The organism is Phytobacter sp. MRY16-398, assembly GCF_003925915.1.
GTDB lineage: Bacteria > Pseudomonadota > Gammaproteobacteria > Enterobacterales > Enterobacteriaceae > Phytobacter > Phytobacter diazotrophicus.
The window spans coordinates 1664945-1780287 of record NZ_AP018756.1 but is presented as its reverse complement, the minus strand read 5'-3'; the positions used below and the strand labels follow the sequence as shown (position 1 = coordinate 1780287).

At 54.1% G+C, this 115343-nt stretch carries 98 protein-coding genes and 1 pseudogene; 24 read left to right on the top strand and 75 right to left on the bottom strand.

Features of this window, described 5'->3' with window-relative positions; genetic code table 11:
- Nucleotides 1-136: 136 nt before the first annotated feature.
- Entirely contained in the window at nucleotides 137-1795 is a 1659-nt protein-coding gene (gene mqo / locus MRY16398_RS08495; RefSeq protein ID WP_125124164.1) for a malate dehydrogenase (quinone), read from the bottom strand.
- A 278-nt stretch (nucleotides 1796-2073) separates the two neighbouring features.
- Between mqo and MRY16398_RS08490 the strand changes: the two genes are divergently transcribed.
- Nucleotides 2074-3309: a SulP family inorganic anion transporter gene (locus MRY16398_RS08490; protein WP_125124163.1), complete on the top strand. Its 1236-nt coding sequence runs from the start codon at nucleotides 2074-2076 to the stop codon at nucleotides 3307-3309.
- On the opposite strand, the gene mgtE is transcribed toward MRY16398_RS08490, so the two are convergent.
- The 6 genes from mgtE to MRY16398_RS08460 all read right to left on the bottom strand — a co-directional run bounded on the left by mgtE (nucleotide 3272) and on the right by MRY16398_RS08460 (nucleotide 10664).
- Nucleotides 3272-4708, bottom strand: a complete 1437-nt coding sequence (mgtE, locus tag MRY16398_RS08485) for a magnesium transporter (protein ID WP_039079930.1) — start codon at nucleotides 4706-4708, stop codon at nucleotides 3272-3274. The genes MRY16398_RS08490 and mgtE overlap by 38 nt on opposite strands.
- 158 nt (nucleotides 4709-4866) lie before the next feature.
- Complete coding sequence (locus MRY16398_RS08480) at nucleotides 4867-6510, bottom strand: multidrug ABC transporter permease/ATP-binding protein (protein ID WP_125124162.1); 1644 nt, start codon at nucleotides 6508-6510, stop codon at nucleotides 4867-4869.
- Nucleotides 6511-6583: 73 nt separating this feature from the next.
- On the bottom strand, nucleotides 6584-7234 hold the full coding sequence (gene alkB, locus MRY16398_RS08475) for a DNA oxidative demethylase AlkB (RefSeq protein WP_039079928.1): 651 nt from the start codon (nucleotides 7232-7234) through the stop codon (nucleotides 6584-6586).
- Entirely contained in the window at nucleotides 7234-8313 is a 1080-nt protein-coding gene (ada, locus tag MRY16398_RS08470; RefSeq protein ID WP_125124161.1) for a bifunctional DNA-binding transcriptional regulator/O6-methylguanine-DNA methyltransferase Ada, read from the bottom strand. Before ada ends, alkB begins: the two co-directional genes overlap by 1 nt.
- Before the next feature lie 72 nt (nucleotides 8314-8385).
- Nucleotides 8386-9429, bottom strand: a complete 1044-nt coding sequence (gene apbE / locus MRY16398_RS08465) for an FAD:protein FMN transferase ApbE (RefSeq protein WP_125124160.1) — start codon at nucleotides 9427-9429, stop codon at nucleotides 8386-8388.
- A gap of 113 nt (nucleotides 9430-9542) precedes the next feature.
- Nucleotides 9543-10664: a porin OmpC gene (locus MRY16398_RS08460; RefSeq protein WP_079496265.1), complete on the bottom strand. Its 1122-nt coding sequence runs from the start codon at nucleotides 10662-10664 to the stop codon at nucleotides 9543-9545.
- Nucleotides 10665-11506: 842 nt separating this feature from the next.
- On the opposite strand from MRY16398_RS08460, the gene rcsD reads away from it, so the two are divergent.
- Together rcsD and rcsB are read left to right on the top strand one after the other, a co-directional pair.
- Nucleotides 11507-14176 carry a phosphotransferase RcsD gene (rcsD, locus tag MRY16398_RS08455; protein ID WP_079496264.1) on the top strand — a complete coding sequence of 890 codons (2670 nt, stop codon included), beginning with the start codon at nucleotides 11507-11509 and terminating at the stop codon, nucleotides 14174-14176.
- Between the two features lie 16 nt (nucleotides 14177-14192).
- A complete protein-coding gene (gene rcsB, locus MRY16398_RS08450) occupies nucleotides 14193-14843 on the top strand; it encodes a response regulator transcription factor RcsB (protein WP_039079923.1) in 651 nt (216 codons plus the stop codon).
- A 34-nt stretch (nucleotides 14844-14877) separates the two neighbouring features.
- Here the strand turns inward: rcsB and rcsC are convergent, their stop codons facing one another.
- Entirely contained in the window at nucleotides 14878-17724 is a 2847-nt protein-coding gene (gene rcsC / locus MRY16398_RS08445; RefSeq protein WP_110294551.1) for a two-component system sensor histidine kinase RcsC, read from the bottom strand.
- A gap of 113 nt (nucleotides 17725-17837) precedes the next feature.
- Nucleotides 17838-20471 (bottom strand): DNA topoisomerase (ATP-hydrolyzing) subunit A, encoded by a 2634-nt coding sequence (gene gyrA, locus MRY16398_RS08440; RefSeq protein WP_079496262.1) that lies wholly within the window; start codon nucleotides 20469-20471, stop codon nucleotides 17838-17840.
- A gap of 158 nt (nucleotides 20472-20629) precedes the next feature.
- On the opposite strand from gyrA, the gene ubiG reads away from it, so the two are divergent.
- The 4 genes from ubiG to yfaE all read left to right on the top strand — a co-directional run bounded on the left by ubiG (nucleotide 20630) and on the right by yfaE (nucleotide 25456).
- Entirely contained in the window at nucleotides 20630-21358 is a 729-nt protein-coding gene (gene ubiG / locus MRY16398_RS08435) for a bifunctional 2-polyprenyl-6-hydroxyphenol methylase/3-demethylubiquinol 3-O-methyltransferase UbiG (protein ID WP_039079920.1), read from the top strand.
- A 346-nt stretch (nucleotides 21359-21704) separates the two neighbouring features.
- Nucleotides 21705-23990, top strand: coding sequence for a class 1a ribonucleoside-diphosphate reductase subunit alpha (gene nrdA / locus MRY16398_RS08425; protein WP_125124159.1), 2286 nt, complete (start codon nucleotides 21705-21707; stop codon nucleotides 23988-23990).
- Between the two features lie 81 nt (nucleotides 23991-24071).
- Nucleotides 24072-25202, top strand: coding sequence for a class Ia ribonucleoside-diphosphate reductase subunit beta (gene nrdB, locus MRY16398_RS08420; RefSeq protein ID WP_039079918.1), 1131 nt, complete (start codon nucleotides 24072-24074; stop codon nucleotides 25200-25202).
- Nucleotides 25202-25456 carry a class I ribonucleotide reductase maintenance protein YfaE gene (gene yfaE, locus MRY16398_RS08415; RefSeq protein ID WP_125124158.1) on the top strand — a complete coding sequence of 85 codons (255 nt, stop codon included), beginning with the start codon at nucleotides 25202-25204 and terminating at the stop codon, nucleotides 25454-25456. The genes nrdB and yfaE overlap by 1 nt, the downstream gene beginning before the upstream one ends.
- Nucleotides 25457-25485: 29 nt before the next feature.
- On the opposite strand, the gene glpT is transcribed toward yfaE, so the two are convergent.
- The gene (gene glpT / locus MRY16398_RS08410) at nucleotides 25486-26838 is read right to left on the bottom strand and encodes a glycerol-3-phosphate transporter (RefSeq protein WP_071195658.1); all 1353 of its coding nucleotides are present in this window, start codon (nucleotides 26836-26838) and stop codon (nucleotides 25486-25488) included.
- 274 nt (nucleotides 26839-27112) lie between these two features.
- Here glpT and glpA point away from each other — a divergent pair, with 274 nt between their 5' ends.
- From glpA to glpC, 3 genes are read left to right on the top strand one after another with little or no spacing between them, the layout of a single operon-like run.
- Nucleotides 27113-28735, top strand: coding sequence for an anaerobic glycerol-3-phosphate dehydrogenase subunit A (gene glpA, locus MRY16398_RS08405; RefSeq protein WP_125124157.1), 1623 nt, complete (start codon nucleotides 27113-27115; stop codon nucleotides 28733-28735).
- Nucleotides 28725-29975, top strand: coding sequence for a glycerol-3-phosphate dehydrogenase subunit GlpB (gene glpB, locus MRY16398_RS08400; RefSeq protein ID WP_125124156.1), 1251 nt, complete (start codon nucleotides 28725-28727; stop codon nucleotides 29973-29975). The genes glpA and glpB overlap by 11 nt, the downstream gene beginning before the upstream one ends.
- A gap of 1 nt (nucleotide 29976) precedes the next feature.
- Entirely contained in the window at nucleotides 29977-31167 is a 1191-nt protein-coding gene (gene glpC, locus MRY16398_RS08395) for an anaerobic glycerol-3-phosphate dehydrogenase subunit GlpC (RefSeq protein WP_039079979.1), read from the top strand.
- Between the two features lie 38 nt (nucleotides 31168-31205).
- Here the strand turns inward: glpC and yfaU are convergent, their stop codons facing one another.
- From yfaU to MRY16398_RS08365, 6 genes are all read right to left on the bottom strand, one after another.
- Complete coding sequence (gene yfaU / locus MRY16398_RS08390; RefSeq protein WP_039079978.1) at nucleotides 31206-32012, bottom strand: 2-keto-3-deoxy-L-rhamnonate aldolase; 807 nt, start codon at nucleotides 32010-32012, stop codon at nucleotides 31206-31208.
- Nucleotides 32013-32033: 21 nt separating this feature from the next.
- Entirely contained in the window at nucleotides 32034-33323 is a 1290-nt protein-coding gene (locus MRY16398_RS08385; protein WP_125124155.1) for an MFS transporter, read from the bottom strand.
- Between the two features lie 54 nt (nucleotides 33324-33377).
- Nucleotides 33378-34583, bottom strand: a complete 1206-nt coding sequence (gene rhmD / locus MRY16398_RS08380; RefSeq protein WP_039079913.1) for an L-rhamnonate dehydratase — start codon at nucleotides 34581-34583, stop codon at nucleotides 33378-33380.
- Nucleotides 34584-34596: 13 nt separating this feature from the next.
- Nucleotides 34597-35379: an IclR family transcriptional regulator gene (locus MRY16398_RS08375; protein ID WP_039079912.1), complete on the bottom strand. Its 783-nt coding sequence runs from the start codon at nucleotides 35377-35379 to the stop codon at nucleotides 34597-34599.
- Nucleotides 35380-35585: 206 nt separating this feature from the next.
- Nucleotides 35586-36785 (bottom strand): nicotinamide mononucleotide deamidase-related protein YfaY, encoded by a 1200-nt coding sequence (locus MRY16398_RS08370; RefSeq protein ID WP_107223779.1) that lies wholly within the window; start codon nucleotides 36783-36785, stop codon nucleotides 35586-35588.
- A gap of 93 nt (nucleotides 36786-36878) precedes the next feature.
- On the bottom strand, nucleotides 36879-37421 hold the full coding sequence (locus tag MRY16398_RS08365) for a YfaZ family outer membrane protein (protein WP_039079910.1): 543 nt from the start codon (nucleotides 37419-37421) through the stop codon (nucleotides 36879-36881).
- Nucleotides 37422-37654: 233 nt separating this feature from the next.
- Here MRY16398_RS08365 and nudI point away from each other — a divergent pair, with 233 nt between their 5' ends.
- Nucleotides 37655-38080 carry a nucleoside triphosphatase NudI gene (nudI, locus tag MRY16398_RS08360; protein WP_039079909.1) on the top strand — a complete coding sequence of 142 codons (426 nt, stop codon included), beginning with the start codon at nucleotides 37655-37657 and terminating at the stop codon, nucleotides 38078-38080.
- Nucleotides 38081-38098: 18 nt separating this feature from the next.
- On the opposite strand, the gene MRY16398_RS08355 is transcribed toward nudI, so the two are convergent.
- The 9 genes from MRY16398_RS08355 to MRY16398_RS08315 all read right to left on the bottom strand — a co-directional run bounded on the left by MRY16398_RS08355 (nucleotide 38099) and on the right by MRY16398_RS08315 (nucleotide 47013).
- Nucleotides 38099-39025 carry an Rpn family recombination-promoting nuclease/putative transposase gene (locus MRY16398_RS08355; protein ID WP_110294558.1) on the bottom strand — a complete coding sequence of 309 codons (927 nt, stop codon included), beginning with the start codon at nucleotides 39023-39025 and terminating at the stop codon, nucleotides 38099-38101.
- A 98-nt stretch (nucleotides 39026-39123) separates the two neighbouring features.
- Nucleotides 39124-40479: an o-succinylbenzoate--CoA ligase gene (menE, locus tag MRY16398_RS08350; protein ID WP_125124154.1), complete on the bottom strand. Its 1356-nt coding sequence runs from the start codon at nucleotides 40477-40479 to the stop codon at nucleotides 39124-39126.
- Entirely contained in the window at nucleotides 40476-41441 is a 966-nt protein-coding gene (gene menC, locus MRY16398_RS08345; RefSeq protein WP_107223777.1) for an o-succinylbenzoate synthase, read from the bottom strand. Before menC ends, menE begins: the two co-directional genes overlap by 4 nt.
- Nucleotides 41441-42298 (bottom strand): 1,4-dihydroxy-2-naphthoyl-CoA synthase, encoded by an 858-nt coding sequence (menB, locus tag MRY16398_RS08340; RefSeq protein WP_039079905.1) that lies wholly within the window; start codon nucleotides 42296-42298, stop codon nucleotides 41441-41443. Before menB ends, menC begins: the two co-directional genes overlap by 1 nt.
- Nucleotides 42295-43071 carry a 2-succinyl-6-hydroxy-2,4-cyclohexadiene-1-carboxylate synthase gene (menH, locus tag MRY16398_RS08335; protein WP_039079904.1) on the bottom strand — a complete coding sequence of 259 codons (777 nt, stop codon included), beginning with the start codon at nucleotides 43069-43071 and terminating at the stop codon, nucleotides 42295-42297. The genes menB and menH overlap by 4 nt, the downstream gene beginning before the upstream one ends.
- On the bottom strand, nucleotides 43068-44738 hold the full coding sequence (gene menD / locus MRY16398_RS08330) for a 2-succinyl-5-enolpyruvyl-6-hydroxy-3-cyclohexene-1-carboxylic-acid synthase (RefSeq protein WP_125124153.1): 1671 nt from the start codon (nucleotides 44736-44738) through the stop codon (nucleotides 43068-43070). Before menD ends, menH begins: the two co-directional genes overlap by 4 nt.
- A gap of 71 nt (nucleotides 44739-44809) precedes the next feature.
- Nucleotides 44810-46108: an isochorismate synthase MenF gene (gene menF / locus MRY16398_RS08325; protein WP_125124152.1), complete on the bottom strand. Its 1299-nt coding sequence runs from the start codon at nucleotides 46106-46108 to the stop codon at nucleotides 44810-44812.
- Nucleotides 46109-46192: 84 nt separating this feature from the next.
- Nucleotides 46193-46498 (bottom strand): stress response protein ElaB, encoded by a 306-nt coding sequence (gene elaB, locus MRY16398_RS08320; protein ID WP_079496251.1) that lies wholly within the window; start codon nucleotides 46496-46498, stop codon nucleotides 46193-46195.
- A gap of 53 nt (nucleotides 46499-46551) precedes the next feature.
- Nucleotides 46552-47013: a GNAT family N-acetyltransferase gene (locus MRY16398_RS08315; RefSeq protein WP_039079900.1), complete on the bottom strand. Its 462-nt coding sequence runs from the start codon at nucleotides 47011-47013 to the stop codon at nucleotides 46552-46554.
- Between the two features lie 72 nt (nucleotides 47014-47085).
- Between MRY16398_RS08315 and rbn the strand changes: the two genes are divergently transcribed.
- A complete protein-coding gene (rbn, locus tag MRY16398_RS08310) occupies nucleotides 47086-48003 on the top strand; it encodes a ribonuclease BN (RefSeq protein ID WP_125124151.1) in 918 nt (305 codons plus the stop codon).
- A 77-nt stretch (nucleotides 48004-48080) separates the two neighbouring features.
- Nucleotides 48081-49106 carry a chemotaxis protein gene (locus MRY16398_RS08305; RefSeq protein WP_039079898.1) on the top strand — a complete coding sequence of 342 codons (1026 nt, stop codon included), beginning with the start codon at nucleotides 48081-48083 and terminating at the stop codon, nucleotides 49104-49106.
- Nucleotides 49107-49173: 67 nt separating this feature from the next.
- Here MRY16398_RS08305 and nuoN read toward each other — a convergent pair whose 3' ends face one another.
- The 14 genes from nuoN to lrhA all read right to left on the bottom strand — a co-directional run bounded on the left by nuoN (nucleotide 49174) and on the right by lrhA (nucleotide 65746).
- Entirely contained in the window at nucleotides 49174-50631 is a 1458-nt protein-coding gene (gene nuoN, locus MRY16398_RS08300) for an NADH-quinone oxidoreductase subunit NuoN (RefSeq protein WP_039079890.1), read from the bottom strand.
- A gap of 7 nt (nucleotides 50632-50638) precedes the next feature.
- Entirely contained in the window at nucleotides 50639-52168 is a 1530-nt protein-coding gene (gene nuoM / locus MRY16398_RS08295; protein WP_039079889.1) for an NADH-quinone oxidoreductase subunit M, read from the bottom strand.
- Nucleotides 52169-52342: 174 nt separating this feature from the next.
- On the bottom strand, nucleotides 52343-54184 hold the full coding sequence (gene nuoL, locus MRY16398_RS08290; protein WP_039079888.1) for an NADH-quinone oxidoreductase subunit L: 1842 nt from the start codon (nucleotides 54182-54184) through the stop codon (nucleotides 52343-52345).
- Nucleotides 54181-54483 carry an NADH-quinone oxidoreductase subunit NuoK gene (gene nuoK / locus MRY16398_RS08285; protein WP_004388260.1) on the bottom strand — a complete coding sequence of 101 codons (303 nt, stop codon included), beginning with the start codon at nucleotides 54481-54483 and terminating at the stop codon, nucleotides 54181-54183. The genes nuoL and nuoK overlap by 4 nt, the downstream gene beginning before the upstream one ends.
- Complete coding sequence (nuoJ, locus tag MRY16398_RS08280; protein ID WP_125124150.1) at nucleotides 54480-55034, bottom strand: NADH-quinone oxidoreductase subunit J; 555 nt, start codon at nucleotides 55032-55034, stop codon at nucleotides 54480-54482. The genes nuoK and nuoJ overlap by 4 nt, the downstream gene beginning before the upstream one ends.
- A gap of 11 nt (nucleotides 55035-55045) precedes the next feature.
- Nucleotides 55046-55588: an NADH-quinone oxidoreductase subunit NuoI gene (gene nuoI / locus MRY16398_RS08275; RefSeq protein WP_039079885.1), complete on the bottom strand. Its 543-nt coding sequence runs from the start codon at nucleotides 55586-55588 to the stop codon at nucleotides 55046-55048.
- A gap of 14 nt (nucleotides 55589-55602) precedes the next feature.
- A complete protein-coding gene (gene nuoH / locus MRY16398_RS08270; RefSeq protein WP_039079884.1) occupies nucleotides 55603-56580 on the bottom strand; it encodes an NADH-quinone oxidoreductase subunit NuoH in 978 nt (325 codons plus the stop codon).
- On the bottom strand, nucleotides 56577-59303 hold the full coding sequence (nuoG, locus tag MRY16398_RS08265; RefSeq protein ID WP_125124149.1) for an NADH-quinone oxidoreductase subunit NuoG: 2727 nt from the start codon (nucleotides 59301-59303) through the stop codon (nucleotides 56577-56579). The genes nuoH and nuoG overlap by 4 nt, the downstream gene beginning before the upstream one ends.
- Nucleotides 59304-59331: 28 nt before the next feature.
- On the bottom strand, nucleotides 59332-60669 hold the full coding sequence (nuoF, locus tag MRY16398_RS08260; protein ID WP_039079882.1) for an NADH-quinone oxidoreductase subunit NuoF: 1338 nt from the start codon (nucleotides 60667-60669) through the stop codon (nucleotides 59332-59334).
- Nucleotides 60666-61166, bottom strand: a complete 501-nt coding sequence (nuoE, locus tag MRY16398_RS08255) for an NADH-quinone oxidoreductase subunit NuoE (RefSeq protein WP_039079881.1) — start codon at nucleotides 61164-61166, stop codon at nucleotides 60666-60668. Before nuoE ends, nuoF begins: the two co-directional genes overlap by 4 nt.
- A gap of 2 nt (nucleotides 61167-61168) precedes the next feature.
- On the bottom strand, nucleotides 61169-62971 hold the full coding sequence (nuoC, locus tag MRY16398_RS08250; RefSeq protein ID WP_075203679.1) for an NADH-quinone oxidoreductase subunit C/D: 1803 nt from the start codon (nucleotides 62969-62971) through the stop codon (nucleotides 61169-61171).
- 89 nt (nucleotides 62972-63060) lie between these two features.
- Complete coding sequence (gene nuoB, locus MRY16398_RS08245; protein WP_039079880.1) at nucleotides 63061-63723, bottom strand: NADH-quinone oxidoreductase subunit NuoB; 663 nt, start codon at nucleotides 63721-63723, stop codon at nucleotides 63061-63063.
- A gap of 15 nt (nucleotides 63724-63738) precedes the next feature.
- On the bottom strand, nucleotides 63739-64182 hold the full coding sequence (gene nuoA, locus MRY16398_RS08240; protein ID WP_039079879.1) for an NADH-quinone oxidoreductase subunit NuoA: 444 nt from the start codon (nucleotides 64180-64182) through the stop codon (nucleotides 63739-63741).
- 625 nt (nucleotides 64183-64807) lie between these two features.
- Nucleotides 64808-65746, bottom strand: a complete 939-nt coding sequence (lrhA, locus tag MRY16398_RS08235) for a transcriptional regulator LrhA (RefSeq protein WP_039079878.1) — start codon at nucleotides 65744-65746, stop codon at nucleotides 64808-64810.
- A 948-nt stretch (nucleotides 65747-66694) separates the two neighbouring features.
- Here lrhA and alaA point away from each other — a divergent pair.
- Both alaA and yfbR read left to right on the top strand, forming a co-directional pair.
- Complete coding sequence (alaA, locus tag MRY16398_RS08230; protein WP_039079877.1) at nucleotides 66695-67909, top strand: alanine transaminase AlaA; 1215 nt, start codon at nucleotides 66695-66697, stop codon at nucleotides 67907-67909.
- A gap of 81 nt (nucleotides 67910-67990) precedes the next feature.
- Nucleotides 67991-68590: a 5'-deoxynucleotidase gene (yfbR, locus tag MRY16398_RS08225; RefSeq protein WP_079496248.1), complete on the top strand. Its 600-nt coding sequence runs from the start codon at nucleotides 67991-67993 to the stop codon at nucleotides 68588-68590.
- A gap of 79 nt (nucleotides 68591-68669) precedes the next feature.
- On the opposite strand, the gene MRY16398_RS08220 is transcribed toward yfbR, so the two are convergent.
- From MRY16398_RS08220 to yfbV, 4 genes are all read right to left on the bottom strand, one after another.
- Nucleotides 68670-70502 (bottom strand): SLC13 family permease, encoded by a 1833-nt coding sequence (locus MRY16398_RS08220; protein WP_079496247.1) that lies wholly within the window; start codon nucleotides 70500-70502, stop codon nucleotides 68670-68672.
- Nucleotides 70503-70577: 75 nt separating this feature from the next.
- Complete coding sequence (locus MRY16398_RS08215; protein WP_125124148.1) at nucleotides 70578-71276, bottom strand: sugar phosphatase; 699 nt, start codon at nucleotides 71274-71276, stop codon at nucleotides 70578-70580.
- Nucleotides 71248-71742, bottom strand: a complete 495-nt coding sequence (locus tag MRY16398_RS08210; protein ID WP_039079873.1) for a YfbU family protein — start codon at nucleotides 71740-71742, stop codon at nucleotides 71248-71250. Before MRY16398_RS08210 ends, MRY16398_RS08215 begins: the two co-directional genes overlap by 29 nt.
- Nucleotides 71743-71836: 94 nt before the next feature.
- Nucleotides 71837-72292 (bottom strand): terminus macrodomain insulation protein YfbV, encoded by a 456-nt coding sequence (gene yfbV, locus MRY16398_RS08205; protein ID WP_039079872.1) that lies wholly within the window; start codon nucleotides 72290-72292, stop codon nucleotides 71837-71839.
- Between the two features lie 337 nt (nucleotides 72293-72629).
- Here yfbV and ackA point away from each other — a divergent pair, with 337 nt between their 5' ends.
- Both ackA and pta read left to right on the top strand, forming a co-directional pair.
- Nucleotides 72630-73832, top strand: a complete 1203-nt coding sequence (gene ackA, locus MRY16398_RS08200; protein WP_039079871.1) for an acetate kinase — start codon at nucleotides 72630-72632, stop codon at nucleotides 73830-73832.
- Between the two features lie 76 nt (nucleotides 73833-73908).
- A complete protein-coding gene (gene pta, locus MRY16398_RS08195) occupies nucleotides 73909-76050 on the top strand; it encodes a phosphate acetyltransferase (RefSeq protein WP_039079870.1) in 2142 nt (713 codons plus the stop codon).
- 43 nt (nucleotides 76051-76093) lie between these two features.
- Here pta and MRY16398_RS08190 read toward each other — a convergent pair whose 3' ends face one another.
- The 5 genes from MRY16398_RS08190 to yfcF form a co-directional block, all read right to left on the bottom strand.
- Entirely contained in the window at nucleotides 76094-77896 is a 1803-nt protein-coding gene (locus MRY16398_RS08190) for a vWA domain-containing protein (RefSeq protein WP_125124147.1), read from the bottom strand.
- 5 nt (nucleotides 77897-77901) lie between these two features.
- Nucleotides 77902-78960, bottom strand: coding sequence for an AAA family ATPase (locus MRY16398_RS08185; RefSeq protein WP_125124146.1), 1059 nt, complete (start codon nucleotides 78958-78960; stop codon nucleotides 77902-77904).
- A gap of 197 nt (nucleotides 78961-79157) precedes the next feature.
- Nucleotides 79158-79703, bottom strand: coding sequence for an NUDIX hydrolase YfcD (gene yfcD, locus MRY16398_RS08180; protein ID WP_125124145.1), 546 nt, complete (start codon nucleotides 79701-79703; stop codon nucleotides 79158-79160).
- 52 nt (nucleotides 79704-79755) lie between these two features.
- A complete protein-coding gene (gene yfcE, locus MRY16398_RS08175) occupies nucleotides 79756-80307 on the bottom strand; it encodes a phosphodiesterase (protein ID WP_125124144.1) in 552 nt (183 codons plus the stop codon).
- A 55-nt stretch (nucleotides 80308-80362) separates the two neighbouring features.
- Nucleotides 80363-81007 (bottom strand): glutathione transferase, encoded by a 645-nt coding sequence (yfcF, locus tag MRY16398_RS08170; protein WP_071196210.1) that lies wholly within the window; start codon nucleotides 81005-81007, stop codon nucleotides 80363-80365.
- Between the two features lie 127 nt (nucleotides 81008-81134).
- On the opposite strand from yfcF, the pseudogene MRY16398_RS30880 reads away from it, so the two are divergent.
- From MRY16398_RS30880 to MRY16398_RS08150, 4 genes and pseudogenes are all read left to right on the top strand, one after another.
- Nucleotides 81135-81251 (top strand): annotated as a pseudogene (locus tag MRY16398_RS30880) (thioredoxin domain-containing protein); the annotation flags it as partial.
- A 194-nt stretch (nucleotides 81252-81445) separates the two neighbouring features.
- Nucleotides 81446-81814, top strand: coding sequence for a dihydroneopterin triphosphate 2'-epimerase (gene folX, locus MRY16398_RS08160; protein ID WP_039079864.1), 369 nt, complete (start codon nucleotides 81446-81448; stop codon nucleotides 81812-81814).
- A 13-nt stretch (nucleotides 81815-81827) separates the two neighbouring features.
- Complete coding sequence (locus tag MRY16398_RS08155; RefSeq protein WP_039079863.1) at nucleotides 81828-82733, top strand: TIGR01777 family oxidoreductase; 906 nt, start codon at nucleotides 81828-81830, stop codon at nucleotides 82731-82733.
- A 64-nt stretch (nucleotides 82734-82797) separates the two neighbouring features.
- The gene (locus MRY16398_RS08150) at nucleotides 82798-83298 is read left to right on the top strand and encodes a GNAT family N-acetyltransferase (RefSeq protein WP_108700915.1); all 501 of its coding nucleotides are present in this window, start codon (nucleotides 82798-82800) and stop codon (nucleotides 83296-83298) included.
- Nucleotides 83299-83327: 29 nt separating this feature from the next.
- Here MRY16398_RS08150 and MRY16398_RS08145 read toward each other — a convergent pair whose 3' ends face one another.
- The 3 genes from MRY16398_RS08145 to dalD form a co-directional block, all read right to left on the bottom strand.
- Entirely contained in the window at nucleotides 83328-84602 is a 1275-nt protein-coding gene (locus tag MRY16398_RS08145; protein WP_039079861.1) for an MFS transporter, read from the bottom strand.
- Nucleotides 84603-84667: 65 nt separating this feature from the next.
- On the bottom strand, nucleotides 84668-86128 hold the full coding sequence (xylB, locus tag MRY16398_RS08140) for a xylulokinase (RefSeq protein WP_125124143.1): 1461 nt from the start codon (nucleotides 86126-86128) through the stop codon (nucleotides 84668-84670).
- A 9-nt stretch (nucleotides 86129-86137) separates the two neighbouring features.
- The gene (gene dalD, locus MRY16398_RS08135; protein WP_125124142.1) at nucleotides 86138-87535 is read right to left on the bottom strand and encodes a D-arabinitol 4-dehydrogenase; all 1398 of its coding nucleotides are present in this window, start codon (nucleotides 87533-87535) and stop codon (nucleotides 86138-86140) included.
- A gap of 200 nt (nucleotides 87536-87735) precedes the next feature.
- On the opposite strand from dalD, the gene MRY16398_RS08130 reads away from it, so the two are divergent.
- Complete coding sequence (locus MRY16398_RS08130; protein ID WP_125124141.1) at nucleotides 87736-88683, top strand: sugar-binding transcriptional regulator; 948 nt, start codon at nucleotides 87736-87738, stop codon at nucleotides 88681-88683.
- Between the two features lie 32 nt (nucleotides 88684-88715).
- On the opposite strand, the gene hisP is transcribed toward MRY16398_RS08130, so the two are convergent.
- The 15 genes from hisP to pdxB form a co-directional block, all read right to left on the bottom strand.
- Nucleotides 88716-89489, bottom strand: a complete 774-nt coding sequence (gene hisP / locus MRY16398_RS08125; RefSeq protein ID WP_039079858.1) for a histidine ABC transporter ATP-binding protein HisP — start codon at nucleotides 89487-89489, stop codon at nucleotides 88716-88718.
- Nucleotides 89490-89496: 7 nt separating this feature from the next.
- Nucleotides 89497-90213, bottom strand: coding sequence for an ABC transporter permease (locus MRY16398_RS08120; protein WP_039079857.1), 717 nt, complete (start codon nucleotides 90211-90213; stop codon nucleotides 89497-89499).
- Nucleotides 90210-90896: a histidine ABC transporter permease HisQ gene (locus tag MRY16398_RS08115; RefSeq protein WP_039079856.1), complete on the bottom strand. Its 687-nt coding sequence runs from the start codon at nucleotides 90894-90896 to the stop codon at nucleotides 90210-90212. The genes MRY16398_RS08120 and MRY16398_RS08115 overlap by 4 nt, the downstream gene beginning before the upstream one ends.
- Nucleotides 90897-90978: 82 nt before the next feature.
- Nucleotides 90979-91761, bottom strand: a complete 783-nt coding sequence (gene hisJ / locus MRY16398_RS08110) for a histidine ABC transporter substrate-binding protein HisJ (protein WP_039079855.1) — start codon at nucleotides 91759-91761, stop codon at nucleotides 90979-90981.
- 251 nt (nucleotides 91762-92012) lie between these two features.
- A complete protein-coding gene (argT, locus tag MRY16398_RS08105) occupies nucleotides 92013-92795 on the bottom strand; it encodes a lysine/arginine/ornithine ABC transporter substrate-binding protein ArgT (RefSeq protein WP_039079854.1) in 783 nt (260 codons plus the stop codon).
- Between the two features lie 273 nt (nucleotides 92796-93068).
- Nucleotides 93069-93650 carry a UbiX family flavin prenyltransferase gene (locus MRY16398_RS08100; RefSeq protein ID WP_071196206.1) on the bottom strand — a complete coding sequence of 194 codons (582 nt, stop codon included), beginning with the start codon at nucleotides 93648-93650 and terminating at the stop codon, nucleotides 93069-93071.
- A gap of 102 nt (nucleotides 93651-93752) precedes the next feature.
- Complete coding sequence (purF, locus tag MRY16398_RS08095; protein WP_039079852.1) at nucleotides 93753-95270, bottom strand: amidophosphoribosyltransferase; 1518 nt, start codon at nucleotides 95268-95270, stop codon at nucleotides 93753-93755.
- Between the two features lie 35 nt (nucleotides 95271-95305).
- Complete coding sequence (cvpA, locus tag MRY16398_RS08090) at nucleotides 95306-95794, bottom strand: colicin V production protein (protein WP_039079851.1); 489 nt, start codon at nucleotides 95792-95794, stop codon at nucleotides 95306-95308.
- A gap of 269 nt (nucleotides 95795-96063) precedes the next feature.
- Nucleotides 96064-96750 (bottom strand): cell division protein DedD, encoded by a 687-nt coding sequence (gene dedD / locus MRY16398_RS08085; protein WP_125124140.1) that lies wholly within the window; start codon nucleotides 96748-96750, stop codon nucleotides 96064-96066.
- Nucleotides 96740-98008: a bifunctional tetrahydrofolate synthase/dihydrofolate synthase gene (gene folC, locus MRY16398_RS08080; protein ID WP_125124139.1), complete on the bottom strand. Its 1269-nt coding sequence runs from the start codon at nucleotides 98006-98008 to the stop codon at nucleotides 96740-96742. The genes dedD and folC overlap by 11 nt, the downstream gene beginning before the upstream one ends.
- A gap of 72 nt (nucleotides 98009-98080) precedes the next feature.
- Complete coding sequence (gene accD / locus MRY16398_RS08075) at nucleotides 98081-98995, bottom strand: acetyl-CoA carboxylase, carboxyltransferase subunit beta (protein ID WP_039079848.1); 915 nt, start codon at nucleotides 98993-98995, stop codon at nucleotides 98081-98083.
- A 103-nt stretch (nucleotides 98996-99098) separates the two neighbouring features.
- On the bottom strand, nucleotides 99099-99758 hold the full coding sequence (locus MRY16398_RS08070; RefSeq protein ID WP_039079847.1) for a DedA family protein: 660 nt from the start codon (nucleotides 99756-99758) through the stop codon (nucleotides 99099-99101).
- Between the two features lie 26 nt (nucleotides 99759-99784).
- Complete coding sequence (truA, locus tag MRY16398_RS08065; RefSeq protein ID WP_039079846.1) at nucleotides 99785-100597, bottom strand: tRNA pseudouridine(38-40) synthase TruA; 813 nt, start codon at nucleotides 100595-100597, stop codon at nucleotides 99785-99787.
- Entirely contained in the window at nucleotides 100597-101610 is a 1014-nt protein-coding gene (locus MRY16398_RS08060) for an aspartate-semialdehyde dehydrogenase (RefSeq protein ID WP_071196201.1), read from the bottom strand. Before MRY16398_RS08060 ends, truA begins: the two co-directional genes overlap by 1 nt.
- A gap of 63 nt (nucleotides 101611-101673) precedes the next feature.
- Nucleotides 101674-102810 (bottom strand): 4-phosphoerythronate dehydrogenase PdxB, encoded by a 1137-nt coding sequence (gene pdxB / locus MRY16398_RS08055; protein ID WP_125124138.1) that lies wholly within the window; start codon nucleotides 102808-102810, stop codon nucleotides 101674-101676.
- A 113-nt stretch (nucleotides 102811-102923) separates the two neighbouring features.
- Between pdxB and flk the strand changes: the two genes are divergently transcribed.
- The gene (gene flk, locus MRY16398_RS08050; RefSeq protein ID WP_110294570.1) at nucleotides 102924-103931 is read left to right on the top strand and encodes a flagella biosynthesis regulator Flk; all 1008 of its coding nucleotides are present in this window, start codon (nucleotides 102924-102926) and stop codon (nucleotides 103929-103931) included.
- Between the two features lie 30 nt (nucleotides 103932-103961).
- Here the strand turns inward: flk and MRY16398_RS08045 are convergent, their stop codons facing one another.
- From MRY16398_RS08045 to fabB, 3 genes are all read right to left on the bottom strand, one after another.
- Complete coding sequence (locus MRY16398_RS08045) at nucleotides 103962-105392, bottom strand: 6-phospho-beta-glucosidase (protein ID WP_125124137.1); 1431 nt, start codon at nucleotides 105390-105392, stop codon at nucleotides 103962-103964.
- Nucleotides 105393-105652: 260 nt separating this feature from the next.
- The gene (locus MRY16398_RS08040; protein ID WP_125124136.1) at nucleotides 105653-106834 is read right to left on the bottom strand and encodes an MFS transporter; all 1182 of its coding nucleotides are present in this window, start codon (nucleotides 106832-106834) and stop codon (nucleotides 105653-105655) included.
- 218 nt (nucleotides 106835-107052) lie between these two features.
- A complete protein-coding gene (fabB, locus tag MRY16398_RS08035) occupies nucleotides 107053-108267 on the bottom strand; it encodes a beta-ketoacyl-ACP synthase I (RefSeq protein WP_125124135.1) in 1215 nt (404 codons plus the stop codon).
- Between the two features lie 159 nt (nucleotides 108268-108426).
- Between fabB and mnmC the strand changes: the two genes are divergently transcribed.
- Nucleotides 108427-110427, top strand: a complete 2001-nt coding sequence (gene mnmC / locus MRY16398_RS08030) for a bifunctional tRNA (5-methylaminomethyl-2-thiouridine)(34)-methyltransferase MnmD/FAD-dependent 5-carboxymethylaminomethyl-2-thiouridine(34) oxidoreductase MnmC (RefSeq protein ID WP_172600633.1) — start codon at nucleotides 108427-108429, stop codon at nucleotides 110425-110427.
- A gap of 274 nt (nucleotides 110428-110701) precedes the next feature.
- Here the strand turns inward: mnmC and MRY16398_RS08025 are convergent, their stop codons facing one another.
- Genes MRY16398_RS08025 through prmB form a run of 6 tightly spaced genes read right to left on the bottom strand, consistent with a single transcriptional unit; the run spans nucleotide 110702 to nucleotide 115229 of the window.
- Entirely contained in the window at nucleotides 110702-110980 is a 279-nt protein-coding gene (locus MRY16398_RS08025) for a YfcL family protein (RefSeq protein WP_039079838.1), read from the bottom strand.
- 13 nt (nucleotides 110981-110993) lie between these two features.
- The gene (locus MRY16398_RS08020; protein WP_039079837.1) at nucleotides 110994-111542 is read right to left on the bottom strand and encodes an elongation factor P hydroxylase; all 549 of its coding nucleotides are present in this window, start codon (nucleotides 111540-111542) and stop codon (nucleotides 110994-110996) included.
- Nucleotides 111539-112351, bottom strand: a complete 813-nt coding sequence (locus tag MRY16398_RS08015; protein ID WP_071196195.1) for a sulfite exporter TauE/SafE family protein — start codon at nucleotides 112349-112351, stop codon at nucleotides 111539-111541. Before MRY16398_RS08015 ends, MRY16398_RS08020 begins: the two co-directional genes overlap by 4 nt.
- Complete coding sequence (mepA, locus tag MRY16398_RS08010) at nucleotides 112351-113172, bottom strand: penicillin-insensitive murein endopeptidase (RefSeq protein WP_079496237.1); 822 nt, start codon at nucleotides 113170-113172, stop codon at nucleotides 112351-112353. The genes MRY16398_RS08015 and mepA overlap by 1 nt, the downstream gene beginning before the upstream one ends.
- 3 nt (nucleotides 113173-113175) lie before the next feature.
- Nucleotides 113176-114261, bottom strand: coding sequence for a chorismate synthase (aroC, locus tag MRY16398_RS08005; RefSeq protein ID WP_071196193.1), 1086 nt, complete (start codon nucleotides 114259-114261; stop codon nucleotides 113176-113178).
- Between the two features lie 35 nt (nucleotides 114262-114296).
- Complete coding sequence (gene prmB / locus MRY16398_RS08000) at nucleotides 114297-115229, bottom strand: 50S ribosomal protein L3 N(5)-glutamine methyltransferase (protein WP_039079833.1); 933 nt, start codon at nucleotides 115227-115229, stop codon at nucleotides 114297-114299.
- Nucleotides 115230-115343 lie beyond the last annotated feature (114 nt).

Genomic DNA, 115343 nt, shown 5'->3' with positions numbered 1-115343 from the left:
GGCAAGCAAGACTGAGGACAGTTGCCGTGGCAATGAAGAGCGCACCAATGGGCCTTTGAAAAACTTCAACGGTAACGAAACACATTTAAGTCGCTTGAACGTTGCGACAAAAAACCTGCCGAAGCAGGTTTTTCGATTACAGCGCAATATCCGCCGCGGGTTCATTGTCCGCCGGCACAACATGCGAGGGTTTTCGTACCGGGGGCGTAGCATCCGCCAGCGGTGATTCATCGCATTTCAGCCCCAGCACGCGACTGGTGTAATGCAACTCTTCATCCGAGGCTTCAACGTTGCCGTCAAGCTTCACGCCGAGGAACGGAATGATCTCTTTGAGTTTCGCCTGCCACTCAGGAGAAGCGACTTTTTCCGGGAAGACCTTCTGCATCAGTTCCAGCATGATCGGCGCGGCGGTGGACGCGCCCGGCGATGCGCCCAACAGCGCAGCGATAGTGCCCTCTTTGTCGCTCACCACTTCGGTGCCCAGACGAAGTTCGCCCAATTTCTTCGCATTGCGTTTGATGATCTGCACGCGCTGCCCGGCCTGCCACAAACGCCAGTCCTCTTTTTTAGCCAGCGGATAGTACTCGCACAGGGCATCAAAACGATCGTCGTCGTTTTGCAGCACCTGGTTCATCAGGTATTTCACCAGGCTGAAATTGGTCATCCCGACGCTTAACATAGGCAGGAAGTTAGAACTGTTAGTTGAGCGCAGCAGATCCCACAGCGAGCCATTTTTCAAAAAGCGCGTTGAGAAGGTGGCGAACGGTCCAAACAGCAGCACGCGTTTGCCATCAATGATACGCGTATCGATATGCGGTACCGACATCGGCGGCGCGCCCACTGTCGCCTGACCGTAGACCTTCGCCAGATGGCTATTCACCACGTCAGGGTTTTCGGAGACCAGGAACTGGCCGCCGACCGGGAAGCCCGCGTATTCCGCCGCTTCCGGGATACCGGATTCCTGCAATAGTTTCAGCCCGGCGCCACCGGCGCCAATAAAGATAAATTTGGCCTTGATAACCTGATCGACGCCGCTGTTTTTCAGGCTGGCAATGGTCACATTCCAGGTGTTATCCGCATTGCGTTTGATGCTGCGGACTTCACTGCCCAGTTTCAGCGAGAAGTTGTCTTTACGCTGTAAGGAATGAATCAGTTGGCGGGTAATCTCGCCGAAATTCACATCGGTACCGATTTCCGTCCGCGTCGCCGCCACTTTCTGCTGCGGGTCGCGCCCTTCCATTACCAGCGGCGCCCACGCGCGGATCTGCTCGTGATTTTCCGTATAGCGCATGCCACGGAATAACGTACTTTGCTGCAACGCTTTGTAGCGGGCACGCAGGAAGTTAACGTTGTCATCGCCCCACACCAGACTCATGTGCGGGACGGTATTAATGAATGAGCGCGGTTCGCTCAGCACACCGGTTTCCACCTGATGCGCCCAGAACTGACGAGAGATACGAAACGCTTCGTTAATCTCAATCGCCTTTTTGATGCTGATTGTTCCATCCTGGTTTTGCGGGGTGTAGTTCAGTTCCATCAAGGCGGCGTGCCCCGTACCGGCATTATTCCAGCCGTTGGAGCTCTCTTGCGCCAGCGCGTCCAGCCGTTCCACCATGGTGATCGACCAGTTGGGCTCCAGCTCCTGGAGGTAGGTTCCCAACGTGGCGCTCATGATCCCACCACCGATTAAAAGCACATCCGTTTCCTGCTCTTTCGATGCGTTAGCTTTTGCTGCCGCGGAGACAGCATTAAGCCCGACAGCCATCGAAAACAGTCTGGCAGTCATTCTTTTCATAATGTTAATGCCTTACTTTTAGTGCTGCTTTATTAGCAGTTATCGCGGGTAACTTCGTTAGCGCATCTAACCTAGCACGGGGGAAAGAGGATTTAAATAATGTTTAAACATTAAATAGTCATTGCATAAATGTTATTAATAAGTTTAATAATTGCATTAAAAATAACCATGTTTACTGGCAACTTTTGCTAAGAAACAGTAGTATTCTCCGCTTTGTCAAACACATGACATCCCATCCATTTATTGATGCCTGTCGTTAATCACCCCTGCAAAAAGTTATGACTGAAAAATTATTCTCCCCAACGGGTCGGGTTAGCCATGTGCTGCGCTCCCCTCAATTGATGACACGCGAAGCGCTGGCGGGTGTGATTACCGCGCTGGCGTTGATTCCGGAAGTGATCTCCTTCTCGGTGATCGCGGGCGTCGATCCCAAAGTCAGCCTGCTGGCCTCCGTGGTGCTGTGCATCAGCATGTCGTTGCTGGGCGGGCGACCGGCGATGGTAACCGCAGCGGCCGGTTCAGTTGCGCTGGTGATTGGCCCGATGGTGCACCAACACGGCGTGGAATACATTCTGCCCGCTGTCGTGCTTGCAGGCGTTATACAAATTATCTTTGGCTTAACGCGAATGGCGCGTCTGATGCGCTTCGTGCCACAAGCAGTGATGACAGGCTTTGTGAATGCGCTGGGTATTTTGATTTTTTTCGCCCAGGTGCCCCATTTCTGGAGCCGCGAACCGCTGATCCTCGCGCTCTTCGTCCTGACAGTGCTGATTGTCCTGTGGTGGCCACGCTGGGTGAAAAGCGTGCCCGCACCGCTGGTGGCCATTGTGGTGCTGACGTTATTTACCGTCCTCACCGGACAAACGCTACCTACCGTGGGCGACGAAGGTCCCATGCAAGGCGGCCTGCCTGGCTTCACCGAATGGCGGGTACCTTTTAACCTCGCCACCCTCGGCATTATCTGGCCCTGCGCGCTCAGTATCGCCTTTGTTGGCCTGTTGGAATCATTGTTGACCGCACGTCTGGTGGATGATTTAACCCATACGCCATCCAGCAAAAGCCAGGAAAGCGCCGGGCTGGGGATCGCCAATATCCTCGCGGGTTTTTACGGCGGTATCGCAGGTTGCGCAATGATTGGGCAGACCATCGTCAATGTGGAAATGGGCAAAGGACGCAGCCGCGTATCCACCATCGTGGCGGGGCTGGTGCTCTTATTGCTGGTGACGGCACTGAGCGAGGTAATGGCGGAAATTCCGATGGTGGTCCTGGCGGGCATTATGACCATTGTCGCCTGTAAAACCTTTAGCTGGCATAGCCTCTATCCGGCAACGCTGCAACGCGCGCCGATTGCCGAAACCGTGGTGATGATCGTCACCGTTGCGGCAACCATCGGTACCGGCAATCTGGCGATTGGCGTACTGGCAGGGATGATTGCGATGGCTCTCCTTCCTGCACGTTTACATAACGCGCGTGGCGCTACAGCAGAAAAATCGTCGCCAGCCCAAGAAAAATAAAAAAGCCCCCGGTATCGGTAATCGCCGTGATCATCACGCTCGAGCCGACCGCCGGGTCACGCCCGAAACGCACCATTGTCATTGGGATAAGCACGCCCATCAATGCCGCCATCAGCAAGTTGAGCACCATCGCCAGCGTCATCACGCCACCCAGCGCAGCATCATCATAGAGTAGCCAGGTAACGGCCCCCATGATCCCTCCCCATACCAGACCATTCACCAACGCCACCCCCATTTCACGCAAGACTAAAAAGCGAAAATTGCCCGGCTGAATGGTCTGCAACGCCAGGGCGCGAACAATCATTGTGATGGTCTGATTACCGGTGTTTCCGCCGATACCGGCAACAATAGGCATCAACGCGGCCAGCGCTACCAACTGTGAAATGGTGTGTTCAAAACCGTCAATCACCCGTGAAGCAATAAATGCCGTGCACAGATTAATCGCCAGCCATGCCCAGCGGTTTTTCACCGCACGGGTCACCGGCGCAAAGACATCCTCTTCGGCACTCAGACCGCCCATCTGACGCAAATCGTTGTCAGTCTCTTCGTAGACCACATCCACGATGTCGTCGATGGTAAGGCGGCCAATTAATTTGCCGTCGGTATCGGTAACTGCCGCGCTAATTAAGTCATCGCGTTCAAAGGTATGCGCCGCGTCTTGCGCCTGCTCATCAGGCGAAAAGGTGACCGGATCGTCATTCATCACCTCACCTACCCGGCAGGCACTGCCTTTGAGTAAGATGGTTTGCAGCGCCAGCTCGCCAAGCAGTATGCCGTCACGTCCGGTGACAAAGAGTTTGTCGGTGTTTTCCGGCATCTTGCCCAGCCTGCGTAAATAGCGCTGTACGGTGGCCAGCGTCAAATTCGGACGCACGGTGATCACTTCAAATTCCATGATCGCCGCAACGCAGTCTTTGCCGTAGCGCATCACCTGGCGTACCCGGGCGCGATCGGTTGCCGGCAGTGTTGCCAGCAGACGCCCGGTCAGATTACGCGGCAGATGCTGCACCAGCCAGATTTGGTCGTCGATATCCAGCGTTTGCAATGCATCCAGCAACGCTTTATCACTCATTCCATCAATCAGGTCTTCCCAGACGTTTTCCGACGCTTCCAGCAAGACTTTGCCACGTTTGTCATCTTCTACCAGTCGCCACAGAGCAAGACGCCCGTCTATCGGCAACCCTTCGAGGGTATCGGCTAAATCCGGCGCCGGTAAATGCGCCACCAATGCGTTGACCTCAGCCATGTCACTGCTGAGCTTATCGGCGTCAAACTGTTCCGCCAGAGTTAACTCGCCAAGCAACGTTGCGGTGAGTGATTTTTCGGTGGTGAGAAGCCAGATTAAACGCGCACGTTCCTGATCGCGTAATCTGCTACTGCTTTTTTTGCTGACAGACATTGGACGTTCCCTGCGTAGTAACTCACCTTTATGAGATGAAGGCGTACAGGTCTAAGCATAGCGGCAGGTGATGTAAATATTAATAAGCCGCGCGTACAGATGGGTAAAAGAGAGATATTTTGCTGATTTTCCGGGCGTTTCCGCCCGAAAATTAACCATCAAGCCGTGCGGGCAACCGCATCGCGGGAGGCGAGCTCACGCTCCTCCCCGGTCAGTTCGCTTAATTGACCGTTACGCATTTCCAGCAAACGATCGGCATGGATAAAGTAATGATCATCGTGGCTGATGGCGAAAATGGTTTTCCCCATCCCCTGCATTAGCGGTAACAGCACCTGGTAAAACTCGCGACGGAAGTGTGGATCCTGGTCGGCAGCCCACTCATCAAGCAGCAAAATATCGCGCTCTTCCGCCAGTGCCAGCAGTAGCGCAACTCGCTTTTTCTGCCCTTTCGACAGTTTCAGATCGAGGATTTTGCCATCCTTGAGCTCCAGCTTGTGCGCCATTTTCAGCTTTTGCAGCCAGTGGCCCACCAGCGCCGGATCCGCCTGTTGACCCTCCGCACCCAGCAGTTGATCAAAAAGCCAGACATCGGTAAACACGGCGGAAAACAGCTTGCGATAATCCTCCGGCTTTTCCTTCGCAAGTGGCTTACCGTCCAGCAGAATTTCGCCAGAAACCGGTTCATACAATCCAGTTAACAACATCGCCAGCGTCGATTTACCGCTGCCATTGCCGCCAATCAGGAAGACCAGTTCGCCGCGCCTGAGCGTCAGGTTAATCGGCCCCACGGAAAACGTTTTGTCCTGATAGGTAAAAGTAACATCGCGCAATTCCAGCGTTTCCCAGTTCGGGTAAAGCTGTGGTCGCGGGAAGTCAGGCTGATACGGCGCCAGCGAGAACTGCTTAAGTTTATTGAACGCCACCTGCGCGCTCAATAGTGTCGGCAGCGCGCCAATGGCTGAGAGCAGAGGGGTGCGCAGGAACAAAAGTGTCAATGAGTAGGTCGCCGCGACATTGGTATCTGCCCAGCCCAGACTGTTTGCCATCCAGAACACCAGGCCAATCGCCCCCAACATCATGATATTCGACCAGTTCACCGCGCTCAGGTGGAAAGTGTCAGCACGGATAATGTGGTGGCGATATTCTCGGGCATCCGGCAGATACAGATTGTTATAGACATGCCCGGCACGCTCGCGATTAAGGGTCAGCTCTTTGCGCCCTTCCAGTACGGTCTGAAAGTCGTTGTACAGTTTGTCTTCGGTTTCACGCAGCGTCGCCATATGTTTATAAACACGGGAGACCAGAATAAATCCACCCCAGATAGTCAGTGCCATCCACAGCGCGGTGATGACCAGCATTTTACCGGACAACCAGGCCAGATACGCCGAAGAGCCAATCGTCAGAATAATCCCCTGCACCAGTTCCGGCAGACGCACAAACGCAATGGTAATACTACGCACGTCGCTGGTCAGCCCGGCCAGCAGCGTGGCACTGCCAAGCTTTTCAATACGCTCAACAGGGGTGTCGAGTATGCGCTTGATAAACTCACCGCGCAGGCGATAGACAAAATGGTGGCCGAGGGTGGTTAATGCCAGTTGAGACCCCAGCGTCACCGCCATCAGCAACAGAAGTAAGCCCAGGAACTCCGGCAACACGGCCAGCGACATATCCACCGTTTCAATCAGGCGGAGATTGATAAAGGCAATAAGCCCGATGCCCAGCGCGGCGCTAAGCAGCGTTAGCGCGATAACGGCGATAAAAGGCCAGCGGTACTGCCGCCAGACCAGCAGGAGAAGTTCCATCACAAAACCCGGTCAACCAAAACAGCCAGCAGTTTAAACGGCTGATTGTTTACATCAAGAATAATTCTTATTTTTATTCAATCTTTCTTGCCTGGCGAAAAGTGAGGTTAAAACGGCACTCTCCGGTCGCCGGATGATGCCCCGGTTTAAGCGGTAAAATGCCATGATAAAACAGTCGTGACGCCCCACCCCACACCACCACGTCACCGTGCTCAAGCATTAAACGTTGTATGGGGTCATTGCGTTTAAGGCCACCAAACTGGAACACCGCCGGCAGGCCAAGCGAGACAGAGACGATAGGCGCACGTAAATCCGGTTCGTCTTTATCCTGATGCAACGAGAGTTTCGCACCGGGTACATAACGGTTGATCAGGCAGGCATCCGGTCTGAAATCCGCATAGTCTGCCGCCACCGCCGCATCATGGCAAAGCGTCGCAAAAGCATCAGGGATAGCAGGCCAGGGATTGCCCGTTTGTGGATCAATCCCGGAATAGAGATACCCTCTGGCGTCGGTCGTCCAGCCCACTTCGCCGCAGTTGGTCATCGCCACCGACATGGTGTAGCCGCCGGGCGTTACCATATGACGCAGCGGCGACACCTGCGTTACTGCCTCAATGCCCGCCAGTAAAGCCTGTGCTTTTGCCAGCGCAAAACGCCGCAGGACCACCGCGCCGGGGGCGAGAGGTTCTTGCCAGGGTTCTTCATCGGCAAACAAATCGAGCATTATGTCTCCTTCGATTCTGATTCCTGCCGCAGAAGGCGGGCTTTACGCGTCGCCCCCCAACGATAACCGGACAGCCCGCCATCGGAGCGAACCACCCGATGACAAGGCACCACAATGGCAAGCTTGTTCGCCGCACAGGCGCGGGCGACGGCACGCACCGCGCCCGGCTTACCAAGGGTGTTTGCCAGCGACTGATAACTGACGGTTTCTCCCACCGGGATGGCGCGCAGCGCGTTCCAGACCTGGAGCTGAAATGCCGTACCGCGCAAGTCCAGAGGCAGCGTAAAAGGTGACGCCGGATTATCAATGCGCCTCACGACCTCCTCAACCTGTTCAACAAACCTTTCATCTGCCTGCTCGCGTCGGACGCCGGGGAAGATACTTCGCAGTTCCTCCAGCAGTGCGTCCTCGTTATCAGCCAGCAAAATGGCGCAGATCCCGCGTTCACTTTGCGCCACCAGGCAATGCCCTAAAGAACAATGACTCAGGGCATAGCAGACATCCGTATCGTCACCGCCGCGCCGATACTGGCGCGCCGTCATTCCCAGCGCGGCGTCAGCCTGCCGATAGTAGCTGCTGTTATCGGGAAACCCTGCCGCCAGTACCGCATCGGTGATCGTGGCGCTTTCATTAAGCGCGTTGCGCAGACGCTGCGCACGAAAAGCAAGCTGCCAGGCTTTCGGCGTCATGCCGGTTACGGACTTAAACAGCCGGTGGAAATGCCAGGGGCTCATGGCGACAGCATCCGCCAGGGTTTCCAGGGTCACACTCCCCTCCTGTTCCAGCAAGCGACAGGCCTTTTCCACTTTTGCAATCCGTTGCTGCTGCGGGTCCGCTCTTTCAGGCTGACAGCGTTTGCAGGGGCGAAACCCGGCAGCCTGCGCGGTATCGGCATCGGGGTAAAAACCGACATTCTCGCGCAGGGGCCGGCGTGAACGGCAGGAGGGGCGGCAAAAAATGCCGGTGGTTCTTACCGCGAAGACAAATTGCCCGTCGTGGCTGGCATCACGCGCGCAGACAGCCTGCCAGCATTGTTCATCGGTCAACGGTTGTTGATATAACGTCGTGGATGTTTTCATCTCAGGCTCCTCTTTCAAGCATAGCTTCACTGTGCCCGATAGCCCGGACGAAAAAACCCGCATTCTTGCTGTCTAATTTTTCTCGTTGAGCAGAAACGCAGAAAACTGTGGCGACATCCAGGTGGTAAACTTGTCACCTTCCCGCATGATCATATAGACCGCCAGCCCCTCTTTGCGCACGATATCCTGCGCTTTCGCCGTGCCAAGCACCATCAGGCCGGTATCCCAGGCATCAGCTTCCAGTGCGGTGGGGGCAATCACCGTCACCGAGACCAGATTATGCTCAATGGGGCGGCCGGTCTGCGGGTCAATCACGTGGGAAATGCGTTTACCGTCCAGCTCATAGTAGTTGCGATAGCTGCCAGAGGTGCTGATGCCGTGGCCATTAATATCCACCACCGCCTGCACCGCATTTTCCTGGTCGGTCGGCTTTTGTATCGCTACACGCCAGGGTTGCCCCTGCCCGTTCATACCCCGACTGACCAGCGCTCCCCCCACCGACACCAGATAGCGCGAGATCCCTTCACGCTCCATCAGGCGCGCAAGATGATCGGCGGCATACCCTTCGCCAACGGTCGAGAGATCGACGAAAAGATCCGGCAGATCTTTTTGCAGATACTGCTGTTGCGCCTCGTTAATGACCTTAAGATGTTGTAACCCGGTACGCGCTTTGGCCGCATCGATTTGCGCCTGATCCGGCACTTTGTTGGGCTGCTTGTCCGGCCCAAAGCCCCATAAATTTACCAGCGGTCCAACCGTGATATCCATTGCCCCCTGCGTGTGGGCTCCAACGCGCAATGCGGCGGTGACAATATCAGCCATATCGGCGCTCACCGGCCACAGCGCCAGACTGGCAGAATGGTTAAAGCGCATTAGCGCCGAATCGGGTTTCCACGTTGATAGCGCTTGATCGTCGGCATCAAGCTGCGCCTGAATTTTCTGCGTCAGGCTTTTCGCTTTCTCCGGGCTTAACGCGATGGCGCTCACGCGCCAGAAGGTGCCCATCGTTTTGCCTTCAAGCACCGTGGGGGGTTCCACCTGGGAGGCGGGGTTATCGCATCCGTTTAATAATGCGAGCGCAAGCAGCAGGCCTGCACGCAGAAATGTCGTCGCCATCGTCTTTTCCCTATCCGTTTTGCGCCGCCAGAGTACACCAAATTTAACGAGGGTGAGATGGGGTTCAGCCATAAAAAAAGGGGCCAGAGGGCCCCTTTGTCGAGAATTGCTGCTTAGAACTGGTAAACCAGGCCCAGGGCAACAACGTTGTCGGTGCTGATACCAGCCTGACGAGTGAAGGTGTTGTCATCCAGCAGGTTGATTTTGTAATCAACATAGGTGGACATGTTTTTGTTGAAGTAGTAAGTCGCGCCAACATCAACATATTTCAGCAGATCCTGGTCGCCGAAATCGGTCGTACCGTTGGTAACGTCTTTACCTTTAGACTGCAGGTAAGCAACGGACGGACGCAGACCGAAGTCGAACTGGTACTGAGCAACCACTTCAAAGTTTTGCGCTTTGTTCGCAAAACCATAAACGGTGCTGTTGTTCTGAGAGTTACCGAAACGGGTTGCGTTATAGGTCTGGGTGTACTGCGCCGCCAGATAGATGTTGTTGGCGTCATATTTCAGACCGCCGCTATAAACGTCTGCATTGTCGCCGCTACCATAAACGCCAGCCGCATTCTGGTCAGCGGTACGTTTAGAGGTAGACATTGCAGCGCCTGCGCTAAAGCCAGCACCCAGATCGTAGGTCAGAGACGCGCCGAAGCCGTCGCCGTTCTGTTTCAGCGTGCTACGACCTGTGCTGTTTTCACCGCCGACGCTACCGTTTTTGCCCTGATACTGCAGAGCAAAGTTCAGGCCATCAACCAGACCGAAGAAGTCGGTGTTACGGTAAGTTGCAACGCCGTTAGCACGGGATTGCATGAAGTTATCAGCGCCGTAGGTATCCCCACCGAATTCCGGCAGGACGTCGGTCCAGGACGTTACGTCATAGATCACGCCGTAGTTACGACCATAGTCGAAAGAACCCGCATCACCGACACGCAGACCAGCGAATGCCAGACGAGTCCAGGCCTGATCGCTTGAACCTTCAGTGTCGTTTGCCTGAACGTTGTATTCCCACTGACCGTAACCCGTGATCTGGTCGTTTACCTGGGTTTCGCCTTTGAAGCCGAAACGTACGTATGTCTGATCGCCATCAGCGCCTTTATCATCGGAGAAATAATGCAGACCGTCGACTTTACCGTACAAATCTAATTTGTTGCCGTTTTTATTATAAATTTCCGCTGCATTTGCTGCGCCTGCTACCAGCAGTGCTGGTACCAGGAGGGACAGTACTTTAACTTTCATGTTATTAACCCTCGGTTATATGCGTTTTTATAGCCACTGCTCACTGATCAATCCTATTAATCAGCCTGCAAGTTCATTCTCCTTAAAAATACAGAATAATCCAATAAGAATATGATACGAAAACTTTGAAGATGTTTCATATTGCATTATAGATGTTTCAATTTGTAAATTCAGGGGAACTTTTTTTAGCACAAATAGCTAAATAATAAAGCACAAATAATCAAAATATAATTTAAGATACAATAAAAACAACGAGTTAAGTGATTTACATTTTTTTAGCACTGAATGCAAAACTAATTTATAAATTCGGCACTAATATAATCATCGCTATCATCATTAACTTTATTTATTACCGTCATTCGATTCTGAATGTCTGTTTACCACTATTAGGACCGAATGCCTGGCATTCGGTTTTTTTTTACCTTTCTTTACGTAAATAAATTCAATTTGTGCTAGATGAAAGAATTTGTAATGACTATTAATTAAACAATATTCGTGCCAGGTACAGTGCAAAAAGATAATCCATTTTTTATTTTCTTGTTATTTAGTGCGATTTTTCCCAACGAAGCGGTAAATATCTGTACAGAATCGCATGAATTGTACATTTTTTAGCATCTGGTTTAGGCGAGCTTTTTTCGTTCGTCTGCAAGACATTTGCCCGAACGAGAGTCTGGAAATTCATTCATTACCCGATATACTGCCTGCTGTACACAGCTCTGCAACATCACGCCGGCAAGACCGCCGTCATTGCTGGCAGGTTCTTACGGCATGGCAGCAACATTGTCTCAACGCGGATACTGAGTAGTAATCTGCAGTGTTGTCATTACGGGTTACACACACGAATGAGTCGATCGGACACCATGACCCCAGGAAAATTTTCTCTGATACCGGGCAACATCACCCGCTTCTTTCTTCTATTGATCATTGTCCTGCTGGTCACGTTGGGCGTAATGATACAAAGCGCCGTTAATGCCTGGCTAAAAGATAAAAGCTATCAGGTTGTCGATATCACTCATGCAATGCACAAGCGCATTGATACCTGGCGCTACGCTACCTGGCAAATCTACGACAACATCGCGGCAGCGACCTCTGGCAGTTCAAGTGATGGTTTACAGGAAACCCGCCTTAAGCAGGACGTTTACTATCTGGAGAAGCCACGGCGTAAAACAGAAGCGCTGATCTTCGGCTCCCATGACAGTTCGACGCTGGAAATGACGCAGCGAATCTCCACCTATCTGGATACCCTGTGGGGCGCGGAGACCGTTCCCTGGTCGATGTACTACCTCAATGGTCAGGACAACAGCATGATCCTGATCTCTACCCTGCCGTTGAAAGATCTCTCCTCCGGGTTTAAAGAGTCCACAATTGGCAGCATCGTTGATTCACGCCGCGCGGAGATGTTGCAACAAGCTAACGCGCTGGACGAACGCGAGAGCTTCTCTGCCCTGCGTCGCCTTTCCTGGCAGAATGGCCACTATTTCACCCTGCGCACCACGTTTAACCAGCCCGGTCATCTGGCAACGGTTGTGGCATTCGACCTGCCGATTAACGACCTAATCCCACCGGATATGTCGTTGGACAGCTTCCGTCTCGATACAGATAACGCGCAAAATAATCTGCGTTCCACCGATAAAGAGAGCACCGACAGCGTCACCATCAATTTCAATAGTTCGAAAATCGAGATTGCCTCTTCGCTCAACTCCACCGGCCTTCGCCTGGTCTGGCAGGTGCCGTTTGGTACGCTGCTGCTGGAGACCTTGCAAAATATTCTGTTGCCGCTGTTATTGAACATTGGTCTGCTGGCGCTGGCGCTGTTTGGCTATACCACGTTCCGCCATCAGCCGGGCCGTCAGAGCGATGGGCTGGCCCCTGCGGGAAACAGTAACGAGCTGCGCGTTATGCGCGCCTTTAATGAAGAGATTGTCTCTCTGTTGCCGTTAGGGTTGCTGGTACATGACCAGGAAGCCAACCGCACCGTGTTGAGCAATAAAATCGCCGATCATTTGCTGCCGCATCTCAACTTGCAAAACATCACCTCTATGGCCGATCAGCATCAGGGGGTGATTCAGGCCACTATCAATAACGAATTGTATGAAATTCGCCAGTTCCGCAGCCAGGTGGCGTCGCGCACGCAAATTTTCATCATCCGCGATCAGGACAGAGAAGTACTGGTGAATAAAAAGCTCAAACAGGCGCAGCGCCTGTATGAGAAAAATCAGCAAGGTCGCGCAGCGTTCATGCAAAACATTGCCGAAGCGCTCAAGCAGCCTGTCAAAGCCCTGGCTGGCGAAGCCGCTGCGTTGAGCGATAAAGAGGGCAACCAGCTTGCTGATCATGCCGAAGCTCTGGCGAGACTGGTGGATGAGATCCAACTGGCCAATATGCTGGAAAACGACACATGGAAAGGACAATCCACGCTGTTTTCCATTCAGGATTTAATTGATGAAGTGGTGCCGCAGGTACTGCCTGTGATTAAGCGCAAGGGACTACAACTGCTCATCAATAACCATCTTCATGCGAAAGAAGAGCGCCACGGCGACCGTGATGCCCTGCTACGTATTTTGCTGCTGTTGATCCAGTACGCCGTGACGACAACGCAGATTGGCAAAATCACCCTTGAAGTGAGCATGGACGAATCAGCGGAAGATCGTCTGACCTTCCGTATCCTGGACACCGGCAACGGGGTAAGTAATAGCGAGATCGACAACCTGCACTTCCCGTTCCTCAATACCACTCAGGGCGATCAGTATGGTAAAGCCAATGCCCTCACCTTCTGGCTGTGCGATCAACTGGCCAGAAAACTCGGTGGTCACTTAAATATTAAAGCACGGGAGGAGCTCGGTACCCGTTATTCACTGCACGTGAAAATGGCAGTGCGCGCTCAACATGAGGAAGCCGAGGAGAAATTACTGGACGATGTGGTCGCCATGATTGATATCACCTCCAGCGAAATCCGCAATATTGTGGTTCGACAGCTCGAAAACTGGGGAGCAAGCTGTATCTCTCCGGATGAAAGGCTGTTAAGTCAAGAATATGACCTGTTTTTAACGGATAATCCGTCTAATCTTACATCCTCGGGCTTGCTTTTAAGCGATGATGAGGTCGGCGTGCGGAAAATTGGCCCCGGACAATTGCGCGTCAACTTTAATATGAGCAATGCAATGCAGGAAGCAATATTGCAGCTTATAGAAGAGCAACTGGCACAGGAAGACGTTATGGAGTCGCCTTTGGGGGGCGATGAAAATGCCGAACTCCATGCCAGCGGTTATTATGCGCTGTTTGTCGACACAGTACCGGATGATGTTAAGAGGTTGTATACTGAATCGGCGACAAGCGATTTCGCTGCACTGGCTCAGACAGCACACCGCCTGAAAGGGGTGTTTGCCATGCTTAATCTGGTTCCTGGTAAGCAGTTATGTGAAACGCTGGAGCATTTAATTCGTGAGAAGGATGTTCCAGGCATAGAAAATTACATCAGCGACATTGACGCTTACGTCAAGAGCTTGCTGTAGCAAGGTAGCCCAATACATGAACAATATGAACGTAATTATTGCCGATGACCATCCGATTGTACTGTTCGGTATTCGCAAATCACTTGAACAGATCGAATGGGTGAATGTAGTCGGTGAATTTGAAGACTCTACAGCACTTATCAATAATCTGCCGAAACTTGAGGCCAATGTTCTTATCACCGATCTGTCAATGCCAGGCGATAAATACGGTGACGGCATCACGCTGATTAAATACATCAAACGCCATTTCCCGAACCTGTCCATCATTGTTCTGACAATGAACAACAACCCGGCCATTCTGAGCGCCGTGCTGGATCTGGATATTGAAGGGATCGTGCTGAAACAGGGCGCACCAACCGACCTGCCTAAGGCGCTGGCTGCATTACAGAAAGGCAAGAAATTTACCCCGGAAAGCGTTTCCCGCCTGCTGGAAAAAATCAGCGCCGGTGGTTATGGCGATAAACGTCTGTCACCGAAAGAGAGTGAAGTATTGCGTCTGTTTGCCGAAGGTTTCCTGGTCACCGAAATCGCCAAGAAACTGAACCGCAGTATCAAGACCATCAGTAGCCAGAAGAAATCTGCCATGATGAAACTGGGTGTTGATAATGATATCGCCCTGCTGAATTACCTCTCCTCGGTCACACTGACCCAGACCGAGAAAGAGTAATACCTGCGACCCCGGCCCCCGCCGGGGTTTGTTTTTATCGCCGCTCTTTTCTTACTCGCGCACTGTAAAGCGCCAGCGTCTGTTTCAGCACATCCAGTGTTACCGGCTTCGACAGGCAGCTATCCATGCCCGACTCAAGACAACGCTGTTTCTCTTCGGCCAGCGCATTCGCCGTCACGCCGATAACCGGCAGGGTCATCCCCAATTCACGGATACGTTGCGTCAGGCGATAACCGTCCATATTCGGCATGTTAACGTCGCTGAGCACAATATCGATGGGGTTTTTACTCAGGACATTCAGGGCATCTACACCATCGTTCGCCGTTTTGCATTGATACCCCAGCGAACCAAGCTGATCCGCCAGCAGACGGCGGTTGATCGGGTGATCGTCGACCACCAGAATCATCATGTCGTCATTTCTCGCCTCGGCCGCGCCCGGTGGCGGCAGCGCGGTAGTGACTTCCGGCACCACCACCTCAACACGGTGAATTCGCCCAAGGATCGCAATCAGATCATGCGGCGACGCCACGCTAACCAGCCACTCATTTGGCGTACGCTCCAATGGGATACCAATATGGCGACGGCAGAACATGACGGCGGCCCGCCCGCTCCAGGACGCTGGCAGTTCATCATCCGTAATAAAGGTGTCATTTGCTCCCAGTGGGCGACCATCATAGTGCTGGGCCTGAATACCGTTATGCGCCAGCAAGGTTTCCAGGTAACTGCTAAGAAACGCATTACGTACCGCCAGCCAGCAACAGGTATTGGCAAGGCCATCAACATCCGCAGGCGCAAGCTCAACGGCGTCATACAACGGAATACGGATGGTAAACTGGCTGCCCATACCCGGTTCGGTATCGACGCTAATATCGCCATCCATCATGCTGATCAGTTTTTCGCAAATCGCCAGCCCCAGCCCAGTCCCCTGGAAGTTACGCTGCACGCCAGTGCCCACCTGGAAGAAGGGATCGAACAACCGCACCACTTCTTTACCTGGGATCCCGACGCCGGTATCGCGTACGCGGATACTCAGATAATGTTCATCCCGGCGGACATGAAGAATAATGCAGCCAATATCGGTAAACTTAATGGCGTTGCTGAGCAGGTTTGAGATAACCTGCTGCAGACGCATCGGATCGCCATTCAGCGTGGCAGGCACGTCCGGCTCGATAAAACAGTAAAGGCCGAGCTGTTTACGGACCACCAGCGGCGCATAGTTGGCGGTGATATGGCTCATCACCTCGCGCGGGGAGAACTCACGCGGCTCAATTTTGAGTTGCTCAGATTCGATTTTCGAGAAATCGAGAATGTCGCTGATAATTTTTAGCAGCAGACTCGACGAGTTATTCATCGCCGTCACCAGACGGTCGACGCCTTTCGGCAGGTCTTTAGTCTGCAGCAGATCGAGGTTACCAATAATGCCGTACAGCGGCGTACGCAGTTCGTGACTGACGGTTGCCAGGAACATCGATTTTGACTGGCTCGCCTGCTCTGCCGCCTGCGCCATCTCCTGCAGCGATTCTTCCATTTTGACGCGCGCAGACACATCCACCAGTACACAAATCGCCACGTTTTCGTTGCGATAACGGGAATGGACAAAGCTTATCTGCAAATTGGTATTGTTGCTGGTCAGTACATCCACAAAGTTCACCTGCTGCCCGCAGATAATTTGCGTCAGACGTTGCCGATCTTCGTGGGTGAGCATATTCAGGTAGTTATGCGCCAGTTCATTACTCAGAATGTTGGTGCCATCCTGGGTACGTAAAATACAGATCCCCACCGGCGCCGAGGCGACGATTTTACGGTTGAACTGCTCGTGTTCTTCCAGACGCTGGGCGTCCGTTTCCGCCGGAATAAAAATTCGCCGTTCATACATACGTGCGAGTGTAAACAGTGCAACCCCCACAAGGATATTAAGCAGCACCGCATTGAGGATCAGCATGCGAATACGCTCAAGCACCAAGTCCACAGGCACCGAGTAGACGATACTCAGCGGCGATGGCGGCAGGCTCTTTTTGAGGATAAGGTCATGAAAGCCGGAGGTGTAACCAAACCAGGATCGTACCTGCAGCCAGCGCGGATCCGCCTCGATACGATTTTCCGCACCGGTCAGGGAAATCAACGCACGTCCGCTTTCATCAAAGATGGTCACACCCATTGGCAAACTGCCGGGGGTGAAGAAGTTCTCCATCCGAATGGATTGTTCCGTTCCCAGCAACGCCTGCAGACGATTGCCCAGATAAACCGGCGTCAACGCATAAAAATAGCCGACTCCCGGACGCGCCCCCTGGCTCATCCAGTACAGGTTGTTGCCACGTTCATCCTGCGGCGCATTGCGGTATTTCAGAATACGCTCATGCAGACTTTTCAATGTCTCGTCGCGTTCGACCGGCACATCACGCAGGCCAAAATCCGCCACGCAGAGATTCTCACTCCCAATCAGGAATACGCGATTCAGGTCGTAAGCCGCCGAGAAGTTATCCCGCCAGTAGCGCATAAACCAGGCCAGTGACTCCAGAGAACCACGCCAGGCCGTGCCCATTTTCGAGCAGTCAGAATCGGGGAACAGCGGCTGAAAATCAGGTACATCAGTTTTCGCATCCAGCCCACGAGAGGCAAGAATACCGTTTTCTGCCGTCAGACGGTTTTCAGCGATGTATTTCAGCTCTTTCATGACGTCGGAGGTGCGCTGAATATACCGCTGTGCCTGATCGGCACTGAGGTTAAATTCCTGGCGTATTTCCGACTCTTTATCACGCAACGCGTTGACGATGTAGAACACCGAAAAGAGAGCAATCAGCAGCCAAAGCACCAGAGCCAGCGCGCGGAAAAGATAGCGCGAGACTTTCAAAGTGCTACGAAAAGAGACGAGGTATTTCAACCTGGGGAAACTCCGCCATGAGGGTGTAAAAGTGACTGAGGTTAAAGTAGCGGTAAAATGCCGGTGCCGCAATGGCAAAGAGAAAGGGCCGGAAAACCGGCCCTCAGCACAGATTACTCGTCGGCGTCGTCGTCAGCCGCGCCATCGTCAACTTCCGGGGCGATTTCATCATCCCCTTCCGCGACGCTGCCATCAATGGAGTCAAGTTCTTCGTCGTCCACCGGTTCGGCTACACGCTGCAGACCGACCACGTTTTCGTCTTCCGCGGTACGAATAAGGATAACACCCTGGGTATTACGCCCTACCACGCTGATTTCCGACACACGCGTACGCACCAGCGTACCAGCATCGGTGATCATCATGATCTGGTCGGTATCAGTAACCTGTACCGCACCCACCACGGAACCGTTACGTTCGGTCACCTTGATGGAGATAACGCCCTGCGTACCACGAGATTTGGTCGGGTACTCGGTTTCAGCCGTACGTTTACCGTAGCCATTCTGCGTCACGGTGAGGATTGCCCCTTCGCCACGTGGAATGATCAGCGAAACGACTTTGTCCTCGCCTGCCAGCTTGATACCGCGAACACCTGTTGCGGTACGTCCCATCGCACGAACAGCATCTTCTTTGAAGCGCACCACTTTACCAGCGGCAGAGAACAGCATGACTTCGTCCTGACCAGAGGTCAGATCGACGCCGATCAGTTCGTCGCCTTCATTGAGGTTAACCGCAATGATCCCGGCAGAGCGCGGACGGCTGAACTCGGTCAACGCGGTTTTCTTCACGGTACCGCTGGCGGTCGCCATAAAGACACTTACGCCCTCTTCATACTCGCGTACCGGCAGAATGGCAGTAATACGTTCATTCGGCTCCAGCGGCAGAAGGTTGACGATCGGACGACCACGCGCGCCACGGCTCGCTTCCGGCAACTGGTAAACTTTCATCCAGTACAGACGACCACGGCTGGAGAAGCAGAGGATCGTGTCGTGGGTGTTGGCCACCAGCAGACGGTCGATAAAGTCTTCTTCTTTAATACGCGCCGCAGACTTGCCTTTACCGCCACGACGTTGCGCTTCGTAGTCGGTAAGCGGCTGGTATTTCACGTAGCCCTGATGCGACAGCGTAACCACAACATCTTCTTCGTTGATCAGATCTTCGATGTTGATGTCGGCGGTATTGGCGGTGATCTCAGTACGACGTTCGTCACCGAACTGCTCACGAACCAGTTCCAGCTCTTCGCGGATAACTTCCATCAGACGATCGGCGCTGCCGAGGATATGCAGCAGCTCGGCAATCTGTTCCAGCAGCTCTTTATACTCGTCGAGCAGTTTTTCATGCTCAAGGCCCGTCAGTTTCTGCAGACGCAGATCCAGAATCGCCTGTGCCTGCTGTTCGGTCAGGTAGTATTTGCCGTCACGAATACCGAACTCTGGCTCCAGCCATTCAGGGCGCGCGGCGTTATCGCCCGCACGTTCCAGCATGGCGGAAACGTTGCCCAAATCCCACGGCTGTGCGATAAGACCGGCTTTCGCTTCTGCCGGGGTCGGCGCACGGCGAATCAGTTCGATAATCGGATCGATATTGGCCAGCGCAACGGCCAGCGCTTCAAGGATATGCGCACGGTCGCGCGCTTTGCGCAGTTCGAAAATCGTACGACGCGTCACAACTTCGCGGCGGTGACGGACAAACGCGGACAGAATGTCTTTCAGGTTCATGATCTTCGGCTGACCATGGTGCAGTGCCACCATGTTGATACCGAAGGAAACCTGGAGCTGGGTCTGGGAGTACAGGTTATTCAGTACCACCTCACCCACTGCGTCACGTTTGATTTCAATCACGATGCGCATCCCGTCTTTATCAGACTCGTCACGCAGCGCGCTGATACCCTCAACGCGTTTATCTTTAACCAGCTCGGCAATTTTCTCGATCAGGCGTGCTTTGTTCACCTGATACGGAATTTCATGCACGATAATGGTTTCACGACCGGTTTTCGCGTCAGCTTCCACTTCCGCGCGGGCGCGAATATAAATTTTGCCACGCCCGGTTCGGTACGCTTCTTCAATACCGCGACGACCATTAATAATGGCGGCGGTCGGGAAGTCTGGCCCAGGGATATGTTCCATCAGCCCTTCAACGCTGATGTCTTCATTATCAATGTACGCCAGGCAACCGTTAATCACTTCCGTCAGGTTATGCGGAGGAATGTTGGTCGCCATCCCGACTGCAATACCGGAAGACCCGTTCACCAGCAGGTTCGGGATCTTGGTAGGCATAACATCAGGGATTTTTTCCGTACCGTCGTAGTTGTCGACGTAATCAACGGTCTCTTTTTCCAGATCGGCCATCAGCTCATGGGCAATTTTCGCCAGACGGATTTCCGTATAACGCATTGCCGCCGCGGAGTCGCCGTCAATCGAACCGAAGTTACCCTGACCATCAACCAGCATGTAGCGCAGTGAAAATGGCTGTGCCATACGCACAATGGTGTCATACACTGCGGAATCACCATGGGGATGGTATTTACCGATTACGTCACCAACGACACGGGCAGATTTTTTGTAGGCTTTGTTCCAGTCATTGCCCAAGACGTTCATGGCGTAAAGTACGCGACGGTGAACCGGCTTTAGACCATCGCGGACATCTGGCAGCGCACGGCCAACAATGACCGACATGGCATAATCCAGATAAGAACTTTTCAGCTCTTCCTCGATGTTGACCGGTGTAATTTCTCTCGCAAGGTCGCTCATCTAACCGCTATCCCTCTACTGTATCCCGGATTCAAAGGTCGCAAATTATAACACAACCGTAATGAATCAGGTAAACGGAAAGACCCCGCAGGGCGCTTTATTAGCGCCAGCAGACTGTTATACTCATCCGTCTTGCTAAATAAGGAGTACGTATCCCCATGAATGCCGAAAAAACGTCGGTTGCTCAAAACGTTGACCAGGCTGAAATTGCCAAATTTGAAGCGGTCGCTTCTCGCTGGTGGGATCTGGAAGGCGAATTCAAACCTCTTCATCGCATCAATCCATTACGTCTGGGCTATATTGCAGAACGTGCTGACGGTCTGTTTGGCAAGAATGTCCTGGATGTCGGCTGTGGTGGCGGCATTCTGGCGGAGAGCATGGCGCGCGAAGGGGCGATAGTCACCGGGCTGGATATGGGCTTTGAACCGCTACAGGTCGCCAGGCTGCATGCTCTGGAGTCCGGCATTCGCGTCGAATACGTGCAAGAGACCGTCGAAGACCACGCCGACAAACATCCGCAGCAATATGATGTTGTCACCTGCATGGAGATGCTGGAACACGTACCGGACCCGCAATCGGTGGTCAACGCCTGCGCGCGGCTGGTCAAACCCGGCGGCCACGTCTTCTTCTCGACGATTAACCGTAACGGCAAAGCGTGGTTGATGGCGGTGGTTGGCGCGGAGTATGTGCTGAAAATGGTGCCGAAAGGGACGCACGACGTGAAGAAATTTATCAAACCGGCAGAACTGCTCGGTTGGGTGAATGAATCCGGGCTAAAGGAGCGTCACATTACGGGTCTGCATTACAACCCGCTGTTAAATGCCTTTAAGCTCGCGCCCGGTGTGGATGTGAATTATATGTTACATACAAAGCCAAAAAACGTCTGACGTCATTCACTATTCTTATAAAGATTGCGCTACATCATGTCGCGCGATCTCCCCTTCCCGATGAAGAAATCAGCGTTTGATCAAATTTTCATTTTTTTTTGCGAAATATTGACATCCCCGCCAGGCCTTATGCGACGTGGACTTAGCCTTTATCACTCTTTTGCAACCTCAATTTAACGTCAAAATCAACTCTTGTACTCAAAAGAATCCTTACTAGAATACTCACCATATAGCGTTTCTCTTATCATATACCCCCAACATATAGTATTTATCCACAGACTTAGTCACAACGTGGTTCTGTGGATAATTGGGGGATATTTTTTATTCACGGACAGGTAAATTTCACATGAATCAGAGTCTGCTGGTGACAAAGCGCGACGGTAGCACCGAGCGCATCAATCTCGACAAAATTCATCGGGTGCTGGATTGGGCGGCAGAGGGGCTGAGTAATGTATCCATCTCCCAGGTGGAACTGCGTTCCCATATTCAGTTCTACGACGGCATCAAAACGTCCGACATTCATGAGACTATTATCAAAGCCGCTGCGGACCTGATCTCCCGTGAAGCGCCAGACTACCAGTACCTCGCCGCGCGCCTGGCCATTTTCCACCTGCGTAAAAAAGCCTATGGTCAGTTCGAGCCGCCAGCGCTGTACGACCATGTGGTAAAAATGGTTGAACTTGGCAAATACGACACGCATCTGCTGGAAGACTACACGGAAGAAGAGTTCAAGCAGATGGACGAGTTTATCGACCACTGGCGCGATATGAATTTCTCCTACGCGGCCGTTAAGCAGCTTGAAGGCAAATACCTGGTTCAGAACCGTGTAACCGGCGAAATCTACGAGAGCGCGCAATTCCTCTATATCCTGGTGGCTGCCTGCCTGTTCTCAGGGTATCCACGCGAGACGCGTCTGAGCTACGTGAAGCGCTTCTATGATGCGGTCTCTACATTCAAAATTTCTCTGCCGACGCCGATTATGTCCGGCGTACGTACTCCGACCCGTCAGTTCAGCTCTTGCGTGCTGATCGAGTGCGGCGACAGTCTGGACTCTATCAACGCCACTTCCAGCGCAATTGTGAAATACGTTTCCCAGCGTGCCGGTATCGGCATCAACGCGGGTCGTATTCGTGCGCTGGGTAGCCCGATTCGCGGCGGTGAAGCGTTCCATACCGGCTGTATCCCGTTCTACAAACACTTCCAGACCGCGGTAAAATCCTGCTCTCAGGGCGGTGTGCGCGGTGGTGCGGCGACCCTGTTCTATCCGATGTGGCATCTGGAAGTTGAAAGCCTGCTGGTTCTGAAAAACAACCGTGGCGTTGAAGGTAACCGTGTACGTCACATGGACTACGGCGTACAGATCAACAAACTGATGTACACCCGCCTGCTGAAAGGGGAAGAGATCACCCTGTTCAGCCCGTCTGACGTCCCCGGCCTGTATGACGCGTTCTTCGCCGATCAGGATGAATTCGAACGTCTTTACACCAAATATGAGAAAGACGACAGCATCCGCAAACAGCGCGTAAAAGCCGTTGAGCTGTTCTCGCTGATGATGCAGGAACGTGCCTCTACCGGCCGTATCTATATCCAGAACGTTGACCATTGCAATACCCACAGCCCGTTTGACCCGGTGGTTGCGCCAGTGCGCCAGTCTAATCTGTGCCTGGAAATCGCTCTGCCAACCAAACCGCTGGAAGACGTGAACGACGAAAACGGTGAAATCGCGCTCTGCACGCTGTCTGCCTTTAACCTGGGTGCGATTTCTAATCTGGATGAGCTGGAAGAGCTGGCGGTGCTTGCCGTGCGTGCGCTGGATGCCCTGCTGGATTACCAGGACTACCCGATTCCGGCGGCAAAACGCGGTGCAATGGGCCGCCGTACGCTGGGTATTGGCGTGATTAACTTCGCCTACTGGCTGGCGAAAAACGGCAAACGCTACTCCGACGGCAGCGCCAACAACCTGACCCACAAAACGTTCGAAGCAATCCAGTACTACCTGCTGAAAGCATCTAACGAGCTGGCGAAAGAGCAAGGCGCATGCCCGTGGTTTAACGAAACCACCTACTCCAAAGGCATTATGCCTATTGATACCTACAAGAAAGACCTGGACGGTATCACCAGCGAGCCGCTGCACTACGACTGGGACGCACTGCGTGAATCGGTGAAAACTTACGGCCTGCGTAACTCCACGCTGTCTGCGCTGATGCCGTCGGAAACCTCATCGCAGATCTCCAATGCCACCAACGGCATTGAGCCACCGCGCGGCCATGTGAGCATCAAGGCGTCGAAAGACGGTATCCTGCGTCAGGTGGTGCCGGATTATGAGTTGCTGAAAGATAAGTACGAGCTGCTGTGGGAAATGCCGAACAACGACGGCTATCTGCAACTGGTGGGCATCATGCAGAAATTTATCGACCAGTCGATCTCTGCAAATACCAACTATGACCCGGCACGTTTCCCGTCCGGAAAAGTGCCGATGCAGCAATTGCTGAAAGACTTGCTCACTGCCTATAAATTTGGCGTGAAGACCCTGTACTATCAAAACACCCGCGACGGTGCGGAAGATGCGCAGGATGATCTGGTGCCGTCCATTCAGGATGATGGCTGCGAAAGCGGCGCATGTAAGATCTAATGTAAATGCCGGGTGACGCTACGCTTACCCGGCCTACGATTTTGTTTGCCCGATCTACAAAATCTCTCACAGGACACACTCATGGCATACACCACCTTTTCACAGACGAAAAACGACCAGCTCAAAGAGCCGATGTTCTTCGGGCAGCCGGTCAACGTGGCACGCTACGATCAGCAAAAATATGACATCTTTGAAAAGCTGATTGAAAAGCAACTCTCCTTCTTCTGGCGTCCGGAAGAAGTTGACGTTTCCCGCGACCGTATTGACTACCAGGCGTTGCCGGAACACGAAAAACACATTTTCATCAGCAACCTGAAATACCAGACGCTGCTGGACTCTATTCAGGGTCGTAGCCCGAACGTGGCGCTGTTGCCGCTGATTTCGATCCCGGAACTGGAAACCTGGGTTGAAACCTGGGCGTTTTCAGAAACGATCCATTCGCGCTCTTACACCCACATCATCCGTAATATCGTGAACGATCCGGCGATTGTGTTTGACGATATCGTCACCAACGAGCAGATCCAGAAACGTGCCGAGGGCATTTCGGCCTATTACGATGAGCTGATTGAGCTAACCAGCTATTGGCATCTGCTTGGCGAAGGTACCCATACCGTTAACGGTAAAACCGTGACCGTGAACCTGCGTGAGCTGAAAAAGAAACTGTATTTGTGTCTGATGAGCGTTAACGCACTGGAAGCTATTCGCTTCTACGTCAGCTTTGCCTGCTCTTTCGCCTTTGCGGAGCGCGAATTGATGGAAGGCAACGCCAAAATCATCCGTCTGATTGCACGCGATGAAGCGCTGCATCTGACCGGGACTCAGCACATGCTGAACCTGCTGCGTTCAGGTAGCGATGACCCGGAAATGGCGGAGATTGCCGAAGAGTGCAAACAGGAGTGCTATGACCTGTTCGTCCAGGCGGCGCAGCAGGAGAAAGAGTGGGCAGAGTATCTGTTCCGCGACGGCTCCATGATCGGTCTGAATAAAGACATCCTGTGGCAGTATATTGAGTACATCACCAATATCCGCATGCAGGCGGTCGGCCTGGACTTGCCGTTCCAGACCCGCTCTAACCCGATTCCGTGGATCAATACCTGGCTGGTCTCTGACAACGTTCAGGTGGCTCCGCAGGAAGTGGAAGTCAGCTCTTATCTGGTTGGCCAGATCGACGCCGAAGTCGATACCGACGACCTGAGTAACTTCCAGCTCTGATGACGCGCGTAACCTTACGGCTGACGGGCGCACAGGTGTTGTGCCAGGAAGAACATCCGTCTTTGCTGGTGGCGCTGGAATCACACCGCGTGCCGGTGGAATACCAGTGCCGCGAAGGTTACTGCGGCTCCTGTCGCTGTCGCCTGGTCACAGGCCAGGTCGACTGGCTGACCGAGCCGCTGGCCTTTATCCAGCCTGACGAAATATTACCCTGCTGCTGCAAAGCAAAAGGGGATATTGAGATTGAAATGTAAAAGGGCCGCGCGCGGCCCTTTTTATTGCCTTATCGGCGCTTAGCCGCCACTTGTGCATGATGTTTGCGTTCGCCAATCATCACCACAATCAGCAAAAGCACAGCCAGGATGCTGCCGCCAATCATCACCATAAAACCACCGTCCCAGCCAAAGAAATCGACGGTGTAACCCACAATCGCACTGGCCGCCACCGACCCGCCAAGGTAGCCGAATAAACCGGTGAAGCCCGCTGCCGTACCGGCGGCTTTTTTTGGAGCCAGTTCAAGAGCGTGCAGACCAATGAGCATCACCGGGCCGTAGATCAGGAAGCCAATGACAATCATACAGACCATATCTATCGTCGGATTGCCCGCCGGGTTTAACCAGTAGATGATCGTGGCAATGGTGACCAGCGTCATAAAGAAGACGCCTGTTGCACCACGGTTACCTTTGAAGACTTTGTCCGACATCCAGCCGCAAATCAGCGTCCCTGGGATCCCGGCATATTCATAAAAGAAATAGGCCCAGGAAGATTTATCCAGCGCGAAATGTTTCACTTCTTTCAGGTAGGTGGGTGACCAGTCCAGAATGCCATAGCGCAGCAGATAAACGAAGACGTTGGCGATGGCGATGTACCAGAGCAGACGGTTCGGGAAGACGTACTGCATAAAGATTTGCTTCGCCGTCAGCTCCTCTTCTGCCTTTTCGCTGTAATCGTCCGGGTAGTCGTTTTTATACTCTTCAATCGGCGGCAAGCCGCAGGACTGAGGGGTATCGCGCATCATAGCGAACGCGAAGATCGCCACAATGATTGCCCCAAACGCAGGCATATACAGCGCCGCGTGCCAGTCGTTAAACCAGGCCATACCCAACAGGAACAGCAACGGGGGAATACCGCCGCCGACGTTGTGCGCACAGTTCCATACAGACACTATCCTGCCACGCTCTTTTTGCGACCACCAGTGCACCATGGTACGTCCGCACGGCGGCCACCCCATTCCCTGGAACCAACCACACAGGAACAGCAGCACAAACATAATGGCAATGCTCGATGTCGCCCACGGGACAAATCCCATGAACAACATGACTGCCGCGGCCAGAATCAACCCGGCGGGCAGAAAAACGCGCGGATTCGAACGATCCGAGACCGACCCCATAATGAATTTTGAGAAACCATAGGCAATGGAGATCCCCGACAGCGCAAACCCTAAATCACCGCGGGAAAAGCCCTGCTCCACAAGGTAAGGCATGGCCAACGCAAAATTTTTGCGCACCAGATAATAGGCCGCATAGCCGAAGAAAATACCCAGGAAGATCTGCCAGCGCAGACGACGATAAACCGGGTCGATACGATCTTCAGGAAGTCTTTCTCGGTGGGATTCTGGCCGGAAAATACTCAACATATATGCCTCCGTGGCAGGGTTTTATCATTATATGTGACTACTATGAGTGAAAACGAAACCATGATTTCGTTTGTAACGGTTTTACCCGGCAAATTCTAACGACAAAAGGCGATTTGTCGCACCTTATGTTACATATTTATGACAAAGCTCCACTTTCAGACATAAAACCACTCTTGTTATTTTCGTTTTTTGCTCGAATATGCGCGATATCAAACAATCCATAGCAACAGTGTGGCTAAATGTTTCTATGGAATCCCGCTCGGAAGACGAAAATATGGGTAACTCAAACGATTACGATGTCATCATCATCGGCGGTGGCGCGACCGGAGCAGGCATCGCCCGCGACTGTGCATTGCGCGGACTGCGCGTGGTACTGCTTGAACGCCATGACATAGCCACAGGTGCCACCGGCCGCAATCACGGTTTATTGCACAGCGGTGCGCGTTACGCAGTGACCGATAACGAATCCGCCCGGGAATGTATTGCAGAAAACCACATCCTCAAGCGTATCGCTCGCCACTGTATTGAGCCTACAGACGGTTTATTTATCACCCTGCCGGAAGACGATCTGGCTTATCAGCCTGTCTTTATTGACGCCTGCCAGCGCGCAGGGATTAACGCGCAGGCCATTACGCCAGAAGAAGCGCGGCGCACGGAGCCCAGCGTAAATCCGGCACTGACTGGTGCCGTCCGCGTACCCGATGGCACGGTGGATCCTTTTCGCCTGACGGCCAGTAATATGCTGGATGCGCGTGAACATGGCGCCACTATCCTGACAGGCCACGAAGTCTGCGCATTAATACGCCAGGGCGACAGGGTCACCGGTGTACAACTGATGAACCCGCAAACCCATGAAATTTATCCTCTGCATGCTCCTGTCGTGGTCAATGCCGCCGGGATCTGGGGCCAGCGCATCGCGGAGTATGCGGATTTACGGATTCGCATGTTCCCGGCCAAAGGAGCCCTGCTGATACTCGACCACCGCATCAATCAGCATGTGATAAACCGTTGTCGTAAACCGGCAGATGCCGACATCCTCGTACCCGGCGATACCATTTCCCTGATTGGCACCACCTCCACGCATATTGACTATAAGGATATTGACAACATCCGGGTGACGCCCGAAGAGGTCGATATTCTGCTGCGTGAAGGGGAAAAGCTGGCGCCAGTGATGGCGCAGACCCGTATCCTGCGCGCCTATGCAGGCGTACGTCCTTTGGTTGCCAGCGATGATGACCCGACAGGACGTAACGTAAGCCGCGGCATTGTGCTGCTCGATCACGCTCAACGTGACGGGATGGAAGGCTTTATCACCATTACCGGCGGCAAGCTGATGACCTACCGTCTGATGGCGGAGTGGGCCACAGATGCCGTCTGCCGCAAGCTCGGTCTTAGCACTCCTTGTACCACAGCGACAACGCCGTTGCCCGGTTCACAGCAGCCTACCGAACAGGCGCTGAAAAAAATTATCTCACTGCCGGTGCCGCTACGCGGTTCGGCTATTTATCGCCATGGCGATCGCACTCCAGCCTCGCTGGGCAGCGATCGCCACAGTCGTAGCCTGGTGTGCGAATGCGAAGCCGTCACCGCCGGGGAAGTCCAGTATGCCGTTGAAAACTTGAATGTTAACTCTCTGCTGGATCTGCGCCGCCGTACCCGCGTGGGCATGGGCACATGTCAGGGTGAGCTGTGCGCCTGTCGCGCAGCCGGCTTACTGCACAGCATGCGGGTGACCAGTGAAACAGAATCTATTAACCAGCTTTGCGCATTTTTGAATGAGCGCTGGAAGGGCATAAAACCTGTCGCCTGGGGGGATGCGCTACGCGAAAGTGAATTTACACGTTGGGTCTATCAAGGACTGTGCGGGCTGGAAAAGGAGCCAACTGATGAAATTTGATACGGTTATTATCGGCGGCGGCCTCGCCGGGTTACTCTGCGGCATTCGGCTGAGCGAAAACGGTCAACGCTGTGCCATTGTCAGCCGCGGTCAGAGCGCACTCAATTTCTCTTCCGGCTCGCTGGACTTACTTTCCCGTCTGCCGGATGGGCAACCGGTCACCGACCTCATCGCCGGGGTAGACGCGTTACAGCGTATGCAAAGCGAACATCCTTATGCCTTACTGGGCGCTGAAAGGGTACGCCACTATGCAAAAATGACCCAGACCATGCTGGCAGACTGCGGCATGGCGCTAAAAGGTGAGGCCGATACGCCGCATATGCGCGTCACCCCACTGGGTACCTTTCGTCAGGCCTGGTTAAGCCCCAATGAAATTCCTCTCCAGCCGACAAAAGATATTGCCATTGGGGTCGTCGGTATTTGTGGGTTTCTCGATTTTCAGCCGCAACTCGCTGCCGCGTCACTGAAAAAACGTGGCATAAATGCCACCGCAGAAGAGATAACGCTGCCGGTGCTGGACCGCGTGCGGGATAACCCGAGTGAATTTCGCGCCGTCAATATCGCCCGTGTACTGGATGTTGCACAGAATTTTGACGAGCTGTACCGCGCCTTGCTGCCGTTAAGCCGTCAGTACGACGAGCTTTACTTCCCGGCCTGTTTCGGCCTGCAGGATAGCGCCGTCTTTACACGACTTAACCAACAACTCTCCTGTCCGCTACGGTTGCTGCCTACCCTGCCGCCATCGGTTCCCGGCACCCGCATGCAATCACGCCTGCAACAGCGTTTTATCCAAAGCGGTGGGACATGGATGCCCGGTGATGAGGTGATCCGTGCCGATGTGGAAAGTGGGCGCGTGACACAACTATGGACGCGCAAGCATGAGGATATTGCGCTACGTCCACGCCATATGGTGCTCGCCAGCGGCAGTTTTTTCAGTAACGGTTTGATTGCCGAACGCGATCGCGTACGGGAAACCATTTTTGACCTCGACGTGTTACAAAGCCCCGGACGGGAAAGCTGGTATCGCGACAACGTCTTTGATACCCAGCCATGGCAGCAGTTTGGCGTGATCACTGACGAAACGCTACGCGCTAAGCACCAGGGCACGACGCTGGATAACCTGTATGTGGTGGGCTCCGTTTTGGGTGGCTTTGATGCGGTTGCTCAGGGGTGTGGGGGTGGCGTTTGCGCGGTTACCGCGCTGTATGCCGCAGAACAAATTTGCGCCGGGGGGAGGTAAAATGACCACAACTCAGTTTGAAAGCTGTATCAAATGCACCGTGTGCACCACGGTTTGCCCGGTCAGCGCGGTGAATCCTGCTTACCCTGGCCCGAAACAGGCGGGGCCGGATGGGGAGCGTTTACGTCTAAAAGACCCGGCGTTGTTTGACGAGGCGCTGAAATACTGCACCAACTGTAAACGCTGTGAAACCGCCTGTCCGTCCGGCGTAAAGATTGGCGATATTATTCAGCGCGCGCGTTCGCAATATGCCGTCAATCCACCTTCACTGCGTAATGCCATTCTGAGCCATACGGATTTGATGGGATCGTTATCCACCCCATTCGCGCCGCTGGTCAATACCGCCACGTCGCTCAAACCCGTTCGCCAGTTGCTCGATAAAGCGCTGAAAATCGATCATCACCGGACGCTGCCAAAATATTCCCATGGCACTTTCCGCCGCTGGTACCGCTCCGTGGCTGACAAGCAAAAGGCGTTTGATCAGCAGGTGGCGTTTTTCCATGGCTGCTATGTGAATTACAACCATCCGCAACTGGGCAAAGATCTCTTGCAAGTGCTGAACGCGATGGGAATCGGTGTGCAGCTCCTGCGTCAGGAAAAATGTTGCGGGGTGCCGCTGATTGCCAATGGCTATTTTGCGAAAGCGAAAAAGCAGGCGGAATTTAATATTCGGGCGTTGCAGCAGAGCATCACAGGAGACGGTATTCCGGTGATTGCCACCTCATCAACCTGTACCTTCACTTTGCGAGATGAATATCCGCATCTGCTGGACGTCGATAACCACCATTTACGTCCGCACATCGACCTGGCTACGCGTTGGATCTGGCGCAAGCTGGAAGAAGGCAATACGCTCAAGCTCAAAGAGTTACCGTTGAAAGTGGTTTATCACACACCGTGCCATATGGAGAAAATGGGCTGGACGCACTACACCCTGGATTTGCTGCGACGTATTCCCGGGCTGGAACTTACCGTACTGGATTCACGTTGTTGCGGGATAGCGGGGACCTACGGCTTTAAGCGCGAAAATTACGCCACTTCGCAGGCGATTGGTGAACCACTGTTCCGCCAGATTGAGGAGAGCGGTGCGGATTTGGTGATCACAGATTGTGAAACCTGTAAGTGGCAGGTGGAAATGTCCACAAGCCTTCGCTGTGAACATCCTATTACACTACTGGCGCAGGCGCTGCGCTAAAAGGTTCGCCCGCCGTAACCCTCCCGGCGGGCGAATAATTAATAACTACCCTTCGTTGCCGATGCCGAAGGTCTGGCCCCTTTAAATATCGCCAGCCGTTCATCTAACGCATTGGTATACAACATGGTGTCCACACCGACCGCCACGAAGTTAGCCCCCCACTCCAGCACTTTTTTTGCCATGAGCGGATCGACCGCCAGAAAACCCGCCGCTTTCCCGGCATCACGTATCTGCTTAATGGCCTGTTCAATGGCGCGTTGCACGTCCGGATGACCACTGTTGTCAGGATAGCCCAACGATGCGGAGAGGTCGGCAGGACCGATAAAGACCCCATCAATACCATCAACATGCAAAATGGCATCAAGGTTATCCAGCGCCGCTTTGCTTTCAACCTGAATCAACAAGCACAACTCTTCATTCGCGCGGGCCATATAATTTTCGACTCGCCCCCAGCGGGCGGCGCGCGCGACACTCGCCCCCACGCCACGAACACCCTGTGGCGGGTAACGCGTGGCCGCCACCACATCCTGAGCCTGCTCTGCGCTCTCCACCATGGGAATTAACAATGTTCGGGCACCAATATCGAGCACCTGTTTGATAAGAACACGGCTCCCCTCAACGGGCCGAATGACGGCCTGGCTGGTGTAAGGCGCAATGGCCTGCAACTGGTGATAGAGATCCTGAATAGTATTCGGCGCATGTTCGCCATCAATCAATAACCAGTCATACCCGGAGGTCGCTGCAATCTCAGCCATATACGACGTAGTGGAACTTAACCACAGGCCAATCTGCGTTTCGCCTTTTAGCAGACCCGCTTTAAACGGGTTGGATAAAATCGGATCCATTGTCATTTCACTTCCTTTTTGTCATGAATGAACGCTGTTCGAGTGAGAGACAGCCTGTCTTACATTCAGTGTTAAAATGATCAGCGCACCGGCAATCGCTACGCCAGCAAGGGTGAGAAGCCCGGCAGCGCCGCTGGCAAACAGGGTTTCGGCTTTGACACGAATGATCGGGGCCAGAAATCCGCCGACCGCGCCAAACAAATTCACAAAGCCAATACCCGCCGCCAGCGCCGTTCCGGACAGAAGCTGCGTTGGCATGGTCCAGAAAACCGGTTGTACGGCAATAAATCCCACCGCCGCAACGCATAAGGCAACAATGGCCAGCACGGGAGAAACCAGGCCAGATACGCCAATACCAATGCCCGCCGCTAACAGCGTCAGTGCAGCAATGTTGCGTCTTTCACCGGTCTTATCGGAATAACGAGGAATAAGCCAGGTACCAAACAGGGCGGCAATCCAGGGGATAGCGGTGACGACAGAGGCGGTGAACCCCACTTTTGTCCCCAGCAATGCGGCCACTTGCGTCGGCAGGAAAAAAATCAATCCATATACCGCGACCTGGATAGTCAGATAAATGATAGCCAGTTGCCATACCCGCCCATTACGCAGCGCATCGGTCAGACGTGACGTCACTTTACTTTCCTCTTCGCTGGCAAGCTGGGCCTCAAGAACGCCCTTCTCTTGCGGCGTGAGGAACCGTGCCTGCGCTGGCGTATCATCCAGCCAGAAGAAAGTAAAGATACCTGCAGAGACAGCCAGCAGGCCTTCAATCAAGAACATCCAGAACCACCCCGGATGCCCCATAAAACCATGCATCTCAAGTAAAGCGCCGGACAGCGGTGAACCCAGCGTCAAAGCTAATGGCGCCCCCATGTAAAAAAGCCCCATAATGCTGGCGCGATTGCGCTGTGGGAACCATTGAGAGGTCAGGTAAATCATGCCAGGGAAGAAGCCAGCTTCCGCCGCCCCAAGAAGCGTGCGGACAAGCAGAAATTTGGCTTCGGTATCAGCCCAGGCCATTGCTGCGGAGAGAAATCCCCATAACAGGGTCGTCCCTCCAATCCAGTAGCGTGCGCCAAACTTACGCATCAACAGATTAGCCGGCACGCCGAGGAAGGCGTACACCACAAAAAAGATCCCCGCCCCCAACGCATAGGCTTCGTTGCTAAGGCCGGTGTCTATCTGATACGTCTCTTTTGCAAAGCCAATATTCGAACGATCAAGAAATGCCAGGACGTATAACATCAACATAAAGGGGATTAAACGGGCGCAGTTTTTCTTTACCACGCTATCCAATAAGCTGGTATTCATCGTAATGACCTCATGTAGGGCTGCGCCGCGTCATGGCGGCGCGACGCGGAGGAATTAATGGTTATACGGGCGCTTTAAATTACAGTTGCGATTAAGCTCAACACCGAAGCCCGGTTTATCCAGCACACTCTTATGAATGCGACCATTTACAGGCACCGGTTCATCCACCAGGATGGGATCAAATTGCGGGCGCAGCGTAGAGCAGTCGGGGCTGGTCATTAAAAACTCACTAAATGGCGTGTTAGTGAAGGTAATAACCGCGTGATGGGAATAAACCGAAGAACCATGTGGCACGACAAGCTGCCCGCGTGCTTTTGCGATCGCGGCGATTTCCACCAGCGTCGTTAAGCCGCCGCACCAGCCGACATCGGGCTGCATGATATCAATCCCGGTTTCCGATAACGTACGGAATGATTGCAGCGTACCGTGATGCTCACCGCTGGTGACCATCATGCCAGCAGGAGCATTACGTTTAAGTTCGCGATAGCCCTCATATTGCTGCGGTGGCAGACACTCCTCGATCCATTTCAGATTATACGGGGCACAGGCATGGGCCAATTTGGTGGCATAATTAACATCCTGGCTCATCCAGCAATCCAGCATCAGCCAGAAATCTTCACCGCATTTCTCGCGATATTCAGCAACCATTGCCGCATCTTTGCGAATACCCGCATCACCATCATGCGGGCCCCAGTGTGTCGGCATTTTGCCGCCAATAAACCCCATCTCTTTAGCCAGGTCTGGGCGCGCGCCGGTCGCATAAAACTGGATTTCGTCACGCACCGCCCCACCGAGCAATTTATAAACGGGTAACCCGACAACCTTGCCAAACAGATCCCACAAGGCCAGATCGACACAGGAAATCGTATTCATAACCAGCCCGCCAGACCCTGCGTAATACAAGGTGGAATTAAGCATTTGATCATGAATAAGCTTGATATCGCTGACGCATTTACCCTCGATAAAGCGGTTTAAATGCTTTTCAACGATAAAGCAGCCCATCTCGCCTGCCGTGGAAACAGCAAAGCCCGTCTGGCCATTTTCAGCTTCCACTTCAACAATTAAGGTTCCCAGCACGTTAATACCGAAAGACTGCCGGGATTGTTCATAGGCCTTGTATTTGCTCATTGGGGTGGCGATATGGTCATCTATCCAGTGATGAGCGCCCTGATCGTGATAATCACCGCCGCCTGCCCCTTTCTCTGCGGTAGCGCCGCCAATGAACCAGGCTCTGACATGTTTAATTTTCGGTAAGGTCATGATGTTCTCCTTTTTATGATGCTTGCTTGTCGAAAGGGCTTTTCCACCCTAAAAGCCGGGAAATATCTTTTGCGCAAGTAATCGCCTTACCTGCGAGGTAATCCCGGTTTTCCTCATTAATTTGCAGTCGGGTTCCCACGACCGAAATGGCTGCCGTTAGCGCATTGCGGGCATCAAAGACGGGGGCAGCGACACATCGGACATCGGGGTAATCTTCACCATTGTCATAGCTCCACCCCCTGGAACGAATCAGCACCAGCTCATCGTGTAATTGTTGGGCATTGGCGATAGTCGACGACGTCGCTTTTTCCCAGTGCAAATGACGGATGATTTCATCGCGCGTCGCGGGCGGCTGCCAGGCCAGCAGACACTTCCCTATGCCGGAGCGATAAAGGGAAAGACTTTTGCCCTCGTGCGAGCGCACGCTGATGGTGGAGGAGGATTCTATTTTGAGAATGTAATAAGCATTTGCGTCATCAATAATGCCGAGATGGCAGAGCAGACCGGTCTCATCCATAAGTTCAGTCAGCCGGGGACGGGCAATCTCGCGCAGATCCATTCTTCCCAAAGCATGCCCGGCAAGTTCAACGAGCTTTGTCCATAAGCAGTAGTTGTCATTGCTATCAATACGCAATAACCGCGCTTTCTTTAATTCCGCTAAAATTAAATAGGCGGTGCTTTTGGGAATGCCTGTCTCTTCGATGATTACCGCAGCGCTGCAAGGCCCAATACGTGCGATGAGATTAAGGATTTCAATTGCCCGGCTGAGTGCCGGCACTTTGCTTGATTCCAACATATTGGACTCCAGTCCTGAATATTGGAATCAGTGTTGCGACTTAGGGGAACCGATTTTGTGAGAGCGATCATAAAGCTATGGCGATCCAGCATGCTGGACGTTTCATGAATAGAAAATGTGAAGTATTACGCAGATTTTTTCAGGTGGAGTACAACAGGCTGGACTGGAAAAGCGCCGGAAGGATAATTTCTTCCGGCGTAAAGGGATTACTCAACAAATAAGGATTCGACGACATTGATCCAGCCATGGTCGCTGGCAACGTCCTTGCCATTGAGCCAACGACGCAGAATATTCAGCGCCATCATGGCACAGACTTCCTGACGTACCGTCAGGCTGTGTCGGTTCGTATTAAACTTGACGCGTAAGGCATGTGTACCTTCCGGCGTCGCCAGCGCGAAGTTCAGATGCTCATCTTCGAGTCCCGTGACGGTCAGCGCCAGCCCGGCCAGATGGCGATCGCGCAGCCCCGCAGCCCAACGTGCAGTTTGCACTAACGCTTCATCCTGCGAAGGGATAACTTCGCTGACCAGCAGCGGCGCACCCGCACGCGAAAGTTGCAACGCCACCAGGCCGCCGGTGAACTGTTCACTCAGCGTCAGGCTAAGTTGACGTTCACGCAACCGCCCGGCAAGCAGCGCCGGCAAACCGACGGTGCCTTCGAAAATGAGGCTCTCACCGGCTACCCGCTTCACTTCCGGCCATAACGCTTCCATCGCCTCGCGATGCTCAGCAGGACCGGTAAGTTTCAGTTCAATAATGGGCATTGAGGAGCGATAGCCCATCACTACACCCTCAGGTAACGTCAAATGCGACAGGTTTTGCGCCAGATCGCTTTCAGAACGGCCAAAGGTTGTCAGGCGCAGGCAAACAGGCGGCTCAGGAAGCGTAAAGCGTGCGCGAATGCGCGGCAGAATTTCATGTTCCACCATCACTTTAAACTCCGAGGGCACTCCGGGCGTAAAGAACATCAGGCAGCGATTAAGCTGTACGGCAAAACCACAGGCGGTACCGACCGGGTTATCCACCAGCTCCGCACTGGCAGGAATTTCCGCCTGCTTGCGGTTGCTGGGCGCCATGACGCGTCCGCGCTCGGAAAAAAAGCGCTCCATCTGCGTCAACCACTCTTCATGCAATACCAGCGCTTCGCCCTTCGCCGTTGCCGCCGCCAGCGCACTGAGGTCATCGCTGGTTGGGCCCAGGCCACCATTAACAATAAGAATATCCGCCTGTTGGCTGCGCTCACGCAGAATGGCCACCAGGTCGTCGAGGTTATCGCCAACGGTATTACGTCGGGTAAGCGGTAGCCCCTGATTAAAGAAAAAATCTGCCAGCCAGGCGGCATTGGTGTCCACGATTTGCCCGTGCAAGACTTCATCGCCGGTTGACAGCATCTCTACGTTTAACATTATTTTCTCCAGCAATAGAGGTTGAAACACTATACCGCATGAAGGGAAGAAAAGAGGTAAGAAACTGGCGCGGACGGACGCCGCGCCGAAGGATCAGAAGCTGGCGTTGACGCCGACATACGGGCCATCCGCCACCGCATTATCGCGGTTGCCTTCTTTACCGGTCAGCTCGACATAACGGTAACCGGCTTCGATACTGAGCGGACGAATAATAGTCAGACGCGCACCGGCATTCGCTTCACGGTAGTCGTTAACCCCGCTGGAGAGGGAATCCGGGGAGTAATAATATTCGCCAAAGAGACGGAAGCTGTCGCTAACCTGCCATGCCAGACCACCACCAACGGCCAGCGCATACCCTTCGCTCCCGGCATTCGGGTTAAGGTAAACGCCTTTACCGCCAACCGTCCCCATAAACGGCCCCAGCGGAATGTTGTAACCCAGGCCCAGACCGGCGATATCGCCATCATCATCGTTATGCGCCCAGTTGCCGCTCAACGCCAGACCACTGGTTTCCGTTCCCATACCCACACCGAGGTTGGTGTAGTGCTCACCCACCTGGCCGCTCAAGCTCACAGCATTTGCCCCGGCAGACGCCAGCAGAAGGCTGGCAAAACCCAAATATATACTCTTTTTCATTTCTCTTATCCGCGCAACAATAGTCCAATGTTCCAAAGCGGCTGATTGTACGATCATTTTTTTTAAGAATACTGAACTAAAAATGATTTTTTACATCAATCCACGATTTTTACGCGCCCGTTTTCATTAAATGCGCTTGCACAGGACAAGTAGCTCTTTTTTGGCAGCTTACTGCATCCCCGCAAGGTTGGTGGTATAAACCCTATACCCGTCATAAGGATAAGGACTAAATCATGCGTCAAAGGACAATTGTATGCCCACTGATTCAAAATGAAGGTGATTATTTGCTATGCAAAATGGCGGATGATCGCGGTGTTTTTCCCGGTCAATGGGCACTCAGTGGTGGGGGAGTCGAACCAGGTGAGCGTATTGAAGACGCGTTGCGCCGCGAAATTCGCGAAGAGCTTGGTGAGAAACTGGTGTTGCAGCAGATAACGCCATGGACCTTTAGCGACGATGTGCGCATAAAAACCTACGCCGATGGCAGCAAAGAAGAGATCTACATGATCTACCTGATTTTTGACTGCATCAGCGCGAACCGTGAAGTGGAGATCAATGAGGAATTTCAGGATTACGCCTGGGTTAGCCCGGCGGATCTGACAAAATACGATCTGAATGTCGCCACCCGCCGCACGCTGAGTCTGAAAGGGCTACTTTGAGAAAAGAGCAGCGCAGTCTTAATGTTTGAGCTGCGCCAGTTCAGCTTCACTCAGACCAGTGAAACGCTGCACGACAGCTTTGTCCATCCCACTGCGTAACATTTCACAGGCGATGCGAAGCGCCTCGGCTTTTTGTCCTTCGTGACGTCCTTCATGGCGCCCCTGACGAAAGCCCTTACGCCTGCCGAGTTCTTCCAGTTGTTCAGCAATAGTCATCAACGTCTCCTTATGTTGTGGCGAACGGTGCGCCAGTCGGCGAAGAAAAGCGCCTGGCGCTGGCGTGTTGCCTCTGCTTAGTAGATAGTGCATTGCAGCGCGCAACTGCTGGCGGGTAGTGTATCCCAGCGACAAAGTCGTGACCAGTTTGTCCAGCAAAAGGGTCATATCCCGCAGACGAATGTGCTTTTGTAATAATTCGAGTAAGGCAACACGTCGGTGCGTCATGATCTGCTCATCAGGCACAACGGTAATATCCACCAACGGAAATGGCGTTGTGTACAGTTCATGGGCATATTGTGGCTGGCTGAACATATCCAGCCAGCATAACGAAAAGGGATAAGGGCTAACGCGCCCATGATAAAAAAGCATTGGAATCACCAGGGGCAAGACCGTGTTTCCCGCATCGAGATGCCGCTGCATTGCCGCTACGGCATAACGCATCAAGCGAAAAGCCATAAACCTGTCGGGTGAACTTTGGTGCTCAATGAGTACATAAATATAGCCCTCACCCTGCCGGGTTTTGACCGAGTAGAGCACATCGGAATGGGTTGCGCGCAGTGCCTCGTCAACAAAGCTGCCGGACTCCAGTTTCAGAGTCGCGAGATCGCAAAGCTGGCGTAGCGACGCGGGCAAATGGAGGGTCAGAAAATCGCGCGCTGTTTCTTTATGGGTAAGAAACTGTTTGAAAAGCGCATCATGCGCGGTAGGTGCAGCGGTGTTCTTCATGGCATTCCTTGCCTGAGTAGAGATGTCAGGACACTAACATCCTCCCACCGCCGGTGGGCATTTCCGGCTTGCAAACTGGAAAACGCTACGCAAAAAATCTACCGTTCAGCGACCCATGACTGTAGCGCACGGCGTGATATTTTAATGCCGCCGGACGAAAGATGCGCCGGCAAGCGCAACCACGCAACGGGCTGCTGGAAGCGCGCAAGCTTGTCCTGTACCCAGGTGGTGAGCTGCGAGAGCTCAACGGCGTCATCACACTCCACCACCGCCACAGGTCGGTGGCCAAATTCGCGGTCTTCGCGGGGAACAATAAAAACCTGTTGAACCTGAGGATGTGCCACGATAACACGCTCTACCTCCTCCGGCTGGATACCCTCGCCGCCGCTGAAAAAAAGATTATCCAGTCGTCCCAGAATCGTCAGACGGCCATCGTGCAGAACGCCTTTATCACGGGTGGGAAACCAGCCCTCGTCATTGAGTAACGGCAATAATTCCCCGTCTCGCCAGTAACCTGAGGCCATACTTTCCGCCCGCAGCCACACTTCATCGTCAACGATACGCAACGCTCTTCCCGGCAGTAGGCAACCGACATCAGACTGCCCATCAGCCTCTTTCCCGCATACCGTTGAAGCGAACTCCGTCAGGCCATAGCCACACCAGGTACGAATCCCGCGCTCACGCGCATGTTCGGTCAGTTCGACAGGGATCGCCGCGCCGCCCAGCAAAACGGCTTTAAGAGAGACCTCCACCGCATCATTCAGCAATCGCCACAGTTGCGTTGGCACCAGCGACGCATGGGTACACCCCTGCAAAGCCTCTGTCAGACCGTTCTCCGAGACGGTTAAGCGCGCGCCCGCCAATAACCAGCGCCACAGAATTCCCTGCCCAGAGACGTGATAAAGCGGCAACGACAACAACCAGTCATCTTCTGGCGCGAAAGGAATCATCGCCAGTACCCCTTGTGCGCTGGCGAGGTGTGCCGCGCAGGTGTGCACCGCCGCCTTAGGTAAACCTGTTGAACCCGAAGTCAGGGTCATCGACGCCAGCCGTTGTGGCTGCCAGTCAATAGCATAAGATTGGGCAACAGGTCGCAGTTCAAGAGACGTCAGACCGACAAAGGTATTGCTATCAGCCAGATTAACGGCAAAACGCAGCGTCAGGGTTGGCAGCAATGCCTCCAGCAACAGCGCGGGTAATTGGGGATTGACCGGCAATACACGCGCGCCACATTGCAGTAACGCCAGCCACGCTAACAATACCTGAGGTTGGTTTCGCCCACGTAGCATCACACCATCGCCCTCGCTCACCCCCTGGCGGGCAAAACCGGCGGCCAGCGCATCAACGCGCGCACAAAGGTCGCGCCAGCTTAAAGTCTCATCCTGCAAGCGAATAGCGGGCTCATCGCTACGCACTTCACGCCAGTCATGCCAGGGCCAGGTATTGAACGTCATAGCAGTGGTTCCAGCATCTCAACGCTATGGCAGGGTAATGGGCTATCCGGCCAGCGGCGCACAAGCTGAGCCTGCATCAGGTTTAACGTATCGAGACCCGGGATGGTGTCAGGGGTGAGCCATGCGGCAATACGCGCCAGTTGGGTCAGACCAAGGCTGGACTCGATTGACGAACTGATAACCGCTGTCATACCCAGTTGTGTGGCTGCTTTCACCTGCCCCTGAACCTTCTCAAGGCTTCCGGTTAAGGTGGGCTTAATCACCACCGCACGCACGCCCTCTTCACGCTCAAAGGTAAAATCGGCATCGCGCAAACTTTCATCCCAGGCTATCGCTATGCCCGTTTCACGGGCAAAGGCGCGCGAATCATCACGGGTTTTACAGGGCTCTTCCAGAAAAGCAATGCGATCGCGGTATTGCGGCTCCACATATTTTGCGAATTGCTGCGCTTTGAGCGGCGTCCAGGCGCGGTTAGCGTCCAGACGCAGGCGCAAGTCAGGCATCGCCTCCAGCAGCAAGTTAGCCACCATACCATCGCGCACCGCTTCATACAGGCCCACTTTCATTTTCGCCACTTTTTCGCCCGGCATAACAGCCAGTGCGGCAAAAAGCTCATCCGGGTCACCCGTGCACAGCGTCGCGGCACGGTAGTCCGCCGCCGCTGGCAACGTGCCGCGCAGTTCCGCCAGCGCACAACTGATACCAAAGTCAACCGACGGCAACCCCGGCAACACGCCGCAATCCCCCGCTCGCCACCCTTGCGCCCAGGCACAGACGGCGGCTGTCGCTTCCTCAAGAGATTCCACGCTAAATCCCGGCAAAGGCGAAATCTCGCCCCAGCCTTCCTGCGCGTCATCCCGCAAATGAATAAACAGCCCGTCACGGGTTTTCAGCCGCCGATCACGCAGCACGACGCCCGCATCCATCGGTATCTGCCAGCGGTAAACCTGCGCGCTGCGCATTACGGATTCCGTTTAAATTTGCTGAAGTCCGGCTGGCGTTTTTCGTTAAACGCGTTGCGGCCTTCCTGACCTTCTTCGGTCATGTAGAACAGCATGGTGGCGTTACCCGCCAGCTCCTGCAGACCTGCCTGACCATCACAGTCGGCGTTGAGTGCCGCTTTCAGGCAACGCAGCGCCATCGGGCTGTTCTGCAACATTTCACGGCACCAGCGTACGGTCTCTCTCTCAAGCTCAGCAACCGGCACCACCGTGTTTACCAGCCCCATATCCAGCGCTTCTTTTGCATTGTACTGACGGCACAGGAACCAGATTTCGCGCGCTTTTTTCTGACCAACGATACGCGCCATATAGGATGCACCCCAGCCGCCATCAAAGGAGCCCACTTTCGGGCCGGTCTGGCCGAAGATAGCGTTTTCCGCCGCGATCGTGAGATCGCACATCATGTGCAGCACGTGACCGCCGCCAATGGAGTAACCCGCAACGGCCGCAACCACCGGTTTCGGGCAGGTACGGATCTGGCGCTGGAAGTCCAGTACGTTCAGATGGTGCACGCCGGAGTCATCCTGGTATCCACCGTAATCGCCACGGACTTTCTGATCGCCACCCGAACAGAACGCCTTTTCGCCTTCACCGGTCAGAATGATCACGCCGATGTTGTCGTCATAGCGCGCATCAGCCAGCGCCTGAATCATCTCTTTGACGGTCAAAGGACGAAATGCGTTGCGCACCTGAGGGCGGTTGATGGTAATTTTGGCAATACCATCCACCGATTTGTGATACCGAATATCGGTATAGCCTTCAGAGCAGTCTTGCCATTCAATCGGTGCGTACAGCATGGTTTCATCGGGATAGATCATAATATGCCCTTTATATCGAGACGCAGAATTTGCGCCAGGCAGTTAGCCACACTATCGGGGCGTTCCCGATGCGCGTTATGCCCGGCGTCAACAATGACATGACAGTTCGCGCTGACATCAGCCGCCAGCGTGCGAAATTTACTGTCAAACTCACCACATAAATAATGAAATGGAAAAGGTGCGTTACGCAGCGCAGCGCGTAAATCCGGCTGTACAGCGAGCGAAGTCGCCTCCAGCATAGCGGCCAGCGCCGGGCCGTTGTTCTGGCTGCGTAACGCCACCAGACGTTGCCGTTGCTCGTCACTCAACGACGCAAACACCTGCTGTTGATACCAGTCGTTAAAAACGCCGACAAGCGGTTGCGCACGAAATCGCTGCGCCCATTGTCTATCTGATATCAGGCGCTCCTGCCGTGCAGCCTCATCCGTCAGGCCAGGGTGCCCACCTTCAACGATCACACCCAATACCCCCTTCGGCTGAGAGCAGGCAAAGTGCATCGCCACCCGTCCGCCCAGCGAGTACCCTATCAACCAGTAACTTAGTATGTTGTAACTACAAAGCGTGTCGCACAGCGCATCGTTAAGCTGTTCGAAGGATGTAACCATACTCTCCGCCGAACCTCCGTGGCCCGGCAGGTCAATATAGAGGCGTGAACAGGCCGTAAAGCGTTCGCCGACGGGCAACCATTCGCGGCTGTCACCCGAAAAACCGTGCAGAAAAATTAGCCACGGCTTTTGCGGCTCTCCCGGCATAGCCCGCGCATGCAGGATCACAACTGACTTACCTGCGCGAGCAACTGTTGCAGCGTATGTGCGCCGTCAGTGTCTTTCACCACCAGCTCAATCAGCGTTGCCCCCGCTTTACTCCATGCTCCCGCCAGCGCTTGTTCAAGCTCATTCCAGTTTTGGGGATGATGGTATTTCAGGCCAAACATCGCCGCCGCATGCTCAAAATGGACATGCTGCGGCATTAAATAAAACTGTTCGCGCTCGCTTTGCGGCGTCGGCAACAGCGAGAAGATCTGCCCGCCGTTGTTATTGACCACAATCAGCACCAGCGGCGCAGAAGCCTGGCGCAGTAATGCCAGTGCATTCAGATCGTACAAGGCAGACAGGTCACCGACGATTGCAAGCGTAGGCCGCGCCGTGCCGCGCTGTACACCTGCGGCAGTAGAAATCAGGCCATCGATACCGCTCGCACCACGGTTGCTGTAAACCGGGTAACCGACAGGTAACTGCCCCAGCGCATCCACCAGGCGGACCACCAGGCTATTGCCGAGGAACAGTTGCCCTTGATCCGGCAGATACTTCGCCAGTCGATGCGCCAGTTGCGCTTCGCCAAAGGTTTCGCGTTGGCTGGCAACCGCCTGCCACGCCTGAGCGGATAATTGTGGAATGTCAGTACACCAGGGCGCGCGTGATTCCGCCGGGTGCAGTTCCAGCCACTCGGCAACACCGGAAACCAGACGGCGGCCACGGTGATGTGAAGGATCAAGCCGCCCGGCAACGGAATCTACCAGCCAGTACTCCTGCGGCTCGCAGGTCGCCTGCCACTGGAGCAACCGCTTACCGGTCAGACTGCTACCCAGTTGAACAACAATTTGTGCCGTTTGCAGTTCACTCACCGCGCGAGCATTGCCCAGCCACAGGTCGGCGCATGGCAGCGGCTGCCCGGTTTGTGAAAGGACATCGCCAATAAGCGGCCAACCGAGCATTTTCGCCCATGCGGCCACCAGCTTGCCTTCCGACGCGCTCATTCGACCCGCCACAACCACGCCGCGTTTCTGCCGCCAGAAAAACCAGTCGCGTTGTTTCGCGCTGCCGCTATGCAAATCTTCACGCAGCCAGGGTTTGTCGTCCTGCCACCAGTCGCCGGGCGCCTGCTGCCAGGCAAGCCCCGTATCATCCATTTCACCGTACAGCGGTTCGGCAAACGGGCAGTTGATGTGCACTGGCCCCGTCTGCGCGGACGCCATTAGATGATCGATAGCAGAGAGCAACCAGCGGGCGGGGATGTCCTGTGATGGACGCGGCAGCGCCAGTGATTGCGCCGGGTGCGATGCAAAGATCCCCGGCTGGCGTATTGCCTGGTTGGCCCCGCAATCAATAAGTTCAGGCGGCCTGTCAGCGGTCAGAAAAATCAATTTTTCCCCGGTGAGGCTGGCTTCGATCAGCGCCGGGTATAAATTCGCCACAGCGGTACCGGAGGTGACAATCACCGCGACCGGAGTGCCGCTTGCTTTTGCCAGACCGAGCGCAAGATGCCCCAAACCGCGTTCATCAAAGTGCGTGTGATGGATAAAGGACGAATTTTCTGCCGCCGCCAGCGTCAGCGGCGTGGAACGGGACCCCGGTGCGATACAAATATGTCGCACGCCGTGGCGCGTTAAAGCTTCAAGGATCACCGCCGCCCAGCGTCGGTTAAAAGCACTCACTGACATAAGTTTGTCCAGTATCAATATTGTGGCTTAGTATAAAGAATCGAAAAAAATAGATTTTTGATATGGGTCGGTTATACGTGTTTCATTATCAAGAGCGAACGCAATCCCGCTGCTTTATTTTCGATTTCCTGCCATTCCATTGTCGGGTCGGAACCCGCCACGATCCCGGCTCCCGCGTATAAACGTACGGTTGTACCCCTGATTTTTGCACAACGTAATGCAACGCAGAACTCGCTTTGTTTAAGTGACAAATAGCCTGCCGAACCGGCATACCACTCACGCTCAAAGGGTTCATGCTGGGTAATAAACGCACGCGCCGCCAGGCGGGGGAGCCCGGCTACCGCCGCCGTTGGCTGGAGCAGCGTTAAGCACTGTGCATCATCGTTATGATGCATCTCGGTCCAGATACAGCGTCGCAAATGCTGCACTTTACGCAGTCGAACAATTTGCGGTGGCAATACATCCAGCGTAGAGGTTGCATGCCGTAATCTCTGACAAATATCTTCAACGACCAGCATATTCTCGCGCTGGTTTTTATCGTCATTCATTAACCAGTCGCCAAGCTCAGTAGCCCGGGTATCGTCTGTATCATTGGCGACGGTACCGGCCAGCGCTTCGGTACGCAATGAGGTTCCCCTTCTGCGCCACAGGCGCTCGGGAGATGACCCCAGAAACGCATTGTGGGGATCGAATGCGATAAAAAAATGAAAGCAATGGTGGTTAAGACGACGGCTCGCCGCCATAACTGCAGCAGCATTAACCGGTTGGGAGAAATGGTAATCCGTGGCACGCGCGAGTACGACTTTATCCATCTCGCCGCGGGTAATCGCCTGCGTGGCCTGCGTGACCAGCGCTTCCCAGCCCGATTGTTGCGGAAAGTGATACTGCGAGACCAATTCCATCTGCACATCTGGCAGCGATTTCGCCCGTACCAGGGCATCAATAAATGACCGGGCCTGCGCGACATCGTTTTGTTGCGCGTTGCCATTTAAGACAATAAGGCGTAAGGATGCCCGCCCCCCTTCCCGACGCCATTCGAGACGCGGCAGGAACAGCTCGCCTTGTTGAGGGTCAAAAGCATTCAGCCCCCAGACACGCAAGTCATGTTCGGGATTATCGTTGAGGAAATGCCGGGCTTCTGCCAGTGAGGGAAAACGCAGCACCTGCCCCAGCGCAGCGGCTTCATCTTCACCGCTACGTTGCTGCCAATAGAATTGGGGGAAACAGGGCTGGCTGGCTAAAAAAGTCAGTGGGTCGAAAGCGTCATTGAGGGCAAAGGCAACGTCGAAAACGTAGAATCCAGGTGAGTTGGCATCAATGCCGGATAACTTCTCGCGTAACTGCTCCAGCGCAACTGAAATCGAAAGCACGCAATCCCCTCCCGCTCAAAAACGCTTAGTATACGGGGTGACTGCGAAAATTAGCAGTACCCCCGTTGAGGGAGGGGATTTTTATTAACGACGGGCCAGCAGCAAGCCCAGGACAAGACCGACAGAGGCGCCTACGCCAATACCGTGCCAGGGGTTTTCGTGCACATAATCATCCGCGCGGTAAACCGCTTTTTTCGCCCGATAGTAATAGGTATCAGACGCGCTACTGACGCGGTTTTTCACGTCATGCAGAGCCTGTTCTGCGCGTGCTTTAAGCTCAATATACTTCTGGTCAGCAGGGTCGCCTGAGGAACGTAACACTTCTTCCAGCGTCTCGCTCAGCAGGGCCAGGTCATCATCGATACGTGAATCATAAAATTGATTAGACATCGGTTTTCTCCATGTTATGTACCTGTCCGCTAACTATAGACAATCACTGACGGTTACGCCTGGCGCACTTCCCGCGCCATACCGATGTGTAAAATGCCATCTTCGTCATAAACATCAGTCACCGGAACAAAACCAAAGCGGGCATAAAAATGCTGCAGATGGGCCTGCGCCCCCAGATACAGCGCGTGCTGCGGCCAGTGTTGCTGGCAGGAAGCTACCGCACGTTCCATCAGTTGGTAACCCAATTTTTCACCGCGAACCTGCTCACTGACAATCACCCGACCTATCACTACAGGCTCCAGATCGTCTTCACTTTTCAGAATCCTCGCATACGCCACCAGCTGATTTTCCTTCCAGCCGAGCAGATGGCGGTTTTGACCAACCAGGTCATCGCCATCGACATCAAGGTACGGGCAGGTTTGTTCAACAATAAAGACTTCACAGCGCAGCTTAAGCAGGGCGTAAAGATCAGCGACGGTCAATTCAGAGTGGTGGAGGTCCTGCCAGCGAATCATGATGTGCTCCTTATTTGGTGTGACCTCGTTATACTAAATGCTTTGCCATTAACGCAAAGGGCGTGATGCATTGTGGAACTGATTTTTCTTGGCACCTCTGCGGGCGTGCCAACCCGCTCGCGTAATGTGACCGCGATATTGCTCAATTTGCAGCACCCAACGCAGGCTGGCCTGTGGTTATTTGACTGCGGCGAAGGGACACAGCATCAACTGCTGCGCACGTCCTTTAATCCCGGCAAGCTGGATCGTATTTTTATCACTCACCTGCATGGTGACCACCTTTTTGGCCTGCCAGGGCTGCTCTGCAGCCGTTCAATGGCAGGCAATGCGCAGCCGCTGACGATTTATGGACCGAAAGGGATTCGCGAATTCGTGGAGACCAGCCTGCGTCTGAGCGGGTCGTGGACCGACTATCCGCTGACGATTGAAGAGGTTAGCGAGGGTCTGGTTGTGGATGATGGTTTACGCCGTGTCACCGCTTTCGCGCTGAACCATCCGGTGGAGTGTTATGGCTATCGTATTGAAGAGCATGACAAACCAGGCGCCCTGGATGCCCAGGCATTGATAGCCCAGGGCGTACCGCCCGGCCGGCTTTTCCAGCGTCTCAAAAACGGCGAAACGGTGACGCTGGCAGATGGCCGCATTATTCGCGGTGAGGATTTCCTCGCCCCGGCAACACCGGGGAAAAAACTGGCCATTTTCGGTGATACCGCCCCGTGCCCTGCCGCGCTGCAATTGGCGCAGGGCGTCGACATGATGGTACATGAGGCCACGCTGGAGCATGCCATGGAGGAAAAAGCGAACAGCCGTGGACACAGCTCAACGCATCAGGCGGCGCAACTGGCGCGGGACGCAGGCGTGGGCAGGCTCGTCATTACTCACCTCAGTTCCCGCTATGACGCCGAAGGAAGCCAGCAGTTACTTCACGAATGCCGAACAATATTTGTACAAACCACTCTCGCAAAAGATTTTTATACCATTGCGCTGTGATGTGATATTGCGCACTCTACTTTTTCAATAATGTGCCGATAACAGTCTTACCGCAGGTATTTCACATTGAGGGCACCATGGATAATTTCCAGAAAGATATTGATGACAGGGCGAATCTCACCCTGTCTAACCGTTTTGAGCTGTTGCTGTTTCGTCTTGGTGCCTCGATGAAAAACGAGAAATCAGAACTTTTCGGCATTAACGTTTTTAAATTGCGCGAAATCGTTCCGATGCCAACGTTTACCCGTCCTGCCGGGATGAAACCGCCGTTAATGGGGATGGTGAACATTCGCGATCAGGTGATCCCGGTGATTGATCTCTCCGCCGTTGCTGGCTGTAAGCCTGAGACTGGACTCAATATTTTGTTAATTACTGAATATGCCCGCAGCGTACAGGCGTTTGCGGTGGAGTCGGTAGAGAACATTATTCGTCTGGACTGGAAACAGGTTCATACGGCAGAGAAGGCCATCAACGGCCAGTACATCACCAGTATTGCCTGTCTGGACGAAGACAAAGACAGCAACAATCTGGCGATGGTGCTGGATGTTGAGCAGATTCTCTATGATATTTCGCCCGCGGATCACGACCTGCACGGCAACCATCTTCCGGATAAGAAATTCAACATCAAACCCGGTGCCGTCGCGATTGTGGCAGAAGATTCGAAAGTGGCGCGCGCAATGCTGGATAAAGGTCTGCAGGCGATGCAGATCCCCAACACGATGCACATTACAGGTAAAGATGCCTGGGAGCGTATTCAGGTGCTCAGCCAGCAGGCCGATGCCGAAGGCGTCCCTATCAGCGATAAGATTTCAATGGTTCTGACGGACCTGGAAATGCCAGAAATGGACGGTTTCACCCTGACCCGTCTTATCAAGAGCGACCCACGTCTTAAGCATATTCCGGTAGTGATTCACTCCTCGCTATCCGGTAGCGCCAACGAAGACCACGTGCGTAAAGTGCAGGCCGATGGTTATGTGGCGAAGTTTGAGATTAACGAACTGTCGTCGGTCATTCAGGAAGTGCTTGAACGTTCAGCCAGCCATATCACCGGGCCTCTGGTCAGTGGACAAAAAATCATGTCCAGGCCACTGCTGGCAAAATAAATTCACAACGTTTTTTCAGATATAAAAAAACCGCCGATATCGGCGGTTTTTTATTATCTGAAAGGCATTACATCAGCGGTTTCGCCAGTTGTACCAGCGAAATCAGCGGCTGCGGATAGATACCGAGCAGCAGCACCAGCAGTGCAGAGATCAGTACCACAACACCACCGGCGCTATACTGCCAGTTACTCGGCGCATCACGGTTAAGCTGTTGCGGCGCACTCAGATAGAGACTTACCGCGACGCGCAGGTAGTAGTAGAGACCGATGGCAGAGCCCAGAACCACGGCCGCCGTCAGCCACCACAGGTGTGCCTGTACGCCCACTGCCAGCACGTAGAACTTACCGATAAAGCCCAGTGTCATTGGAATACCCGCCAGCGACAGCATCATCACCGTCATTACCGCCGACAGAATTGGACGGTGCCAGAACAGGCCGCGATAAGAGAACAGGGATTCCGCGTCCGGGCCACGATACGGGCTGGACATCAGGCTCACCACGCCGAACGCGCCAAGGCTGCTGAACAGATAACCCGCCAGGTAGACACCCACCGTTTCCATCGACATTTCACCGCTTTGCAGCGCAATGAGCGCTACCAGCAGATAACCCAGATGGGAAATGGAAGAGTAACCAAGCAGACGTTTAATGTTGGTCTGGCTCAGCGCCATCAGGTTACCGAAGATGATGGAGACAAAGGCGATAATCCCCAGTACGACGCGGATGGCTTCACTTTGGCCTACCGGTGCGTACAGGAACAGACGCATCACGACGCCAAAGATAGCAATCTTGCTCGCCGTTGCCAGGAAGGTTGAAACCGGCGCTGGCGCACCCTGATAAACGTCCGGCGTCCACAGATGGAACGGAACCAGAGAGAGTTTAAAGCCAAGGCCAACAATCATCAGACCCAGACCGGTTAACAGCAGCGGTTCATGCAGTACGTCCCCGGCGATGCTCTTGCCCAGCGCAACAAACGACAGATTGCCGGACTGTGCGTAAACCAGCGCCATACCGAACAGCAGGAAAGAAGAGGCTGCGGCAGACAGAATGGTGTACTTGATACTGGCTTCCAGCGAACGTTTTTGACGGAAAGCGTAACCAATCAGCCCGAACAGCGGTAAAGAGATAAGCTCGATACCGAGGAACAGGGCCGCCATATGGTTGGCGTTCGCCAGCAGAATTCCGCCCAGCGCGGCGATCAACACCAGCAGGTAGAACTCTTCTTTATTGTCGTTGTAGCCTTCAAGCCAGGGATAGGCAAACGTACAGGTTGCGAGGCTCGCCAGTAGCACCAGGCCGGTATACAGCATGGCGTAACCGTCTACGCGCATCAATGGCGTCACGTCCATTGCGCCCGCCTGGCCAACAAACCAGAGCGACAGCAGAGCGACGTTCAGACCAATAACCGATAGCGTGGCATTGAAGAAATGGTTGCGTCGCCACGCAATGGAGAGCATCACAACCACCACCGTCAAGCCGACGATCAGCAGCGGCAGCAGCGCAATCAGGTGTTGTGTGGTTAAAGTCATAAGCGCTTTACGGCCTTGTAGTAGAAACAGAATTAACAAACCACTGCTGGATATTACTCATCGCGGAATGCGAGGTATCCAGAATCGGCTGCGGATAGAAGCCAAGCAGTACCAGAAGTACAACCAGCGACAGAATCATCAGCAGCTCGCGCAGTGACATCCCTGGTAACGTTTGACTGGCCAGCTCGCTTTTTGCTTTACCGAAGTAAGCGCGATGCAGCATCGCCAGTGAATAAACAGACGCAAACACCAGACCGAAGGTCGAAATAACGGTAATTACCGGAACGACCTGGTAGCTACCGAACAAAATCATAAATTCGCCAACGAAGTTACCGGTGCCTGGCATACCCAGCGTGGCAACTGCAAAGAACATCGACAGCGCAGGCAGCCATTTAATTTTGCCCCACAAACCGCCCATCATGCGCATATCACGGGTATGCAGGCGTTCGTACAACTGACCACAGAGGATGAAAAGACCGGCGGCGGAAAGACCGTGGGCAATCATCTGGATTACCGCCCCCTGATAGGCCAGTTGGCTGCCGGTGTAGATGGCAATCAGCACGAAGCCCATGTGGGACACGGAGGTATAGGCGATCAGACGCTTGATATCGTACTGCGTGAAGGCCATCCACGCACCGTAGAAGATACCGATAACGCCCAGCCACATAGCAATCGGCGCAAACTCAGCAGAGGCGTTCGGGAACAGCGGCAGTGCGAAGCGCAGCAGACCGTAGGCCGCCGTTTTCAGCAAGATGCCCGCCAGGTCAACGGAACCCGCCGTCGGTGCCTGGGAGTGCGCATCCGGCAGCCAGCCATGCAACGGAACCACCGGCATTTTCACCGCAAACGCGATAAAGAAGCCCAGCATCAGCAGGTATTCAACACCGTGCGACATCGGGGTTTTCAGGAGATCCTGATAATCGAAGGTCCAGACGCCCGTCGCGTTATGATGCACCAGCACCAGCGCCAGAATCGCAATCAACATCACCAGACCACTTGCCTGGGTATAGATGAAGAATTTGGTCGCGGCGGTGATACGTGTCTTCCCGTCGGAGGCTTTGTGGCCCCAGAGTGCTATCAGGAAGTACATCGGCACCAGCATCATTTCCCAGAAGAAGAAGAACAGGAACATGTCGATGGCCAGGAACACGCCGATAACGCCGCCCAGGATCCACATCAGGTTCAGGTGGAAAAAGCCCTGATATTTTTCGATTTCACGCCAGGAGCAGAGTACCGCCAGTACGCCGAGGAAACCGGTCAGCACCACCATCAGCAGGGACAGGCCGTCCAGTGCCAGATGGATATTGATGCCAAAACGCGGGATCCAGGGGAGTAAGAACTCCGATTGCCACTGCGGAATGCCAGCGGATTGCGTCAGTGAATAGCCGCCCTGCAACCAGAGTTGCAGGCCAAGCGCCAGCGTCAGTCCCATGGTGACCAGTGCGATCCAGCGCGGAACACGGACGCCAAAGCGTTCGGTCTGCCAGCACAGGAAACCACCGATGAAGGGAATTAATATTAGCCAGGGTAATAACATGGCGATTTTTATTCCTTGTTAAAGTCCCTAAGGGACCGATTTTCAACGAATTCGACAACATTCACGATTGGGTGCTGTTTCTTGTGCCGGGTGGCGCTAACGCTTAGCCGACCTACGGTCTCGTAGGCCCGGTAAGCGCAGCGTCACCGGGTAAAACCGCACCTCAAATCAAACTCAATGCAATACCATCAGCAACGCCAGAATCACCACTGCACCGATGCTCATCGACGCCACATACCAGCGCAGATAGCCGTTCTCACTTAGCAGCAGACCTTTGCCTGCAAAGCGGGACAGAATCGCCGGAATGTTCATCAGTGCATTCAGTGGATCGCGTTTCAACAGCCATGCCACACCGAGGAATGGTTTGACGAAGACGCGATCGTACAGCCAGTCAAAGCCCCACGCGTTGTACCACCAGGTACCCAGCAGACGGCCCGGTGCGCTGTTGGCAATCGATGTCACCAGGGTACGTTTACCCAGCCACAGCCAGGCAGCCAGCAGGATCCCGACGATAGCCACAACACCCGAAGCCACTTCCAGCATGACCACGCTACCGTGTTCAAGCTCGGTGGTTTCCGGCAGTACGCCATGCAGCGGCGGAACAATCATTGCGCCGACAAACGTGGACAGTACCAGCAGTACAATCAGCGGCAGATGATGGGTAATCCCCTTCCCTGCATGTGCATGAATTTGTTCTTTGCCATGGAAGACGATGAAAATCATACGGAACGTATACAGCGAGGTCATAAACGCGCCGACCAGGCCCGCTACCATCAGGTTGATATGACCGTTAGCCACGGCACCCGCAAGAATTTCGTCCTTACTAAAGAAGCCCGCAGTCACCATCGGCAATGCTGACAGCGCCGCACCACCCACAAGGAAGCAGGCATAAACCAGCGGAATAGACTTACGCAGACCGCCCATTTTGAAGATGTTCTGCTCGTGATGGCAGGCCAGAATCACCGAACCGGACGAGAGGAACAGCAGCGCTTTAAAGAACGCGTGCGTCATCAGATGGAAAATCGCCGCATCCCACGCCTGCACGCCCAGCGCCAGGAACATATAGCCAATCTGGCTCATGGTGGAGTAGGCGAGAACACGTTTGATGTCGGTCTGTACCAGCGCGGCAAAACCCGCCAGCAACAGGGTTACTGCCCCGACAATCCCCACCAGATGCAGAATTTCCGGCGTTAACAGGAACAGGCCATGCGTACGCGCAATCAGGTAGACACCCGCGGTCACCATCGTTGCGGCGTGGATCAGCGCGGAGACAGGCGTCGGGCCTGCCATCGCATCAGCCAGCCACGTTTGCAACGGAAGCTGTGCAGATTTACCGACCGCACCACCCAGCAGCATCAGTGTCGCCCACTGCAGCATGGTGCTGCCGTTGGCGAAATGCTGCGGTGCCAGTTCAACCATTTCGCGGAAGTTCAGGGTGCCCAGTTCGTTATAAAGAATGAACAGCGCAAAGGCGAGGAAGACGTCACCCACGCGGGTTACGACAAACGCTTTCATTGCGGCTGCGCCATTCTTCGGATCGGTGTAGTAGAAGCCGATCAGCAGATAAGAACAGAGGCCCACGCCTTCCCAGCCGAGGTACATCAACAGCAGGTTATCCGCCAGTACCAGAATTACCATGCTGGCGATAAACAGGTTGGTGTAGGCGAAGAAGCGGGAGTAACCCTCTTCGCCGCGCATATACCAGGAGGCGAACATATGGATCAGGAAGCCAACGCCGGTCACCACAGAGAGCATGGTCAGCGACAGACCATCCAGCACCAGACTAAAGCTGATGTTGAAGTTGCCAACAGACATCCACGTCCACAGTGGTTGGGTAAAACCCTGATGACCGTTATTGATGAAATCCAGTCCGACAATCGCCGTTACCAGTGCAGATAAACCGATAGAGCCGATACCCACGGTGGCAGACAGATTTTCCGACCAGCGCCCACGTGAAAAAGAGAGCAGCAAAAAGCCAATCAGAGGAAAAATAATGGTTAAGGCGAGCATGTTCATCCACGCATCTCACTTACTGAATCGATATTCAGATTCTGACGGCGACGATGGAGTTGCAGCAGCAACGCCAGGCCAATACTCGCTTCCGCAGCCGCGAGGCTAATGGCGAGGATGTACATTATCTGACCGTCGGTCTGCCCCCAGTAGCTGCCTGCCACCACAAAAGCCAGCGCGGCGGCATTGATCATGATTTCAAGCCCGATCAGCATAAACAGCAGGTTGCGACGAATCACCAGACCAGTTAAGCCCAGCACGAATAATATCGCCGCGAGGATCAGTCCATGTTGTAAAGGGATCATGCGCGCTCCTCCGTTTTTCTTTTCGCGCGATCGTCCGCCCGATTGCTCAGCACTTCGCCCATACGGTCTTCACGACCGACATGGAAGGCGACCACCAGGCCTGCCAGCAGCAGCATAGAAGCCAGTTCAACCGCCAGCACATATGCGCCGAACAGGTCCTTGCCCACCGCTTTGGCGCTGATCGGCGTACCATCAATACCCTGATCGTTAACGCCAGTAATGGCGTAAATCATCACGCACAGCAGCACAGCAGACAACAGTGCCGGGCCAACCCACACTTGCGGTCGCAGCCACTGACGCTCCTGTTCGATTTCGCTGCCGCCCAGATTGAGCATCATCACCACAAACACGAACAGCACCATAATCGCGCCCGCGTAAACGATGATTTCCAGCGCACCGGCAAAATAGGCGCCAAGCGAGAAGAAGACACCTGCAATCGCCAGCAGCGACACAATCAGGTACAGCAGCGCATGCACCGGATTAGTATGGGTAATAACCCGTAGTGTCGCGAGGATGGCTACCAGGCCACAGATATAAAAAGCGAACTCCATTGCCCCTCTCCTTACGGTAACAGGCTCTTGACGTCGATAGGTTTGGCTTCGTTCTGCGCCTCGCCCTTATCTTTTCCGTCGATTGCCATACCTGCCATCCGGTAGAAGTTATATTCCGGATATTTACCCGGACCGGAGATCAGCAGATCCTCTTTTTCGTACACCAGGTCCTGGCGCTTGTACTCACCCAGTTCGAAGTCCGGGGTTAGCTGGATTGCAGTGGTTGGGCACGCCTCTTCACACAGACCGCAGAAAATGCAGCGCGAGAAGTTAATGCGGAAAAACTCCGGATACCAACGGCCATCTACCGTCTCTGCTTTTTGCAAAGAGATACAGCCTACCGGGCACGCTACCGCACACAGGTTACAGGCAACACAGCGCTCGGCGCCGTCCGGGTCACGCGTCAGGACGATGCGTCCACGGTAGCGCGGCGGCAAATATACCGGCTCTTCCGGGTACATCCGAGTTTCGCGTTTCGCAAACGCATGCAGGCCGATCATCCAGATACTACGCACCTGGGTGCCGAAGCCCACGAGTAATTCTTTTAAAGTCATGGTCTTTTCACCCCTTATTGCGCTTGCCAGAGAATGACAGCCGCCGTACCCAACAGATTGAGAAGCGTCAGCGGCAGACATACTTTCCAGCCGAAGGACATTACCTGGTCATAACGCGGACGGGGTAACGCTGCGCGAATCAAAATGAACATCATCATAAAGAACGCGGTTTTAATCGCGAACCAGATGAATGGCGGTAAGAACGGGCCATGCCAGCCACCGAAGAACAACGTCACCATCAGTGCAGAGATGGTCACGATACCGATGTATTCCCCCACAAAGAACAGGCCGAACTTCATACCGGAATATTCAATGTGGTAACCATCGGCCAGTTCCTGCTCGGCTTCCGGCTGGTCAAACGGGTGACGGTGACACACCGCCACGCCCGCGATAGCGAAGGTAATAAAACCGAAGAACTGCGGGATAACGTTCCAGATATCAGCCTGGTTATTGACGATGTCGGTCATGTTGAATGAACCGGCCTGTGCCACCACGCCCATCAGCGAAAGCCCGAGAAAGACTTCGTAGCTCAGCGTCTGCGCAGAAGCACGCATCGCACCGAGCAGAGAGTATTTGTTGTTACTCGACCAGCCAGCGAACAGCACCGCGTAGACCGCAAGACCTGCCATCATCAGGAAGAACAAAATCCCGATGTTCAGGTCCGCTACCACCCAACCCGGACTCACCGGGACAATGGCGAAGGCCAGCAGCAGCGAGGTAAAAGCGATCATCGGCGCGAGGGTGAAGATAACCCGGTCAGTGAATTTCGGGATCCAGTCCTCTTTAAAGAACATCTTGATCATGTCCGCGACGATCTGGAGTGAACCACCCCAGCCTACGCGGTTCGGTCCGTAGCGGTTCTGGAACAGCCCCAGCAGACGACGTTCGCCAAAACTCATGAGCGCGCCGCAGGTGACAACCACCAGCAGGATCACGACAGCCTTGATGATACCTAACAGAATGTCGATAACATCCGGTGTTAACCAACTCATGCTTGCGCCTCCTGCAGATTTTCAAGACGTGCGCCGGCCAGTACCGGGGCAATGCCCGGCATGCCCATCGGCAAACCAACCTGCCCTGCCGTCAGCCCTTCGGAAAGCTGCAGCGGCAGGCTTAACGTCTGACCGTCGTAGCTGAACGAAATATGCGCGCCCGCATTCACACCCAACTTCGCGGCGTCAGCCGGGTTGAGTTTGATATACGGCTCAGGCATACGGCTCTGGAAGACCGGAGAACGCTGAGACAGTTCATCACTGCCGAACAGATGATAGTAAGGCGCAATACGCCACTGACCGTCCTGCGGTTCAAAGCCCGCCGGAACAGAAGTGAAGTAATCCAGACCGGTCGCCGAGGCTTCGATCAGCCGCACGCCCGGATCGCCGTGGCGCAGTGAACCGCCCACCTCAGCCTGGAATTTGTTCCATGCTTGCGGGGAGTTCCAGCCCGGAGCCCATGCGAAAGGAATTTGTGAACGCGGTGCGGACGGCTGGTTGTTCCCTTCCATTGAGAAAGCGAACATGGTGTCTTTATCCTGCGGCTGACGCGGTTCGTGAACGCTGATATTGGCGCGCATGGCCGTACGACCACTGTAGCGGTGCGGTTCACGTGCCAGTTTCTGGCCACGGATACGGAAGCTGGCATCCGGTGCAGCGTCTTTGATACCGGCGAACTGCGGCATTTTTTCAACCACAGCGTCGATAACATGGTCAAGCTGCGTCCAGTCCACTTCACGGCTCTGTACGGTGCTGTGCAGGGAGTGCAGCCAACGCCAGCTTTCCAGCATAATCGTTTTGCTGTCGTAGTAGGCCGGGTCATACACCTGGAAGAAGCGCTGCGCGCGTCCTTCATTGTTGATAACCGTACCATCGCTTTCCGCGAAGCTCGCCGCAGACAGCACCAGATGCGCATGGTCCATGATCGCCGTGCGCTGATGGTCAATAACCAACACCAGCGGCGCTTTATCCAGCGCGGCATTTACGCGACTGGCCGCAGCGTGACGGTGCAGATCGTTTTCCAGCACGATAACCGCATCAGCGGCACCGGTTTCCAGTTCGGTTAACGCGTCATCCAGCGAACCACCGCCCATCAGACCCAGACCGACGCTGTTGGTCGAACGGGCAATCATGGTGATGCCGACATCGGCACCGCGGCCTTTCAGCGCTTTCGCCACGTTAGCGGCGGCCTGAATCACAGCCGTGCTACCCGTGTTGGTACCGGAGATGATCAGCGGTTTTTTGGCGCCAGCCAGCGCCTGAACGATAACATCAACCTTGCCACGCAAGTCGCTGCTTAAACCTTCGACCGCCGGAGAAGCGTCATCCAGCGCATGAGCGATGGCGAAGCCTAAACGGGCCTGATCTTCTACCGGTGCGCGGTAGGTCCACGCGGCGATATCATCCAGACGGGTATCGTCCACGTTGGTGACAAACAACGGGTGTTTGGCGCGCTGGCCAATGTTGAGGATCGCCGCAATCTGCCAGTCGGCCACTTTCTGCGCCGCTGCCATCTCACGTGCTTTCCCTTTCACGGCCTGACGGACCGCCAGTGCGACACGTGCGCCCGTCTGGGTAATGTCTTCGCCCAGAACCAGAACCGCATCGTAAGATTCAATTTCGCGCAGCGCCGGGGTACGAATACCGCCCTCACGCAGCACTTTTAGCATTAATTGCAGACGTTCCTGCTCGCCGCTGGCGATGCCGGTATAGAAGTTTTCTGCTCCAACCAGCTCACGCAGCGCGAAGTTGCTTTCGACACTGGCGCGCGGGGAGCCGATACCGATCACTTTCTTCGACTGGCGCAGAATATCTGCCGCGCCCTGCATCGCCTGCTCGGCGTTAAGGGTGATCAGGTCATTGCCACGGCGCTGAACCGGCTGACGCGGACGGTCTTTCAGGTTGACATAGCCATAGCCGAAACGACCACGGTCGCAGAGGAAGTAGTGGTTAACGGTACCGTTGTAGCGGTTTTCGATACGACGCAGTTCACCGTAACGCTCACCCGGGCTGGTGTTACAGCCCAGCGAGCACTGCTGGCAGATGCTCGGTGCAAACTGCATGTCCCACTTACGGTTGTAACGCTCGGAGTGGGTTTTATCGGTGAAGACGCCGGTCGGGCAGATTTCTACCAGGTTACCGGAGAATTCGCTTTCAAGCGTACCGTCTTCCGGGCGACCAAAGTAGACGTTGTCGTGTGCGCCATAAACGCCAAGATCCGCGCCGTCTGCGTAGTCTTTGTAGTAACGCACGCAGCGATAGCAGGCGATGCAACGGTTCATTTCGTGAGAGATGAACGGCCCCAGGTCCTGGTTGCGGTGCGTACGTTTGGTGAAACGGTAGCGACGGAAGCTATGACCCGTCATCACGGTCATATCCTGCAGGTGGCAGTTGCCGCCCTCTTCACAGACCGGACAGTCGTGCGGGTGGTTGGTCATCAGCCACTCTACAACGCTTTCACGGAACTGCTTCGCTTCTTCATCGTCGATCGAAATAAAGGTGCCATCGGATGCCGGGGTCATACAGGACATGACCAGGCGACCACGCGTGTCTTCCGCGTTTTGATATTGCTTCACCGCACACTGGCGGCACGCACCCACGCTTCCCAGCGCCGGATGCCAGCAAAAATAAGGAATATCAAGGCCCATAGAGAGACATGTCTGTAGCAGGTTGTCCGCTCCGTTAACCTCGTATTCTTTGCCGTCTACATGAATCGTAGCCATTAGCGTGCTTCCAAATTAGAAATTTAACTCACCAGCGCGTTTTAAGCAGGTTCGGCTGAATCCCATGAATAGCCTGGGTATTGCTGAACTGTTGCTTAATGCCTGCCTCGAATTCTTCGCGGAAGTATTTTATTGCGCTCTGCAGCGGCTCTACCGCACCTGGCGCATGCGCGCAGAAGGTTTTACCCGGCCCGAGGAAACGACACAGTTGCTCAAGTGTCTCGATATCCCCAGGCTGGCCTTCGCCGCGCTCTAACGCGCGCAGAATTTTCACGCTCCACGGCAAACCGTCACGGCAAGGCGTACACCAGCCGCAGGATTCACGGGCGAAAAACTCTTCCAGATTACGGACCAGCGAAACCATACCAATTTCGTGGTCTACCGCCATGGCAAGCGCCGTACCCAGACGGCTGCCCGCTTTACCGATGCTTTCGAATTCCATCGGCAGATCAAGGTGCGCTTCGGTCAGGAAGTCAGTCCCTGCCCCGCCCGGCTGCCAGGCTTTGAATTTCAGGCCATCACGCATACCGCCCGCGTAATCCTCAAGAATTTCGCGAGCCGTGGTGCCAAACGGCAGCTCCCACAGTCCCGGATTCTTCACGCGACCTGAGAAGCCCATCAGTTTGGTGCCAGCGTCTTTGCTCTTCGAAATGTTCTGGTACCACTCAACGCCGTTAGCGAGGATTGCCGGGACATTACACAGGGTTTCGACGTTGTTTACGCAGGTCGGTTTACCCCACACGCCGGAGCTCGCCGGGAATGGCGGTTTGGAGCGCGGGTTGGCGCGGCGACCTTCGAGGGAGTTAATCAGCGCGGTCTCTTCACCGCAGATGTAGCGCCCGGCACCGGTATGTACGAACAGTTCGAAATCGAAACCAGAACCGAGGATGTTTTTCCCCAGCAGACCCGCTTCAGTCGCTTCGGCAATCGCACGGCGCAAATGCACCGCCGCTTCAATGTATTCGCCGCGCAGGAAGATGTAGCCACGGTACGCTTTCAGCGCAAATGCGGAGATGAGCATGCCTTCCACCAGAAGGTGCGGCAGTTGCTCCATCAGTAAACGGTCTTTGTAAGTACCCGGCTCCATTTCATCAGCGTTACACAGCAGGTAACGGATGTTCATGGATTCGTCTTTCGGCATCAGGCTCCACTTCAGACCCGTGGAGAAGCCAGCGCCGCCACGGCCTTTCAGACCAGAGTCTTTGACCGCATTGACGATGTCATCCGGCGCCATACCGGTCAGCGCGCGACGCGCACCGGCATAGCCGTTTTTGCTCTGATATTCATCCAGCCACACGGGCTGCTTGTCATCACGCAGACGCCAGGTCAGCGGATGCGTTTCGGGAGTACGGTTAACGGTTTTCATTTATACCGCTCCAGTAATTCGGGAATGCCTTCCGGGGTCAGATGCGCATGAGTATCCTCATCAATCATCATGTTCGGCCCCTTATCGCAGTTACCCAGACAGCAGGTCGGCAGCAGCGTAAAGCGACCGTCGAAGGTGGTCTGGCCCGGCTTGATCTTCAGGTGGCTTTCAATCGCAGACTGAATACCCTGGTAACCGGTGATATGGCACACCACGCTGTCGCAATAACGGATAACGTGACGGCCCACCGGCTGGCGGAAGATCTGGCTATAGAATGTCGCCACCCCTTCCACATCGCTCGCCGGGATACCCAGCACATCAGCGATGGCGTAAATCGCGCCGTCTGGCACCCAACCACGCTGTTTCTGAACGATTTTCAGCGCTTCAATGGACGCAGCACGCGGATCTTCGTAGTGGTGCATCTCGTGCTCAATAGCTTCACGCTCTGCCGCACTCAGCTCAAAAGCCTCGGTTTCTGGTAATTGATTCTCGTGCATAATTAGCGGTCCACATCTGACATAACAAAATCGATACTACCCAGATACACAATCAGGTCAGAGACCAGACTGCCGCGGATGGCGGACGGGATCTGCTGCAGGTGCGCAAAGCTTGGCGTACGTACACGAGTACGGTAGCTCATGGTGCTGCCATCACTGGTCAGGTAGTAACTGTTAATACCCTTGGTCGCTTCAATCATCTGGAAGGACTCCTGCGCCGGCATGACCGGGCCCCAGGAAACCTGCAGGAAGTGGGTGATCAGGGTTTCGATATGTTGCAGCGTGCGCTCTTTCGGCGGCGGCGTGGTCAGCGGGTGATCCGCTTTGAACGGGCCTTCCGGCATATTGTTGAGGCACTGCTCAAGGATGCGCAGACTCTGACGCAGCTCTTCCACTTTCAGCATCACGCGGGTGTAGCAGTCGGAAACACCGCCGCCAACCGGGACTTCAAAGTCGAAGTTTTCATAGCCAGAGTACGGACGCGCCTTACGCACGTCGAAGTCAATCCCGGTGGCGCGCAGACCTGCGCCCGTGGTGCCCCACTCCAGCGCTTCTTTCGCGCCATAGGCAGCCACACCCTGAGAACGACCTTTCAAAATGGTATTACGCAGCGCGGCCTTCTCGTACGAGGCCAGACGCTTCGGCATCCAGTCGAGGAATTCGCGCAGCAGACGATCCCAGCCACGCGGCAGATCGTGAGCCACCCCGCCGATACGGAACCAGGCCGGATGCATACGGAAACCGGTGATTGCTTCCACCAGATCGTAGATTTTCTGACGATCGGTAAAGGCGAAGAAGACCGGGGTCATCGCGCCCACGTCCTGAATGAACGTGGAGATGTACAGCAGGTGGCTGTTGATACGGAACAGCTCGGAGAGCATCACGCGAATCACATTCACGCGGTCCGGCACGGTAATACCCGCCAGTTTTTCCACCGCCAGTACGTACGGCATTTCATTGACGCAACCGCCGAGGTATTCAATACGGTCGGTATACGGGATGTAGCTGTGCCAGGACTGACGCTCGCCCATCTTCTCGGCACCACGGTGGTGGTAACCGATATCCGGTACGCAGTCGACAATCTCTTCGCCATCAAGCTGGAGGATAATACGGAATGCACCGTGCGCAGACGGGTGGTTCGGACCGAGGTTAAGGAACATAAAGTCCTCATTGTCGGTACCACGCTTCATACCCCAGTCTTCCGGTTTGAATTTCAGTGCTTCCATCTCCAGATCCTGTTTCGCTTTTGTCAGCTCAAACGGATCGAATTCGGTCGCACGCGCCGGATAGTCTTTACGCAGCGGGTGGCCTGTCCACGTCTGCGGCATCATAATGCGCGTCAGGTGCGGGTGGCCTTCGATATCAATACCGAACATTTCCCATGTTTCGCGCTCATACCAGTTGGCGTTCGGGAAAAGTTTGGTGAAAGTCGGTACACGCAGATCGTTTTCAGATAACGCCACCTTGAGCATGATATCGCGATTGCGTTCAATGGAAATCAGGTGATAGAAAACGGAAAAATCCGCGGCAGGCAAACCCGCGCGGTGCGTACGGAGACGTTCGTCCATGCCGTGTAAATCAAACAGCATGACGTAAGGTTTTGGCAGTTTCTTGAGGAAATCACCTACTTCCAGTAACTGTTCGCGCTTCACCCAAACAACGGGTACCCCGGTGCGGGTAGCCTGAACGGTAAAGGCATCCGGCCCAAAACGGTTGCGCAGCTCGCCAATGACCGGATCATCAAGGTGATCGCGGGTCTGCCATGTGGCTTCTTGCGCAGTTAAGTCAGTCATATTGTTCACCATTGCAAAAGGTCCGTGGTGACTGTCAGGTAAGGCTCCGCGTTAGTTGATTATTAAAATGCGAAGTGTTTGCCATTACCTACAGGCGCAAATTAAATCTCGTCAGGTGTACGCAGATTCGTGACGGCAATACGTTCGCCGCGTTTACGCTCGCGCTCTGATTGCATATTGGCGCGATACACGCCTTGATCGCCAACAACCCACGACAGCGGGCGGCGTTCTTTACCAATGGATTCCTGCAACAGCATCAGGGCCTGCATATAGGCTTCCGGACGCGGCGGGCAGCCGGGGATGTATACGTCCACCGGGATGAATTTATCAACGCCCTGTACGACAGAGTAAATATCGTACATACCGCCGGAGTTGGCACATGCGCCCATGGAAATAACCCATTTTGGCTCAAGCATCTGGTCATACAGACGCTGGATTACCGGCGCCATTTTGGTGAACGGCGTGCCCGCGATAACCATCAGGTCGGCCTGACGCGGTGAAGCACGTAACACCTCAGCCCCGAAACGCGCAACGTCATGCACCGCAGTGAATGACGTTACCATCTCAACGTAGCAGCAGGAGAGGCCAAAGTTATAAGGCCAGATTGAGTTTTTACGGCCCCAGTTAACCAGGTCATGGAGTTTGCCCATGAACACCGTTTTATTCACTTCCTGCTCAAGAGGGTCGGTTACGATCTCCTGTTTTTGCAGGGGGTAACGGTCATTCTCACCGTTGGGATCTATGCGGGTGAGCGTATAATCCATCTTATTGCCTCGCGGTTAGCGTTGACGATTAGTGTAGCTGTCGGTTTCCGGATTGAGTCGTTCGCGGCGTGAACGCGCAGGCGTCCAGTCCAGCGCACCGATACGCACCAGGTAAACAAGACCTGCCAGCAGCACTAAAATGAAAATTGCAGCTTCGACAAAACCAACCCAACCACTCTCACGAATGGAGGTTGACCATGCATATAAATAGAGCGCTTCAACGTCGAAGATGACGAAGAACATGGCCACCAGGTAGAACTTGGCAGACAGACGAAGGCGAGCTGAGCCTACCGAATCGATACCGGACTCGAACGGGACGTTTTTGTGTCTTGCACGCGCCCGACCACCGAGGAACCGGCCACCGACGAGCATCAGACAGCACAGGCCAATAGCGACAATAAGAAAGATAGCGAATGCCCAATGATGAGCGATGATTTCAGTGGATGTTGACATACGCATTGCTTAACTCAAAAGGTAGCGCTTAATACCTCTGCTCTTCTCGGCAGATGGCGCCACATCGATTCATGGGGAGGAATAAAACCACACGTTCAGTGCGAATTTGACAAAGTCGGTCAAACGATGTGGGTTTTTACTCCTTTCTATAACCTTTTGTCAACTTTAACAAAAGCTTCCTCACATTAGTTTACATCGACAGCAATTCATTAACATTTAATGCCGTTTTCTTCTTCAACCTCAAATAAAGCCCGCAAACAATCAGGGTGTTGAATCGTGTCCGTTGTGAGGTTTTACAAATATTACCCTCTTATTTTGACAGGAATTTGCCTGGATTCCTCCCCCTCTATGGGAGTATTTTCTTGATCTGAGACACGCTTTTGTTAATTCATTCCTAAAAACGGCAACAAAATGGCTAGTTTTTTAACATGAATAGCCATTACCAAAAACTATAGAACAAAAGGGATGAGATGACAGGCGGGATAATTAACAAGTTGATTTATTTACTTATTTAGTGCATTTATGTTTCCTAAAGCACTAAATTGTGCAAAAAACAAACCGATGACAGCATTTTTGCTGCCAGCGGTCTATTTTTACACTTACATTTTGTTACCAGTTTTTGATGCCGTTGTTACCCAAAATCGCCCTCAATTACCAGAGAATCCCCTCCTCCTTCGGTGGCACTACTGCCGTAATGCCATGGATTCTGATAGTGCTCCATTGCCTCGAAAATCACCTGCGCCAGTTCATTTTGACTTAGCGGGTTATAGCAAAGGAGATATTCAGTCTCAGGAAGGAGCGGCAGGCCATCTGATTTACCCAATACCCGTAAATCAGGACTCATCATTTCAACGGGGCGGGCGGTGATCCCAAGCCCGGCTTTTACCGCCGCTTTTACCGCTGAAAGCGTGGACGCGACATAAGCAATACGCCAGGGAATATTCGCCTCATTAAGGGTGTTAATCACGATATCGCGAAAAGGGCTTGGTTCATCTAACAGGACCAATGGTACCGCCTCACCTTTTTGCAACACGAATTCCGCAGAGCAGTACCAGTGCGTGGGCGAAGTCCGTAGCGTCAGACAATCGTATTCACCAGGCCGATTAGTGGTCACGACAAGATCGACATCATCTTCTTTCAGTCTATCCCCGGCAAAAGGATTACGTTTGACACGCACATCCAGGGCGAGCTTTGGATAAACAGAACTAATACGATTAAGCAGGAACGGCAAGATAGTGTCGGCAGATTCATCCGAAGCGCCGATCGTTAACGCTCCCTGTAAATTGCTAAACATTAACGATGTACATGCTTCATCATTGAAACGTAAGATCTTTCTTGCATAGCCCAGTAACTGAATGCCGTGCTCAGTTAACAGCTTATTTCGACCATGACGGGCAAAAAGCTCTTTCCCTACTAACTGCTCCAGTCTTTGCATTTGCTGACTTACCGCTGACTGGGTGCGACAAACTGCGGCGGCGGCCGCAGCGAACGTGTTCAAATCAGCGACCGCAACGAAGGTTCTCAGCAGATCGAGGTCGAGATTCAGTATCGGACGATTTGCATTTATCATAATTTTTCACTTACGGGTTCCCCACTCGGAGTTACCCGGGTTTATGCTGTGCGCGTAAGATTTAAGCAATTCCCTTTTTAATGTGCATCCAGCAGAGTTATCACCCTGGTCAACTTGACAAAAAGTTCAGGTGTTTTTAGTTCACAGTCTGGAGCAAGACAAACTCAACATCTTTATTCTGCATACTCCCTTCCCTATTGAATATATAAACCATGCGAATACTTGTTAATCCTTTTAAGGAAAAAACATTTTTTTGCAACATTCTTAGCCGTACATGGCGAGCACGTCATATACAGCCAATTCATATGGCCGTTCGGGAGTAGAAAACGAGTAATAACAGCTAACTAATAATAAAAAATAGCCCATACAGAAAGCATGGCTTTCCTGACATAACCATTTCCGGGCATCATTTTAACCTAAAACCATTATATTTATAAGCATTATTGCGATTAATCTGATCGCCAAAAATCATCTCGCGAACGATTTAGTTTTATTAATATTAAAAGGGTCCACCCTCTCCATTCGCAATATTAAATAAACGTGAAAAATGAATCACCTTATCTATTAATAATACTTAACATTATCTTCACAGATTAGCCGTTTCTCGGCCGTGTGTTACTTTCAACATTTATCATTTCAATGAACTGAGAATGATTATGAGACGAAATCATTCTTCTTCATTGTTGCGCACACTGCATAACCTTTCTTTTTTAGCAGAAAAATCGCCAAAAAACAGCACAAGAAGAACCATAAACCACAAACAATATCTTTAACACTGGTATATAGAGATTTAACCAATAATGGTAGTTTAAAAAACGTTAATTGTGATGTGGTTAAGGCAAAATCTTCTTCTGTCCACCCTTCAAAACCTGCGCCCGTGGGAGTACATTGTTCGGTGCTGACTTCCACGGCAGGAAGTGGCACTCACAGCTAAAAGGTCAAAGATTCATGTCCTCCATCGAAAAATCCAGCAAATTAGATAACGTCTGTTATGACATACGCGGCCCGGTTCTCAAAGAGGCGAAACGCCTGGAAGAAGAAGGCAACAAAGTTCTTAAACTAAACATCGGCAACCCGGCGCCTTTCGGCTTTGAGGCGCCAGATGAAATTCTGGTCGACGTCATTCGAAACCTGCCAACCGCGCAAGGTTATTGTGACTCAAAAGGGCTGTACTCAGCGCGTAAAGCCATTATGCAGCACTATCAGGCACGCGGCATGCGCGATGTTACCGTTGAAGATATCTATATCGGTAATGGCGTTTCAGAACTGATCGTCCAATCGATGCAGGCCCTGTTGAACAGCGGGGACGAAATGCTGGTCCCGGCGCCGGACTATCCTTTATGGACAGCGGCAGTGTCGCTTTCGAGCGGTAAAGCTGTGCACTATCTGTGTGATGAATCCTCTGACTGGTTCCCGGATCTTGATGATATCCGCGCGAAAATAACGCCGCGCACCCGTGGGATCGTCATCATTAACCCGAATAACCCCACTGGGGCGGTTTATTCGAAAGAGTTGTTGATGGAAATTGTCGAGATTGCACGACAGCATAACCTCATTATTTTCGCCGACGAGATCTACGACAAAATCCTCTATGACGATGCCGAGCATCACTCTATTGCTGCGATGGCGCCGGACGTGTTTACCATTACCTTTAATGGTCTTTCCAAGACCTACCGCGTTGCCGGGTTCCGTCAGGGTTGGATGGTACTGAGCGGACCGCAAAAACACGCCAAAGGTTACATTGAAGGGCTGGAAATGCTGGCCTCTATGCGTCTTTGCGCGAACGTCCCCGCACAACATGCGATTCAGACCGCGCTTGGCGGCTACCAGAGCATCAGTGAATTTATCGTGCCTGGCGGGCGTCTTTACGAACAACGCAATCGCGCGTGGGAACTGATTAACGAAATCCCGGGCGTGTCCTGCGTGAAACCGAAGGGGGCACTCTATATGTTCCCGAAAATTGACGCTAAGCGCTTCAATATTCATGACGATCAGAAAATGGTGCTTGATTTCCTGTTGCAGGAAAAAGTGCTGCTTGTTCAGGGAACGGCCTTCAACTGGCCCTGGCCGGATCATGTGCGCATCGTCACACTGCCGCGCATGGACGACCTGGAAATGTCCATCACCCGTTTTGGCCGCTTCTTGTCCGGTTACCACCAATAATTGCGTTGGGGGGAGGATTTGCATCTTCCCCCACTCTCTGCGCACAATGGCTCATCGTCGCAGTTACAGACAAGGTTTACTATGAGTCAAAGCCACTTCTTCGCGCACCTCTCCCGTCTTAAATTAATCAACCGTTGGCCACTGATGCGCAATGTGCGTACCGAGAATGTCTCGGAGCACAGCCTGCAGGTTGCCATGGTGGCACATGCACTGGCGGCGATTAAAAATCGCAAATTCGGCGGCCAGGTTAATGCGGAGCGAATCGCGCTGTTAGCGATGTATCATGATGCCTCGGAAGTATTGACCGGTGATTTACCCACCCCGGTTAAATACTTCAACTCGCAAATCGCCCAGGAATATAAAGCCATCGAAAAAATTGCCCAGCAGAAGCTGGTCGAGATGGTGCCGGAAGAGCTACGCGATATATTCTCTGAGCTGATCGATGAGCATTATTACAGCGCTGATGAAAAATTGATCGTTAAACAGGCAGATGCGCTCTGTGCATATCTGAAGTGTCTTGAAGAATTGTCTGCCGGAAATAACGAATTTATGCTGGCAAAATCGCGTCTGGAGAAAACCCTGGATGCCCGACGCAGTCCGGAAATGGATTACTTCATGCAAGTTTTTGTACCAAGCTTCCATTTATCGCTTGATGAAATAAGCCAGGACTCACCGCTTTAATACGCTCCTTTCCGCTTACGGCGTTACCCTCCGTCTGAAAAAGTTTACCCCAGCGCCCGCACTGCCGCCGGGGTAGCCTTTAAAACGGAAACAGAACAGGGATCAACACGACGCACACCGCCATGACGAGCAGAGTAAACGGCACGCCGATTTTAACGAAATCGCTGAATTGATAATTACCCGGCCCCAGAACCAGCGTATTTACCGGTGATGATACCGGCGTCATAAAGGCTGCCGATGCGGCCATCGCGACAACCATCGCGAAAGGATAAGGAGAGACCCCCATCGATTTTGCCGTCGCCAACGCGATAGGCGCCATTAAGACAGCCGTCGCGGTATTGGAGATAAATAGCCCGATAGTGGCGCACAACACAAACAGGCATACCAGCATCATATAGGGCCCATAGCTGCCGCCGAAATCGAGTAAAGCTTTAACGACCAGATCTACCCCACCCGTTTTTTGCAGCGCCAGCGCAAAGGGCATCATCCCGACGATCAAAATAAGGCTTGGCCAGTGAATGGCTTTATAGGCGCTCTCAGCATCAATACAGCGGAATTTCCCCATCAGCAGGCAGGCCGTGATTGCCGCCACCGGATTGGGGATTTCATCTGTCAGCATCAGCGCAACCATCAGCACCAGACAGAATATCGCATGAGGCGCCTGGTTATGGGCAGGAGAGACGGCGCTCTCTTCCACGGGCATATTGAGAACCAGAAACTCTCGTCCTTTCTGGCCCAACTGGCTAATTAACTTCCAGTTACCCACCACTAATAAAATATCCCCGAGTTGCAGGGGTTCATCGACAACGACGCCGGGCATTGCCTCTCCGTCACGTTTAAGCCCAACCACGTTTAAGCCATAACGGGTACGAAAGCCAATTTCACGTACGGTTTTACCTAATAACTCGGTCTCCGGTATCGGCGAAACTTCCGCCATCCCCACATCCAGAGCCTGGTCGGAAAAGTATTCACCGCGTAAAATCATCGGCTCCAGCAGTTGTTCGGCGCAGAATTCACGTAAATCGACATCCGCCGCCGACATATCAATGAGTAAAACATCGCGGGCGCGAAATTCCGATACCCCATTAACGTTAACAATCACACGGCGGAAACGCCGCCAGCGTTCAACACCGATAACATTCGCGCCATAGCGTTCACGCAGTTTCAGATCGTCCAGCCGCTGGCCAATTAAGGGGGAGCCCGGGCGAATTGCCAGGCGCCTGGCGCGCCCTGTCAGCCGGTACTCTTTTATCAAGTCGCGGAAGGTACGTCGTTTCCAGCCGTCACGCTGGCTGTCGTCTTTGTCGCTCTTAAGCATAAAGCGCATCAGCAGCATATAGACAATGCCCATCAGCAAAATCACCAGCCCCAGCGGGGTAACGCTAAAAAAACTGAACCCGGCCAACCCCTCACGTAGCAGTTCGCTGTTGACCACCAGATTTGGCGGTGTCGCCACCAGCGTCATCATGCCGCTGATAAGCCCGGCAAAGCTGAGCGGCATCATTAAACGAGAGGGAGAGATTTGCATACGCATCGAGACGCTGAGCACCACCGGAATAAAAATCGCCACTACGCCTGTGGAACTCATAAAGGCACCAAGCCCTGCGACGGTGAGCATCAGCAGAACCAGCATTTTAATTTCGCTGCTGCCGGCCATTTTTACCAGCCATGACCCCATGCTGGTCGCCACGCCGGTCCGTACCAGTCCGTCACCAATAATGAAAAGCGCGGCGATCAGGACAACGTTGGGATCGCTAAAACCCGACAACGCCTCGGTCATCGTCAACGTCCCGCTAAGAATAAACGCCACAATGACCAGCAACGCCACCGCATCCATGCGCACTTTACCCGTCGCAAAGAGGACGACAGCTATCATCAACAGGCATAACACCCAGATAAGCTCACCGTTCACAACATGTCCTTGTTTAAAATGGGGTGATTCATCTTGCCATAAAAAAGCCCCGGCGGTGCGGGGCTACATCATGACTCAGGCTTTTCGTCTGACAACGACATGACCATCAGGCTGCTTTGTCACGACCACTTCATCCAGACGAGCAAGCACAAAGTCCGCCTCATCCAGACGCGGCGAATCGGCAGGCACATTCACCGCGATTACATGGCAGTTCGCTGCAAGGCCAGAAAGCACACCGGCCCCTGCGTCTTCCACCACCACACACTCTTGCGGCGGCAAACCCAGCAGTTTTGCCCCAAGCAGGTACGGGTCCGGCTCAGGCTTGCCGCGCTTAACCTGCTCCGCCGTGACAAATACATCCGGCATCGGCAAACCCGCCGCCCGGTGGCGGGCATGAGCAACAGGGATGGAGCCCGACGTCACGATGCCCCACGGGATATGGGATTCAGTGAGATGGTTCAGTAACTCGAGCGCGCCGGGCAAGGCCACGACACCTTCGGTATCCGTCGCTTCAATCTCCTCCAGCCAGGTAAACTCCGCTGCGATATCCTCTTCGGAGTGACCGGTCATAAAGTGACGTAACGAAGTAATGGCCTGTTTGCCATGGATAAAATTCAGCACTTCGTCATGATCGATGCCGAAGCGGTCGGCCCAACGGCACCATGACCGCTCCACGACGGGCAACGAATTCACCAGGGTGCCATCCAGGTCAAACAGAAATCCTTTGCACTGCACGCGAGCCTCCTCAGGCATTGATAATTTGGTTAATTTCATTCGCGCTCAGATGATACTGGCGCGGGCAGGAGTGCCATACATTCAACATACGCTGGTATTTTTCCCACATTGGCGTCTGGGCATTAAAGCCGTGTGTACCGGCATCGAAATGGGTATAACGCCCTTCAATATTGACCATAAAGCGTACATAGCCGAGATAACGCGCTTCGGTGGCGGCATCAAAACCTAAGAAGGTGACGCGGCGTTCATCAATAGATTGCGCGTCTTTCAGATTGGCCCAGGAGACATGTAACGCGTGGTACATCTCCATAATGTCGATAACAGTACGGCAGGTTTCTTCTTTAAGTTCACCGAATTCACGATCCAGCTCACGCATTTGCAGACCATAGCCGCGCTCGATAATGGTCTGCAGGCGACGATAGCGCTCGGCATTAGCAGGATCCATCATGGTCATCATTTTATACTGATTAGACAAAATCAGTCGTTGGGCATTGGTCATTTCCATCTTACGACTCCTGTGCGCGTTGAAGATTAAAAAAAAGACACGGTAACTATTAATGGTTACTGTGCCTTTTTTTACTGACCGTTTCGATGATCAATCACAAGTCATCAAGGAAAGTTTTATCGAGTTGTTTGAAGGCGCGCTTAAGCGTGTCAGCTAATGCCTGATAATCCGGCTTACCTTCGACAGGCGCCAGCGCCTGCCCCGCCTCCTGCAATTTACCGCGGACTTCATAAAACCAATGCAGAATTGATGGGGGCAACGGCGTGACAGAGCGCTTACCAAGCCACCACAGCCCTTGCATAGGCAGGCTCAGGGCAAACAGCGCCGTCGCGACAGCCGGGCCTAACTGCCCGCCAAGAGCGATTTGCCAGCACAGCGTAAACACAGCAACGGGCGGCATAAAGCGAATGGCATAACGGGTGGCGCGTATCGTCCGATTCTCAATAAATAGCGGGGCGAGGCTTTTTTCCATGGGCCAGGTCTTCGCATAGTGCTGTCCCCGGCGAAACAATCCAAAAAAATTGACGGGGCGATTTTCTGAAGTGGACATGGCGTTACCTCAACTTCACATATAAAAATTAAAATAATTGTGCAAAACAACAACTGTGCATGACAACGTTAAAATTTTTTGTCAATTGCGCACGGTATCAGGTATCCTGTGCCTGCCTTAACAGGCCGTAGACGAAGTGTGGTCGCTCGTCAACTTTGAAGTCCATTATGCCACTGTCTGAAATTTGCGCAAAATGGCATAAAATCTTAAGTATTCTTTCCATCATGCCAGAAAATTAATCAGGCATGATGTTAATCATAAATGTCAGCGTCATCATCCGTTATTCTGTGAGACTCACTGACGTTTTTTTAGCCACGTATCATAAATAGGTACTTCCATGTCGAGTAAGTTAGTACTGGTTCTGAACTGCGGTAGCTCCTCACTGAAATTCGCGATCATCGATGCAGCCAACGGTGAAGAGTACCTTTCTGGTTTAGCCGAATGTTTCCATCTTCCTGAAGCACGTATCAAATGGAAAATTGACGGTGGTAAACAAGAAGCGGCTTTAGGTGCAGGTGCCGCTCACAGTGAAGCGCTGAACTTTATCGTTAACACTATTCTGGCACAAAAACCAGAACTGTCCGCACAACTGACAGCGATCGGTCACCGTATCGTGCACGGTGGCGAAAAATACACCAGCTCCGTGGTTATCGATGAGTCCGTTATCCAGGGCATTAAAGATGCAGCCTCATTTGCACCGCTGCACAACCCGGCTCACCTGATCGGCATCGCGGAAGCACTGAAATCTTTCCCGAGCCTGAAAGACAAAAACGTTGCCGTTTTCGACACCGCATTCCACACCACCATGCCGGAAGAGTCTTACCTCTATGCTCTGCCGTACAAATTATACAAAGAGCACGGCGTTCGTCGTTACGGCGCGCACGGCACCAGCCACTACTATGTGACCCAGGAAGCCGCTAAAGTTCTGAACAAACCGGTTGAAGAACTGAACATCATCACCTGCCACCTGGGCAACGGTGGTTCTGTATCCGCCATCCGCAACGGCAAATGCGTTGACACCTCCATGGGTCTGACCCCGCTGGAAGGTCTGGTGATGGGTACCCGTTCTGGTGATATCGACCCGGCTATCATTTTCCACCTGCATGACACCCTGGGCATGAGCGTTGAAGCTATCAACAAAATGCTGACCAAAGAGTCCGGCCTGCTGGGTCTGACCGAAGTCACCAGCGACTGCCGTTATGTAGAAGATAACTACAAAGATAAAGAAGACGCAAAACGTGCCATGGACGTTTACTGCCACCGTCTGGCGAAATACATCGGCTCCTACACTGCGCTGATGGATGGTCGTCTGGATGCAGTTGTGTTCACTGGTGGTATCGGTGAAAACGCAGCAATGGTGCGCGAGCTGTCCCTGGGCAAACTGGGCGTTCTGGGCTTCGAAGTTGATCACGAGCGTAACCTGGCTGCCCGTTTCGGTAAGTCTGGCTTCATCAACAAAGAAGGCACTCGTCCGGCTGTTGTTATCCCGACAAACGAAGAGCTGGTTATCGCGCAAGACGCGAGCCGTCTGACTGCCTGATTTCACACCGCCAGCTTAGCTGGCGGTGCTGTTTTGTAACCCGTCAGAAATGACGGTAACGAAAAGAGGATTAACCGTGTCCCGTATTATCATGCTGATCCCTACCGGAACCAGCGTCGGCCTGACCAGCGTCAGCCTGGGCGTGATCCGTGCTATGGAACGCAAAGGCGTTCGTCTGAGCGTCTTTAAACCTATCGCCCAGCCACGCGCTGGCGGCGATGCGCCAGACCAGACCACCACCATCGTACGCACCAACTCCGGCCTGCCAGCGGCAGAACCGTTGAAGATGAGCTACGTTGAGTCCCTGCTCTCCAGCAACCAGAAAGACGTGCTGATGGAAGAAATCGTCGCACGCTACCACGAGAACAGCAAAGACGCTGAGGTTGTGCTGGTTGAAGGTCTGGTCCCGACCCGCAAACACCAGTTTGCTCAGTCTCTGAACTTTGAAATCGCGAAAACCCTGAACGCGGAAATCGTGTTCGTGATGTCTCAGGGCACCGATACTCAGGAACAACTGAAAGAACGTATCGAACTGACCCGCAGCAGCTTCGGCGGCGCGAAAAACACCAACATCACCGGCGTTATTGTTAACAAACTGAACGCACCGGTTGACGATCAGGGCCGTACTCGCCCGGATCTGTCTGAAATCTTTGATGACTCCTCTAAAGCGAAAGTGATCAAAGTTGACCCGGCAAGCCTGGCGGCTTCCAGCCCGCTGCCTGTACTCGGCGCAGTACCATGGAGCTTCGACCTGATTGCAACCCGCGCAATCGACATGGCGCGTCACCTGAATGCGACCATCGTTAACGAAGGTGAAATCAGCACCCGTCGCGTGAAATCTGTGACCTTCTGTGCGCGTAGCATCCCGCACATGCTGGAACACTTCCGCGCAGGTTCTCTGCTGGTGACTTCCGCAGACCGTCCTGACGTGCTGGTTGCCGCATGTCTGGCCGCGATGAACGGCGTTGAAATCGGCGCGATCCTGCTGACGGGTGCCTACGAAATGGACCCGCGTGTCAGCAAACTGTGCGAACGCGCATTCGAAACCGGCCTGCCGGTATTCATGGTTGAAACCAACACCTGGCAGACCTCTCTGAGCCTGCAGAGCTTCAACCTGGAAGTGCCGGTTGATGACCATCAGCGTATCGAGAAAGTTCAGGAATACGTTGCCAGCTACATCAATGCAGACTGGATCGAGTCTCTGACCGCCACGTCTGAACGTAGCCGTCGCCTCTCTCCGCCAGCCTTCCGTTATCAGTTGACCGAACTGGCACGTAAAGCCGGTAAACGCGTTGTACTGCCAGAAGGCGACGAACCGCGTACCGTTAAAGCAGCGGCTATCTGTGCTGAACGCGGTATCGCAACCTGCGTACTGCTGGGTAACCCGGAAGAGATCAATCGTGTTGCTGCGGCGCAAGGCGTTGAACTGGGTACGGGCATCGAAATTGTTGATCCGGAAGTGGTACGTGAAAGCTACGTGGCACGCCTGGTTGAACTGCGTAAGAGCAAGGGGATGACCGAAGCGGTTGCCCGCGAACAACTGGAAGACAACGTTGTTCTGGGTACCCTGATGCTGGAGCAGGACGAAGTTGACGGTCTGGTTTCCGGTGCGGTTCACACCACGGCGAACACCATTCGTCCGCCGCTGCAGTTGATCAAAACAGCACCGGGCAGTTCTCTGGTCTCTTCCGTGTTCTTTATGCTGCTGCCGGAACAGGTTTACGTTTACGGTGACTGTGCAATCAACCCGGATCCGACCGCTGAGCAACTGGCAGAAATCGCGATTCAGTCCGCTGATTCCGCCGCTGCCTTTGGCATCGAACCGCGCGTGGCAATGCTCTCCTACTCTACCGGTAACTCCGGCGCGGGTAGCGATGTTGAGAAAGTCCGCGAAGCAACTCGTCTGGCGCAGGAAAAACGCCCGGATCTGGTTATCGACGGTCCGCTGCAGTACGACGCCGCCGTTATGGCCGACGTTGCGAAATCCAAAGCACCGAACTCCCCGGTTGCAGGTCGCGCTACCGTGTTCATCTTCCCGGATCTGAACACCGGTAACACCACCTACAAAGCGGTACAGCGTTCTGCTGACCTGATCTCCATCGGGCCGATGCTGCAAGGTATGCGCAAACCGGTTAACGACCTGTCACGTGGCGCACTGGTTGACGATATCGTCTACACCATCGCACTGACTGCAATTCAGTCTGCTCAGCAGAAATAATTGCCGTTAACTGAAAAAAGCTCCTGCATGCAGGAGCTTTTTTTTAGCTTAGCGAAAACACTTTTCCTCGCGGGACAAAGGGCAGCCGACGATTCTGTGGCAATAACCAGGCATGCTCCATTTTCACCGAGACATTATTCTCGCAAAACCCGTCGGTAATGATCAGTAATGGCCCTCCACGTGGAAAATCTCCGCGCAACGCCAGGCTATCCAGTAATTCAATACCCGGCTGCAAGACGGTACCGCCTCTCCCTTGCAACGTAAAATGGTGAAGGAGTTGTTCAGGCTGGACCCAACCGCGATCGTAAGCTTTTGCATCACAACAAATAAAGCGCACGGCAAACACCTCGCGCGCCAGTGAATAACTGGCGATGGCACCAAGCGCCTTGCCCAGCAACTGAGGGTCCATCGATCCGGACGTATCCAGAACGACGCCAAAAACGCGCGAATGCCTTTCTTCTTCGCTCGGGGCTTGAATAGCTGGCCGGGGGATATCCTGTGTCGCACTCTGACGGCGAGACGGACGCGCATAGGTACGACGTCGCTCGGGCGGCGGGAAATGCTCATCGAACCACTCAGCCAGGGCGACATCCCAGGGGACAGGCGGTTGCGCCAGGCTGCGGATTTCTTCAATCAATCCCGCAGGCAGCGCCCCCCGGCTCTGACCATACAGACAACGCTCCATCCCCTGATACAAGGCCCGACGACAATAGGCCTCGGCATTCGTAAATCGCGGATCGCCATCCTCACCCAGGATATCGCCCCCCGCCCTGCCCCTGAGGGTGATAAGTTTACGTGACCGGCGCATATCCATAGCGAGCGAGTCATAAATTTCTTCTGCCGACATCCCCCTAAACTGGGCGTCATAGAGCAATCCCAGCTCCGGCGGCGCGCCAACCTGCATCTCAATAAGCCAGTCGTTGATGATAAAATCGCAGGCCACATTCCACAGTTCCGCGTCGCGTCCGCGGCGCCGGGATGCATGGTTCAACCCTGCATGTAACAACTCGTGGGCAAAAACAAAGAGCATCTCAGCCTGGTTTAAGCGGGCCGTCGGGTTGATCCAAATTTTGCCAATACCGACGTCAATCGCTGCCACCGCGATATCATACTGGCTGCATAATTTCGCATCTTCTTCAATGTCGAATCCTGCCGCCAGCGCGCCCAGCAAGGGATAAAGGGTCATTATCTGTTGTCGGGCTTTCTGCGCTAACGTCAGCTTATATTTCTGCCCCTGTTGCGGCTGGTACCCCCCGACCTGTTCGAGTGCCTGGCTGACGCTATTGCTCAGGCCATCCGCCAGCAGTTCCTGCCAGTTGACGGAATGGTAGCGCGATGATTTTTCAACGTGGACAAAATGACGTTGCTCGCCGCAATAGATGGTCTGCCAGCGGGCAAGCGATTCAGAAATACCCTCTTCCTGCAACTGGCGAAACAGAAGCTCCGCGTCGCTGTGTATGTCCTGGGGGAAAAGGTAAGACTGCAACTCTTCTGGCAATGGGCCGATTTTAAGGCCTTCGCAAAAATGCATTGTAGAAATCAGTACTGCCAGCTCCCAGGTAGCCGCAGGCGTCCGGGGGGTGATATAACCAAACCCCAGCGCCGCCAGCGCCTGGGCAACCATCCGCGCCCATTGTTCTGGCCGGGCATGGCGCTTTGCATTAAGCCACAAATAGCCATCATTGCTGATTGCCAGCCAGTTTTTCGCACTCACCTGCGCGTGCGTATGGTCAAAACGCACATAGATGTGAGCGAAAATGGGCGAGAACAACGGATGCCATGCAATAATCTGCAACCCTGCCTGACAGGCATCGAGCGCAGGGTTGCGCTCCGTTTTGCGTTTCATTGTCCTTAGTTCCTTACCGCCAGGCGAGGAAGATCGCGTGCAACCTCCAGTAAAAACCAGGCCGGAAGCTTTTTGCCATTTTCGTCTTCACTCATCACGGATTGCGCAATCTCAACGCTGATTCGCGCCAGCGTTTTCAGACAGTCTTTCGCTCGCATCGCAAGCTGCTTGTGCTCATTACGCAATGCCTTGTCCGTTTCGGGCAGCTCTTTATAAAGATGGGTACGGAAAGATTGGGCAAGGAAATAGAGAATGTCGCGATCGGCAGGATCGTCCGGCCAGTTCGCATCGCCTTTAAGAATGGAGGAAACGGTATGTTTTTGGCGAATCTGTTTGATAAACCCTTTAAAACTCGCCGCATGTGCAGGCGATAAAAGACCATAAATCAAGGCTTCCAGCATCTCATCACTGATAGACTCACCAAATGATTTAAGGGCATCAGAAAGCATGTGCCAACTGCGTGGCGTCGAAAAAGGTTCTTCATGCTTCGGTGGCTCATTCCAAAGTTGATCCGGACGTAGCTGAATGTACTCCACAACCCAAGGGTGAATGGAGGATTCATTGATAGCCCAGTGCAGCCACTGACGATGGTCGGCGCGCAGATGGACATGCACCATGCGGTTGATCAACGCCGAGGGCATCGGTTTCACGATGGCCGCATCTTTAGCACGGTTCCCAGCACCAATGACGACGGTGCCCTCCGGCAGCCGATACTCACCAATACGCTGCTCCAGAATTAACGAATAAAAAGCTTTCTGAATTTCATGGGAGGAGGCGTTCAGCTCATCCAGGAATAAAACGAAGGGTTTGTCACGGACAATATTTGCCGGGGGATAAAATCGCGAACACTGCCCGTCAATTTGTGGAATACCCAGCAGGTCTTCTGGCGCAAGCTGGCTACCCAGTAGCGAGACGCACTCCATTCCGACCTCATCAGCAAAACGTCGCACCAGGGCACTTTTACCAATCCCCGGCGCCCCCCATAAAAAGACAGGACGGGTAATGGCAACATTCAGGAGAAATTCAAAGGTCTGATCGGGTGTCAGTTGAATAGCTGAAAGCATATAAAAATTCCTTTTTCATTATATTTTTCGCAACCTTTCAAGGTAATACAAAAGCGAAAACCCGTCACCTTAAATTTTCCGCTGCTCTTTTTACGCGCCTTTTCCGTGCGTAAAAAAGCCACGCTGATTATTCATCAGCATGGCTCATTGACGTGTTCAGTTCACCGCGTGTTCAGGCCAGGCTTTTCGCCGTAACCTTATTCTGTTTCTTCGACTTTTTCGACAGAGTTGCTGGCGTTACGGCTCATCCACAGCGCCAGCGCTTTTAACGAATCCTGGGTGAATTCATCGCAACGGGCGGTGATCTCTTCCGGCGTCATCCACCAGACTTCGCTCACTTCCTCTTCCTGCAGGGCAAACGGGCCATGAGAGACACAGCTAAACAACCCACCCCATACCCGGCAGTGTTCGTCTTCAAAATAAAATGTGCCATGTTCAGCAAACGGGACACCGGCAATACCAAGCTCTTCTTCGGCTTCACGGCGAGCGGAATCCAGCAACACTTCATCAGCCTGCACAACGCCGCCTGCGGTGGCGTCCAGCATACCCGGCATAAAATCTTTGGTTTCCGTACGGCGCTGAACCAGGATCTTGCCCATCCCATCATGGACGACAATATAGGTCGCGCGGTGGCGCAAACATTGCGCGCGCATTTGCTCGCGACTCGCCTGGGCGATGACTTCGTTGTCCTCGCTGACAATATCCACCCACTCCGTGCCTGTAAAATGATTCGGTTCCACCATCAGAAATGTCTCGTCATTGCGCTCTTATGGCGCGTTTTAGTTGAAGGGTAACTTACGGATTAATCGCGACCTGTGCAATAAGCCGCTTATCATTCAGTGCCATTACGCGCAAAACACCCTCTTCCAGCATGCCGTAACTGGCGTCGAATCCCCCTTTGGGAATACTCACCGAGCCCGGATTAAAGTGAAAAATGTCACCCTGCCGCTGCGCCACCGGCAGATGAGTATGACCATAGACCAGCACGTCACCCTGCGCCAGCGGCGGTAAATTATCCGGCCCGAACAGGTGACCGTGGGTCAAAAACAGCCGCTGGTCAGGCAATAATACTTGCTGCCAGGGGGCCGTAATGGGGAAATTGAGCAGCATCTGATCGACTTCGCTGTCACAGTTGCCACGTACCGCAATAATACGCGACGCGTGTTCATTCAGCAGCTCCGCCACCTGCGCGGGCGCGTACCCTTGCGGCAGCGCGTTTCTTGGCCCGTGGTTCAGCACATCACCCAAAATCACTAACCACTGCGCCCCGCTTTCAGCAAACAGCGCCAGTACGCGTTCGGTAGCAGGTAGCGAGCCATGAATATCGGATGCGAACATCAGTTTCATCACTACACCTCAGGTTAAAGAGAATGCCGTATCATACCGCAAGTGCGGCCAGGTCTCAGCCCGCACGCTTCGCCGACAGTGCGACATAGCGTTGTATTGAGGAGCGCTGCCACTGGAAGGTGGCGTAATCCACCAGACGCTCCGGCACCTCATCGCCGTTCATCACCAGCCGGTTAATCATCAGGGCCAGATCGGCATCGGCGATACACCACTCGCCAAACAGATTCGGTTTACCGTGCGCCAGTAATTCCCCAGCAAGGGCAAAGAGTTTGGCGGCACTCTGCTGGCCTGCGGCGCTGAGCGGCGCTTTCTTCGCTCCGGCGAAAATCACGTCGGTGCTGCGCTCTTCGCGAATCGGCATCAAATCGCTGCGGATCCACGCCTGCACCTGACGGGCACGGGCGCGTTTTTGTAAGTCGTGAGGGTAGATACGTTCATATTCCGGCGGTGCAAAGCGCTCTTCAAGATACTCATCAATTGCCGAGGATTCGCTGAGCTCGAAACCGTCAATTTCCAGCACCGGCACGCGGCGAGTAAGGTGATAGCCAGTCCATCCCGTCTTCTGCTGCTCGCCGTGTTCCAAATCAATGGTTTTCAGGGTAAAGGGCAACGCTTTTTCCTGCAGCGCAACATAAGCAGACATGACATAAGGGGAGAAAAAATCCGCATCTGACCACAACGTGATTGTCGACTCGCTCATAACATCCTCTCAACGATTAGGTTTTTCATCAAAATATAACGTCTTGTTAAGAGTGTCACTTGATCAAAACTCAAGGCCGATAAGTAACGCTTATACTCATTAAAACCCCTATTGCGCCAGGAAAAAAATGAGTGTTCTCTTTTACGCTGCAACCCCAGGCGTGCAAAAAATCACGCTTTTTCTTGAAGAAGCGGAGCTTGCCAGGCGGCTTATTCGGGTGGATATCAGCAAAGGCGAGCATTACAGGATGGGTCATGGCTAATGCCCACCAGCGGCAGCGAATCGTACTGGATAATGACCCGGCGGTGAATAACAGATTTGAGCGTATTCGCACCCGGCCTGTGGCGATACTCGCGCTGGCGAAAGCGCAGTAAATCTAAATGGCAGCAATGTTTTCCTTGTGTATGATGAGACTGTTATTACTGAGGGAAGCCTGCAATGTCACAACCAGACGCCATTATTCGGATTAAAAATCTGCGCCTGCGCACATTTATCGGTATCAAAGAAGAAGAGGTCATCAACCGTCAGGATATCATTATTAATGTCATCATCCATTACCCGGCCGATAAGGCCCGCGCCAGCGAAGATATCAATGACGCGCTAAACTACCGCACGATAACTAAAAGCATAATTCACCATGTCGAGAGTAACCGCTTCTCGTTATTGGAAAAATTAACTCAGGATGTGCTGAATATCGCACGCGAACATCACTGGGTCACTTATGCTGAGGTTGAGATCGATAAACTTCACGCATTGCGTTACGCCGACTCTGTGTCCATGACCATGAGCTGGCGTCGTCAAGCGTAGCCCTGGAGGTTGCATGAAGATTCTGATTACCGGTGGTACAGGCCTGATTGGTCGTTTTTTGATTCCTCGTTTACAAGAGCTGGACCATTCCATCACCGTGGTGACACGCGACCCCGCCAAAGCGCAGCAAACGCTTGGCGATACGGTGGCGCTGCTACCAGGTCTGGACGATCTCACTGACCTCAATGATTTCGACGCCGTCATCAATCTGGCGGGCGAACCGATTGCCGAAAAGCGCTGGAGCGATGAGCAAAAACAGCGCCTGTGTGAAAGCCGCTGGAAAATAACCCAGAGGCTGGTCGATCTCACCCTCGCCAGCGCGAATCCACCGGAAGTATTTATCTCCGGCTCTGCTGTCGGTTATTACGGCGATACGGGAGATGCGGTGATCACGGAAGACGAGACGCCGCATAACGAATTTACCCACGAACTGTGCGCCCGCTGGGAGCAAATCGCCAGCGGTGCGGAAAGTGAACGCACCCGCGTCTGTTTACTGCGCACCGGCGTTGTGATTGCGCGCAAAGGCGGGGCAATTGCCAAATTGCTGCCACTCTTTCGCGTCGGGCTTGGCGGCCCGGTCGGTACCGGTCACCAGTACATGTCCTGGATTCATATCGACGATATGGCTAACGGCATAATCTGGCTGCTCAATAACGACCTGCGCGGTCCGTTCAATATGGTTTCGCCCTACCCCGCACGTAACGAACAATTCGCTCACGCGCTGGGACATGCGCTTAATCGCCCGGCGGTTATGCACGCCCCGGCCGCCACCGTGCGCCTGATGATGGGAGAGTCCGCCGTGCTGGTCCTTGGTGGCCAGCGCGCGCTGCCAAAACGACTTGAAGCCTCCGGGTTCGCGTTTCGCTGGTTCGATTTAGAAGAAGCGCTCAAGGATGTGGTGACACCCCCACCATTATAAGGCGTTTACCTGCGCCATTCCGGTGTTAAGCTAAGACGCTTTGCTACCGGAATGGCGCGAAACCATGATATTGACCACCGAGCGCCTGACGCTCTCTGCGTTTACCGAGGCCGACTGGTCTTTTTTCCTCACTCTACGCCAAAGCCCGGATGTCATGCGCTTTATGGGCGCCATTGCCTGTGAAGACGATATTCGCACCCTGTTTATCTCCCGCCTGAACGATAATCACGCCCGGGTGATTCGCGACAAAAATGGCGAACCGCTGGGTGATATTGGGCTGCACATCAGTACGCACTATCCGCAGGAAGCCGACATCGGCTACGCCATTGCCCCTTTCGCCCAGGGGAAAGGTATTGCCAGTGAAGCGCTGAAAGCTATGCGGGATTATGCCTTTACGCAGACCCACGTAACCGCGCTGAATGCCTGGGTGCTGGCGGAGAATCAGGGTTCGGTGCGGCTACTGGAGAAACTGGGTTTTACGCGTAGGCAGGTGCTGGAAAAGGGCTATACGATTAACGGCGTGGATTATGATGACTGGGCTTACCGCCTGGAAAAAACACGATAAGGCGCAGAAACACTGCGCCTTATGCCAGTTTACACGCTCTGTTCCACCTCTTCCGCTGAACGTCCCTGGCGCACGCGTTTGGGCTGCGGCACTTTGATGATAAAGGTCAGCACACCGGCGAAGATATAGAGCCCGGTGTAGGCCCATACCACGCCTACGATATCGAAAAACGGTAGCAGTGCGGAGGCAATCGCCGGGGCGACAAAGTTGCTCATCCCGGCTGAGAGGTTGTAGATGGAGACCGCCGCGCCTTTGTGATGCGGTTCCAGCGTCGGGAAGACCGCCGTCATCGGCACGAAAGCCGCAACAAAAATCCCCAGCATGATTGCCGGAATCAGCGCCACCGCGAAGTTATGCCCGGCATAGACCGGCAGGTAGTAAAACGTCAGGCTGGAGATGGCCATGCCCAGGCAGCCGAACCAGCGCACCTGGCGGATCCAGCCAATGTATTCCCCGGTGATCCCCCAGAAAATATTGGTGAAAATGGTGACGAAGAAGAACACCGCCCAGATTTGCAGCCATTCAGAGATGCTAAAGCCCAGCCGATCAACAAACAGCAGCGGCATCACAATCGCAAAACCAAACAGCGACAGCGTATTGATGATACGGATCAGGCAGGCATAGAAGATATCGCGGTTAGTAAACAGAATGGTCGCCGCGCGGGAAAGCTCGGTCATTTTGTCGCGCAGCGGCAAATTCACCCGCGAACGGTCCACTGGCACATTGCGCAGGCTAAAGAACGCCACCAGGCCACCACAGCCGACCCAGACGATGGCAAACCACAGCGTCCCCGTTTCGCCAAACATCGGAATGGTCAGGCTTGGCAGGTAACTGCCCACCACGCCAATGCCGATGGAATACATGGCCCAGAACCAGCCTGTCGCCGCCGCCAGATTCGGGCGCGGCAGTACCTGAACCAGCATCAACATGAAAGAGTAGATAAACATCGGATAGGCCAGGCCGCGAATACCATAGAACAGCAGCATCAGCGGGTAGTTACGCATCCCCAGTCCCATCGACATAAACAGGGCATGCATAATGACCCACAGGACACAGCCAATGGTCATAGCGCGTTGCGGGGTGATGAGTTCCGCCACCACGCCGGATGCCCAGGCCGCCAGCGCTGCCGCCAGGCCGTAAATCGTAAAGACGACAGCCGACTGCGCAGGCGAGAAGCCCATATCGGTTATGTGTTTTGATAAGAATGCCATTTCAAAGCCATCGCCAGCCATAAAAATCGCGATAGCCACAAATCCCCAGAGCAGTTTTTTCGGTAAGCCAAACCAGTATTCATTAGATTGCATAACAATCTTCCTTTATAAGCCGGGAGATATGCCCCGGCGAGGGTACAGAGGCCGGGGCTAGAGGTTTAAGGCAGTAACGTGCGGGCGACCTGTTGCTGCTGATAGAGCAGCCGGAACAGCGCCAGCCGTTTCGCCAGCCATTGGCCGCGTTCAGGCTGCGGCGTAAAACGGGTGACCACCGGGGGTTTCAGACAGACTTTCGCCTCATCGCCGCCATCTGCCAGCCAGGCCAGACGCGCAGCACCCAGCGCACCGGAAGAACTTGCCGGATGCGTGACCATCGGAATGTTCAGCACATCGGCAATCAGTTGCGCCCACAGCGGGCTTCTCGCCCCACCGCCCGTCAGACTGCACTGGCAAATCGAGGCGTTACCCAGCACATTCAGTCCATCGGCCAGCCCGAAGGTGACGCCTTCAATCACCGCGTACCCCAACAGCGCGCGGCTGGTTTCATGGCGCAGATTGAAAAAACTCCCTGCCGCCAGCGGATCGTTATGCGGTGTGCGCTCCCCCGACAGATAAGGCAGGAATACCGGCGCGCGTTTCAGTTCCTCTTCCGTCAGTTGGGCAATCTCGTCCATCAACTGGCTTTCGGTGACCGAAAGCAGATTACAGATCCATCGCAGACAACTGGCGGCGCTCAGCATCACGCTCATCTGGTGCCAGCGTCCGGGGAGCGCATGGCAGAAGGCATGTACGCCAGAGTCCGGGTCTGCCTGCAGCGCATCGTTGACCACGAAAATCACCCCGGACGTCCCCAGAGAGATAAACGCGTCGCCCGGCGCCACCGCGCCGACGCCCACGGCAGAGGTGGCGTTATCCCCCCCGCCCCCGGCGACCACCACCGAGGAGCTTAAGCCCCACTCGGTAGCCAGCGCGGCACGCAACGTCCCGCTGGGCGCGCTGCCTTCCACCAGCGACGGCATCTGGCTGCGGTTGAGGTCAGTCATGGCAAGCAGTTCGTCTGACCAGTCGCGTTTTTCCACATCCAGCCACAGGGTGCCTGCCGCGTCGGACGGGTCGCTGACAAACTCACCGGTTAAACGCCAGCGCAGGTAATCTTTTGGCAGCAGTACTTTTTCCACCCGGCTGAACACGTCCGGCTCGTGACGGGCCACCCACACCAGCTTCGGCGCGGTAAACCCCGGCATAATCATGTTGCCGCTGATAGTCATCATTTCCGGATGATGCTCACTCAGCCATGCGCACTCGTCGGCGCTGCGGGTGTCATTCCATAAAATGCAAGGACGTAGCACGTTGCCGTCGTTATCAAGCAGTACCGCACCGTGCATCTGCCCCGACAGACCGATGGCGCGAATAGCCGCCCACTGCTGCGGATGCTGCTGGCGCAGTTCGGTGACCACCCGACCACAGGCCTGCCACCAGGCCTGTGGATCCTGTTCCGCCCAGTGCGGATGCGGACGTTGCACCGTCAGCGCGGCATGCGCCGAGGCGACAATCTCACCGTCGCCGTCAATGAGCAGCGCTTTTAATTCTGAGGTGCCAATATCAATGCCCAGGTACATAGCGCCCCCTTACACTGCCGCCAGTTGTGATTCAGGTTGTTTTATCCACTGCTCCAGCTCCGCGACGGTACGACGCAGCAGGGTTAAGAACTCTGCGGATGTCGCAAGGCCAGCAAACAGCGCGTCGTCCGCCGCCCACACCGCCAGCGGATCAGGCGCGTTGAAAACGGCGCGTACGGCATCGGGTTGCATCACGCCATCCTGATAGGTATAGGGCAGAGAACCGACGGCCCAGCGTTTCAGGAACAGGAAGAACAGTGCAGGCAGCACGGCGGTCGCAGAGGGGACATCGCCGCGTTTGTAGCATTCGATAAGCGTCGGCGTGACCATTCCAGGAATTTTGGACAGACCGTCGGCGGCGACGCGCTGGTTAGTGTCTTTGATGTAGGGGTTGCTAAAGCGCGCCAGCACCACATCGCGATACTTCGCCAGATCGAGCGGACTTGGCGTCAGTGAGGGAATGACATCGCGTGAGACATACTCCCAGGCCATCTGACGAATGGCGCTCTGGCGGGTGCTGTCATCAATAAAGCTCAGACCAATCAACGTTCCCGCCCACGCGATGCAGCTATGGGTAGCGTTCAGAATGCGGATTTTCGCCTCTTCCCAGGGCAGTACGGATCCCACCAATTCCACCCCTACCTTTTCGAGCGCCGGGCGGCCATTAATAAAATCATCTTCAATTACCCACTGAATAAAGGATTCGCCCATTACCGGCACCGCGTCTTTAATGCCGGTTGCCGCCAGTACCCGCTCGGCCACATCCGGTGTCGGGCGAGGAGTGATGCGGTCGACCATGGTATTGGGTGACGTGGTGTTGTTCTCTACCCACTGACGTAATTCGGTTTCGCCCTTCGCCTGCAAGAAGGAGAGAAAGCCGTGGCGAAAGCGCTCGCCGTTATGGCGCAGGTTGTCGCAGTTCAGCAAGGTAACGGGGTTGCCATGCTGCGCAATACGCTGTTTCAGGATACGGGTCAGCGCGCCGTAAAGTGTGCGGATCCCGCCGTTCAGGTCGGCCTGAATGTCGGCCTGCTGCTGATCCAGCTCATGCTCGGGCGTCAGGTAGTAACCGCTTTCGGTAACCGTAAAGGCGATGACGCGCGTTTCGGCATCGGCACCCTGTTTCACCAGTGCGCTAATTTCGCTATCCCAGGGCAACACTTTGCGAATTGAGGTGATGGTTTCGTACTGCCGTTCGCCCTCCGGCGACACGGTTTCCAGCACATATTCACCGTTTTGCGCGGCGAGATGGCCCAGCAGCACACGGGCGTCATCGCGAATATTTCCCAACGCGATACTCCAGCGGTCATCCCCCTGCTCCATCAGTTTGTGCAGATACCACGCCTGATGAGCACGATGAAACGACCCGGCACCAATATGCATCCACACCGCTTTTTTCTCGGACATAATCATCACCTCAATTTTGAGCATTTGACAGTTTTACGGGCTTATGCCCGCTTGTTGTATGTATGTTAGTAGTGAGATGCGAAGGTTTTCTGCGAGGAAACTCACGAAAATAGCTTTTGCTCTTTAAAATGACATTTGCCCATTTTTGTTAAGCTGACCATTGCGCGTACAATGGCGGCAGGAAATTAGGGGAATGTGTGATGAACAAAGAAGAGAAAAAACAGGAACTCGCCGCCCGTGCCGCATGGATGTATTACGTGGCGGGATTAACACAACAGGATATTGCCTCGGCGCTGGGCCTGTCGCGCCAGGTAGCACAACGGCTCATTTCCGGCGCCCGCGAAACCGGGATGGTTACCGTCAATATCAGCCATCCGGTAACCCGTTGTCTGAAACTGGCGCATGACCTGCAAGAAAAATATGCCCTCAACCTGTGTCGCGTTGTGCCATCTGCCGGGCTGGAAGATGATGCCATTCAGCAGATGCTGGCCGTTGAAGGGGCACAGGTGATGGCACAATTTATCTGTGAAGAGAAACCGCAGGTCTTTGGTGTCGGCTCCGGTAAAACGCTGCGCGCCGTGATTGACGCCCTGCCGTCGCTGGAGCGACCGCAGCATCAGTGCGTGTCGATGATCGGCGCCATCGCACGGGATGACTCCGGTACCCGTTACGATGTGCCGCTGAAAATGGCGGAAAAAATGCAGGGTAAGTATTTTTTCATTCCGGCGCCGCTCTATGCCGATAGCCCGGAAGATAAAAACAGTTGGTGCCAGCATCAGATCTACCAGCGCGTGGCGGCAAGAGCGCTTAACGCGGATGTCACTTTCCTTGGCATTGGCGAGGTGAAATTGGGTTGCCCGCTGAACACTGAGGGGTTTATTACCGACGCCCAGGTCAAAGATCTGGAGACGCAGCATGTCGCAGGCGAGATGCTTGGCCATTTCTTTAACCATCAGGGTGTACGCCTGGATTCCGAACTGGATGCAATGCTGACCAGTGTGCCGCTCACCAGCCACACGCAACGAAAAGTGGTCGGGTTTGCCGGAGGGGAACGTAAACTTGCCGCCATTCGCGCAGCCCTGGTCGGTGGCTGGGTCAATGGGCTGGTGACGGACGAAGATACCGCGCTGCAACTGTTGGTGGACTAAGCGGCTACCGGCGAGCGCCGGTAGCCCGATGATTACTTGAGTGAACCTTTGAGGAACTGCTGCAGACGTGGGCTTTTCGGATTGCCAAACAGTTCATCCGGCGCGCCCTCTTCTTCAATTTTGCCCTGATGCAGGAAAATCACATGGGTGGACACATGGCGGGCAAAGCCCATTTCATGCGTCACCACCACCATGGTTTTTCCCTCTTCCGCCAGTTGCTGCATGATGCGCAGCACTTCGCCCACCAGCTCCGGGTCCAGCGCGGAAGTAGGTTCGTCAAACAGCAAGACTTCCGGTTCCATTGCCAGCGCACGGGCAATAGAGACGCGCTGCTGCTGACCGCCAGAGAGATGCACCGGGTATTTCGCCTGCTGAACACCATCAATACCCACTTTTGCCAGGTATTTCACCGCACGCTCGCGGGCCTCCTGTTTGCTCAGCCCCAGCACCTGGATTGGCGCTTCCATGACGTTTTCCAGAACCGTCATGTGGCTCCACAGGTTGAAATGCTGAAACACCATTGTCAGGCGGGTACGCAACAAACGCAGTTGCTGTTTATCCGCCACCCGCAATTGACCGTCTTTATCGCGCACCAGGTTGATGTTCTCGCCATTGACGATGATCGTTCCTTCACTTGGCTTCTCAAGAAAGTTTATGCAGCGCAGAAAGGTACTTTTACCGGAGCCGGACGAACCAATAATGCTGATCACATCCCCGGCGTTAGCCTGCAGCGACACCCCTTTCAACACCTCATGCTCGCCGTAGCGTTTATGTAAATCGATAACGTTTAATTTATTGTCAGACATGATGTTCTCAGTGCGTCGAAGAAGGTTTTATATGCTGCAGCCAGCGTTTTTCCGCCTTGCGGAACAGGCTAATCAGCACATAAGAGATGATCAAATACAGTACTGCCGCCATACCAAACGCGGTGAACGGCTGGTAGGTCGCGGAGTTAATATCACGGGCGATTTTGAGCAGATCCGGCACCGTCGCGGTAAAAGCCAGCGCGGTAGAGTGGAGCATCAAAATCACTTCGTTGCTGTAGGCAGGCAGCGCAATGCGCAGCGCCGACGGCAGGATAATGCAGCGATACATTTTCACCGACGAGAAACCATAGGCGCGGGCGGCTTCAATTTCCCCGGCCGGTACCGAACGGATCGCCCCGGCGAAAATCTCGGTGGTGTAAGCACAGGTATTGAGCGTTAACGCCAGCACCGTACAATTGAGGCCGCTGCGGAAAAACGCGTTGAGCAGTTCCGTTCCCTTCACGATTTCCAGCGTATACATGCCTGAGTAAAACACCAGCAACTGCACATAGAGCGGCGTGCCGCGAAAAATATACGTGAACAGCCAGATGGGAAATTGAATGTATTTGTTGCTGGAGACGCGACCAATGGCCAGAAACACCGCCATGACGCCGCCCATCACCACCGAAGAGATCAACAGCCACAGGGTAATAGCCACCCCGGTGAAGCGGTATCCATCGGTCCACAACAGCGATTTCCAGTACTCCTGAATAATCTCGATCACAGGTCAGCCCTCTTCACACCTACGGAGTAGCGACGTTCGAGAAGAAGCAGTACGCCATTAGAAACGGTGGTAAACACCAGATAAATCAGGCCGCATACAACGGCAAAGTAGAACGGCTCCCAGGTACTTTTCCCGGCGAGCTGCGTGGCTTTCACCACATCTTCCAGCCCCAACAACGACACTAACGCCGTCGCTTTGAGAATAACCTGCCAGTTGTTGCCAATTCCCGGCAATGCGAAGCGCATCATGGCCGGAAACAAAATACGGCGAAAGGTCTGTGAGTTAGTGAAACCAAACGCGGTGGCAGCCTCGATATGCCCTTTCGGCACCGCCATATAAGCGCCACGGAAGGTTTCGGTGAAATAGGCACCATAAATAAACCCCAGGGTGATAATACCCGCCACCATAGGATCAATATCGAGTTGCTCCATACCCATCGCATCGGTCAGCGTGTTGAGGGCTATTTGCAATCCGTAAAAAATCAGCAGCATCAGCACCAGATCGGGCACGCCGCGAATCAATGTGGTGTAGCCTTCAAAAACCAGCGCTAACGGACGGTTTTTAGAGAGTTTTGCGCCCGCACCGGCCAGGCCAATCAGTACCGCCAGCACCACGGAACTGATAGCCAGTTCCAGCGTGACAAGGGCACCATGAAAGATAACTTGAGAAAAACCATACAGCATGCAGCCTGTCCTGTCGTATTCGTGTCTGCCGCGTCTCTTCCCCTTCCGGGCGGAAGGGGTCGCACGTTAAACACGCGTGGAATTAACCACCATAAACATCAAAATCAAAGTACTTTTTCGCCAGTTTTTCGTAAGTTCCGTCTGCACGCATTTCCGCGAAGGCTTTATTCAGCGCTTCACGCAGTTCGTTATCGTCTTTACGAATCCCCATACCGGTGCCGACGCCAAACAGCTTCTCGTCTTTAATGGACGGACCGCCAAATTTGTAGTCTTTACCCATCGCCGTTTTCAGGAAACCTTCGCTGGCGGCCACTTCATCCTGAAACGCAGCATCAATACGGCCTGCGGTCAGGTCAGAGTAGATATTGTCCTGTCCCTGGTAGGAGACGATTTCAATACCCTGCGGTGCCCAGTGAACATTACCGTACGTTTCCTGCGTGGTGCCCTGCAATACGCCAATGCGTTTGCCTTTCAGCTTCGCGAGATCGGGAACGATGTCGGAGTCTTTCGCCACAACCAGACGAGAATCCGCTGCATACAGCTTGTCGGTGAACGAAATTTCCTGTTGGCGTTTTTCAGTAATTGAGAGAGATGACATGATGGCGTCGATTTTTTTCGCTTTAAGCGAAGGAATCAGCGCGTCCAGTGGGTTTTCAATAAAGACACACTGGGTTTTGATACGCGTACACAGCTCTTTCGCCAGATCGATGTCAAAACCAACCAATTCGCCCTGCGAATTCTTTGATTCGAAAGGAGCATAAGTTGGGTCAGTACCGATGCGGAGTTTTTGCGGAATGGCTGCGAATGCGCTAGAAACGCTGGAGATAGCGAGCACCAGAGAAAGTGATAACACCAATTTTTTCATAATTATCCTCAACAGACTGTCTTTCCTAAGGGATTTATTAGAAGAATACGGTGTCGCTATCGTGCCATTATATGGCACGGCAAGGCAAAGCATTCTGCCCGCCTGCCGGCTTTTTTTGCATGGTTTTTGCTTAACTATGCAGCGTTGCGCCATTTCGGTGCATCAGACGCACCAACTTTAAACATCACACGTATTTATGCACCATTCTGGAAAACCAAAATGGCGCATCGTTTATCCCAAAAACAGCTGCTTTACTCGCCGTAGACGTTAAAGTCGAAATACTTCTTCGCGAGCTTATCGTAGGTACCGTCTTTACGAATTTCAGCAAAGGCTTTGTCGAAGGCCGCTTTCAGCTCGGTATCGTCTTTACGCAGACCGATCCCGGTGCCGTCGCCAAAGTATTTTTTATCTTTAACGGACGGACCGGCGAACGCAAAATCTTTACCGGCAGGCTGTTTCAGGAAGCCTTCGCTGGCAGCCACTTCGTCCTGGAATGCAGCATCCAGACGGCCTGCGGCGAGATCAGAGTAGATCAGATCCTGGTTCTGGTAGGCCACCACATCGATACCCTTAGTGCGCCAGTTGTCATTCGCATAACCTTCTTGCGTAGACCCCTGCAGAACCCCAACGTGTTTGCCTTTCAGAGAGTCCAGCGTCGGCACGATCGGCGAGCCTTTTTTGGCGATCAGACGGGAATCAGCAGCATAGAGTTTGTCGGAGAAAGCAATCTCCTGCTGACGTTTTTCGGTAATGGAGAGAGAGGAGATAATCGCGTCGATTTTCTTCGCTTTCAGAGACGGGATGAGCGCGTCAAAATCGCTGCCAACCCAGGTACATTTGACCTTGATGCGGGTACACATCTCATTACCGAGATCGATGTCAAAACCGACAAAATTCCCTTTCGCATCTTTGGAAGAGAAAGGTGCGTATGTCGCATCAGTACCGATGCGTACAGTCTGGGGAAGCGCTGCGTAAACACTGGATGCCGCGGACAGGCCCAGCAGTAAAGACAGAGCAATAACCGTCTTCTTCATACATTACCCTCAAGTATTCTGATTTTATTTTGTGCTGCGTTGTGTTGTGTGTTGCTGCGAGTTTACTTGCACGTCTTATGCCAGATTTTTAGCGCTGAAAAACAACAGCGTTAAATTTGTTAATGAAACGTTGCAAATTGACCTTAATGGTGAAAGATAGCAGGTCCGCCGAACGAACCGGAGTGTTAACAGGGGAAAAAAGGAATTAAATGTTGAGGATATGATCGCGATTGCAAAAATGCCCTAAAAAAGGGCATCGGGCAATGATGCGCACTATCTGGAGGCATTTCCCCCCTGCCAGCGGATGAACAGATCTTCCGGCAGAGCGATATCAAATTGATCCAGAACGCGGTTCACGGTCTGGTTAATAATGTCATCCAGCGTTTTCGGCGCATGGTAAAACGCGGGGACCGGCGGCATGATAACAGCCCCCAGTTCTGCGGCCTGCGTCATCAAACGCAGATGGCCTAAATGCAACGGTGTTTCACGCACGCACAGCACCAGCGGGCGACGCTCTTTTAACACCACATCCGCCGCACGCGTCAGCAGGCCGTCTGTATAGCTGTGCACAATGCCAGAGAGCGTTTTTATCGAACAGGGCAATACGACCATGCCTGCGGTCTTAAATGAGCCGGAAGAGATGTTAGCAGCGATATCGCGGGCGTCATGCACTACATCCGCCATAGCCTGAACATCACGCAGAGAAAAATCGGTTTCGAGAGAGAGGGTCTGGCGCGCGGCCGGGCTCATCACCAGATGGGTTTCAATGTCCGCCACGTCGCGTAATACCTGCAACAAGCGCACGCCGTAAATCGCGCCGCTGGCCCCTGAGATCCCCACAATGAGTCGTTTCATATCCGTCGCCTTTATCTACACTGAGGCAGACTTTGCCGGATTATGCCAACAGTTGCAACTGATGAGCGCCCCCTCCGGGCGGAGAGGGCGAAAACGGGTCGATTACCCTTCGTTGTGCATCTCTAAGCTTTCGAGATCGTTCTGCATCTGCACGGCTTTCGCATCGTCGTTACGCAGCGAGTCGAGGTAGTCGAGATACCCCTGATCCACGTCTTTGGTGACATAGATGCCATTAAAGACTGAGCACTCGAACTGCTGGATATCCGGGTTTTCCGCGCGTACAGCGTCGATCAGATCGGTCAGATCCTGGAAAATCAAGCCATCAGCGCCGATGATCTGGCGAATCTCATCCACTTCACGACCATGTGCAATCAGTTCGTTCGCGGTCGGCATATCGATACCGTAGACGTTCGGGAAACGAATTTCCGGCGCCGCAGAGGCGAGGTACACTTTCTTCGCCCCGGCTTCACGGGCCATCTCAATAATCTGCTCAGAAGTGGTACCACGTACGATGGAGTCATCCACCAGCAGCACGTTTTTATCGCGGAACTCAGCGCGGTTCGCGTTCAGCTTACGGCGGACGGATTTACGACGCAGTTGCTGACCCGGCATGATAAAGGTACGGCCAACGTAGCGGTTTTTCACAAAACCCTGACGGTACGGCTTGCCAAGAATGCGGGCGATTTCCAGCGCGATATCGCAGGAGGTTTCCGGGATGGGAATAACCACGTCGATATCCAGATCTTCCCATTCACGCGCAATCTTCTCGCCAAGCTTGGTGCCCATATTGACACGCGCGCTGTAGACGGAGATTTTGTCGATGAAGGAGTCCGGACGCGCAAAATAGACGTATTCGAACAGGCACGGGTTGCTGACCGGATTATCCGCACACTGGCGGGTAAACAACTGACCTTTTTCGGTGATGTAGACGGCTTCGCCCGGCGCGATATCGCGCAGGAATTCGAAGCCCAGCGTATCGAGCGCCACGCTTTCTGACGCCACCATGTACTCAGTGCGACCGTCACCAATATCGCGTTTACCCAGTACCAGAGGACGAATACCGTTCGGGTCGCGGAAAGCAACCATACCGTGGCCGATGATCATCGCAACACATGCATACGCGCCACGGATCTGGCGGTTGGTCGCGGCGACAGCGGCGAAAATGTTGTCTGCTTCCAGCGGATAATGGCGGAAATTATCCAGCTCGCTGGCGAAAATATTCAGCAGGATTTCGGAATCAGACGTGGTGTTGATGTGGCGGCGTTTTTCTTCAAACAGCTTTTTACGCAGCTCATGGGCATTGGTCAGGTTGCCGTTATGGGCAAGCGTGATGCCGTAAGGGGAGTTAACGTAAAAAGGCTGAGCCTCGGAGGCGCTGGAGCTGCCAGCGGTTGGGTAACGCACATGGCCGATACCCATGTTGCCCTGAAGACGCTGCATATGGCGGGCTTCGAAAACATCGTTGACCAGACCATTTGCTTTGCGCAGACGGAAACAATTATTTGCATCGATCGTGATGATGCCAGCGGCATCCTGACCACGGTGCTGAAGCACCGTTAACGCGTCATAAATCGACTGGTTGACCGGCATAACACCGGCGATACCGACAATACCGCACATACGTCTTTTCCTCGTTAAGCCACATCTCAGAGCGATTACGCTCTGGGCAAGAAACTTGACGAACTTTGCAGATAGTCAAAGAACCATCTGATGATGAAACTGAATTGTGGGATAAGCTGCGACTTCTGCCAGTCTTCGCTTTTTGACAGGCCCGTAAAGGTATCGAGAAAGAACAGAATGGCGGCGACAATTAGCACCCCGCGTAGCGCGCCAAAACAGATCCCCAACACCCTGTCTGTACCCGACAAGCCGGTTTTCTCCACAAGTTGACCTATCACGTAATTGACGATAGCGCCAACAATCAGCGTCGCGATGAACAGGATGGCGATGGATATCCCATTGCGCACCAGTTCGTCTTCAAAGCCCGTAAACCAGACTGACAGGTAAGTGTAGTAATGACTGGCAACAAAGAAAGCACAACCCCATGTCACCAGTGATAACGCTTCACGAACAAAGCCGCGGATGAGGCTAACCAGACAGGAAAAACCAATCACCGCGATGATGGCGTAATCAATCCAGACCATATGTGTCCCACGATTTACGCCCTGTCATCCAGTTCGGGGCGCATTCTAACAGAAAAAGAAAACGTTTGCGTAGGGATTTCCTTCCCGCGCGTAAATAAAAATGGCGCTGAAAAAATATTCAACGCCATCGGATCTTTAGCCTCTTCGGGCGTGTTTTTGAATTCGTATTTACACCCTCACCCCGGCCCTCTCCCTCAAGGGAGAGGGAGCAAACCATCCCCTCGCCCCCTTTGGGGAGAGGGTTAGGGTGAGGGGGAACAAAACGCACGCTAGTTCGCGCTATACCCCATTACCACACCGCTCAAGCCTGACAGTTGCTTAAGCTCCTCAAGCGACCCCTTGAGTTTATCTTTTGATGCGTCCGGACCGACCAGGATGCGGGTGATTTTACCCTGTACTGGCGTAGTGGGCGCAGTATAAACGCGATAACCTGCACCGCGCAGTTTACCGACAATTTCATTAACTTTGTCAGCGTTCTTAAGCGCACCCAGTTGTACCACCCAGGCTTTACCCACTGGCGCAGACTTATCCGCCGCGGGCGGCTGATCCGCAGGCGGCGTTGCCGCCACCTGTTCTGCGGGTTTCTGTGGCTGTGGCTTGGTCTTCTCAACCGGTTTTGGCTGTTCAACCTGCTTCGGCGCGACGGGTTGCGTTGTGACATCCGGCGTCGTCGCCCCACTGACAGCCCGCCGGGAGGCATCCAGCGACGGCGCTGCCGCCTCGCCAGCCTGGACCTCTTCCGCTGCCCCTTCCGGCGGCTGAGCCGGGAGCGCCTGCGTGGCCGCTGGCATCATATCCGGCTCATCACGATCGCCGGGTTTGGGTACCAGAGGAATGGCGGCGAACTCATCCTGATAATGCTTTTTTTGCCCGTCCAGCAGCCCGGGCAGAATAATCACCCCGAGCGCAACCAGCACAATGGTTCCCATCAAACGGTTCTGAAACTTACTTGCCACCGGTTCTCCCCGCTTCCATCGCTTCCATGACATGTGCCACCGTATGGAATGAACCACACACCAGCACGGTATCTTCTGCTGTGGCCTCCGCCATCGCTACCTGCCAGGCCTGCGCAACGTGTTGATACGCCTTCCCTTGCGGTAAGTGCGCCATCAACTGTTCTGCCGTCGCACCGCGTGGCCCCTCCAGAGGGGCACAATACCAGCTATCGACCACAGGCTCCAGACAGGCGAGCGTTCCGGCGATGTCTTTATCATGCAGCATGCCGATGACCGCCAGCACGCGACCGCGCTTAGGCTCTGCCGCCAGCCGCCCGGCAAGGTAAGCCGCCGCATGAGGATTATGCGCCACATCCAGAATAAGACGTGGGTTTTCAGCCACAATCTGAAAGCGACCAGGCAAAATTGCGCTGGCGATACCGTCACGAATAGCCTGCTCGCTCACCGCCAGCCCACTGGCCCGCAGTGCTGCAAGCGCCGTTGCGGCATTTGGCTGCGGCACCTGCGGCAGCGGTAAACCGCTCAACTCGCCCTGGCCGTCGCGAAAACGCCACTGGCCCTGCTCTACTTCATACTGCCAGTCTACGCCCCGGCGCATCAGCAGAGCGCCTTTTTCCACAGCCACCTCGCCGATGGTATACGGCATATTGCTTTCGCCGACTACCGCCGGTTTACCGCCCCGGAAGACGCCCGCTTTTTCGCGACCGATACTTTCTCTATCTGGCCCCAGCCAGTCGGTATGATCAAGCGCAATGCTGGTTACCACGGCAACATCCGCATCGACCATATTGGTGGCGTCAAGACGCCCGCCCAGTCCCACTTCGAGGATAACAACGTCCAGCTTCGCCTGTTTAAACAGCCATAGCGCCGACAGCGTACCGTATTCAAAATAGGTTAATGAGGTTTCACCGCGCACCGCTTCAATTTCGGCAAAAGAACGGGTGTGGTCGAGTTCCGTCAGCTCCTCGCCCTGTACGCGGACGCGCTCGGTATAACGGATAAGATGCGGCGAACTGTAGACACCCACACGATATCCGGCCGCCAGGAGAATGGATTCGAGAGTACGGCAAGTCGTGCCTTTACCATTGGTTCCCGCAACGGTAAAGACAAACGGCGCCGGTCGCAAAACATCAAGACGCGCTGCAACCTGGCTTACGCGCTCAAGTCCCAGGTCAATGGTTTTGCTGTGCAGGTTTTCCAGATAAGAAAGCCACGCGGCCAGGGGCGACGTGGCTTGCAAAATGCGTTTATTTTCCATGATGCCCGTAGGATGTTTGACGATGTAAAAAGCAAAAGGGCAGCGCCGTGATGGCCCTGCCCTTCGGTATTATCAGGCCTCGGCTTCCTGATCGGGCACCGGGGGCACCACCACGCTTTCACGCGGCGCATCCGGACTCGGTGCTGGCTGATTGGTCAGCTTCGCCAGGATGCTGGCCAGTTTCAGGCGCATTTCCGGACGACGAACGATCATGTCGATCGCCCCTTTTTCAATCAGGAATTCGCTGCGCTGGAATCCCGGCGGCAGTTTTTCACGTACGGTCTGCTCAATAACGCGCGGGCCGGCAAAACCAATGAGCGCTTTCGGCTCGGCAATATTCAGATCGCCCAGCATCGCGAAACTCGCGGAAACGCCGCCCATGGTTGGGTCAGTCAGTACAGAGATATACGGCAGGCCGCGCTCTTGCATCTTCGCCAGCGCTGCGGAGGTTTTCGCCATCTGCATCAGCGACATCAGCGCTTCCTGCATACGTGCGCCCCCCGAGGCGGAGAAACAGATCAACGGGCAGTTATCTTCCAGCGCCTGCTCAACGGCGCGAACAAAACGCGCACCCACGACAGAGCCCATTGAGCCGCCCATAAAGGCGAATTCAAACGCTGCCGCGACAACCGGCATACCATGCAGCGTGCCCTTCATTACCACCAGCGCATCTTTTTCGCCGGTCTCTTTCTGTGCCGTCGCCAGACGGTCTTTGTATTTTTTGGAGTCACGGAACTTGAGCACGTCTTTCGGCTCGAGTTCGCTACCCAGTTCCACCAGTGAACCTTCGTCCAGCAATGTATGCAGGCGGTTACGCGCAGTCATGCGCATATGGTGGTCACACTTCGGGCAGACCTCAAGGTTACGCTCCAGCTCGGCACGATACAGTACCTGGCCGCAGCTATCGCATTTCGTCCACACGCCCTCAGGGATGCTCGCCTTACGGGTGGGGGTAATATTGCTTTTGATTCGTTCAATCCAGCTCATTGATAACCTTTATACATGAACCTGGTAGCCCATAAATGGGGCACATTAAAACATAACAGTTCGCAACTTGGGATAAAAAAGTGGTCGAACCGCCATAGACATCTTATTTTGCCTGTCGCGCTGCCGCTCGACGGTGGCGAATGATCTCAATCACCCCAGGAAGTATAGACACCACGATGATCGCGACAATCAGTAACTTAAGATTTTCCTGCACCATCGGCAGCGTACCGAAGAAGTAGCCAGCATAAGTAAACAGTAGCACCCATAACAGCGCCCCGATCACGTTGAACGCCGCGAAATGACGGTAGGACATATGCCCCATCCCGGCAACGAAAGGCGCGAACGTCCGCACAATGGGGATAAAGCGGGCAAGAATAATGGTTTTGCCACCGTGTTTCTCATAAAACTGATGGGTTTTATCGAGATAGCTGCGACGGAACACTTTCGAGTTCGGGTTGCTAAATAGCTTGTCGCCGAACAGGCGCCCTATCGTGTAATTCACCGCATCGCCGAGAATGGCCGCAACAAGCATCAGCATCACCATAACGTGAACGTTGATATCGTTCGTGGGCAGTGAGGCCAGCGCGCCCGCGACGAACAGCAGCGAATCCCCCGGTAAAAACGGCGTGACCACAAGCCCGGTTTCGCAGAACAAAATCAGAAACAGGATCGCGTATACCCAGATACCGTATTGCGCGACCAGCTCCGCCAGATGAACATCAATGTGCAGAATGAAATCAATAAGAAAGCGAATTACGTCCATATTGTCTATGCCTTGGTTGATTGCGACTAGTCCGCGAGAAACAGCGGACCCATTGGCGGGCGGGGTAAGTTGAAACGGTCCGGGTAATCGACCGACACCAGATACAACCCTTCTGCTCTCGCCGTTGCTGCCGCCAGCGTTCTGTCCTTAGCCGCCAGTAGCTCTGCTATCCAGCTCTCCGGCTGGTTGTTGGCACCCACTTCCATCAGGCTACCGACAATGTTTCTCACCATATGATGTACAAAGGCATTCGCTTTGATATCCACCACCACATACGCACCATAACGCTGAACGTTAATGTGCATCATGTTGCGCCACGGCGTGCGCGACTGGCACTGTACCGCGCGAAACGAGGTAAAATCATTTTCACCCAGCAGACATTGCGCCGCACGCTGCATGCGTTCCGCATCAAGGGGCAGGTGATAATGCGTCACCCCCTGGTTCAGTACCGCCGGGCGTAAACGATGATTGTAGATAACGTAGCGATAACGACGCGCTGTCGCGCTAAACCGCGCGTGGAAATCATCGGGCACATCTTTCACCCAACGTACCGCGATGTCTCCAGGTAAATTCGCATTTACGCCCAGGGTCCAGGCCGCGTCTTTACGTACCGCGCGCGTCTCAAAATGGACCACCTGCCCTGTGGCATGCACACCGGCATCGGTACGCCCGGCACAAAAAACCGTCACCGGCTCATTGGCGACCTGCGACAACGCTTTTTCCAGTTTTTCCTGCACGCTGCGTACTTCTTGCTGACGCTGCCAGCCGTAATACTTACTGCCGTCGTACTCAATACCGAGCGCAATTTTCAACAGCGGTTGTTCAACAACGTCTGACATTAGTACAGGTACTCCTGTACCAGTTTCTCAGCGATTTTCACCGCCATCAGCGCCCCACCAAAACGTACGTTATCTGCCACCGACCAGAACTGAATCTGTTCAGGCAGGCCATAATCGTTACGTACGCAACTGACAGAGAGATGAGCGCTACCGGAAGCATCGCCAACCTGGGTCGGGAATTCATTCTCTTCGGACAGCACAATATCTTCACCGCGGGCAAACGCATCACGGGCCTCTTCTGCCGCCAGTGGACGCAGTGCTTCGAAGCTGACCATCTGCGCGTGGCCATAAAAGACCGGCGCGCGGACGCAGTTCGCGGATATCATCAGCCCGTCGTCCTGCAGAATTTTACGCACCTGGTCCACCAGACGACGCTCTTCCAGAACCGCACCTTCACGGTCCGGCAGAATAGGCAGCATATTGAACGCCAGTTGCCGGCCAAAGAAGTCGTCCTCATCGATCGGAATGCCGTTGAGCAACTTCGCACTTTGCCCGGCAAGGGCATCCACCGCCGGTTTGCCCTGCGCCGACACGGAGAGCAGACTGGTCACGCCAATACGTGACAGGCCACCTTCGTCGATCAGCGGTTTCAGCGCGATCAGCAACTGGCTGGTCAGGCTATCCGGCACGGCAATGAGATTACGATTGCGGTAATCGGCCAGGACAAACGGGTTCACCTCTGGCACAACCAGCGGCACATCCGGCTCCAGCGCGAACAGACCGCTGGTGTCAATCACCAGACAACCGGCGTTGGTGGCTTCTTCAATATTCTCAGCCGTCGCCTGAGCGCCGGCGACAAAGAACGCCAGTTGCGCCTGCGTCCAGTCAAATTCCGCAACATCCTGAACGCGTACGGTTTTTCCGCCAAAACGCAGCGTCTCACCGGCGCTTTCATTACGCGCCAGCGCATACAAATCGCCCACCGGGAACTCACGCTCCGCAAGCGTTTCGAGTAAGGCTTCTCCGACAGCGCCTGTCGCGCCCAGTACGGCAATATTCCAGCCTTCAGACATGGTGATTTACTCCAGAAAAAAGCGTACCCGCCGGAGTATCCGGCAGGTAGCATTAAGATGACATTAACGAATTGGGTGATGGACAGCGTTGAAACCCAGCTTTTGCAGCAGTGTAGCCGCCTGGTCGTCATCACACTGCACATACAGCGATGACCATTCCCGACGCTCAAGATAATTTTTACGCAGCTTGTCGAACTCACCCGGGATGCCCGCCACTTTTCGCAGCAGTGCATCGTCGCGGCGCACATCATACACCAAATGAATGAGTCTTTTTAGGATCGACTGATCGAGCGGGCCGTGCAGCGTAATGCGACCGAACTCTGGCGCAGGCAGCAGCGTATCCAGCGCAACCTGCTGACGTTTGCCGATAAAATCGCTAAACGCTTCGAACACCTGTGTTGTGCCACGTGCTTTCCCTTCCAGCGTGTAGCCAGCGATATGCGCAGTACCGATATCCACTTTTGCCAGCAGCGCCACGTCGAGATCCGGCTCCGGTTCCCAGACGTCAAGGATAACGCTCAGCGGCTGACCTGCCTCCAGACGACGCAACAGGGCGGCGTTATCCACCACCGTGCCCCGGCAGGCATTAATCAGAATAGCGCCAGGTTTCAGGCGGCTAATTACCTCTTCATCCGCCAGATGCCAGCTTTTGTACGGCCCGTCTTTAAACAGCGGCGTGTGGAAGGTCAGCACATCAGCTTCGCGCACCAGGGCGTCGAGCGGCAGAAAATCACCCTCATCGCCACGGTCGGCACGCGGCGGATCGCACAGCAATGTGCGAACCCCCCAGGCTTCCAGGCGCGCCTGCAGACGACCGCCGACATTACCCACTCCGACAATCCCGACGGTGCGGTCGCGCAGATCGAAACCGTCACGTTCGGCCAACAGCATCAGGGATGAGAAAACATATTCCACAACCGCAATGGCATTACACCCCGGAGCGGCAGAAAAACCGATCCCCGCCTGCTGCAACCATTGCTCGTCAACGTGATCGGTACCCGCCGTTGCCGTACCCACGAATTTAATCGGCGTACCGCTGAGCAGCGCTTCATTCACCTTCGTCACGGAACGCACCATCAGCGCATCCGCATCCGCCAATTCCACAGCCGGAATGGGACGACCAGGCACAGCTTTTACCTCACCCAGACGACGGAACAAATCGCCGGCGTAGGGCATATTTTCATCAACAAGGATTTTCACGTTACAGTACCGGTTAGAGAACGGGAGTTAAGCTTTTAAGTGTGCCATAATCTCGCTGCCAGGCATACCTGCAATGCCGCTACACGACGTGCGAGACCCAGAGGATTTCCATGATGCAACCCATTCAGGGCACCCCCGCGCGCCCTCCGGGGCAAGACCCTACGCCCCCTACTTTGGCCGCCGGAGAGCAGCCGTTATCGACAATCCAGCGCACTGTGCTGGAGCGGTTGATTATTCGCCTGGTGGCGCTCACGCAACAGCAGAGCGCCGAAGTCTGGGCCGGAGTTAAACATGATTTGGGTTTGAAGAATGACGCGCCGCTGCTGTCACGCCATTTCCCGGCGGCAGAGCAGAATCTCAACCAGCGTCTGGATACCGCCACGCAGAATCACACCACCCGCCAGGTTATCTCGCAACTGACGGAATTGCTCGGTCAGGGTAATAACCGCCAGGCGGTTAGCGACTTTATTCGCCAGCAGTTTGGTCAGACGGCGCTGAGCCAGCTTACGCCAGAGCAGCTTAAAACGGTGCTGACGCTGCTGCAGAACAACCAGATTTCGGTACCTCAGCCCTTGCAACGCCCGGCGACAGACCGCCCGCTGTTGCCCGCTGAGCACAATTCGCTCAACCAGGCGGTGACCAAACTGGCCGCTGCGACGGGTGAATCCGGTAAATTGATTTGGCAATCTATGATGGAATTATCCGGCGTGAAAACCGGAGAGCTCATCCCGGCAAAACATTTTACCCACTTAATGACCTGGCTGCAGGCGCGTCAGACATTAAGCACCCAGACTTCCCCGACACTGCAAAGCGTGCAAACCGCGCTTAAGCAGCCGCTGGATAATGTTGAGTGGCAAACTATCACCGATTATGCCCGTCAGACCTGGCAGGCCACGCCGCAGACAGTACTGACAACGGCGCAAGTGCAGGACATTCTCAATCAGGTTTTTTTACATCGCGCAGAACGAACATCGGGTGTGCTGGAAGCACGAAATATTCAGCCGATCTACAGCCCGCTTTTCGCGCCGATCATCGAAAGCGTCAAAAACCTCTCAACCCGGCCTGGTCTGTTCCTGGTCGCGTTGCTTATTGCCTTCGCTCTTATCTGGCTGGTTATCTAAAAAAATCCCCTCCGCTGGAGGGGATCGTCGTTAAAGGTTTTCGCCGTTACTTTTAATTGTCTGCTGGTACCACCAGAACGATTTCTTACGGCTGCGTTCAAGTGTCCCGTTGCCTTCGTTATCTTTATCGACATAGATAAAGCCGTAGCGTTTTTTCATTTCGCCCGTACCCGCAGAAACCAGGTCAATACAGCCCCACGGGGTGTAACCCATCAGATCCACGCCATCTTCCACCACCGCCTTTTTCATTTCGCGCAGGTGGCTTTGCAGGTATTCGATGCGGTACTGATCGTTTACCGAGCCGTCACTTTCTTTCTGATCGATAGCGCCGAAGCCGTTCTCCACGATAAACAGCGGCAGTTGATAAAGATCGTAAAAATAGTTCAGTGAATAACGCAACCCCACCGGATCGATCTGCCATCCCCAGTCCGATGCTTTCACATACGGATTTTTCACCAGACTCTTCGTTTCGTCATAGTCCAGTTGCGGGTTATCCGCAGTGGCTTTGGTGGCAAACGACATGTAATAGCTAAAGCCGATATAATCCACACAGCCCCGTTTAAGGATGTGCAAATCTTCGTCGGTAATATCAAGCCTAAAGCCTTTACGGGCGAAGTAATTTAGCAGGTGGCGCGGGTAATAACCGCGAACGTGCACATCGGTAAACCAGTAACGGCGGTGCATCGCCGAGACGGACATCATCATGTCGTCCGGGTTACAGGTGAGCGGATAGACCGGGCACATGGCAATCATGCAGCCAATCTGGAAATCAGGGTTAATCGCATGCCCGGCTTCCACCGCCAGCGCACTGGCGACAAGCTCATAGTGCGCCGCCTGGTACATTACCGGCTCACGATCCTCACCTTCTTTGTATTTAAGGCCCGAGTTGGTAAACGGCGCGAAATCTTCGTGATAATTGGCCTGGTTGTTGATTTCGTTAAACGTCATCCAGTATTTCACTTTGTCTTTGTAGCGGGTAAATACCGTTTTGGCGAAGCGCACAAAGAAATCAATAAGCTTACGGTTACGCCAGCCACCGTATTCAGTGACCAGGTAATAAGGCATTTCGAAATGCGAGAGGGTAATGACCGGTTCAATATTGTATTTCAGACATTCATCGAAGAGATCGTCATAAAACTGCAGGCCGGCTTCATTTGGTTCTAATTCATCACCTTTCGGGAAAATACGTGTCCAGGCAATTGACGTACGGAAACATTTAAACCCCATCTCCGCAAAGAGTTTGATGTCATCTTTATAGCGGTGATAAAAGTCGATGGCATCATGGTTTGGGTAGTTTTTTCCCGGCAAGACGCCATCGGTAATTTCGCGCGGAACGCCGTGCGCCCCGGCGGTCATCACATCAGCGACACTGACGCCTTTACCGCCTTCCTGCCAGCCGCCTTCAAGCTGATGCGCCGCCACCGCGCCACCCCACAGAAAATCTGCTTTAAACCCAGGCATACGTCTCTCCTTTCTCTAAAAAAGTAGTAAAAGAATAACTTACGTACGAAGATAGCCTGACTATAGCAGCAATATAACTGCCTGAGAATATTGCATAAAATTATATGAATGGAATATGTTACACCAATAAAACAATATGTTTTTTCTGTGGTCTGGCGCGTATTTTTAATTATTTCCTGACGACAAAAATAGTATTCGGAATTATGAGAGGTTGCGCTTTTATTATTTCCGGCCCTCATCATGAAGGCCGGAAAAGACGATTATTTTCGAAATGAAATCAGCGTCACCACAATGCCAGTTACCGCCGCAATTGCTGCGGCCAGGAATACCGACGGGTAACCCAGCGAGGTCGCCAGCAGGCCGGTAAGTGGCCCGCTGATACCGTTCGCGATGTCCTGAAATGCCGCATACCCGCCCAGTGCAGTACCGCGAACCTGCGGGGCAACGCGTTTCACCACTTCAACGCCCAACGCCGGGAAAATCAACGAACAGCCACAGCCGGTCAATGCCGCACCTGCCATCGCCACCCAGACGTTCGGCGCCTGCCAGAGCAACAACAGGCCCACCGTTTCCACCATCAACGAAACAGTTGCCACCCGCACGCCGCCAAAGCGATCCGGCATCCAGCCAAACAGCAGACGCATCAGAACAAAGGCACCGCCAAATGCCGTCAGCGTAAACCCGGCCATTGCCCAGCCGTTACTGGCAAAGTAGAGCGAAACGAAGGTACCGATAACCGCGAAACCTACACCCTGTAGCGCAAGGCCAAGGCCCGGCTGCCAGATTTGACCGACCACGCCCCACAGGGAGGGACGTTCCCCCGAATGAGCAGGCGTTTTCTGTACGCCGCCATTAAATGCCCACGCCAGCAGTGGTAAAACCATCGTGATCGCCGCCAGGATGGCAAAACCAAAACGACTATGAATGAGCAGACCGAGCGGCGCGCCGACGGCCAGCGCACCGTAAATTGCCATACCGTTCCAGGACATCACTTTGCCCGAGCGTTTAGGCCCCACCAGCCCCATCCCCCAGGCGAGTGTTCCTGTGAGCAACTGGCTTTCACCAAAGCCCAGAATTAAACGCCCAACAATCAGCAAGCCGAATTTTGCCAGTGCGCTTACCGGTAGCCAGGCCGCCAGCAACCAGGCGACGCCAGCCAGCCCGCAGGCCAACATCCCCTGCAGCGCCGAGCGCTTTGCGCCAAACTGATCGGCCAGACGCCCGGCATAGCCTCGCGTCAGGACGGTCGCCAGAAACTGGATACCGACGGCGATGCCCACCATGGTATTGCCGTAACCGAGTTCGTTGTGCACAAAGAGCGGGATGACGGGCAACGGTAACCCGATGGTCATATAGGTCAAAAAAACGGCAATCACCAGCCGCAGCAACGCATTCGTGCCCGTGCCGGATGAGGAAGAAAGTGTTTGAGTCTCTACAGACATGCATTACTCCGTACCGCAGAGTAAGGCGAGGAAAAAAAGCCACGCCCCCTCCACCTGATGTTCAGGATTAAGGTGCGTTGGATAACGTTAAACGCTTACGCATTATCAGGGGGATAATGTTGCGGGTGAAGTTTGCCTGCCCATGCAGCGGCTTGTCAATGCATAAAAAACCGCATAAAAAAGGGAGCTCGTTGGCTCCCTTTTCGAAATTCAAAGGCTTACTTGAGCTTACGCATCACCAGCGTGGCGTTAGTACCGCCGAAACCGAAGCTGTTGGACATGACGGTATTCAGCGTCGCGTCAGTCGGTTTGGTGACGATGTTCAGGCCAGCAGCCTGCTCATCCATCTCGTCGATATTGATGCTCGGGGCGATAAAGCCGTGCTCCAGCATCAGCAGTGAGTAGATTGCTTCCTGTACGCCAGCCGCACCCAGAGAGTGGCCGGTCATGGCTTTGGTCGCAGAGATAGCCGGGCTGTTGTCGCCGAACACTTCGCGAATCGCACCCAGTTCTTTCACATCACCGACCGGTGTAGACGTACCGTGGGAGTTCAGGTAGTCGATCGGGGTATCAACACCGTGCATTGCCATCTTCATGCAGCGCACCGCGCCTTCACCTGACGGCGCAACCATGTCAGCGCCATCAGACGTTGCGCCATAGCCCACGATTTCAGCATAGATGTGCGCGCCACGTGCCAGCGCATGTTCCAGTTCTTCAACCACAACCATACCGCCGCCGCCTGCGATGATGAAGCCATCACGGTGGGCGTCATAGGTACGGGACGCTTTTTCCGGGGTTTCGTTGTATTTGGTCGACAACGCGCCCATGGCGTCGAACTCACAGGCCATTTCCCAGCCCAGCTCTTCGCCGCCGCCAGCAAAAACGATGTCCTGTTTGCCCAGTTGGATCTGCTCAACCGCGTTACCGATGCAGTGTGCGGAAGTGGCACAGGCGGAGCTGATGGAGTAGTTCACACCGTGAATTTTAAACGGCGTTGCGAGGCACGCGGAAACCGCAGAGCCCATTGCTTTGGTCACGACATACGGTCCCACTGCTTTCAGGCCGCGCGGGCTACGCATTGCGTCCGCACCGAAGACCTGCGCTTTTGAAGAGCCGCCGGAACCGGCAATCAGGCCAACACGCGGGTTGTTCTGATAAACCTCTGAGCTCAGGCCAGCATCCGCAATGGCTTCTTGCATGGAGAGAAAAGCATAGATAGAGGCATCGTTCATGAAACGAACCACTTTACGGTCAATCAAACCGGTTGTATCCAGTTTGACGTTACCCCATACGTGGCTGCGCATTCCGGAATCTTTGAATTCCTGAGAGAAAGTGATCCCTGAGCGTCCTTCACGCAGAGAGGCCAGGACTTCCTGCTGGTTATTACCGATGCTGGAAACGATGCCCAGGCCAGTAATCACTGCACGTTTCATTCAATACCCCTGTAAGTCGCACTAATTTAAGTTTTCGTGTCGCAAGATAGCGTACAGTTGTACGCCGAACAAGTCCGATCAGACAATTAATGGGTAAATTTGCGCCCTGGGGCGCACATCGTTAAGATCATGGCACTGCCTGTCCGACGAGTAACTTACGTGAAACAAACCGCTATACAATCTGCCAACCTCGAATTCAACGCTGAGGGTACACCTGTTTCCCGAGATTTTGATGACGTCTATTTCTCTAACGATAACGGACTCGAAGAGACCCGTTATGTTTTCCTTGGCGGCAACGGTATACCAGAGCGTTTCGTCGGACATCCCCGCCCGCTGTTTGTCGTCGCGGAAAGCGGCTTTGGTACGGGTCTCAATTTTCTGACCCTGTGGCAGGCGTTCGATGCCTTTCGCCGCGCCAGTCCGCAGGCTACCCTGGAAAGATTACATTTCATCAGTTTCGAAAAATTCCCCTTAACGAAAGACGATCTGCGTCTGGCGCACCAGCACTGGCCGGAACTGGCCCCCTGGGCAGAGCAGTTACAGCAGCAGTGGCCGCTGCCCTTTGCCGGTTGCCATCGCCTGTTACTGGACGGTGGCCGCGTGACGCTGGATGTCTGGTTTGGCGATATCAATGAACTGACCGAAACCTTAGATGATTCACTACAACAGCAGGTTGACGCCTGGTTTCTCGACGGCTTTGCACCGGCGAAAAACCCGGACATGTGGACACAGGGCCTGTTTAACGCAATGGCGAGACTGGCGCGTCCCGGTGCGACGCTGGCCACTTTCACCTCTGCTGGTTTCGTTCGCCGTGGGTTGCAGGAAGCAGGCTTCACCATGCGCAAAAGCAAAGGGTTTGGCCGCAAGCGGGAAATGCTCACCGGGGTAATGGAAAGCACCACCCTGCCCGTGCTGCGTGCGCCGTGGTTTACCCGCACTGGCACGGAAAAACGCGCTACTGCGATTGTCGGCGGCGGTATCGCCAGTGCGCTGCTATCGCTGGCCTTGTTGCGTCGCGGCTGGCAGGTGACGCTCTACTGCGCCGATGGCGAACCGGCACAGGGGGCATCCGGCAATCGGCAAGGCGCGCTGTATCCGCTGCTCAGTGCACATGACCCGGCGCTGGCCCACTTTTTCCCTGCCGCGTTTACCTTCGCCCGTCGACTGTATGACGCCCTGCCCGTCGATTTCGATCATGACTGGTGCGGGGTCACCCAACTGGGGTACGACGAGAAAAGTCAGCAAAAAATTAGCCAGATGCTGACGCTGGGCCTGCCGGATGCCATTGCCCATGCGGTCAGCGCCGAAGCGGTCGCGCAAAGGGCGGGCGTAGAGACCGGATGCGGCGGTATTCATTATCCGGCTGGCGGCTGGCTGTGTCCGGCACAATTGACGGCGGCGGCGTTGGCATTAGCACAGCGTCAGGGATTATGCGTGCACTTCGACCACCCGGTGACAAGCCTGGTTCAGCAGGATGGCGAATGGCGGCTGGAGTTTGCCGATGGCAGCCAGCGCGCTCACGCCTGCGTCGTGCTGGCGAACGGGCACCGCATCAGCCATTTCGCCCAGACCGAAAAGCTGCCGGTTTACCCGGTTGGCGGGCAGGTCAGCCATATCCCCACGACGGCGAAACTGGGCGAACTGCGTCAGGTACTCTGCTATGACGGTTATCTGACACCGCAAAACCCGCACAATCAGCATCACTGTATTGGCGCAAGCTACCACCGTGGGCAGGAGGAGACGGCTTACAGCGAGGAGGATCAGCAGCAAAACCGCCAGCGTTTGTTGAACTGCTTCCCACAGGCACAGTGGGCGAAAGACGTTGATGTCAGCGGCGGTGAAGCGCGCTGCGGTGTGCGCTGTGCAACCCGAGATCATTTGCCGTTAGTGGGTAATGTGGCGGATTACGCCGCGACACTGAATGCATATGCTCATCTTGCAGAAGAGAGAACGGATGCGGTGAGCGCACCGGTTTATGACGGGTTGTTTATGCTTGGCGCGCTCGGTTCACGCGGATTATGCAGTGCGCCGCTGGCGGCGGAGATTCTGGCCTCGCAGATGAGTGAGGAGCCATTGCCGCTGGATGGTGAAACGCTGGCCGCGCTGAATCCTAATCGTCTGTGGGTGAGAAAATTGTTGAAGGGGAAGCAGGTTAAGTGAGTGCAGGCTGATGCCCTCACCCCAGCCCTCTCCCACGGGGAGAGGGAGAAAAACCTGCTCGATCTGTCCCCTCTCCCACAGTGAGAGGGAGAAAAACCTGCTCGATCTATCTCCTCTACCTTGAGGAGTGAGGAATCCCCACAAAAATGCGAGCACGAACGGTCCCCTCTCCTCTTTGGGGAGAGGGTTAGGGTGAGGGGGAAACCCGCGCACCCATGCTACACCGGGAATATCCCCGCTGGCGCTACGCTTCGCGGGCTACAAGCAAGCTCGATTACTGTGCTTGCGCCTTCTGGAACAGCGTGTCCCACATCCCCATCACCAGCGCCTGATCCGGCGGAGACAACTCACCCGCCTGAATGGCTTTTTCCAGGCTCGCCGACACCCGGGCGTGCAGCGCTGCGGATGAATGATCCTCCCCCGCTTCCAGTTCCGCTACCGCCAGCGTCAGATGCCCACGCAGATAACCGCCAGCAAACAGCTCATCGTCACTGGCGTGCTCTACCATGTCATCAATTAACGCCAGAATGCGCGATTCAAATTCTGCGATCATCTTCTTTCCTCAGTTATAAATCTTCCGGCCAGGGGAAGTGTTCCGCCTTTAGCTCAGGCGTGTGGTAATAATCTTGCAGCGCCTTAATAAAACGCGCCGGACGTTCCGGGATCCCTTTGTCGAGATACTCCATTACCTGCGCATGCACGCGGCGCTGGAATACAACGCGATCCGGTTCAAAATCCCCTTCCAGGTTGTCACAACTGACGTTAAACGGATAACCCGCCGCCACGCAGAACAACCAGTCAAAAGCCTGCGGTTTAACCTCTACGTCTTCAAATTGACACTGGGTCGCCGCATCACGCCCATCCGGGCAGTACCAGTAACCAAAATCCACCAGCTCGCGACGGGCTTTCCCGGCGATACACCAGTGGGAGATCTCATGCAACGCGCTGGCATAGAACCCGTGAGCGAAGACGATCCGGTTATAAGGCACTTCTTCATCAGCAGGAAGATAGATCGGTTCGTCGTCGCCTTTAATCAGACGGGTATTAAAATCGTCGGCAAAGCAGCCGTCAAAAAGGGTAATTAATTGTTCGTAGTGATGTGTTGTGGTGTTCATGCACTCACCCCCAGAAACTGGAGGATCTCCTGCCCATGGCTGTCATAAAGTAATTTTGCGCTCATTACTGCCGAGACGATAACAATCATCGGACGAATGAGTTTTTGCCCTTTGCTGAGCACCAGACGTGAGCCCATACGCGCCCCCAGGAACTGGCCCGCCAGCATCACAAAGCCCGTTGCCCAGATCACCTTGCCGCCAATGATAAACAGCAACAGCCCGCCGATATTAGAGGTGGCATTAAGCACCTTGGCGTGCGCGGTGGATTTGGCGAGGTTAAAACCGGCCAGCGTGACAAACGCCAGCGCATAAAATGACCCGGCACCGGGGCCAAAAAAGCCGTCATAGAACCCCACACAGCCGCCCGCAACCAGCGCGAAAGGCAGGCCATGCAGCCGACGCTGGCGATCCTCTTCACCCAGTTTTGGCATCAACAAAAAGTAGAGACCAATACAGATGATAAGAACCGGCAAAATCTGGCGCAAAATATCAGACTGAACATGCTGAACCAGCAGCGCACCCGACGTTGAACCAATAAAGGTCATCAGAATATTGAGTTTCTGATCGGCAAGACTCACCACTTTACGGCGCAAAAAATAGAGCGTGGAAGAGATGGAGCCACCGCAGGCCTGCAGTTTATTGGTGGCCAGCGCCTGCGCCGGGGTCATCCCGGCGGCCAGCAATGCAGGTACGGTCAGTAAACCGCCGCCACCGGCTAACGCATCAATGAATCCCGCCAGCGTGGCGACCACGAAAAGCACCACCAGAAGCAGTGGCGACACCATAAATATCTCTTGAAATGCATCCATTACAATACGTGCTCATCCAGTAATGCCTGACAGGAAGCAGGCAGCGGCGGTGGTGTCGTCTTCTCAGGAGTCGTAGAAGGTTTGGCCGGTTTGAACCAGCTTTGCAATTCCGCGCCACAGCCGTCGCCATCCGGCGGCAAAGGCTGATCCTGGCACTCAAGGCTATCTGCCGGGCAGCGCAAACGGACATGCATATGCGCGCGATGCTGGAACCAGGGACGCACTTTCCGCAGCCAGTCGCGGTCTGTACCGGCGTCCAGGCATAACTGCTGCTTAATGGCCGGGTTGACGAAAATGCGCGTGACGTCGTTATCCTTCGCCGCCAGCTTAATCAGGCTGGTAATTTCAGGTTTCCATAATGACGACACCACCTGCTTGCCATCGCTGGAAACCAAATCCAGCGCCTGCGGTTTTAACAATTGCGCTGAGCTCCAGCGTGCTTTCGGCAGTTGCAGGAAAATGTCCACATCCAGCCCCGTCTGGTGGCTGGCGTGACCGCCGTTAAAGCGCCCGCCGGCTGGCATACCCATATCCCCCACCAGCACCGTCCCCAGCCCCAGGTTATGCACCTGATTACCCAGACGCTGAATAAACAGAATCAGGTCCGGATGACCAAAGTAGCGTCGCTGATCGGTACGCATGACCTGGTAGGTGTCGGATTGCAGCGGCAGTTCATGCGCGCCAACAATACAGCCATTCGAGAAGGCACCGATCGATTGCGGTGTGCCCGCAACCGGATGGGTAATTTTCTGCCAGGGCGTTGCCGCCTGGCAGGTCAGCGTTGCGAAAAACGCCAGTAGCGCAATTGCAATTCGTTTCATTGTTTACCAGCGAGGAATAGTGGTCGTCACATCGCCATTCTGCGCGCGCTGACGCATAAAATGGTCCATCAGCACAATGGCCAGCATCGCTTCGGCGATCGGCACCGCGCGAATACCGACACACGGGTCGTGACGCCCTTTGGTAATCATCTCTACTTCTTCGCCAAAGCGATTAATCGTACGTCCCGAAACGGTAATGCTTGAGGTCGGTTTCAGCGCGATATGGGTAACGATTTGCTGCCCACTGCTGATACCGCCCAGAATGCCGCCCGCGTGGTTGCTCTGAAAACCGTCTTTCGTGATTTCATCGCGATTCTGGCTGCCGCGCAGGTTGATCACACCAAAGCCGTCGCCAATCTCCACGCCTTTAACCGCGTTGATGCTCATCATCGCATGGGCGATATCGGCATCCAGACGATCAAAGACCGGCTCGCCGAGGCCCGCCGGAACACCGTCCGCCACAACGGTAACTTTCGCACCGATGGAGTCGCCCTCTTTTTTGAGCCCACGCATCAGTTCGTCCAGCGCGTCGATTTTGTCCGGGTCGGGGCAGAAAAACGGATTTTGTTCGACCTGATCCCAGTCTTTCATCGCCAGTGGAATGTCGCCCATCTGGGTCAGACAACCACGGATCACGATGCCGAATTTGTGGGCGAGGAATTTCTTGGCAATCGCCCCTGCCGCTACACGCATTGCGGTTTCACGCGCCGAGGAGCGGCCACCGCCACGATAGTCGCGCAGGCCATATTTTTGCTCGTAGGTGTAATCAGCGTGGCCCGGACGGAAGACGTCTTTGATTGCGCTGTAATCCTGAGAGCGCTGATCGGTATTTTCAATCAGCAGGCCGATGCTGGTGCCGGTGGTCACACCCTCAAACACGCCGGAGAGAATTTTCACCTGATCCGGTTCGCGGCGTTGGGTGGTATAGCGCGAGGTGCCGGGGCGGCGTCGGTCCAGGTCATGCTGGAGGTCGGCTTCGGTCAGTGGAATGCCCGGCGGTACGCCATCGACGATGCAGCCCAGCGCAATGCCGTGCGATTCGCCGAAGGTCGTTACGCGAAAGAGTTGTCCAATAGTGTTTCCTGCCATTACGGCTCCGTTGTCGTCGTTATGTTGTTAGCGTTTTAATCTTTATAGATGCTGAAATGTTCCTGCGCGGCCAGCAACTGCGCTTTGGTCAGCATGAAGACACCGTCACCGCCATTATCAAATTCAAGCCAGGTGAACGGTACATCCGGATATTGTTCCATCAGATGTACCATGCTGTTGCCCACTTCACAAATCAGCACACCATTGTCGGTGAGGTAATCTGGGGCGCAGGCCAGAATGCGACGCGTCAGTTTCAGGCCATCGCTACCAGACGCCAGCCCAAGTTCCGGCTCATGGCGATACTCCGACGGCAGATCAGACATATCCTCTTCATCAACGTACGGCGGGTTGGTCACAATCAGGTCGTACTGCACTTTTGGCAGGTCGCGGAAGAGGTCGGAACGAATCGGCGTGACGTGATGAATCAGGCCGTGATCTTCAATGTTGTGTTCTGTTACCGCCAGCGCATCCGGGGAGATGTCTACCGCGTCCACTTCCGCTTCCGGGAAGGCGTAAGCGCAGGCTATGGCGATACAGCCGCTACCGGTACACATATCCAGAATGTGCTGCGGCTGTGCGTCGATAAGCCCGGCGAAGTGGTTATTGATCAACTCGCCAATCGGTGAACGCGGCACCAGCACGCGTTCATCAACGTAAAACTCGTGGCCGCAGAACCAGGCTTTATTGGTGAGGTAGGCAACCGGGATACGTTCATTGACGCGACGAATGACTCGCTCAACGATACGGTGACGCTCGCTGGAGGTCAGCCGCGCATTGCGCATCTCTTCCGGGATATCCAGCGGCAGGTAAAGGGTAGGCAACACCAGTTGTACGGCTTCATCCCACGGGTTATCGGTGCCGTGGCCGTACCAGATGTTTGCCGCGCTAAATCGGCTTACCGACCAGCGCAACATGTCCTGAATGGTATGCAGTTCACTTACTGCCTCATCAACGAAAATTTTATCCATCTTATCCTCCAGGACACGCTCGCAAGAAATTCGGCGGCTAGTTTGCCATGAAGACGGCGATAAATCAGCATTGTCGCTTCGCGTCGCGGCCTAAAAATGCATTTTGCTGAACAG

What these genes read in the sequence shown, in the direction of transcription:
- mqo (WP_125124164.1), bottom strand. Translation starts at nt 1,795, where the DNA reads ATGAAAAGAATGACTGCCAGACTGTTTTCGATGGCTGTCGGGCTTAAT.
- MRY16398_RS08490 (WP_125124163.1), top strand. Translation starts at nt 2,074, where the DNA reads ATGACTGAAAAATTATTCTCCCCAACGGGTCGGGTTAGCCATGTGCTG.
- mgtE (WP_039079930.1), bottom strand. Translation starts at nt 4,708, where the DNA reads ATGTCTGTCAGCAAAAAAAGCAGTAGCAGATTACGCGATCAGGAACGT.
- MRY16398_RS08480 (WP_125124162.1), bottom strand. Translation starts at nt 6,510, where the DNA reads ATGGAACTTCTCCTGCTGGTCTGGCGGCAGTACCGCTGGCCTTTTATC.
- alkB (WP_039079928.1), bottom strand. Translation starts at nt 7,234, where the DNA reads ATGCTCGATTTGTTTGCCGATGAAGAACCCTGGCAAGAACCTCTCGCC.
- ada (WP_125124161.1), bottom strand. Translation starts at nt 8,313, where the DNA reads ATGAAAACATCCACGACGTTATATCAACAACCGTTGACCGATGAACAA.
- apbE (WP_125124160.1), bottom strand. Translation starts at nt 9,429, where the DNA reads ATGGCGACGACATTTCTGCGTGCAGGCCTGCTGCTTGCGCTCGCATTA.
- MRY16398_RS08460 (WP_079496265.1), bottom strand. Translation starts at nt 10,664, where the DNA reads ATGAAAGTTAAAGTACTGTCCCTCCTGGTACCAGCACTGCTGGTAGCA.
- rcsD (WP_079496264.1), top strand. Translation starts at nt 11,507, where the DNA reads ATGAGTCGATCGGACACCATGACCCCAGGAAAATTTTCTCTGATACCG.
- rcsB (WP_039079923.1), top strand. Translation starts at nt 14,193, where the DNA reads ATGAACAATATGAACGTAATTATTGCCGATGACCATCCGATTGTACTG.
- gyrA (WP_079496262.1), bottom strand. Translation starts at nt 20,471, where the DNA reads ATGAGCGACCTTGCGAGAGAAATTACACCGGTCAACATCGAGGAAGAG.
- ubiG (WP_039079920.1), top strand. Translation starts at nt 20,630, where the DNA reads ATGAATGCCGAAAAAACGTCGGTTGCTCAAAACGTTGACCAGGCTGAA.
- nrdA (WP_125124159.1), top strand. Translation starts at nt 21,705, where the DNA reads ATGAATCAGAGTCTGCTGGTGACAAAGCGCGACGGTAGCACCGAGCGC.
- nrdB (WP_039079918.1), top strand. Translation starts at nt 24,072, where the DNA reads ATGGCATACACCACCTTTTCACAGACGAAAAACGACCAGCTCAAAGAG.
- yfaE (WP_125124158.1), top strand. Translation starts at nt 25,202, where the DNA reads ATGACGCGCGTAACCTTACGGCTGACGGGCGCACAGGTGTTGTGCCAG.
- glpT (WP_071195658.1), bottom strand. Translation starts at nt 26,838, where the DNA reads ATGTTGAGTATTTTCCGGCCAGAATCCCACCGAGAAAGACTTCCTGAA.
- glpA (WP_125124157.1), top strand. Translation starts at nt 27,113, where the DNA reads ATGGGTAACTCAAACGATTACGATGTCATCATCATCGGCGGTGGCGCG.
- glpB (WP_125124156.1), top strand. Translation starts at nt 28,725, where the DNA reads ATGAAATTTGATACGGTTATTATCGGCGGCGGCCTCGCCGGGTTACTC.
- glpC (WP_039079979.1), top strand. Translation starts at nt 29,977, where the DNA reads ATGACCACAACTCAGTTTGAAAGCTGTATCAAATGCACCGTGTGCACC.
- yfaU (WP_039079978.1), bottom strand. Translation starts at nt 32,012, where the DNA reads ATGGATCCGATTTTATCCAACCCGTTTAAAGCGGGTCTGCTAAAAGGC.
- MRY16398_RS08385 (WP_125124155.1), bottom strand. Translation starts at nt 33,323, where the DNA reads ATGAATACCAGCTTATTGGATAGCGTGGTAAAGAAAAACTGCGCCCGT.
- rhmD (WP_039079913.1), bottom strand. Translation starts at nt 34,583, where the DNA reads ATGACCTTACCGAAAATTAAACATGTCAGAGCCTGGTTCATTGGCGGC.
- MRY16398_RS08375 (WP_039079912.1), bottom strand. Translation starts at nt 35,379, where the DNA reads ATGTTGGAATCAAGCAAAGTGCCGGCACTCAGCCGGGCAATTGAAATC.
- MRY16398_RS08370 (WP_107223779.1), bottom strand. Translation starts at nt 36,785, where the DNA reads ATGTTAAACGTAGAGATGCTGTCAACCGGCGATGAAGTCTTGCACGGG.
- MRY16398_RS08365 (WP_039079910.1), bottom strand. Translation starts at nt 37,421, where the DNA reads ATGAAAAAGAGTATATATTTGGGTTTTGCCAGCCTTCTGCTGGCGTCT.
- nudI (WP_039079909.1), top strand. Translation starts at nt 37,655, where the DNA reads ATGCGTCAAAGGACAATTGTATGCCCACTGATTCAAAATGAAGGTGAT.
- MRY16398_RS08355 (WP_110294558.1), bottom strand. Translation starts at nt 39,025, where the DNA reads ATGAAGAACACCGCTGCACCTACCGCGCATGATGCGCTTTTCAAACAG.
- menE (WP_125124154.1), bottom strand. Translation starts at nt 40,479, where the DNA reads ATGACGTTCAATACCTGGCCCTGGCATGACTGGCGTGAAGTGCGTAGC.
- menC (WP_107223777.1), bottom strand. Translation starts at nt 41,441, where the DNA reads ATGCGCAGCGCGCAGGTTTACCGCTGGCAGATACCGATGGATGCGGGC.
- menB (WP_039079905.1), bottom strand. Translation starts at nt 42,298, where the DNA reads ATGATCTATCCCGATGAAACCATGCTGTACGCACCGATTGAATGGCAA.
- menD (WP_125124153.1), bottom strand. Translation starts at nt 44,738, where the DNA reads ATGTCAGTGAGTGCTTTTAACCGACGCTGGGCGGCGGTGATCCTTGAA.
- elaB (WP_079496251.1), bottom strand. Translation starts at nt 46,498, where the DNA reads ATGTCTAATCAATTTTATGATTCACGTATCGATGATGACCTGGCCCTG.
- MRY16398_RS08315 (WP_039079900.1), bottom strand. Translation starts at nt 47,013, where the DNA reads ATGATTCGCTGGCAGGACCTCCACCACTCTGAATTGACCGTCGCTGAT.
- MRY16398_RS08305 (WP_039079898.1), top strand. Translation starts at nt 48,081, where the DNA reads ATGGATAATTTCCAGAAAGATATTGATGACAGGGCGAATCTCACCCTG.
- nuoN (WP_039079890.1), bottom strand. Translation starts at nt 50,631, where the DNA reads ATGACTTTAACCACACAACACCTGATTGCGCTGCTGCCGCTGCTGATC.
- nuoM (WP_039079889.1), bottom strand. Translation starts at nt 52,168, where the DNA reads ATGTTATTACCCTGGCTAATATTAATTCCCTTCATCGGTGGTTTCCTG.
- nuoL (WP_039079888.1), bottom strand. Translation starts at nt 54,184, where the DNA reads ATGAACATGCTCGCCTTAACCATTATTTTTCCTCTGATTGGCTTTTTG.
- nuoK (WP_004388260.1), bottom strand. Translation starts at nt 54,483, where the DNA reads ATGATCCCTTTACAACATGGACTGATCCTCGCGGCGATATTATTCGTG.
- nuoJ (WP_125124150.1), bottom strand. Translation starts at nt 55,034, where the DNA reads ATGGAGTTCGCTTTTTATATCTGTGGCCTGGTAGCCATCCTCGCGACA.
- nuoI (WP_039079885.1), bottom strand. Translation starts at nt 55,588, where the DNA reads ATGACTTTAAAAGAATTACTCGTGGGCTTCGGCACCCAGGTGCGTAGT.
- nuoH (WP_039079884.1), bottom strand. Translation starts at nt 56,580, where the DNA reads ATGAGTTGGTTAACACCGGATGTTATCGACATTCTGTTAGGTATCATC.
- nuoG (WP_125124149.1), bottom strand. Translation starts at nt 59,303, where the DNA reads ATGGCTACGATTCATGTAGACGGCAAAGAATACGAGGTTAACGGAGCG.
- nuoF (WP_039079882.1), bottom strand. Translation starts at nt 60,669, where the DNA reads ATGAAAACCGTTAACCGTACTCCCGAAACGCATCCGCTGACCTGGCGT.
- nuoE (WP_039079881.1), bottom strand. Translation starts at nt 61,166, where the DNA reads ATGCACGAGAATCAATTACCAGAAACCGAGGCTTTTGAGCTGAGTGCG.
- nuoC (WP_075203679.1), bottom strand. Translation starts at nt 62,971, where the DNA reads ATGGTGAACAATATGACTGACTTAACTGCGCAAGAAGCCACATGGCAG.
- nuoB (WP_039079880.1), bottom strand. Translation starts at nt 63,723, where the DNA reads ATGGATTATACGCTCACCCGCATAGATCCCAACGGTGAGAATGACCGT.
- nuoA (WP_039079879.1), bottom strand. Translation starts at nt 64,182, where the DNA reads ATGCGTATGTCAACATCCACTGAAATCATCGCTCATCATTGGGCATTC.
- lrhA (WP_039079878.1), bottom strand. Translation starts at nt 65,746, where the DNA reads ATGATAAATGCAAATCGTCCGATACTGAATCTCGACCTCGATCTGCTG.
- alaA (WP_039079877.1), top strand. Translation starts at nt 66,695, where the DNA reads ATGTCCTCCATCGAAAAATCCAGCAAATTAGATAACGTCTGTTATGAC.
- yfbR (WP_079496248.1), top strand. Translation starts at nt 67,991, where the DNA reads ATGAGTCAAAGCCACTTCTTCGCGCACCTCTCCCGTCTTAAATTAATC.
- MRY16398_RS08215 (WP_125124148.1), bottom strand. Translation starts at nt 71,276, where the DNA reads ATGAAATTAACCAAATTATCAATGCCTGAGGAGGCTCGCGTGCAGTGC.
- MRY16398_RS08210 (WP_039079873.1), bottom strand. Translation starts at nt 71,742, where the DNA reads ATGGAAATGACCAATGCCCAACGACTGATTTTGTCTAATCAGTATAAA.
- yfbV (WP_039079872.1), bottom strand. Translation starts at nt 72,292, where the DNA reads ATGTCCACTTCAGAAAATCGCCCCGTCAATTTTTTTGGATTGTTTCGC.
- ackA (WP_039079871.1), top strand. Translation starts at nt 72,630, where the DNA reads ATGTCGAGTAAGTTAGTACTGGTTCTGAACTGCGGTAGCTCCTCACTG.
- MRY16398_RS08190 (WP_125124147.1), bottom strand. Translation starts at nt 77,896, where the DNA reads ATGAAACGCAAAACGGAGCGCAACCCTGCGCTCGATGCCTGTCAGGCA.
- MRY16398_RS08185 (WP_125124146.1), bottom strand. Translation starts at nt 78,960, where the DNA reads ATGCTTTCAGCTATTCAACTGACACCCGATCAGACCTTTGAATTTCTC.
- yfcD (WP_125124145.1), bottom strand. Translation starts at nt 79,703, where the DNA reads ATGGTGGAACCGAATCATTTTACAGGCACGGAGTGGGTGGATATTGTC.
- yfcE (WP_125124144.1), bottom strand. Translation starts at nt 80,307, where the DNA reads ATGAAACTGATGTTCGCATCCGATATTCATGGCTCGCTACCTGCTACC.
- yfcF (WP_071196210.1), bottom strand. Translation starts at nt 81,007, where the DNA reads ATGAGCGAGTCGACAATCACGTTGTGGTCAGATGCGGATTTTTTCTCC.
- folX (WP_039079864.1), top strand. Translation starts at nt 81,446, where the DNA reads ATGTCACAACCAGACGCCATTATTCGGATTAAAAATCTGCGCCTGCGC.
- MRY16398_RS08155 (WP_039079863.1), top strand. Translation starts at nt 81,828, where the DNA reads ATGAAGATTCTGATTACCGGTGGTACAGGCCTGATTGGTCGTTTTTTG.
- MRY16398_RS08150 (WP_108700915.1), top strand. Translation starts at nt 82,798, where the DNA reads ATGATATTGACCACCGAGCGCCTGACGCTCTCTGCGTTTACCGAGGCC.
- MRY16398_RS08145 (WP_039079861.1), bottom strand. Translation starts at nt 84,602, where the DNA reads ATGCAATCTAATGAATACTGGTTTGGCTTACCGAAAAAACTGCTCTGG.
- xylB (WP_125124143.1), bottom strand. Translation starts at nt 86,128, where the DNA reads ATGTACCTGGGCATTGATATTGGCACCTCAGAATTAAAAGCGCTGCTC.
- dalD (WP_125124142.1), bottom strand. Translation starts at nt 87,535, where the DNA reads ATGTCCGAGAAAAAAGCGGTGTGGATGCATATTGGTGCCGGGTCGTTT.
- MRY16398_RS08130 (WP_125124141.1), top strand. Translation starts at nt 87,736, where the DNA reads ATGAACAAAGAAGAGAAAAAACAGGAACTCGCCGCCCGTGCCGCATGG.
- hisP (WP_039079858.1), bottom strand. Translation starts at nt 89,489, where the DNA reads ATGTCTGACAATAAATTAAACGTTATCGATTTACATAAACGCTACGGC.
- MRY16398_RS08115 (WP_039079856.1), bottom strand. Translation starts at nt 90,896, where the DNA reads ATGCTGTATGGTTTTTCTCAAGTTATCTTTCATGGTGCCCTTGTCACG.
- hisJ (WP_039079855.1), bottom strand. Translation starts at nt 91,761, where the DNA reads ATGAAAAAATTGGTGTTATCACTTTCTCTGGTGCTCGCTATCTCCAGC.
- argT (WP_039079854.1), bottom strand. Translation starts at nt 92,795, where the DNA reads ATGAAGAAGACGGTTATTGCTCTGTCTTTACTGCTGGGCCTGTCCGCG.
- MRY16398_RS08100 (WP_071196206.1), bottom strand. Translation starts at nt 93,650, where the DNA reads ATGAAACGACTCATTGTGGGGATCTCAGGGGCCAGCGGCGCGATTTAC.
- purF (WP_039079852.1), bottom strand. Translation starts at nt 95,270, where the DNA reads ATGTGCGGTATTGTCGGTATCGCCGGTGTTATGCCGGTCAACCAGTCG.
- cvpA (WP_039079851.1), bottom strand. Translation starts at nt 95,794, where the DNA reads ATGGTCTGGATTGATTACGCCATCATCGCGGTGATTGGTTTTTCCTGT.
- folC (WP_125124139.1), bottom strand. Translation starts at nt 98,008, where the DNA reads ATGGAAAATAAACGCATTTTGCAAGCCACGTCGCCCCTGGCCGCGTGG.
- accD (WP_039079848.1), bottom strand. Translation starts at nt 98,995, where the DNA reads ATGAGCTGGATTGAACGAATCAAAAGCAATATTACCCCCACCCGTAAG.
- MRY16398_RS08070 (WP_039079847.1), bottom strand. Translation starts at nt 99,758, where the DNA reads ATGGACGTAATTCGCTTTCTTATTGATTTCATTCTGCACATTGATGTT.
- truA (WP_039079846.1), bottom strand. Translation starts at nt 100,597, where the DNA reads ATGTCAGACGTTGTTGAACAACCGCTGTTGAAAATTGCGCTCGGTATT.
- MRY16398_RS08060 (WP_071196201.1), bottom strand. Translation starts at nt 101,610, where the DNA reads ATGTCTGAAGGCTGGAATATTGCCGTACTGGGCGCGACAGGCGCTGTC.
- flk (WP_110294570.1), top strand. Translation starts at nt 102,924, where the DNA reads ATGCAACCCATTCAGGGCACCCCCGCGCGCCCTCCGGGGCAAGACCCT.
- MRY16398_RS08045 (WP_125124137.1), bottom strand. Translation starts at nt 105,392, where the DNA reads ATGCCTGGGTTTAAAGCAGATTTTCTGTGGGGTGGCGCGGTGGCGGCG.
- MRY16398_RS08040 (WP_125124136.1), bottom strand. Translation starts at nt 106,834, where the DNA reads ATGTCTGTAGAGACTCAAACACTTTCTTCCTCATCCGGCACGGGCACG.
- fabB (WP_125124135.1), bottom strand. Translation starts at nt 108,267, where the DNA reads ATGAAACGTGCAGTGATTACTGGCCTGGGCATCGTTTCCAGCATCGGT.
- MRY16398_RS08025 (WP_039079838.1), bottom strand. Translation starts at nt 110,980, where the DNA reads ATGATCGCAGAATTTGAATCGCGCATTCTGGCGTTAATTGATGACATG.
- MRY16398_RS08020 (WP_039079837.1), bottom strand. Translation starts at nt 111,542, where the DNA reads ATGAACACCACAACACATCACTACGAACAATTAATTACCCTTTTTGAC.
- MRY16398_RS08015 (WP_071196195.1), bottom strand. Translation starts at nt 112,351, where the DNA reads ATGGATGCATTTCAAGAGATATTTATGGTGTCGCCACTGCTTCTGGTG.
- mepA (WP_079496237.1), bottom strand. Translation starts at nt 113,172, where the DNA reads ATGAAACGAATTGCAATTGCGCTACTGGCGTTTTTCGCAACGCTGACC.
- aroC (WP_071196193.1), bottom strand. Translation starts at nt 114,261, where the DNA reads ATGGCAGGAAACACTATTGGACAACTCTTTCGCGTAACGACCTTCGGC.
- prmB (WP_039079833.1), bottom strand. Translation starts at nt 115,229, where the DNA reads ATGGATAAAATTTTCGTTGATGAGGCAGTAAGTGAACTGCATACCATT.